The organism is Glaciecola sp. HA4-3, from assembly GCF_055693685.1.
In genome coordinates, this window is sequence record NZ_CM146340.1 from 1,038,088 (window position 1) to 1,153,430 (window position 115,343).

At 39.8% G+C, this 115,343-nt stretch carries 92 protein-coding genes, 6 tRNA genes, 1 other RNA gene, 22 pseudogenes and 1 riboswitch (2 of these 122 only partly in view); of the genes and pseudogenes, 84 read left to right on the forward strand and 37 right to left on the reverse strand.

Features of this window, described 5'->3' with window-relative positions; genetic code table 11:
* The 14 genes and pseudogenes from flhF to ACZ1G6_RS05010 form a co-directional block, all read left to right on the forward strand.
* Positions 1 to 460 carry the 3' portion of a flagellar biosynthesis protein FlhF gene (flhF, locus tag ACZ1G6_RS04945; RefSeq protein ID WP_472618320.1) on the forward strand. It extends 956 nt beyond the left edge of the window, so 460 of the gene's 1,416 nt are visible here — the last part of the coding sequence; the start codon falls outside the window, past its left edge; it ends in the stop codon at positions 458 to 460.
* Positions 457 to 1,308 (forward strand): annotated as a pseudogene (locus tag ACZ1G6_RS04950) (MinD/ParA family ATP-binding protein). The gene flhF and the pseudogene ACZ1G6_RS04950 overlap by 4 nt, the downstream one beginning before the upstream one ends.
* Positions 1,309 to 1,329: 21 nt before the next feature.
* Complete coding sequence (locus ACZ1G6_RS04955; RefSeq protein WP_472618321.1) at positions 1,330 to 2,058, forward strand: RNA polymerase sigma factor FliA; 729 nt, start codon at positions 1,330 to 1,332, stop codon at positions 2,056 to 2,058.
* A 56-nt stretch (positions 2,059 to 2,114) separates the two neighbouring features.
* The gene (gene cheY / locus ACZ1G6_RS04960) at positions 2,115 to 2,498 is read left to right on the forward strand and encodes a chemotaxis response regulator CheY (RefSeq protein WP_472618322.1); all 384 of its coding nucleotides are present in this window, start codon (positions 2,115 to 2,117) and stop codon (positions 2,496 to 2,498) included.
* A 25-nt stretch (positions 2,499 to 2,523) separates the two neighbouring features.
* On the forward strand, positions 2,524 to 3,270 hold the full coding sequence (locus tag ACZ1G6_RS04965; RefSeq protein WP_472618323.1) for a protein phosphatase CheZ: 747 nt from the start codon (positions 2,524 to 2,526) through the stop codon (positions 3,268 to 3,270).
* A gap of 11 nt (positions 3,271 to 3,281) precedes the next feature.
* On the forward strand, positions 3,282 to 5,510 hold the full coding sequence (locus ACZ1G6_RS04970) for an Hpt domain-containing protein (protein WP_472618324.1): 2,229 nt from the start codon (positions 3,282 to 3,284) through the stop codon (positions 5,508 to 5,510).
* A gap of 106 nt (positions 5,511 to 5,616) precedes the next feature.
* Positions 5,617 to 6,396: a ParA family protein gene (locus ACZ1G6_RS04975; RefSeq protein WP_472618927.1), complete on the forward strand. Its 780-nt coding sequence runs from the start codon at positions 5,617 to 5,619 to the stop codon at positions 6,394 to 6,396.
* Positions 6,393 to 7,142, forward strand: a complete 750-nt coding sequence (locus ACZ1G6_RS04980) for a chemotaxis protein CheW (RefSeq protein WP_472618325.1) — start codon at positions 6,393 to 6,395, stop codon at positions 7,140 to 7,142. The genes ACZ1G6_RS04975 and ACZ1G6_RS04980 overlap by 4 nt, the downstream gene beginning before the upstream one ends.
* 47 nt (positions 7,143 to 7,189) lie before the next feature.
* Positions 7,190 to 7,683, forward strand: a pseudogene (locus tag ACZ1G6_RS04985) (chemotaxis protein CheW).
* Positions 7,684 to 7,789: 106 nt separating this feature from the next.
* Positions 7,790 to 8,236: a DUF2802 domain-containing protein gene (locus ACZ1G6_RS04990; RefSeq protein ID WP_472618326.1), complete on the forward strand. Its 447-nt coding sequence runs from the start codon at positions 7,790 to 7,792 to the stop codon at positions 8,234 to 8,236.
* Positions 8,237 to 8,338: 102 nt separating this feature from the next.
* Complete coding sequence (locus ACZ1G6_RS04995; protein ID WP_472618327.1) at positions 8,339 to 9,262, forward strand: homoserine O-succinyltransferase; 924 nt, start codon at positions 8,339 to 8,341, stop codon at positions 9,260 to 9,262.
* Positions 9,263 to 9,278: 16 nt separating this feature from the next.
* Positions 9,279 to 10,339 (forward strand): annotated as a pseudogene (locus ACZ1G6_RS05000) (homocysteine S-methyltransferase family protein).
* Between the two features lie 24 nt (positions 10,340 to 10,363).
* Positions 10,364 to 12,992, forward strand: a pseudogene (gene metH, locus ACZ1G6_RS05005) (methionine synthase).
* A gap of 9 nt (positions 12,993 to 13,001) precedes the next feature.
* On the forward strand, positions 13,002 to 13,592 hold the full coding sequence (locus tag ACZ1G6_RS05010; protein WP_472618328.1) for a DUF938 domain-containing protein: 591 nt from the start codon (positions 13,002 to 13,004) through the stop codon (positions 13,590 to 13,592).
* A gap of 41 nt (positions 13,593 to 13,633) precedes the next feature.
* Here ACZ1G6_RS05010 and ACZ1G6_RS05015 read toward each other — a convergent pair.
* The 3 genes and pseudogenes from ACZ1G6_RS05015 to ACZ1G6_RS05025 all read right to left on the reverse strand — a co-directional run bounded on the left by ACZ1G6_RS05015 (position 13,634) and on the right by ACZ1G6_RS05025 (position 17,113).
* Positions 13,634 to 15,722: pseudogene (locus ACZ1G6_RS05015) on the reverse strand (M13 family metallopeptidase).
* A 178-nt stretch (positions 15,723 to 15,900) separates the two neighbouring features.
* Entirely contained in the window at positions 15,901 to 16,533 is a 633-nt protein-coding gene (locus tag ACZ1G6_RS05020; RefSeq protein WP_472618329.1) for a GNAT family N-acetyltransferase, read from the reverse strand.
* The gene (locus ACZ1G6_RS05025; protein WP_472618330.1) at positions 16,511 to 17,113 is read right to left on the reverse strand and encodes a peptidogalycan biosysnthesis protein; all 603 of its coding nucleotides are present in this window, start codon (positions 17,111 to 17,113) and stop codon (positions 16,511 to 16,513) included. Before ACZ1G6_RS05025 ends, ACZ1G6_RS05020 begins: the two co-directional genes overlap by 23 nt.
* A 170-nt stretch (positions 17,114 to 17,283) precedes the next feature.
* Here ACZ1G6_RS05025 and ACZ1G6_RS05030 point away from each other — a divergent pair, with 170 nt between their 5' ends.
* The 15 genes and pseudogenes from ACZ1G6_RS05030 to ACZ1G6_RS05100 all read left to right on the forward strand — a co-directional run bounded on the left by ACZ1G6_RS05030 (position 17,284) and on the right by ACZ1G6_RS05100 (position 30,723).
* Positions 17,284 to 17,724 (forward strand): regulatory protein RecX, encoded by a 441-nt coding sequence (locus ACZ1G6_RS05030; protein WP_472618331.1) that lies wholly within the window; start codon positions 17,284 to 17,286, stop codon positions 17,722 to 17,724.
* A gap of 256 nt (positions 17,725 to 17,980) precedes the next feature.
* Positions 17,981 to 20,601, forward strand: a pseudogene (gene alaS, locus ACZ1G6_RS05035) (alanine--tRNA ligase).
* Positions 20,602 to 20,828: 227 nt separating this feature from the next.
* A complete protein-coding gene (gene csrA / locus ACZ1G6_RS05040) occupies positions 20,829 to 21,020 on the forward strand; it encodes a carbon storage regulator CsrA (RefSeq protein ID WP_472618332.1) in 192 nt (63 codons plus the stop codon).
* A 165-nt stretch (positions 21,021 to 21,185) separates the two neighbouring features.
* Positions 21,186 to 21,278: transfer RNA gene (locus ACZ1G6_RS05045), tRNA-Ser, on the forward strand.
* Between the two features lie 18 nt (positions 21,279 to 21,296).
* Positions 21,297 to 21,373 (forward strand) — tRNA-Arg (locus ACZ1G6_RS05050).
* 28 nt (positions 21,374 to 21,401) lie between these two features.
* A tRNA-OTHER gene (locus ACZ1G6_RS05055) sits at positions 21,402 to 21,479 on the forward strand.
* Positions 21,480 to 21,739: 260 nt separating this feature from the next.
* Positions 21,740 to 22,003 (forward strand): OadG family protein, encoded by a 264-nt coding sequence (locus ACZ1G6_RS05060; RefSeq protein ID WP_472618333.1) that lies wholly within the window; start codon positions 21,740 to 21,742, stop codon positions 22,001 to 22,003.
* 21 nt (positions 22,004 to 22,024) lie between these two features.
* Positions 22,025 to 23,826: pseudogene (gene oadA, locus ACZ1G6_RS05065) on the forward strand (sodium-extruding oxaloacetate decarboxylase subunit alpha).
* A 2-nt stretch (positions 23,827 to 23,828) separates the two neighbouring features.
* Complete coding sequence (locus tag ACZ1G6_RS05070; RefSeq protein ID WP_472618334.1) at positions 23,829 to 24,959, forward strand: sodium ion-translocating decarboxylase subunit beta; 1,131 nt, start codon at positions 23,829 to 23,831, stop codon at positions 24,957 to 24,959.
* Positions 24,960 to 25,042: 83 nt separating this feature from the next.
* The gene (locus ACZ1G6_RS05075; protein WP_472618335.1) at positions 25,043 to 25,375 is read left to right on the forward strand and encodes a hypothetical protein; all 333 of its coding nucleotides are present in this window, start codon (positions 25,043 to 25,045) and stop codon (positions 25,373 to 25,375) included.
* Positions 25,372 to 27,963: an SPOR domain-containing protein gene (locus ACZ1G6_RS05080; RefSeq protein WP_472618336.1), complete on the forward strand. Its 2,592-nt coding sequence runs from the start codon at positions 25,372 to 25,374 to the stop codon at positions 27,961 to 27,963. Before ACZ1G6_RS05075 ends, ACZ1G6_RS05080 begins: the two co-directional genes overlap by 4 nt.
* An 89-nt stretch (positions 27,964 to 28,052) precedes the next feature.
* Entirely contained in the window at positions 28,053 to 28,925 is an 873-nt protein-coding gene (locus tag ACZ1G6_RS05085) for an SPOR domain-containing protein (RefSeq protein ID WP_472618337.1), read from the forward strand.
* The gene (locus ACZ1G6_RS05090) at positions 28,926 to 29,405 is read left to right on the forward strand and encodes a hypothetical protein (protein WP_472618338.1); all 480 of its coding nucleotides are present in this window, start codon (positions 28,926 to 28,928) and stop codon (positions 29,403 to 29,405) included. It begins immediately after the preceding gene.
* 14 nt (positions 29,406 to 29,419) lie between these two features.
* Positions 29,420 to 30,250 (forward strand): fimbrial biogenesis chaperone, encoded by an 831-nt coding sequence (locus ACZ1G6_RS05095; RefSeq protein ID WP_472618339.1) that lies wholly within the window; start codon positions 29,420 to 29,422, stop codon positions 30,248 to 30,250.
* A 179-nt stretch (positions 30,251 to 30,429) separates the two neighbouring features.
* Complete coding sequence (locus tag ACZ1G6_RS05100; protein ID WP_472618340.1) at positions 30,430 to 30,723, forward strand: hypothetical protein; 294 nt, start codon at positions 30,430 to 30,432, stop codon at positions 30,721 to 30,723.
* Between the two features lie 517 nt (positions 30,724 to 31,240).
* Here the strand turns inward: ACZ1G6_RS05100 and ACZ1G6_RS05105 are convergent.
* From ACZ1G6_RS05105 to pspF, 6 genes and pseudogenes are all read right to left on the reverse strand, one after another.
* Positions 31,241 to 32,074: an ATP-binding cassette domain-containing protein gene (locus tag ACZ1G6_RS05105; protein WP_472618341.1), complete on the reverse strand. Its 834-nt coding sequence runs from the start codon at positions 32,072 to 32,074 to the stop codon at positions 31,241 to 31,243.
* 4 nt (positions 32,075 to 32,078) lie between these two features.
* A complete protein-coding gene (locus ACZ1G6_RS05110) occupies positions 32,079 to 33,143 on the reverse strand; it encodes an oligopeptide/dipeptide ABC transporter ATP-binding protein (RefSeq protein ID WP_472618342.1) in 1,065 nt (354 codons plus the stop codon).
* The gene (locus tag ACZ1G6_RS05115; protein WP_472618343.1) at positions 33,143 to 34,036 is read right to left on the reverse strand and encodes an ABC transporter permease subunit; all 894 of its coding nucleotides are present in this window, start codon (positions 34,034 to 34,036) and stop codon (positions 33,143 to 33,145) included. Before ACZ1G6_RS05115 ends, ACZ1G6_RS05110 begins: the two co-directional genes overlap by 1 nt.
* The gene (locus tag ACZ1G6_RS05120; protein ID WP_472618344.1) at positions 34,023 to 35,054 is read right to left on the reverse strand and encodes an ABC transporter permease subunit; all 1,032 of its coding nucleotides are present in this window, start codon (positions 35,052 to 35,054) and stop codon (positions 34,023 to 34,025) included. Before ACZ1G6_RS05120 ends, ACZ1G6_RS05115 begins: the two co-directional genes overlap by 14 nt.
* Entirely contained in the window at positions 35,051 to 36,745 is a 1,695-nt protein-coding gene (locus tag ACZ1G6_RS05125) for an ABC transporter substrate-binding protein (RefSeq protein ID WP_472618345.1), read from the reverse strand. The genes ACZ1G6_RS05120 and ACZ1G6_RS05125 overlap by 4 nt, the downstream gene beginning before the upstream one ends.
* A 43-nt stretch (positions 36,746 to 36,788) precedes the next feature.
* A pseudogene (gene pspF, locus ACZ1G6_RS05130) lies at positions 36,789 to 37,909 on the reverse strand (phage shock protein operon transcriptional activator).
* A gap of 235 nt (positions 37,910 to 38,144) precedes the next feature.
* Between pspF and pspA the strand changes: the two are divergent.
* From pspA to maiA, 6 genes and pseudogenes are all read left to right on the forward strand, one after another.
* Positions 38,145 to 38,852, forward strand: coding sequence for a phage shock protein PspA (gene pspA / locus ACZ1G6_RS05135; protein ID WP_472618346.1), 708 nt, complete (start codon positions 38,145 to 38,147; stop codon positions 38,850 to 38,852).
* A 107-nt stretch (positions 38,853 to 38,959) separates the two neighbouring features.
* Positions 38,960 to 39,196, forward strand: coding sequence for an envelope stress response membrane protein PspB (gene pspB, locus ACZ1G6_RS05140; RefSeq protein ID WP_472618347.1), 237 nt, complete (start codon positions 38,960 to 38,962; stop codon positions 39,194 to 39,196).
* Complete coding sequence (gene pspC / locus ACZ1G6_RS05145; RefSeq protein ID WP_472618348.1) at positions 39,193 to 39,669, forward strand: envelope stress response membrane protein PspC; 477 nt, start codon at positions 39,193 to 39,195, stop codon at positions 39,667 to 39,669. Before pspB ends, pspC begins: the two co-directional genes overlap by 4 nt.
* 175 nt (positions 39,670 to 39,844) lie before the next feature.
* Positions 39,845 to 40,638 (forward strand): annotated as a pseudogene (gene phhA / locus ACZ1G6_RS05150) (phenylalanine 4-monooxygenase).
* A gap of 146 nt (positions 40,639 to 40,784) precedes the next feature.
* A complete protein-coding gene (gene tyrR / locus ACZ1G6_RS05155) occupies positions 40,785 to 42,341 on the forward strand; it encodes a transcriptional regulator TyrR (protein ID WP_472618349.1) in 1,557 nt (518 codons plus the stop codon).
* A gap of 21 nt (positions 42,342 to 42,362) precedes the next feature.
* Positions 42,363 to 43,017 (forward strand): annotated as a pseudogene (gene maiA, locus ACZ1G6_RS05160) (maleylacetoacetate isomerase).
* Positions 43,018 to 43,041: 24 nt separating this feature from the next.
* On the opposite strand, the gene ACZ1G6_RS05165 reads toward maiA, so the two are convergent.
* Positions 43,042 to 43,500 (reverse strand): Lrp/AsnC family transcriptional regulator, encoded by a 459-nt coding sequence (locus ACZ1G6_RS05165; protein ID WP_472618350.1) that lies wholly within the window; start codon positions 43,498 to 43,500, stop codon positions 43,042 to 43,044.
* Between the two features lie 251 nt (positions 43,501 to 43,751).
* On the opposite strand from ACZ1G6_RS05165, the gene ACZ1G6_RS05170 reads away from it, so the two are divergent.
* Entirely contained in the window at positions 43,752 to 44,801 is a 1,050-nt protein-coding gene (locus tag ACZ1G6_RS05170; protein ID WP_472618351.1) for a Glu/Leu/Phe/Val family dehydrogenase, read from the forward strand.
* Positions 44,802 to 44,891: 90 nt separating this feature from the next.
* Positions 44,892 to 44,988, forward strand: an RNA gene (gene ffs, locus ACZ1G6_RS05175) — signal recognition particle sRNA small type.
* An 11-nt stretch (positions 44,989 to 44,999) separates the two neighbouring features.
* On the opposite strand, the gene ACZ1G6_RS05180 is transcribed toward ffs, so the two are convergent.
* The gene (locus tag ACZ1G6_RS05180; RefSeq protein ID WP_472618352.1) at positions 45,000 to 45,272 is read right to left on the reverse strand and encodes a late competence development ComFB family protein; all 273 of its coding nucleotides are present in this window, start codon (positions 45,270 to 45,272) and stop codon (positions 45,000 to 45,002) included.
* 307 nt (positions 45,273 to 45,579) lie between these two features.
* Here ACZ1G6_RS05180 and ACZ1G6_RS05185 point away from each other — a divergent pair, with 307 nt between their 5' ends.
* From ACZ1G6_RS05185 to ACZ1G6_RS05230, 10 genes and pseudogenes are all read left to right on the forward strand, one after another.
* On the forward strand, positions 45,580 to 48,483 hold the full coding sequence (locus ACZ1G6_RS05185) for a TonB-dependent receptor domain-containing protein (RefSeq protein WP_472618353.1): 2,904 nt from the start codon (positions 45,580 to 45,582) through the stop codon (positions 48,481 to 48,483).
* 107 nt (positions 48,484 to 48,590) lie between these two features.
* On the forward strand, positions 48,591 to 49,502 hold the full coding sequence (locus ACZ1G6_RS05190; protein ID WP_472618354.1) for a class I SAM-dependent methyltransferase: 912 nt from the start codon (positions 48,591 to 48,593) through the stop codon (positions 49,500 to 49,502).
* Positions 49,503 to 50,165, forward strand: a complete 663-nt coding sequence (locus ACZ1G6_RS05195) for a hypothetical protein (RefSeq protein ID WP_472618355.1) — start codon at positions 49,503 to 49,505, stop codon at positions 50,163 to 50,165.
* A 188-nt stretch (positions 50,166 to 50,353) separates the two neighbouring features.
* Complete coding sequence (locus ACZ1G6_RS05200; protein WP_472618356.1) at positions 50,354 to 51,358, forward strand: putative 2OG-Fe(II) oxygenase; 1,005 nt, start codon at positions 50,354 to 50,356, stop codon at positions 51,356 to 51,358.
* A gap of 209 nt (positions 51,359 to 51,567) precedes the next feature.
* The gene (locus ACZ1G6_RS05205) at positions 51,568 to 52,332 is read left to right on the forward strand and encodes a DUF3450 domain-containing protein (protein WP_472618357.1); all 765 of its coding nucleotides are present in this window, start codon (positions 51,568 to 51,570) and stop codon (positions 52,330 to 52,332) included.
* 6 nt (positions 52,333 to 52,338) lie between these two features.
* Entirely contained in the window at positions 52,339 to 53,697 is a 1,359-nt protein-coding gene (locus ACZ1G6_RS05210) for a MotA/TolQ/ExbB proton channel family protein (protein ID WP_472618358.1), read from the forward strand.
* A 1-nt stretch (position 53,698) separates the two neighbouring features.
* Positions 53,699 to 54,223: a MotA/TolQ/ExbB proton channel family protein gene (locus ACZ1G6_RS05215; protein WP_472618359.1), complete on the forward strand. Its 525-nt coding sequence runs from the start codon at positions 53,699 to 53,701 to the stop codon at positions 54,221 to 54,223.
* Between the two features lie 11 nt (positions 54,224 to 54,234).
* On the forward strand, positions 54,235 to 54,633 hold the full coding sequence (locus tag ACZ1G6_RS05220; RefSeq protein WP_472618360.1) for an ExbD/TolR family protein: 399 nt from the start codon (positions 54,235 to 54,237) through the stop codon (positions 54,631 to 54,633).
* A 2-nt stretch (positions 54,634 to 54,635) separates the two neighbouring features.
* A pseudogene (locus tag ACZ1G6_RS05225) lies at positions 54,636 to 55,248 on the forward strand (energy transducer TonB).
* A gap of 2 nt (positions 55,249 to 55,250) precedes the next feature.
* Positions 55,251 to 56,534, forward strand: a complete 1,284-nt coding sequence (locus ACZ1G6_RS05230) for a tetratricopeptide repeat protein (protein WP_472618361.1) — start codon at positions 55,251 to 55,253, stop codon at positions 56,532 to 56,534.
* 45 nt (positions 56,535 to 56,579) lie between these two features.
* Here ACZ1G6_RS05230 and ACZ1G6_RS05235 read toward each other — a convergent pair whose 3' ends face one another.
* Positions 56,580 to 58,766, reverse strand: a complete 2,187-nt coding sequence (locus ACZ1G6_RS05235) for a GNAT family N-acetyltransferase (RefSeq protein WP_472618362.1) — start codon at positions 58,764 to 58,766, stop codon at positions 56,580 to 56,582.
* Positions 58,767 to 58,837: 71 nt separating this feature from the next.
* Here ACZ1G6_RS05235 and ACZ1G6_RS05240 point away from each other — a divergent pair.
* The 13 genes and pseudogenes from ACZ1G6_RS05240 (at position 58,838) to lysS (ending at position 71,309) form a co-directional block, all read left to right on the forward strand.
* A pseudogene (locus ACZ1G6_RS05240) lies at positions 58,838 to 59,253 on the forward strand (acyl-CoA thioesterase).
* Positions 59,254 to 59,351: 98 nt separating this feature from the next.
* Positions 59,352 to 59,464, forward strand: a riboswitch (TPP riboswitch).
* 31 nt (positions 59,465 to 59,495) lie between these two features.
* Positions 59,496 to 61,664 carry a TonB-dependent receptor gene (locus ACZ1G6_RS05245; protein WP_472618363.1) on the forward strand — a complete coding sequence of 723 codons (2,169 nt, stop codon included), beginning with the start codon at positions 59,496 to 59,498 and terminating at the stop codon, positions 61,662 to 61,664.
* Positions 61,665 to 61,667: 3 nt separating this feature from the next.
* Positions 61,668 to 61,922, forward strand: coding sequence for a YkoF family thiamine/hydroxymethylpyrimidine-binding protein (locus tag ACZ1G6_RS05250; RefSeq protein WP_472618364.1), 255 nt, complete (start codon positions 61,668 to 61,670; stop codon positions 61,920 to 61,922).
* Between the two features lie 4 nt (positions 61,923 to 61,926).
* Positions 61,927 to 62,523: a nicotinamide riboside transporter PnuC gene (gene pnuC / locus ACZ1G6_RS05255; protein ID WP_472618365.1), complete on the forward strand. Its 597-nt coding sequence runs from the start codon at positions 61,927 to 61,929 to the stop codon at positions 62,521 to 62,523.
* Positions 62,524 to 62,537: 14 nt separating this feature from the next.
* On the forward strand, positions 62,538 to 63,344 hold the full coding sequence (locus tag ACZ1G6_RS05260; RefSeq protein WP_472618366.1) for a phosphotransferase: 807 nt from the start codon (positions 62,538 to 62,540) through the stop codon (positions 63,342 to 63,344).
* 57 nt (positions 63,345 to 63,401) lie between these two features.
* Positions 63,402 to 63,478 (forward strand) — tRNA-Trp (locus ACZ1G6_RS05265).
* A 113-nt stretch (positions 63,479 to 63,591) separates the two neighbouring features.
* On the forward strand, positions 63,592 to 63,888 hold the full coding sequence (locus ACZ1G6_RS05270) for a hypothetical protein (protein WP_472618367.1): 297 nt from the start codon (positions 63,592 to 63,594) through the stop codon (positions 63,886 to 63,888).
* A gap of 10 nt (positions 63,889 to 63,898) precedes the next feature.
* On the forward strand, positions 63,899 to 64,381 hold the full coding sequence (locus ACZ1G6_RS05275) for a GNAT family N-acetyltransferase (protein WP_472618368.1): 483 nt from the start codon (positions 63,899 to 63,901) through the stop codon (positions 64,379 to 64,381).
* A gap of 98 nt (positions 64,382 to 64,479) precedes the next feature.
* Positions 64,480 to 66,067, forward strand: a pseudogene (gene prfC / locus ACZ1G6_RS05280) (peptide chain release factor 3).
* A gap of 37 nt (positions 66,068 to 66,104) precedes the next feature.
* Complete coding sequence (argS, locus tag ACZ1G6_RS05285; protein WP_472618369.1) at positions 66,105 to 67,841, forward strand: arginine--tRNA ligase; 1,737 nt, start codon at positions 66,105 to 66,107, stop codon at positions 67,839 to 67,841.
* Positions 67,842 to 67,964: 123 nt separating this feature from the next.
* Positions 67,965 to 68,537: an NADPH-dependent FMN reductase gene (locus ACZ1G6_RS05290; protein WP_472618370.1), complete on the forward strand. Its 573-nt coding sequence runs from the start codon at positions 67,965 to 67,967 to the stop codon at positions 68,535 to 68,537.
* An 87-nt stretch (positions 68,538 to 68,624) separates the two neighbouring features.
* Positions 68,625 to 69,723 (forward strand): peptide chain release factor 2 gene (gene prfB, locus ACZ1G6_RS05295; RefSeq protein ID WP_472618371.1). Its coding sequence is split into 2 segments (ribosomal slippage): positions 68,625 to 68,699 and positions 68,701 to 69,723, totalling 1,098 coding nucleotides; the frame shifts between segments, so codons are not numbered across the junction.
* 42 nt (positions 69,724 to 69,765) lie between these two features.
* Positions 69,766 to 71,309: pseudogene (gene lysS, locus ACZ1G6_RS05300) on the forward strand (lysine--tRNA ligase).
* A 107-nt stretch (positions 71,310 to 71,416) separates the two neighbouring features.
* Here lysS and ACZ1G6_RS05305 read toward each other — a convergent pair.
* From ACZ1G6_RS05305 to ACZ1G6_RS05320, 4 genes are read right to left on the reverse strand one after another with little or no spacing between them, the layout of a single operon-like run.
* Positions 71,417 to 72,334: a ketopantoate reductase family protein gene (locus ACZ1G6_RS05305; RefSeq protein ID WP_472618372.1), complete on the reverse strand. Its 918-nt coding sequence runs from the start codon at positions 72,332 to 72,334 to the stop codon at positions 71,417 to 71,419.
* Complete coding sequence (locus ACZ1G6_RS05310; protein WP_472618373.1) at positions 72,324 to 72,713, reverse strand: pseudouridine synthase family protein; 390 nt, start codon at positions 72,711 to 72,713, stop codon at positions 72,324 to 72,326. The genes ACZ1G6_RS05305 and ACZ1G6_RS05310 overlap by 11 nt, the downstream gene beginning before the upstream one ends.
* On the reverse strand, positions 72,700 to 73,029 hold the full coding sequence (locus ACZ1G6_RS05315; protein WP_472618374.1) for a pseudouridine synthase: 330 nt from the start codon (positions 73,027 to 73,029) through the stop codon (positions 72,700 to 72,702). The genes ACZ1G6_RS05310 and ACZ1G6_RS05315 overlap by 14 nt, the downstream gene beginning before the upstream one ends.
* Positions 73,030 to 73,033: 4 nt before the next feature.
* Positions 73,034 to 73,603, reverse strand: coding sequence for an Hpt domain-containing protein (locus tag ACZ1G6_RS05320; protein ID WP_472618375.1), 570 nt, complete (start codon positions 73,601 to 73,603; stop codon positions 73,034 to 73,036).
* Positions 73,604 to 73,741: 138 nt separating this feature from the next.
* Between ACZ1G6_RS05320 and ACZ1G6_RS05325 the strand changes: the two genes are divergently transcribed.
* The 4 genes and pseudogenes from ACZ1G6_RS05325 (at position 73,742) to ACZ1G6_RS05340 (ending at position 79,264) form a co-directional block, all read left to right on the forward strand.
* Complete coding sequence (locus ACZ1G6_RS05325) at positions 73,742 to 76,579, forward strand: M16 family metallopeptidase (protein WP_472618376.1); 2,838 nt, start codon at positions 73,742 to 73,744, stop codon at positions 76,577 to 76,579.
* A gap of 65 nt (positions 76,580 to 76,644) precedes the next feature.
* Positions 76,645 to 78,198 carry a glutamate--cysteine ligase gene (gene gshA / locus ACZ1G6_RS05330; RefSeq protein WP_472618377.1) on the forward strand — a complete coding sequence of 518 codons (1,554 nt, stop codon included), beginning with the start codon at positions 76,645 to 76,647 and terminating at the stop codon, positions 78,196 to 78,198.
* Between the two features lie 106 nt (positions 78,199 to 78,304).
* Positions 78,305 to 78,932: pseudogene (locus ACZ1G6_RS05335) on the forward strand (transglycosylase SLT domain-containing protein).
* Positions 78,933 to 79,141: 209 nt separating this feature from the next.
* A complete protein-coding gene (locus tag ACZ1G6_RS05340) occupies positions 79,142 to 79,264 on the forward strand; it encodes a DUF3149 domain-containing protein (RefSeq protein ID WP_472618378.1) in 123 nt (40 codons plus the stop codon).
* A 16-nt stretch (positions 79,265 to 79,280) separates the two neighbouring features.
* On the opposite strand, the gene smrB is transcribed toward ACZ1G6_RS05340, so the two are convergent.
* Positions 79,281 to 79,856: an endonuclease SmrB gene (gene smrB / locus ACZ1G6_RS05345; protein WP_472618379.1), complete on the reverse strand. Its 576-nt coding sequence runs from the start codon at positions 79,854 to 79,856 to the stop codon at positions 79,281 to 79,283.
* 112 nt (positions 79,857 to 79,968) lie between these two features.
* Between smrB and prmB the strand changes: the two genes are divergently transcribed.
* The 4 genes and pseudogenes from prmB to ACZ1G6_RS05365 all read left to right on the forward strand — a co-directional run bounded on the left by prmB (position 79,969) and on the right by ACZ1G6_RS05365 (position 84,253).
* A complete protein-coding gene (gene prmB, locus ACZ1G6_RS05350) occupies positions 79,969 to 80,928 on the forward strand; it encodes a 50S ribosomal protein L3 N(5)-glutamine methyltransferase (RefSeq protein WP_472618380.1) in 960 nt (319 codons plus the stop codon).
* Between the two features lie 9 nt (positions 80,929 to 80,937).
* Positions 80,938 to 82,040: pseudogene (gene aroC / locus ACZ1G6_RS05355) on the forward strand (chorismate synthase).
* A gap of 6 nt (positions 82,041 to 82,046) precedes the next feature.
* Positions 82,047 to 83,264 (forward strand): MFS transporter, encoded by a 1,218-nt coding sequence (locus ACZ1G6_RS05360; protein ID WP_472618381.1) that lies wholly within the window; start codon positions 82,047 to 82,049, stop codon positions 83,262 to 83,264.
* A 53-nt stretch (positions 83,265 to 83,317) separates the two neighbouring features.
* On the forward strand, positions 83,318 to 84,253 hold the full coding sequence (locus ACZ1G6_RS05365) for a TolB-like translocation protein (RefSeq protein WP_472618382.1): 936 nt from the start codon (positions 83,318 to 83,320) through the stop codon (positions 84,251 to 84,253).
* 51 nt (positions 84,254 to 84,304) lie between these two features.
* Here ACZ1G6_RS05365 and ACZ1G6_RS05370 read toward each other — a convergent pair whose 3' ends face one another.
* Complete coding sequence (locus ACZ1G6_RS05370; protein ID WP_472618383.1) at positions 84,305 to 84,889, reverse strand: Fe-Mn family superoxide dismutase; 585 nt, start codon at positions 84,887 to 84,889, stop codon at positions 84,305 to 84,307.
* A 226-nt stretch (positions 84,890 to 85,115) separates the two neighbouring features.
* Between ACZ1G6_RS05370 and ACZ1G6_RS05375 the strand changes: the two genes are divergently transcribed.
* Positions 85,116 to 85,451, forward strand: a complete 336-nt coding sequence (locus tag ACZ1G6_RS05375; protein ID WP_472618384.1) for a Grx4 family monothiol glutaredoxin — start codon at positions 85,116 to 85,118, stop codon at positions 85,449 to 85,451.
* Between the two features lie 56 nt (positions 85,452 to 85,507).
* Here ACZ1G6_RS05375 and ACZ1G6_RS05380 read toward each other — a convergent pair whose 3' ends face one another.
* Together ACZ1G6_RS05380 and rnt are read right to left on the reverse strand one after the other, a co-directional pair.
* A complete protein-coding gene (locus tag ACZ1G6_RS05380) occupies positions 85,508 to 85,702 on the reverse strand; it encodes a (2Fe-2S)-binding protein (RefSeq protein WP_472618385.1) in 195 nt (64 codons plus the stop codon).
* A 90-nt stretch (positions 85,703 to 85,792) separates the two neighbouring features.
* Positions 85,793 to 86,419 (reverse strand): ribonuclease T, encoded by a 627-nt coding sequence (gene rnt / locus ACZ1G6_RS05385; protein ID WP_472618386.1) that lies wholly within the window; start codon positions 86,417 to 86,419, stop codon positions 85,793 to 85,795.
* Positions 86,420 to 86,526: 107 nt separating this feature from the next.
* Between rnt and ACZ1G6_RS05390 the strand changes: the two are divergent.
* Positions 86,527 to 87,397: pseudogene (locus tag ACZ1G6_RS05390) on the forward strand (flagellar protein MotY).
* 17 nt (positions 87,398 to 87,414) lie between these two features.
* Here the strand turns inward: ACZ1G6_RS05390 and nth are convergent.
* From nth to ACZ1G6_RS05450, 12 genes and pseudogenes are all read right to left on the reverse strand, one after another.
* Positions 87,415 to 88,047, reverse strand: a complete 633-nt coding sequence (nth, locus tag ACZ1G6_RS05395; protein ID WP_472618387.1) for an endonuclease III — start codon at positions 88,045 to 88,047, stop codon at positions 87,415 to 87,417.
* Between the two features lie 3 nt (positions 88,048 to 88,050).
* On the reverse strand, positions 88,051 to 88,752 hold the full coding sequence (locus ACZ1G6_RS05400; RefSeq protein WP_472618388.1) for an electron transport complex subunit E: 702 nt from the start codon (positions 88,750 to 88,752) through the stop codon (positions 88,051 to 88,053).
* A 2-nt stretch (positions 88,753 to 88,754) separates the two neighbouring features.
* The gene (locus tag ACZ1G6_RS05405) at positions 88,755 to 88,886 is read right to left on the reverse strand and encodes a hypothetical protein (protein WP_472618389.1); all 132 of its coding nucleotides are present in this window, start codon (positions 88,884 to 88,886) and stop codon (positions 88,755 to 88,757) included.
* A gap of 33 nt (positions 88,887 to 88,919) precedes the next feature.
* Positions 88,920 to 89,066 (reverse strand): annotated as a pseudogene (locus ACZ1G6_RS05410) (electron transport complex subunit RsxG); the annotation flags it as partial.
* Positions 89,050 to 89,439: an RnfABCDGE type electron transport complex subunit G gene (locus ACZ1G6_RS05415; protein ID WP_472618390.1), complete on the reverse strand. Its 390-nt coding sequence runs from the start codon at positions 89,437 to 89,439 to the stop codon at positions 89,050 to 89,052. The gene ACZ1G6_RS05415 and the pseudogene ACZ1G6_RS05410, both read right to left, overlap by 17 nt.
* Positions 89,436 to 90,523 (reverse strand): annotated as a pseudogene (rsxD, locus tag ACZ1G6_RS05420) (electron transport complex subunit RsxD). Before rsxD ends, ACZ1G6_RS05415 begins: the two are co-directional and overlap by 4 nt.
* The gene (rsxC, locus tag ACZ1G6_RS05425) at positions 90,520 to 92,286 is read right to left on the reverse strand and encodes an electron transport complex subunit RsxC (protein WP_472618391.1); all 1,767 of its coding nucleotides are present in this window, start codon (positions 92,284 to 92,286) and stop codon (positions 90,520 to 90,522) included. The pseudogene rsxD and the gene rsxC overlap by 4 nt, the downstream one beginning before the upstream one ends.
* Positions 92,287 to 92,313: 27 nt before the next feature.
* Positions 92,314 to 92,880, reverse strand: a complete 567-nt coding sequence (rsxB, locus tag ACZ1G6_RS05430) for an electron transport complex subunit RsxB (protein ID WP_472618392.1) — start codon at positions 92,878 to 92,880, stop codon at positions 92,314 to 92,316.
* Complete coding sequence (gene rsxA, locus ACZ1G6_RS05435) at positions 92,877 to 93,455, reverse strand: electron transport complex subunit RsxA (RefSeq protein WP_472618393.1); 579 nt, start codon at positions 93,453 to 93,455, stop codon at positions 92,877 to 92,879. Before rsxA ends, rsxB begins: the two co-directional genes overlap by 4 nt.
* Before the next feature lie 184 nt (positions 93,456 to 93,639).
* A tRNA-Asn gene (locus ACZ1G6_RS05440) sits at positions 93,640 to 93,716 on the reverse strand.
* 27 nt (positions 93,717 to 93,743) lie between these two features.
* Positions 93,744 to 93,820, reverse strand: a tRNA-Asn gene (locus ACZ1G6_RS05445).
* 655 nt (positions 93,821 to 94,475) lie between these two features.
* The gene (locus ACZ1G6_RS05450; RefSeq protein WP_472618394.1) at positions 94,476 to 94,610 is read right to left on the reverse strand and encodes a hypothetical protein; all 135 of its coding nucleotides are present in this window, start codon (positions 94,608 to 94,610) and stop codon (positions 94,476 to 94,478) included.
* A gap of 95 nt (positions 94,611 to 94,705) precedes the next feature.
* Here ACZ1G6_RS05450 and ACZ1G6_RS05455 point away from each other — a divergent pair, with 95 nt between their 5' ends.
* The 3 genes and pseudogenes from ACZ1G6_RS05455 (at position 94,706) to ACZ1G6_RS05465 (ending at position 99,250) form a co-directional block, all read left to right on the forward strand.
* A complete protein-coding gene (locus tag ACZ1G6_RS05455) occupies positions 94,706 to 96,076 on the forward strand; it encodes an MATE family efflux transporter (protein ID WP_472618928.1) in 1,371 nt (456 codons plus the stop codon).
* A gap of 1 nt (position 96,077) precedes the next feature.
* A pseudogene (gene uvrB, locus ACZ1G6_RS05460) lies at positions 96,078 to 98,095 on the forward strand (excinuclease ABC subunit UvrB).
* 225 nt (positions 98,096 to 98,320) lie between these two features.
* Positions 98,321 to 99,250: a LysR family transcriptional regulator gene (locus ACZ1G6_RS05465; RefSeq protein ID WP_472618395.1), complete on the forward strand. Its 930-nt coding sequence runs from the start codon at positions 98,321 to 98,323 to the stop codon at positions 99,248 to 99,250.
* A gap of 40 nt (positions 99,251 to 99,290) precedes the next feature.
* Here ACZ1G6_RS05465 and queC read toward each other — a convergent pair whose 3' ends face one another.
* A complete protein-coding gene (queC, locus tag ACZ1G6_RS05470; RefSeq protein ID WP_472618396.1) occupies positions 99,291 to 99,959 on the reverse strand; it encodes a 7-cyano-7-deazaguanine synthase QueC in 669 nt (222 codons plus the stop codon).
* A 95-nt stretch (positions 99,960 to 100,054) separates the two neighbouring features.
* Between queC and queE the strand changes: the two genes are divergently transcribed.
* Positions 100,055 to 100,753: a 7-carboxy-7-deazaguanine synthase QueE gene (gene queE / locus ACZ1G6_RS05475; RefSeq protein WP_472618397.1), complete on the forward strand. Its 699-nt coding sequence runs from the start codon at positions 100,055 to 100,057 to the stop codon at positions 100,751 to 100,753.
* A 3-nt stretch (positions 100,754 to 100,756) separates the two neighbouring features.
* Complete coding sequence (locus tag ACZ1G6_RS05480; protein WP_472618398.1) at positions 100,757 to 101,638, forward strand: amino acid ABC transporter substrate-binding protein; 882 nt, start codon at positions 100,757 to 100,759, stop codon at positions 101,636 to 101,638.
* A 31-nt stretch (positions 101,639 to 101,669) separates the two neighbouring features.
* On the opposite strand, the pseudogene asnB reads toward ACZ1G6_RS05480, so the two are convergent.
* Together asnB and ACZ1G6_RS05490 are read right to left on the reverse strand one after the other, a co-directional pair.
* A pseudogene (asnB, locus tag ACZ1G6_RS05485) lies at positions 101,670 to 103,343 on the reverse strand (asparagine synthase B).
* Positions 103,344 to 103,623: 280 nt separating this feature from the next.
* Positions 103,624 to 105,307 (reverse strand): annotated as a pseudogene (locus tag ACZ1G6_RS05490) (M28 family metallopeptidase).
* A gap of 126 nt (positions 105,308 to 105,433) precedes the next feature.
* Between ACZ1G6_RS05490 and ACZ1G6_RS05495 the strand changes: the two are divergent.
* On the forward strand, positions 105,434 to 106,276 hold the full coding sequence (locus ACZ1G6_RS05495; protein ID WP_472618399.1) for a DUF3025 domain-containing protein: 843 nt from the start codon (positions 105,434 to 105,436) through the stop codon (positions 106,274 to 106,276).
* A 61-nt stretch (positions 106,277 to 106,337) separates the two neighbouring features.
* On the opposite strand, the gene ACZ1G6_RS05500 is transcribed toward ACZ1G6_RS05495, so the two are convergent.
* Positions 106,338 to 106,937, reverse strand: coding sequence for a Yip1 family protein (locus ACZ1G6_RS05500; protein WP_472618929.1), 600 nt, complete (start codon positions 106,935 to 106,937; stop codon positions 106,338 to 106,340).
* 9 nt (positions 106,938 to 106,946) lie between these two features.
* Positions 106,947 to 107,114, reverse strand: a complete 168-nt coding sequence (locus ACZ1G6_RS05505; RefSeq protein ID WP_472618400.1) for a hypothetical protein — start codon at positions 107,112 to 107,114, stop codon at positions 106,947 to 106,949.
* A 216-nt stretch (positions 107,115 to 107,330) separates the two neighbouring features.
* Here ACZ1G6_RS05505 and ACZ1G6_RS05510 point away from each other — a divergent pair, with 216 nt between their 5' ends.
* The 8 genes from ACZ1G6_RS05510 to ACZ1G6_RS05545 all read left to right on the forward strand — a co-directional run.
* Positions 107,331 to 108,113, forward strand: coding sequence for an ATP-binding cassette domain-containing protein (locus ACZ1G6_RS05510; RefSeq protein WP_472618401.1), 783 nt, complete (start codon positions 107,331 to 107,333; stop codon positions 108,111 to 108,113).
* Positions 108,113 to 109,318, forward strand: a complete 1,206-nt coding sequence (locus ACZ1G6_RS05515; protein WP_472618402.1) for an ABC transporter permease — start codon at positions 108,113 to 108,115, stop codon at positions 109,316 to 109,318. The genes ACZ1G6_RS05510 and ACZ1G6_RS05515 overlap by 1 nt, the downstream gene beginning before the upstream one ends.
* A gap of 3 nt (positions 109,319 to 109,321) precedes the next feature.
* A complete protein-coding gene (locus ACZ1G6_RS05520) occupies positions 109,322 to 111,235 on the forward strand; it encodes an ATP-dependent DNA helicase (RefSeq protein WP_472618403.1) in 1,914 nt (637 codons plus the stop codon).
* Between the two features lie 19 nt (positions 111,236 to 111,254).
* A complete protein-coding gene (gene tsaB, locus ACZ1G6_RS05525; protein ID WP_472618404.1) occupies positions 111,255 to 111,962 on the forward strand; it encodes a tRNA (adenosine(37)-N6)-threonylcarbamoyltransferase complex dimerization subunit type 1 TsaB in 708 nt (235 codons plus the stop codon).
* A 15-nt stretch (positions 111,963 to 111,977) separates the two neighbouring features.
* Positions 111,978 to 112,220, forward strand: coding sequence for a hypothetical protein (locus tag ACZ1G6_RS05530; protein ID WP_472618405.1), 243 nt, complete (start codon positions 111,978 to 111,980; stop codon positions 112,218 to 112,220).
* A gap of 151 nt (positions 112,221 to 112,371) precedes the next feature.
* On the forward strand, positions 112,372 to 113,091 hold the full coding sequence (locus ACZ1G6_RS05535) for a Slp family lipoprotein (protein ID WP_472618406.1): 720 nt from the start codon (positions 112,372 to 112,374) through the stop codon (positions 113,089 to 113,091).
* Positions 113,092 to 113,114: 23 nt separating this feature from the next.
* Positions 113,115 to 114,050 carry an alpha/beta hydrolase family protein gene (locus tag ACZ1G6_RS05540; protein ID WP_472618407.1) on the forward strand — a complete coding sequence of 312 codons (936 nt, stop codon included), beginning with the start codon at positions 113,115 to 113,117 and terminating at the stop codon, positions 114,048 to 114,050.
* A gap of 167 nt (positions 114,051 to 114,217) precedes the next feature.
* On the forward strand, positions 114,218 to 115,343 hold the 5' portion of the coding sequence (locus ACZ1G6_RS05545; RefSeq protein ID WP_472618408.1) for an AMP-binding protein. The gene runs 524 nt beyond the window's last position; only the first 1,126 of its 1,650 coding nucleotides appear in the window; the start codon lies at positions 114,218 to 114,220; its stop codon lies beyond the right edge, outside the window.

Consider the following 115,343-nt stretch of genomic DNA (forward strand, 5'->3'; position numbering starts at 1 on the left):
AAAAGCGCACAACTCACAAGCACTTAGTGATGTGTTATATCAGCTTAGAAATAAAAAATTAGTGTTAATTGACACTGCAGGCTTCAGTCAACGCGATAGTCGTCTCATCCAGCAGTTAAGCGACTATGAGAATAAGCTTTCAGTTAATATTCGCAAGTATTTAGTTTTGCCTGCAGGCGCTCAGTATCAAGTATTAAATCAAACGGTGAAAGTCTATCAATCGACCGATATTCAAGGTTGCATATTTACTAAGCTAGATGAGTGTTACAGCTTAGGAGAGGCGCTAAGCGTATTGATTGAAAACGATTTGTCGTTAAGTTATGTGACTGACGGGCAACGGGTACCAGAAGATATCAAACTGGCTGATTCTGCAAATCTTACCTTAATTGCAGCCAAACTATTTCAAAAATACAACAACGACGCTCATATGGATGAAATGAGCAACGCGAGTTCACTATGATTGAAGATCAAGCAAGTAGTTTACGTAGCATGAATAAAAGCAAACAAGTAAAAGTGGTTGCGATTACCGGTGGTAAAGGAGGTGTTGGAAAAACCAATATCACACTTAATACTGCAATCGCAGCAGCAAAAAATGGTAGCCGAGTGATGGTACTTGATGCTGATCTAGGCTTGGCAAATGTTGATGTTATGCTGGGATTACGTGTTGAAAGAAACTTATCTCACGTGCTTAGCGGAGACTGCACGCTAGATGAAGTCTTAGTCACAGGGCCTTACGGGATTAAAATTGCGCCTGCCACATCGGGCACCAAAGCGATGACAGAATTAAGCCCTCATGAGCATGCGGGCTTAATCAGAGCATTTGGCGAGTTGCAAACGCCTATCGATATCCTGCTAATTGATACAGCAGCGGGTATTTCAGATATGGTGGTTAGCTTTTCAAAAGCCTCCCAAGATGTTGTTTTGGTAGTGTGTGATGAACCCACGTCTTTAACAGACGCCTACGCATTAATAAAGTTATTGAACAAAGAACAAGGCGTTTTCAAATTCAAGGTCGTTGCCAATATGGTGAGATCAGAACGAGAAGGCTAGGAGTTGTTTAACAAGTTATCAAAAGTGACAAGCAGGTTTTTGGATGTTGCTCTTGAGTTGGCAGCAATCGTGCCATTTGACGAAAACATTAGAAACTCAGTGCGTAAACAAAATGCAATTGTGGAGGCTTTTCCCACTTCGCCTGCATCAAAAGCAATATCAAATTTTGCAAAGGACTTGCAAACTTGGCCAGTTCCCATGCAAGCCGGTGGGCATTTGGAATTCTTTATAGAAAACCTTGTTTCTCTCCAAGATTAGAGTACGAGTAGGTAAACCAGAGTGAGTACTAAAGTGACAGGATATCAACAACAAATAGACAAGAACCAACTTGTTGAAAAGCATGCGCCTTTGGTCAAACGAATTGCGCATCATTTATTAGCGCGTTTGCCAGCAAGCGTGTTGGTAGATGATCTAATTCAATCGGGCATGATTGGTCTTTTAGAAGCAGCGCGCAATTTTGACGGTAACAAAGGTGCTAGCTTTGAGACGTTTGCCGGCATTCGAATTAGAGGTGCCATGCTTGATGAAATACGTAAAGGGGATTGGACACCGCGCTCGGTGCATAAAAATTCTCGCGCAATTACCGAAGCGATTAATCAAGTTGAACGAGCCACAGGCAGAGACGCTAGAGACACTGAGGTTGCTGAAAAACTTGAGGTTTCTTTGGATGCATATCATCAAATGTTGGGTGAAGTTAATGCTGGAAAATTGGTCGGAATTGAAGACTTAGGTGTCAGTGAAGATGTTTTAACTACGGAAGAATCAAAAGGTGCCGATAAACCTTTTGAAGACTTGATGCAAGGTTCATTTCAAAAAGCATTAGCAAAGGCGATTACCACATTGCCTGAGCGTGAAGCGATTGTTTTGTCTTTGTATTATGACGAAGAGCTTAATTTGCGTGAAATAGGTGAAGTGCTCGATGTCAGTGAATCTCGTGTCAGTCAAATACACTCGCAAGCGATGATTAAATTGAAGTCAAAAATGCAATCATGGCGAATCGAACAGTAACTGAGTCGAACAATAATTAATGCAGCAATTAACAAAGATCCATTGCGGAGGTAGTTTTGGATAAGAATATGAAAATCCTAGTGGTTGATGATTTTTCAACAATGCGTCGTATCATCAAAAACCTGCTAAAAGACCTAGGTTTTACCAACATTCAAGAAGCAGATGACGGTAATACCGCTTTGCCAATGCTTAACCAAGGTGATTTTGACTTTGTCGTCACTGATTGGAATATGCCTGGCATGCAAGGTATTGATCTATTGAGAGCTATTCGTTCTGACGACAAGTTAAAACACTTGCCTGTTTTAATGGTGACGGCTGAAGCGAAGAAAGAGCAAATCGTCGCAGCAGCTCAAGCTGGCGTAAATGGGTACGTTGTTAAGCCATTTACAGCTGCGACACTCAAGCAAAAATTAGACAAAATTTTTGAACGCCTAGGTTAATATTCCAACAAAAAGGGCATTGTCGATGTCTCAAGAAGAACCTTTGATAAGTTTAGAGCAAGCTAAACAGCTAGTGTCTTTTCTAGAAGAGCAAGATATAGAGTCTGCTAACGATATCATTCATACCATCGCGCTAGAGGAATCAGCCGAATTATTTTCAGAAGTGGGGAAGTTGACGCGTCAATTACATGACTCGCTCAGAAACTTTCAACTTGACGAACGCTTGAGCATGCTCATGCAATCAGAGATTCCAGATGCCACCTCTCGTTTAGAGTATGTAATACAAGAAACTGAAAAAGCTGCCAACAGCACAATGGATGCAGTTGAAAAAAGTATGCCTTTAGCAGAACAGCTTAATGATCGTTTAGAAAGTATATTACCTGAATGGAAAAAGCTGATGAGCCGCCAAATTGAAGTTGGCGAGTTTAAAACACTTTGTGTTGAGTTAGACAAACTATTAACCGACGCAAAAGATGATTCAAGAGAATTAAATAATAGCTTAACGGAAGTGCTTATGGCACAAGGTTATCAAGATTTAACGGGGCAGGTGATTAAGCAAGTAATCAGCCTAGTTAACGAAGTTGAAACGCACTTAGTTGATATGCTTGCCACGTTTAGTGACGCGGAAACAAATAGAGATAAACCTCAATCTTCTATCAAAACTGACGATAAGGTAAAAGCTGAAGGGCCAATTGTAAACGCCTCTTCTCGAGATGATGTGGTCAACGGACAAGACGACGTCGATGATTTGTTGTCTAGTTTAGGGTTTTAGGGGGTTCGATAATGTCATTTGAAATGGATGAAGATATCTTACAAGATTTTCTAGTTGAAGCAGGGGAAATCCTTGAGCAGCTTCAAGAGCAGCTTGTCGACCTTGAAAACAACCCTGATAACGCAGACCTACTCAATGCCATTTTTAGAGGTTATCACACTGTAAAAGGTGGAGCCGGATTTTTATCGCTTACCGAATTAGTCGATATTTGTCACGGCGCTGAAAACGTGTTTGACATTATGCGCAATGGTCAACGTACTCTGACTCCAGAGCTAATGGACGTGATATTGCAAGCAACCGATGTGGTTGTAGACATGTTTGAAAAAGTAAAATCACGTGAACCGCTTGAAGCTGCGCCAGCTGAACTTATCGATATATTGCACAAGCTAAGCACACCAGAGCAAGAAGGTGAGGATATTTTTACTACGGCTTCAAGTGATGAAGAACAGTCACCAGCGCAAGTCGAAGAGCCTCAAGAAGTCGTTGTAGAACCTCAAAATGATACAAGTGCAGATAAAAGTGAAAGCACTGAAAGTATCGATGAAATAACAGATGATGAATTTGAAGCGCTACTTGATGAACTGCATGGCAGTAAATCTGGCCCAAGTGCTACCCAAGATACTTCTTCACAAACCAATGCTTCACAAACCAGCGCTCCACAACCAAATACGTCTTCAGATAAGCCAGATGATAATGCGGGTAGTGATGATATTAGCGATGATGAATTTGAAGCGCTGCTTGATGAGCTTCATGGCAAGGGTGGGTTTTCTACCTCTGATGCGTCATCTGCCAAACCGCAGGAACCTGCAGCACCTGCAGTCGCGGGCAATAACGATGATGATGAAATTAGCGACGAAGAATTTGAAGCTTTATTAGATAATCTGCATGGCAAAGGGCAAGGTCCCGCGCCAGTTGCCAATGAAGTACCTACAAACTCTGATGCGGTAAATAAAGCTAAAGACGATGTGAAAACGGCACAAAAAGCAGCGCCAAAAACGCAAGATACTAAAAAGCCGGCTACACAAAAACCTGCAGCAAAAGCTGACAATAAAGCATCAAGTGCTGCTAAGCCTAAAGCCCCTGTTGCTGCCAAAAAACCAGATTCGAAACCAGCTGCACCACAAGCTGAGACGACCGTTAGAGTCGATACTAAGCGATTAGACCAAATAATGAATATGGTCGGTGAGTTGGTACTAGTGAGAAATCGTTTACTTAGCTTAGGTATTACCAATGCCGACGAAAGCATGACCAAAGCGATTGCAAATTTAGATGTCGTGACTGGCGATTTGCAAGGTGCGGTAATGAAAACGCGGATGCAGCCTATTAAAAAGGTGTTTGGCCGCTTCCCAAGAGTCGTTAGAGATTTGGCTCGCACCCTGAAAAAAGAAATTTCCTTAGTGCTGGAAGGTGAAGAAACTGATTTAGATAAAAATTTAGTAGAAGCACTTGCCGATCCTTTGGTTCACCTTGTCAGAAACTCTGTTGATCATGGTATTGAAATGCCTGATGAACGAGAAGCAGCAGGTAAACCTAGAATGGGAACGGTCAAACTAGCAGCTTCACAAGAAGGTGATCATATTCTATTGACCATTGCTGATGATGGTAAAGGAATGGACGCTGAAAAGCTAAAAGGCATTGCGATTGACAGAGGTGTTTTAGATGCAGATGCAGCAGCAAGAATGTCGGATGTTGAAGCCTTTAATTTGATTTTTGCCCCCGGGTTCTCTACCAAAACCGAAATAAGTGATATTTCTGGTCGTGGTGTTGGTATGGACGTGGTAAAAACAAAAATTAACCAACTCAATGGTGCGGTCAGCATCAATTCAGCTTTAGGTGAAGGTACAACTCTAGAAATTAAAGTGCCCCTAACGCTAGCGATTTTGCCTACCTTGATGATAGTGGTTGGTCAACAGACTTTCGCGCTTCCACTTGGCTCGGTAAATGAAATTATCAATATGGATTTAAGTAAGACAAATACAGTTGATAATCAACTTACGATGATCGTCAGATCAAAGGCAATCCCATTGTTCTATCTTAGTGAATGGCTGAACCCAAATGGTGGTGAATCGGATCGTGCACTTGGACATGTGGTAGTGACGCAAATTGGAACACAGCAAGTTGGTTTTGTTGTTGATTCACTTATTGGTCAAGAAGAAGTGGTGATCAAACCTTTAGATACCTTGCTGCAAGGAACACTACAGGTATGGCTGGGGCGACAATTACCTCAGATGGAGGGATAGCCCTTATACTTGATATCCCAAGTCTATTGAAACGCTATGCATAGCGTATTGATTCGGATTTATAAATAAGGCGTAGTTCAATCCATGAAAACGTGGACGCTGGTCAATCAAAAGGGGGGTCGGTAAAACGACGAGTGCCGTTTCTATGGCAGCGGCCTTGAGTAAATTGGGGCATAAAGTTTTGCTTATCGACATAGATCCGCAAACGTCCCTTACGCATTATTTTCGTCTTGATAGTGATAGCAATATTACCTTGTATGATGTTTTTATGGCTTCATTATCGCCTCAACATTTACAGTCGCTAATTGATGACGCCATATTACCAACAAGTCACACTAATATATCGATGATTACAGCTCATATGGCATTGGCAACCTTGGATAAAAGTCTTGGTGATACTCCAGGCAAGGGCCTACTATTAAACAAAATTATTGAAAATATCGACAAGTCCTCACATGAGTTTGATTATGTGTTAATTGATAGCCCACCAGGTTTAGGTGTATTGATGGTTAACGCCTTAGTCGCAGCTGATCACATCATTATCCCTACACAAACAGAGTATATGGCGATACAAGGTGCGCACTCAATGCTTAAGACAATCGATATGATGCGCTCTAGTTTGTTTAAAAACCCTAGCGTCATAATTGTACCAACCATGTTTGATCGTCGCTTAAATGCCTGTGTACAAGGATATAAGTCAATGCGTGAGCGATATAAAGACATAGTGTGGAAAGGATATATACCAAACGATACAAAATTTAGAGAAGCCAGTGTCCAAGGCTGCTCCATTTCTACAGTAGCGCCTCATTCAAAAGGCGCCTTTGCATATGAAAAGTTGATTAATGACTTATCTCAAGTAGCTATGATAAAAGTGAAACGTTCATGAAAAAAATACATCATACCAGTTATGCAAAACAAGCTTTAGATGATTACTTGCAGGACTTAACTTTTACACAAATTGAGCAAGAAACTGCAAACAGTACAGTGCCAGAAGAGCCAAGGGTCTTATTGGATAAAACAAGCAGTTTATCTGCACTATTTGATAACATTGATACCAAAATATCTCAGATAGATAATGATAATGTAGATGTTCAGCTTGATAATGAAAATGCTAAGCACCAGCCTTGCAATAATCCTACAAAAGAACCGATATACCATGATGGTTTGCGAAACCCAACTATCTCTTTATTCGACAGCTTACCTCAAGATTTTAGTGTCCTAATATTTAGACTATCAGACATTACATTAGCTATTCCATTAATCGAATTGGGCAGTATTACTAAAATAACGCAACTCAAAACTCTACCGGGCAAACCAAGATGGTTTAAAGGCGTGTTGCTGGGCAATGAGAAAAATCTACAATGTATTGATGCCAGTGCGTGGTTTTTAGGAGATAAAGGTAATAAAAATCGAACAACTGACGATACATATCAATATGCAATTCAATTAGGTAAGTCTGACTATGCATTATGCTGCGATGAAGTAATTACCAGTCAGTCTTTGTCAAAGCAAGATTTAAAATGGTCAAAAGACTCACAGATGACCAAACGCCCTTGGCTTGCAGGTATGGTAAAGGACAAAATGTGCGCACTGATTGACGGTGCAAATTTGGTACAAGTTGTGCTTAATTAACAAGACTATGAACATCAACACAACGATATTGAGCGGAGCAACAGCGAATGTCTGAAGAAAGAACTACATCAAATAACTCAGAGCAAAGTGAACAAGAATTGCAATGGGTCACATATCGCCTTGATGACGAGACTTACGGCATCAATGTTATGCAGGTTCAAGAAGTACTTAGGTATACAGAAATAGCCCCGGTACTCATGGTGCGCCTAATTACGTGTTGGGGATTATTAACCTGCGAGGTAATGTCGTCACCGTTATTGATACTCGTGCAAGGTTCGGACTACCTCCTTCAGAAATTACAGACAATTCTAGAATTGTTATTATTGAATCAGATGAAAACGTGGTAGGTATTTTGGTTGATAGTGTTGCTGAAGTTGTGGACCTTAAACTTTCAGAAATCGACAGTGCGCCAAATGTGGGAACAGAAGAGAGTGCTAAATTCATTCAAGGTGTCAGTAATCAAGGAGATGAGTTACTTATTTTAGTTGATTTAAATAAGCTACTTTCAGATGAAGACTGGGATGATGTGATGTCATTATAGACATTTACATGTCATAGAGTTTTAGCAAGCGGCTGGTTTTTACCAGCCGTTTTGCTATATTCATATTACTATTTGCAACGCTACTACCAAAAGTGATTTTCTGAATATGGCCGAATTTTTGACACCTGAAGTCGTAATGTTATCGATGGTGCTTTTATTATGTATGGTGCTAGTTTTATGCGTTTTTATAGTGCGAGTAAACAAGCGTCTAAATCGTTCGATATCCCTGATAAACGATCTTTATCAATCGCATAAGACGCTTAGTGCTTCGATTGACGAAAAGCTAAGTCAGCGCAACCATGCAGTTGACAATGAATCACAAACACTAGTGTCAATCCTTGATGCACGTGTATCTGATATCGATAATAAACTCACGAAACTTGCACATCAAACCGACAAACTAGAACAAGATGACCCTGCTTTAAAGATGTATAGCAAGGCAACGAAATTAGTCGCTAGTGGGGCAAGCTTAGAAGATATTATGGAAGCATGTGAACTACCTAGAGCAGAAGCTGAAATTCTTATTAGCCTACATCGGCGCGAAAACAAATAAACATCTAAATGTTTAGACGTCTAGACGTAAATATGTTGACTTTTAGCGTGTAATCTACACAATAGGCACTCATACCCAATCGTGATAAGACGGGAGTGGCTAATGCCTATTAAATTGCCGGATGAATTACCCGCCCTAGAGGAATTGCAAAACGAAAATATTTTTGCAATGGATAGTGCTCGCGCAAGTCGCCAAAATATTCGACCTTTGCAGGTAGGTATTTTGAATTTGATGCCAAACAAAATTGAAACAGAACTTCAAATCCTACGTTTGTTATCCAATACTCCTTTACAGATTAATATTGACTTGATTCGCATTGATGAATCAGTCCCTAAAAATACGCCGATTTCACACATGAATGCTTTTTATACTGTATTTAGCGGCGCCCAAAAAAAGCAATACGACGGTTTAATTGTGACGGGTGCGCCATTAGGTGATATTGCTTATGAACGGGTAAAATATTGGCCTCAAATGTGTGAGTTAATGGACTGGGCAAAGCACAACGTGCAATCAACCTTTTATATTTGTTGGGCGGCACATGCTGCTATGTATCATTTTTATCAGACTAATAAACAAGTCAGTCAACATAAGCTATCGGGTGTCTTTGCACATACAGTATTGCAAGACAAAAATGAGTTAATGAGGGGATTTGATCCTGAGTTTTGGGCACCACACTCTAGAATATCCTACATTACAGATGATGATTATTATCAAGTTAATGAGCTTAGTGTATTAGCAAAGTCTAATGATGCGGGGGTCTATCTTGCGGCCACTAAAGATAAAAGAATGGTGTTTGCTACTGGGCATCCTGAATATGATCCATTGACTTTGGATCAAGAGTTCAAACGAGATAAAGAGTCAGGCGCAGAGCCAAACGTACCTGTGAATTATTATCATAATAATGATCCCTCACAAGATGTAAAAGTGAGATGGAAGTCTCATGGTAATTTGCTATTTACAAACTGGCTAAATTATTACGTTTATCAAACTACCCCTTATGACTTAAGTCAATTGAGCGGACGCTAAGAGAAGATCGATCAACATGGAAACAACATCAGATATCAGTCAACAACTGTATGATATAGCTAAGCAACGCATTCTTGTGCTTGATGGCGGTATGGGCACAATGATTCAAGACCATAAATTAAGTGAGCAAGACTACCGAGGTCATCAATATGCTGATTGGCACTGCGATCTTAAAGGTAATAATGATTTGCTATCGATTACACAAGCTTCGTTGATCAAAGATATTCATACGGCATATTTGTTAGCGGGCGCGGATATTATTGAAACCAATACTTTTAACGCGACCGCGATTTCGATGTCTGACTATGACATGCAAGATGAAGTTGTAAAGATTAACCTCGCAGCCGCGGCACTTGCTCGACAAGCATGTGACGAAATGACGCAAAAAACACCTAACAAGCCTAGGTTCGTTGCAGGGGTTTTAGGACCGACAAGCCGAACGGCTTCAATATCGCCAGATGTAAACGACCCATCAAACCGAAATGTAAATTTTGACGAGCTTGTTGTTAATTATAAAGAAGCGACTCAGGCCTTAATTGAAGGTAAGGTCGACCTAATAATGCTTGAAACAATTTTTGATACCTTAAATGCTAAAGCAGCTGCTTATGCAGTTGAAGAGGTATTTGAAAATCTTGATGTGCGTCTGCCTGTTATGGTTTCAGGTACTATTACCGACGCCTCAGGAAGAACGTTATCGGGACAAACGACAGAAGCATTTTACAATTCGATGCGTCATATCAACCCGATTTCAATGGGACTCAATTGCGCACTCGGGCCTGATTTATTGCGTCAATATGTCGCTGAGTTATCACGTGTTAGTGATTGTTTAGTTTCGGCTCATCCCAATGCTGGTTTACCAAATGAGTTTGGAGAATATGATATGGACGCCCAAGAAATGGCAGCCCATATTGGTGAGTGGGCGCAAAGTGGCCTAGTTAATATTGTGGGGGGTGTTGTGGTAGTACGCCAGAACATATTACACAAATTAGTCGAGTTGTTGCCAATCATCAGCCACGTCCGCCTAAGTCTATTGAAATAAAAATGCGCTTATCAGGGCTTGAGCCTTTTACTTATTAATAAAACTAATTTTTGGAAATTGCAGTGTCACAAGGTTTTTCAACATTTATCAACATCGGTGAGCGAACCAACGTAACAGGTTCGGCTATGTTTAAACGCCTAATCATGTCAGAAGATTTTGATGCGGCTTTAGATGTAGCTCGTCAGCAAGTGGAAAACGGTGCTCAAATTATTGATATCAATATGGACGAAGCCATGTTGGATTCTGAAGCTGCCATGGTCAAATTTCTTCATCTAATCGCGTCTGAACCCGATATTTCTAGAGTACCTATTATGGTTGACTCTTCAAAATGGAGCGTGATTGAAGCAGGCTTAAAGTGTATACAGGGAAAGGCGATAGTTAACTCTATTAGTCTAAAAGAAGGTGAAGATCTTTTTGTTGCGCAAGCAAAAAGATCAAACGTTATGGGGCTGCGACGGTAGTGATGGCGTTTGATGAAAAAGGCCAAGCAGACACGTGTGAACGTAAAATCGAGATTTGTCGCAAAAGTTATGAGATTTTGGTCAACAAAGTTGGCTTTGCGCCAGAAGATATTATATTTGATCCCAATATATTTGCAGTTGCTACAGGCATCGAAGAGCATAACAACTACGCGGTAGATTTTATCGAAGCGACCAAAGTTATCAGGCAAACACTTCCTCATTGTCATGTATCGGGTGGCTTATCCAATATATCATTTTCATTTAGAGGCAATAATCCTGTTCGTGAAGCAATGCATTCCGTGTTTTTGTATCACGCTATACGCGCAGGCATGGATATGGGCATTGTTAATGCCGGTCAACTTGAAGTGTATGATCAAATTCCCGATGAGCTTAGAGAAGCAGTGGAAGATGTTATTCTTAACCGCACGATAGATGCGACTGACAAGCTGCTTTCATTAGCGCCAAAATATCAAGGTGATGGCAAAGAAGCAGCCAAAGAAGATTTATCATGGCGCAAGCTAAATACCAGCAAGCGGCTCGAGCACGCTTTAATCAAAGGTATTACTGAATACATCGAGCAAGATACAGAGCAAGCCCGACAAGAAGCAGAAAAACCCCTTCATGTAATAGAAGGGCCCTTGATGGATGGGATGAATGTTGTGGGAGATTTGTTTGGTGAAGGCAAGATGTTTTTACCACAAGTGGTTAAGTCTGCAAGGGTGATGAAAAAAGCCGTCGCTTATTTGCAGCCATATATTGAAGCTGAAAAATCTGGAGATGCTCGCTCAAATGGCAAAATTGTCATGGCAACAGTTAAAGGGGATGTACATGATATAGGCAAAAACATTGTGGGTGTGGTTTTGCAATGTAATAACTTTGAGGTCATTGATTTAGGTGTCATGGTGCCTGCAGCAACCATTATTCAAACAGCGATTGACCAAGACGCTGACATGATTGGTTTATCGGGCTTGATTACACCATCGCTTGATGAAATGGTGCATGTTGCACAAGAAATGCAACGCTTGAAACTTAATCTTCCCTTACTTATTGGCGGTGCGACTACCTCAAAGGCGCACACTGCGGTTAAGATAGAACAAAACTATAATCATCCTGTTGTTTATGTCCCCAATGCAAGCAGAGCGGTAGGGGTATGTCAAAAGTTGATTTCCCAAGAGCATAAATCGGCTTACGCACAAAGTATAAAAGACGAATATGAAAAAGTCCGAGAACAACATGCCAAGAAACGTCCAAGAACAAAAAGTATTAGTTTTCAAGCGGCCCGTGATAATAAATTCACCTGCGACTGGGAAAATTATGCGCCGTTGGTGCCTGCTTTTCTTGGGGCTAAGACCATTTACGCAGACATAGCATTGTTGCGCCAATTTATTGATTGGACGCCTTTTTTTCTGACATGGACCTTGGCGGGTAAATATCCACGAATTCTACAAGACGAAATAGTCGGAGAGCAAGCAAGCGTGCTGTTTGCAGAAGCTAATGCAATGCTAGATATGCTGGAAAACAATGAACAGCTTCAAGCACAAGGTCGTGTCGGTATATATCCTGCTAATAGTATCGATGAAACAATTGAAATATATGCTAGTGATGGTTCGGGTTTGTTATTATCTCGCGCTCATCATTTGCGACAGCAAACCATGAAACCTAAAGGGTTTAATTATTGTCTTAGTGATTTTATTATTCCAAAAAGTGTGGGTAAGCAAGATTACATTGGTGCCTTTGCAGTAACCGCGGGAATAGGCGAGGATGATCTTGCAAATAGCTATGAAGAACAAGGTGATGACTATAATTCAATTATGGTCAAAGCCATTGCCGATAGGCTTGCAGAAGCATTTGCAGAATACTTACATCAAGTAGTTAGAAAAGAGTTATGGGCTTATGTACCTGATGAAACTCTTGATAATAAAGCACTAATCATGGAAAAATATCAAGGTATTCGACCTGCACCAGGTTATGCAGCTTGCCCAGAACACACCGAAAAGCAGGTGATATGGGATTTGCTGGAAGTAGAAGAAACTATTGGTATGAAACTAACTTCCTCTTATGCAATGTGGCCTATGGTGCATCGGTATCTGGTTTTTATTTTTCTCATCCAGAGTCTAGATATTTTGCCGTTGCTAAAATACAAAATGATCAACTCGAGCATTATGCATCGTGTAAAGATTGGTCTATTGAAAAGGCAAAGAAGTGGTTAATGCCAAACTTACAGGATTAAATGATCATAATGAGTACACAGTTGAAGCGGTTTAGCCAAGCTTGTGAGAACAATAAAGAGGTGATTCTGGCTCAATTAGTACATTTATTTGCAAAGCACAAACACGTCTTAGAAATAGGCTCAGGTACAGGCCAGCACGCCGTATACTTTGCTAAACACTTATCTCATCTTAAGTGGTATACCGCTGACCAACTCGAGTATCATGATTCGATAAAACAATGGATTTATGAATATCCAAGTGAAAACCTTTGTTTACCCATGACATTCACTATTCCTAAAGACCCTTGGCCAGATGTTCCAATTGATGCTGTGTTTAGCGCCAATACTGCGCATATTATGCAACGAGACGAAGTTAAAGCAATGATGCGCCTGATTCAACGGAACTTGCCTGCGGGCGGCATATTTTGCCAGTATGGGCCTTTTACACAAGATGGTCGTTTTACTAGCCAAAGTAATAAAGATTTTCATCACAAATTGCTAGCGTCAGGTCGAGGGGGATATAGGGATATCGAAGAGCTTCAATCTTGGGCTGATGAATTGAATTTGCTCAATATAATTGATATGCCAGCCAATAATCATTTGTTGGTTTGGCGAAAATAAAAAAGCCCGCAATAGTACGGGCTTTTTCAGTGTAGGCGTAATTACCAAATGCGCACTCTATCCTCTGGTGCGACATAAAGCTTATCACCTTCTTTCACATCAAAGGCTTTATACCAAGCATCGTGATTTCTTGGAGCAAGCGCTCTAAATCTACCTTAGTGCATGTGTACCACCTTTGAGCTGATTAAGCATGCTTTGCTCTGTGCGCTTTTCTCGCCAAACTTGCGCCCATGCTAAAAAGAAACGTTGATCGCCAGTGAAGCCATTAATAACAGGTGCTTCTTCACCATTAAGACTTAACTGATAAGCGTGATACGCCATCGCTAAGCCACCGACATCACCAATATTTTCACCCAAGCTATTTGCACCGTTAACGTTATGACCTTCGATGGGAGAATATTGATTATATTGCTCTACGAGTGTTGCAGTTTTGGCTTCAAAAGCGGCGCGGTCTTCATCTGTCCACCAGTTACGTTGTACACCCATTGCATCAGATTTAGAACCTTGGTCGTCAAAACCGTGGCCCATTTCATGCCCGATTACCGCGCCAATTGCACCGTAGTTAACAGCTGGATCAGCATTAGGGTCAAAAAATGGCGCTTGAAGTATGCCAGCAGGGAATACAATTTCGTTAAATGTCGAATTGTAATAGGCATTGACTTGTTGTGGCGTCATAAACCATTGTGTACGATCTGTTGTTTCAAACTCTCTGGCAACTTGTTTGTTTTGAAAAAACTGTCGTAGTGTTTGCACATTTCCAACAAGATCGTCAGATGATAATGTTAATCCTTCAAACGACTCCCAAACATCTGGGTAACCCACTTTAGGTACAAATGCCATTAGCTTTTCTTTCGCATTTACTTTTGTTTCTTCACCCATCCAATCTAAATTAGTAATGCGCTCATCAAGTGCTTTACGTAAATTTTCAACTAGCTCTACCATTTGTGTTTTCGAGCTTTCAGGGAAGTGACGCTCGACATAAACCTTGCCCAGAGCAAAACCAAGGCTTTGCGTGCTTGATAAAGCAGATACTGCTCTTTTCCAACGTGGACGAGGTTCTTGTTGACCATTTAAGGTGGTGCCATAAAACGCAAAGTTAGTATTATAAATTTCTTCAGATAACAAACCAGCATTGCCTGAAATAAGGTGATAACTTAAGTAGTCCTGCCACACTTTTATATCAACGTTATTGAGTAATTCAATCATACCTTTGATAGGCTCTGGTTGTGTGACATTAAGATCTTTTACTGTGAATCCGGTTTGTTCAAAAAATAATGACCAATCAAATCCTTCATAGTTGGCGTTTAGTTCCTCATTTGTTGTCGGATTTAGTGTTAGGTCTCTGTTGCGGCGCTTTTCACGAGGCCACATTACTTCAGCCATTTGCGTTTCAAGTGCTAGTATGGCTTCAGCTTTTTGTTCTGTTTCAGTCATACCGCCTAAAGCTAAGATTTGAGCGATGGAGTTTTTATATTCATTGCGAATATTTATAAACCTTTCACTGTCCTCTAAATAATATGATCTATCTGGTAAGCCAAGGCCACCAACACCAACTGATACTTGATAACTATTTGGATCTAAGCGATTGGCACCCAAACCAACTGAGATAGGCGAATTTGTATTAATCAACCATGCATTGCCCATTATTTTGGTTAGGTCGCTTACGTTGCTGGCGTCAGCAATCATTTGTAAGGCATCTTGAATAGGCGCTACGCCTTTCTTATTTAGGGTTTCTAAGTCCATATAAGCATTGTAATAATCGGCGACTAGCTGCTCTTCAAAACTCAGCTCTGTTTTTGTTGATAAGTCTTCAACAATCGCTTTGATACGTTCTTCGTTTCGCTCAGCTAACACCGAGAATGCACCAAAACGAGTTTTATCTGCAGGCATCACATAGTTATCATACCAAGTGCCACTGGCATACATGAAAAAATCGTCTCCAGGCTTTATCTGCGTGTTCATTGCTGATGTTTCAATACCAAACTCACCTAACTCAGGCTTTGTGATAGTTTGTTCAACGCTTGCTTGTTCAGTGCTTTGAGCGACAACACTGTTTGCTTCAGGTTGTTCACTGCAAGCAGATAAAGCAATACTAGATAGTACTGCAATCGCGATAATTGATTTTTTCATGGGGACCCTTCTGTCGTTATTAGTTTTATGATGTAAGTATTACAGCGCCATAGAGCTTTATCATTGCTTTTATATGTTATGGCATCGTTTGTATGCATATACTGTTGTTATATGCTATCACAGCATCATATTGTATGTGCTGCCACTTTATCAAGCCATCTACACAGCTTGTAACAATTTATTGATTATCAGTCGATAACTTAAATGGTAACAATGATGCTGAGGCTTTGAAGTAATGCATTATTTGAGGTGTCTCTGTGTTTAAGAAGTTTTGAACGGCTTGATCAAATGCAGGTTCAATCATAAAGTGATTAGAATGACATAGGGTAGGTTCAAATCCGCGTAAAATTTTATGTTCGCCCTGTGTCCCGGGATTAAACAAATCAATGCCGCGCTCTATACAAAATTCGATACCTTGATAATAACAAGCTTCAAAATGTAAGCCAGAAACCTCTTCAAGTGCTCCCCAATAACGCCCATACAGGCCATTTTCGTCATACAGAAACAACGCTGCGGCAATTTTGCTGGTGTCGTTTTCTGCCAAAACTAACAAGATATTATCGGCGCATTTAGCGTGGAGCTGTTTAAAAAACGCTTCAGACAAATATCCGGTATGGCCAGAGCGTTTAAGATAAGTTTGCTGATAACAACGATAGAAAAAATCCATATCTTGTGGCGAAATATCCGTACCAGTAAGCCGACTGACACGGGTATGTTGTTTGCCAATACCTTTTCGCTCTTTTTTAATTGAACGCCTGCGTCTTGCTGTCATTTCATTAAGATAATCATCAAAGTCTTTGTAAGATCTCATTGTGCCAATTAAATTGCACAGATATCCGTTGATGAAAACCATGTTCCTTTTTCATTTTTGATGACGATTGTTTGACAAATAAAAAATGTAGCGAGGATACTTTCAAAGATTCTGCAATGGCCTGACGATTTTTATCAAGGTGAGAAATAATTGCTTTTTCGTCTATTTTTTCGCTATTTAGCAGTAATCTTGGACCTGTTACTGGGGTAAAAGGAATGGCATTTATCCATTTGGGGTAATAAGAAAGCCCGTGTTGCTGATATGCATGAGCCCAGCTGTGGTCAAAGACATACTCACCATAGGAATGATGTTTAATATAGCCGGGCATAAACGCGACTACTTCATCGTTATGTTTGATTAACCAGTGGCATACGGTCCATCCAGTAGAGGTTTGCAAAAGATTATCATCATCGATAATGGCCGTGTTGGATTTACTAGAGTCGACACATGATGTGTTTTCTAGCGCAGATAAAAATTCATAGCTTAAGAAGGGGCTTGAAGCGTCTATATCTGTTAGTTGCGAAAATTCTGCCTGGGAAATTTCGTCAATACTACCAATACTAATCCATTGAAGATTCATATGTAGGTTGTGTGCCTTTTAAAATGTCGGTTATTATATAGGTTATGGTGTTGAAATATCGACACCTGCAATCGCACAATTGATTGAATCAACTTCATTTAATTGCAACTTAACGCTTTTCGATTGAATATTAATGATAGCGCAATAATGAATACACAAACGGAACATTAATGGATTCAGAACAATCAAAAGTTATCAATCAAATTATTATGCGTATGCTCGCAAGGCGAGAGTATAGCGAACATGAGCTATATCAGAAGCTTCAAGCTAAACAATACAATTTGAGTATTATTGAATTGTGTATTGAAGAGTACAAACGCCAAAACCTTCAATCTGACAGTCGCTTTGCAGTAAGCTATATCAGGGGGGCCTACAATAAAGGAAAGGGGCCTACTGTTATTCGACATATACTGTCTAGTCATAATATTGCCAGCGAAGTCATTGAAGCGGGTATTGATAACCAAGAGCTTGATTGGTACGAATTAGCGAAGCAAGTAAGAGTGAAGAAGTTTGGCGGCGAAGTACCTAAAGCGTTTATAGAAAAGCAAAAGCAAATGAAGTTTCTGCAATACAGGGGCTTTGAGCAAGACCACATCAACGAAGCGTTCTGATCTTTTAATTTTTACTAGACTGTTAAAACGTCTTTTATGGTCTTGGTCTATGTAATATTTATTACCCTTTGAGCTTACTAAATAAACTTAATTTTTGACCTAAATAATGCTATTGTTCGCGAATAAAATCCTAAGTGAGTTTTTGTGATGAATTTTGCGCGGATAGTGCACTAACTAGTGTGCAAAATCATTGGTTTATAGGTAACTTACTTAGCTAATAAATTGAACTCGATACGTGAATACAATAGGACCATTAATGACACGCTCAACTGCCGATATCAGACGCGCCTTTTTAGATTTTTTTGCCAAACATCAACATCAAGAGGTCGCGACATCTTCACTGGTACCTCATGATGATCCTACTTTGCTTTTTACCAATGCAGGTATGAATCAATTTAAAGACGTATTTTTAGGCCAAGAAAAACGCGCATACTCTAGAGCAACTTCATCGCAGCGATGTGTTCGTGCTGGTGGTAAACATAATGATTTAGAAAATGTAGGGTATACCGCCCGACACCATACTTTTTTTGAAATGTTGGGAAATTTTAGTTTTGGTGATTACTTTAAAAAAGAAGCGATCGGTTTTGCATGGACTTTTTTGACGCAAGAGTTAGGTTTAGACAAAGAAAAGCTGCTTGTAACGGTTTATCATGAAGATGATGAAGCATTTGATATTTGGGAAAAAGTAATTGGGGTGCCAAAAGAGCGCATTATTCGTATCTCTACCTCAGATAATTTTTGGTCAATGGGCGACACAGGTCCTTGTGGTCCATGCTCTGAAATCTTCTATGACCATGGCGAACATATTTGGGGCGGTCCTCCTGGCTCGCCTGAAGAAGACGGTGATAGGTTTATAGAAATCTGGAATCTTGTATTCATGCAGTTTAACCGTCAGGCAAATGGCGATATGTTACCGCTTCCTAAGCCATCTATTGACACGGGAATGGGGCTAGAGCGCATAGCCGCTATCTTGCAAAATGTTCATAGTAATTATGAGATTGACCTTTTCCAAGCATTAATCAAAGACGCAGCTTCGGTTGTGGGTACTCAAGATTTTGAAAATAAGTCCTTAAGAGTCATTGCTGACCATATTAGGTCATGCGCCTTTTTAATTTGTGATGGTGTCGTACCTTCAAACGAAGGAAGGGCTTATGTATTAAGGCGAATTGTCAGAAGAGCTGTGCGCCACGGATATAAACTAGGTGCCAAAAATGTATTTTTCTACAAATTGGTATCACAGCTAGTTACGCAAATGGGTGAGGCATATCCAGAGCTGGTAAAAAATCAAAGTATGATTGAAAAAGTTCTTCGCATAGAAGAAGAGCAATTTTTAAATACCTTATCACGCGGTATGGCCATTCTTAACGACACATTACCTAAACTGAAAAGTAAAACCGTGCCTTAGCGAAGTAATATTTAAATTATACGATACCTATGGGTTTCCAATTGATTTAACTGGAGATATCGCTCGCGAACAAGGTTTCAGCCTCGATGAAGAAGGCTTTGATAAAGCCATGCAAGCGCAAAAAGCATTGGCGCAATCTGCAAGTAAATTTGGCAATGACTACAATAACAATTTGTCGATTGAGCATGAGACGACATTTACCGGGTATGAAAGTTTAAGTGAAACCGTCACTGTCAAAGAAATCATCGCAACACAGGGTGATAGCCAAGTAAGTGTTGATAGAGCGAGTGAAGGTGATGTTCTTGTCGTGTTCGACCATACGCCATTTTATGCTGAGTCAGGCGGCCAATCGGGTGATACCGGTGTAATTCAGTGGAAAGCTCAAACGGCTAATGTGAATGCATATATTAAGGATACTCAAAAAGTCGGCGCTGCATTTGTGCATGCTTTATCGCTTGAGGATACCTTAAGTGTTGGCGACACTGTTCAAGTCAGTGTTGATAGGGCCAGAGCGTGAAGCGATAAAACTAAATCACAGCGCGACTCATTTATTACATGCGGCGCTTCGCCAAGTATTAGGCGAGCATGTCAGTCAAAAAGGCTCACTAGTAGAAGCTGATAAATTACGCTTTGATTTTTCTCACCTTGACGCTATTGATAAAGCAACGCTTAGCGAGATTGAAAATATCGTTAATGACCAGATTAGACAAAACAACTCACTTTCTACCAAGCTTATGGCCTTAGATGAGGCGAAAGCGGCTGGCGCAATGGCCTTATTTGGTGAGAAGTATGACGATGAAGTACGTGTTGTCAGTATGGGAGATTTTTCTACTGAATTGTGCGGTGGTACACATGTTGAGCGAACAGGTGATATCGGCTTGTTTAGAATTGTCTCAGAAGGTGGTATTTCCTCTGGTGTGCGACGTATTGAAGCAATTACAGGTCAATCGGCGCTCTCTTTTAGTCAAAATGAATCTGATGTTTTGTCAGAACTAGCGCAGTTATTAAAATCTGACAAAACAAAGCTAGTCGACAAAGCTGAGCAAGTACTTAGTCAATTGAAGTTATCTGACAAATCTTTAGCGCAATTAAAACAACAAGTAGCAGGTGCAAAATCAAAAAACCTTATCGATAAGGTAGTCACGATTAAGGGTATAAAGGTTTTGGTAAGCGAAGTGACGGATGCTGAGCCTAAGGCGCTTCGTTCAATGATGGATGAGCTAAAAAATCAATTACAATCGGGAGTGATTGTATTGGGATTAGCGACAAATGATAAAGTTAACTTAATTACGGGTGTGACCAAAGATTTAACCGAAACTTATCATGCTGGCAAATTAGTCAGTCACTTGGCGCAACAAGTCGGTGGAAAAGGTGGAGGGCGTCCAGATATGGCTCAAGCCGGTGGTGCTCATGTTGATAAGCTCACTGAAGCACTTAATTCCGTTGAAGCTTGGTTAATTGAAAACAGTTAGTAATAGTGCTGATTGAATTCTACAAACGAGACTTCACTTAAGTTTTTTTAAAGTAAAAGAGTATGTGTTTGGTTTATCTGATAAATTTAAGAGATTGTCTGGCGCACTCAAAATCTTTGTCTTATACTTATAGCTAAAGGACAGTTACGAACACATACATTCTTTGAAAGTATGGTGTGTAATGATACGTTCAATCATTTAATTAAGCGAAATTACAGGAGCATTGCATGCTTATTTTAACTCGCCGAGTAGGCGAAATTCTCATGGTGGGTGATAACGTAACTGTGACAGTACTAGGCGTTAAAGGAAATCAGGTTCGAATTGGTGTTAATGCACCAAAAGACGTGTCTGTTCATCGTGAAGAAATTTACATGCGTATCCAAGCTGAAAAAGGGAATGGAAACGTCGCTGAAGGATAGTTCAGTCTATTGTTATTTTGTCAAAAGCTCGATTTTTAGATCGAGCTTTTTGTTTTTATAAGACTGATGTTTTTTATATTGGTTAATTTTATAGCGTTTGTGGATTTTGCGCTAAAAAAGCATTGACTTACTGTGCTGTTTCAGTAAACTTGCGCTCCACAAATTGGAGAGGTGGCCGAGTGGCTGAAGGCGCTCCCCTGCTAAGGGAGTATAGGGTTTGTAGCCCTATCGAGGGTTCGAATCCCTCTCTCTCCGCCATTTGTGTTTGATTACAGCGCGTGCGTAGCTCAGCTGGATAGAGTACCTGACTACGAACCAGGCGGTCGGAGGTTCGAATCCTTCCGCACGCGCCAATATCAAACACAAGTATATAGTTTCTGCGCGTGCGTAGCTCAGCTGGATAGAGTACCTTAGCTACGAACCAGGCGGTCGGAGGTTCGAATCCTTCCGCACGCGCCACATACAAAACAACCGCTTAAGTGCGGTTTTTTTGTGTCTATTTAAAAGCAAAAACATGTTTCTAATCTCTTTTCATTTCTAAAATAATCAGTCCGTTGCGCGTAAATATTCATGAAAACTGAATATTATGCACGAAATTAGTCTTAATCTTTGATTTTACGCATACTTATCAGTTTTTTCCGTTGTTTTTGTTCGTCTTACATGATATTTAATCATACATACTAACAGCGTGTGAACGTCACAACATTATTAGGATTTTTATGGGTGAGCAACTTTTAGAGGCAGCCATGCTCATGGGCGTAGGGATGGCAGTTGTATTTGCCTTTTTAACAATGCTCATTGCAGGAATTATATCAATAGCTTCAATCGCTAAATTTTTCCCTGATGCTAACTTATCTTCAGATAAACCAAAGCAATATTCTTGTAATACAACAACGGACAATCAATACACAACAGTGAATTTAAGTTCTCAAGAACTTGCCATTATCAGTACTGCCGTCAATGCCCATCGACGTCAATCGTAAAAACTTAGGAACTTTATCGTTATGTCAACGCCATTAAAAATTACAGAGCTTGTATTACGAGATGCTCATCAATCGCTATTAGCGACTCGCCTGCGTCTTGATGACATGCTTCCCATAGCTGAAAAGCTCGACAAGCTAGGATATTGGTCAATGGAGTCTTGGGGAGGCGCCACTTTTGATGCGTGCATTCGCTATTTAGGCGAAGACCCATGGGAGCGTATTAGAGCGATAAAAAATGCAATGCCTAATACCCCCCAGCAGATGTTATTGCGTGGTCAAAACTTGTTGGGTTATCGTCATTACGCTGATGATGTTGTCATTAAATTTGTAGAGCGTGCACATAAAAATGGTGTTGATGTTTTTAGAATATTTGATGCGATGAATGATGTTCGTAATTTACAGACCGCGATTAAAGCAACAAAAGATGTCGGTGCCCATGCGCAAGGCACCCTCGCTTATACGATTAGCCCAGTACATGATCTTCAATTTTGGTTAGACATGGCAAAAAGTATCGAGGATATGGGTGTTGATTCTATTTGTATCAAAGATATGGCAGGGTTACTGAAACCCTATGATTGCGAACAGTTAGTCAGTGAATTGAAAGCAACAGTTGGCGTGCCAATTGCGATGCAATGCCACGCAACAACTGGTTTAAGCACTGCCACTTATCAAAAAGCAATTGATGCGGGTATTGATATTCTTGATACCGCCATTAGCCCTATGAGCATGACTTATGGGCATAGTGCGACCGAGACCATTGCTGCTATTGTGGATGGCACACAACGAGATACTCAACTTGATACCGAATTAATGGCCGAGATTGCGACCTATTTTAGGTCAATACGAACAAAGTACGCACAGTTTGAAGGGAGTTTAAAAGGTGTCGATGCTAGGATATTAACCGCGCAAGTGCCCGGCGGTATGCTGACCAATATGGAAAGCCAACTCAAAGAGCAGGGTGCTGAAGACAAATTTGATGAAGTCTTACTTGAAATTCCAAGAGTCCGAGAGGATCTTGGTTTTATCCCTCTAGTGACACCAACATCTCAAATAGTGGGTACACAGGCAGTCATTAATGTAATGACTGGTGAACGCTACAAATCTATTTCAAAAGAAACCGCTGGCGTACTAAAAGGTGAATATGGCGCAACAGCCGCACCTGTTAACAAGGCACTGCAAACTAAAGTGCTAGCGGGAGAGGAAGCAATTACATGTCGTCCAGCAGATCTTATTGCCCCTGAATTAGACGAGCTTGAAGCAGACTTAAAAGCGATCGCTGCAGATAAAAGTATGACACTGGCAAGTGATGAGATAGACGACGTGCTTACATATGCCTTGTTTCCACAAATTGGCCTTAAGTTTTTGGAAAACAGGCACAAACCTGAGGCCTTTGAGGCGCCACCTTCTCCCCCTGATGTCTCAATAGATGCTGGAAGCATGGCACCTGTTCAAGGGGATGCCTGTAGCTACCAAGTTAGCTTAGATGGGAAGGTATATCGAGTAGATGTCGCTGAAAGTGGCGAGATAGCAAATGTCAGCCAAGCTTCATTAGCAACTCCTAGTAATATTGGTTCTCATAGTGCAGCACAAACACCATCGATTTCAGTCAATAGTACAGAAATAAAAGCCCCCTATCGGGCAACATTTTTAAAGTCATCGTTGAAGAAGGTCAACTAATCCAAGAAGGTGACGTGATTGTTATTTTAGAAGCGATGAAGATGGAAACTGAAGTGCGAAGCACGGTCAGCGGCACGGTGCAACAAATTTCGACCAAAGAAGGTGATTCAGTTCAATCAGGCCAAACCCTTATGTTGGTGGGCTAAAAATGGATAAGTTATCAATTTTATGGCAAAGCACTGCAATCCCTCACTTTGAGTTGGGGCAAGTCATCATGATGGCAGTAGGCTTAGGGCTTTTATATTTAGCGATTGTAAAAAAGTTTGAGCCATTACTATTGCTGCCAATTGGTTTTGGAGCGTTATTGACCAATATACCATTAGCGGGCTTTAGTGAGGCCGGCGGTTTATTGCATTACATATATTATATTGGTGTTGATACTGGTGTGTTTCCATTATTGATTTTTATGGGTGTGGGCGCGATGACAGATTTTGGCGCGTTAATCGCTAATCCACGAATGTTGTTGCTTGGAGCGGCAGCTCAGTTCGGTATTTTTGCAACACTTTTTGGGGCAATACTTCTCAATGGTATTCCCGGCTTTGAATTTAGCCTACAAGACGCTTCAGCTATCGCAATAATAGGCGGCGCAGATGGACCCACAGCGATATTTTTGGCCTCTAAATTAGCCCCAGAACTACTCGGTGCTATCGCAGTTGCTGCATACTCATACATGGCACTGGTCCCAATTATTCAGCCTCCCATCATGAAGGCACTCACTACGCCTGATGAACGCAAGCTTGAAATGAAACAATTACGTGTTGTGTCTCGATTTGAGAAAGTATTATTTCCAATCGCGGTATTAATATTGACTCTGATATTTTTACCAACTGCAACACCACTTGTTGGGATGTTTTGCTTTGGTAATCTTTTAAAAGAGAGCGGAGTTGTCGAACGCCTTAGTTATACTGCACAAAATTCGCTAATTAATACAGTCACTATCTTTTTAGGCTTAGCGGTTGGGTCTAAATTATCGTCAGAAGATTTTTTGACACTGGAAACCATCGGAATTTTGGCGCTTGGTGCCGTGGCCTTTTCAATTGGGACTGCTGCTGGCGTGCTAATGGCAAAATTAATGAACAAGCTTAGCAAAGAAACGATTAACCCTTTAGTAGGGGCTGCTGGCGTATCAGCTGTACCAATGGCGGCAAGGGTTGTCAACAAAGTTGGCTTAGAAGCCAACCCACATAACTTCTTGTTAATGCATGCAATGGGGCCAAATGTTGCCGGAGTATTAGGTAGCGCCGTTGCCGCAGGTATCTTGTTGGCGTTAGTGGGGTGAAAATTTAGCGAAAAGTTTTGGAACAAATATTGCTTTGCCTTAAAAAATAGAAGATATGTTCAATTTTTATAAGGTTCGGAACAATGTTAAGATTTTCGTCAACCCTCGTATTTACCGCCTTAATGTGCGTGGGGTTGCCACTTAATGCCCAAGAAGAACCGAATCAAATCAGTACTATTCGATATCAAGATGGAGAGGAACTTTTCTTAACAGTCAGAACTAAACAATTTGAACTTGGTACTGCAATTGGCTTAGTAAAAAATGAATCTGTTTATATAGAGCTAGAAGAGTTTTTTCAATTAATTGATTTTCCAATTGAATTAAGTCTTAACAAGTATGAAGGTTGGTATATCAATGAGTCCAATCGCTTCTCTCTAGACTTTAATCCAGTGATTAATTCCCCCTTGAGTCAGTGATTGTCCAACTTTCTGCACAAAATATTCAGCTGGACCCCAGTGATTTTGTGTTTCATGATGGCCGTTATTACATTAATTACAAAACCGTATCAAAGTGGTTTGAATTAAACGCCACAATTAATTTTACCAATTTAGACTTTTTACTGGAACCAACTAACAAGCTTCCGTTTCAGATTAGACTTGCAAGGCAAGAAAATCCTTTTTCCATCAACAACAAACAAAAAGTAGCAAGATTTCCTCATTTGTATCGCGGTTATGAAATCCTCTCATCGCAAACATTAGACGCTCAAATAGGTTTTAGTTACGACAACGATGACGAAACAACAAGTCGATATTCTATTCTTGGAAATCGTGATATCGCGATGGTAAATACTCGCTTTTTTATGAGTGGCTTTGATGATGATGTGTTAAAAGATTCTCGTTTGACCTTTTCAAAAGAGTCAAATAACAAAGACCTCCTGGGAATATTAAATGCTTCAACTGTTGAGGTTGGCGACATCGTGCCTGTAAACATACGCGGGTTGTCATCTAGTAATCAAAGTAGAGGTTTATTTGTTTCTAATCGTGATTTGTTCCAAAGCTTTAATTTTGAAACTGTTGATTTAATTGGCCCAGTAGACGTTAATTGGGATGTCGAACTGTACCGAAACAATGTACTGATTGAACGCATTGTTGATATCACAAGCGGTCAATATGAGTTTAGAGATATAGACTTGTTTTACGGTCAAAACAATTTAGAAATCCGATTTTATGGGCCACAGGGACAGTTTCGAACTGAGACCTATCAACAAATTGTAGATCGGAATACCAAACTAGAAAGAGAATTAGAATACTCGCTTTCGTTTGTGGATTTAGCTGACAATCTCTTGGGAACATTAGATACTAATCAGTCTGGCTATGAACTAGCCGGTCAATATCGTTTTAGTGTTAATAATGATACGAGTTTACGCCTGTTTCATCGTAATAGATTTGAAACAGATGACAATATTAATAACAATAACGCTTCAAACGTGGCGGGCTTGGGCGTAACGAGTCGACTTTTTAATCGAATTATTTTTGATAATGATACTGCTGTAGGCAATGACGATTTCCTAAGAACTGAAAACTCTTTAAGAACTGCGTTCGGACAACAGAGTTTACGACTAAATCATGTTTACGAAAGAGATGTGACCGGGCTTGAAGTTCAACAATTTAACTTGGTCAACTCAGGTCGATTACTCTTTGAGTCGCAGTCAAGACTCAATTATCAAAACGAAATTAATTTTCAATCGACCGAAGATATATCTGATATTTTAACGATATCGAACAACATCGGTTTAACAATACTAAATACTCGCTTATTTAATTTAATTGAGTTTTCTCGCGAATCTGACAAACAAACAGATACAACGAATGATTTCATTACAAACACACTTAACCTCGAAAGAGTATTTGGACGTGCCTTAATCAGAACAGGGCTGAGTTTTTCTGACCGATTCGAAGAAGATTTTTCATTATCTGTGATAGATACTAACATTAGTTGGTCTATCAACGACCGTCTAAGTACTTTTATTAATCATCGTTACTTTGTAGATACAAAACAAAATAATGTGAGAGCTGGGCTCGAATATAAAAATGGAAATTACTACATCAATGGAAATGCGCGATATTTCGATGATGATAATTGGGAATTAGGTCTGAACTTAAGAATTAACCTAGGTTATAGCCATTCAAATGAACAAGTTTTTGCATCCGATAGATCGGTCACTAACTCTGGGAATGTTTTGGTTCGTGTCTTTATTGATAAAAATTTAAATGCTAGGTATGACGACGGTGAGTACATTGTTGAAAATGCGCGAGTTCATTCGGTACAAACATCAAGACGTGCTGATACGAATCCGCAGGGTATTGCAGAATTATTGGGAATGACGTCTCAAAAGAAAACCGATATTTATGTCGACTTATCAAAAGTACAAGAGCCTTACCTTCTGCCACTAATTGACGGTTTTTCGATTACGCCAAGGGCTGGCATTACTCATGAGGTAGATTTTCCGCTCGTGTATTTTTCTGAATTAGAAGGGGTAGTGCAGACCAGTTTGCTCAATGGAAATCTAGAAGAAAGAGCAAATCAATCGGTTTTATTGATTGATACGAAATCAAATAAAGTAGTTCAAAGCACTAAAACTGCATTTGATGGTTACTTTTTTATGACTAATTTAAGGCCCGGTCGTTATTTGCTGCGCGTTGATCAGGATTCATATAACCCAGTTGAATATGTAGCAACCGACTTGGACATCCAAGTCAGCAATACTCCTTTACTAATAGTAGACAAGACGCTTGAGATCAAGGAAGTAAATCACCTTAAAGGCTTCATTACTGCCATCGCGCAATTTAACAGTGTTGAGAAAGCTAATTTTTATAAAGAAGCATTAAAGCAATCAAGAGCGTCAAGCCTTGTCAACAATAGTGTAATTGTTGAAAAACAAAGGCTCACTTATGTCGCTACGGGGTTTTACGCGACAATTGAGCAAGCGCAAGCCCGATGCGAAGTGTTGAAAAAGAGTTTTAGTAACTGCAATGTCGTTCAGCATTCAATTTCAAAATCTTAATACAGATTGGCATTTTTTGTGCAAGGCTTGCTAACCATATTAACGTTTATGTAGTAATGCAAATTTACGATCTTTGATAGGTATCCGAAATGACTATAAATCAAAAAGCAATAAAACTTGTCTTGTTGACTTGCACAGTGAGCCTTTCGGCGTGTTTATCAACGGAGTCAGTTTCTACAAACGAGAGAATAAAAGCAGACAAAATTGAAAGTGTTTACGATGAGCTTCAGCAGTGGAAAGAGCTGCAACCGTCAATATTACGACTTGTTGAACTAGAACAAGACTTAAGTTACGTCATGCAAGATATTAAGTCGGCTAATGAGAGTTATACTGGTCTCGCCTCACCATCAAACACTCAACAAACTGGGTTTACTTCATTTTCAGAACCACCACAGGCAATTGAGAATGATTCTGCGCCAGAGATGGCTAATATCGCGGGTAACTCTAGATTTCAAAATATACTAGAGGTTGACAATGTTGCTGATGAACAACAAACCTTTGGTGGCCAAACACTAGAACTTGGAAGCGTACAAAAACCAATGAGCAAAGAGCAAATGCTTGACGTGCAATCCATTGACAATAAGTTTTCTTCGCCGGCCGATAATGAAATTGCACTTAGAGTCGATCGCCATAATACTGCAAATATCGTAGGGCCTGTCAGGGCTGTTGTTCCACCTGATGTTGCTTGCTTGAGTGAGTCAGGAGAATATGCGATTCATTTAGTTTCTTATAGTCAGGAACAAATGATACAACGCGGATGGGCTGAACTTAAAACTACTATCGATCCCATTACGTGTAATCGTCAGCCCAAAGTAGACGAAGTAATAGTCAAAAACAAAAAGTATTTTAGTTTAAGAGTTGGCCCATATAGCTCTAACAACGATGCGCGTCAAATATGTGAAAAAGTGGCTAATGCAGGAATGTACTGCGGTGTTGCTCGGTATACTGGGGTTAGTATATAAATGAGGGCACTTGCTGTTAAAACCATTAAGTATGTTATCGCGCTACAAATGGTTTTTGTTTCATTCTCTATGCAAGCTGATATTAGATTAATACGGCCACTCGAATTCGGCACGATTGCGGTGTTAAATAATTCGTCGATTGAAAATATTACGATTGATCAGTTTGGTAATTTTTCTAAATCATCCAATATTCTTGTTTTGCAACAGGGCGAGCATGGTTTAGTTGAACTTTTTGATTATCCTCCAGGTTCACAGATTGATTTAAGCGCCAGAGTAGTGCAATCGCAGAGTACAACGCCAGTTGTCTCACCTGAAAAATTCACCCTAGATAGTGTAGAAATTGCAAATACTGCGGTGATTGGCCGCTCTGGTACAGCTGAAATACGCTTTGGTGGGGTATTGCAGACTTCTGGCAATGGTAACTTAACCTTTGCTGATACGACCTTTACACACAGAATTGAAATAACCGTTAGTTTTTAGATTTAGGAATTCTTATGGACATCACATATACAAAACACAAACATGTTGCAATTGGATTGTTGCTATTTATTACAGTATTTATGAGTTCAGCAAACGCTAAGCTTTTAATTGCTCCAACACGAGTTGTTTTTGATGATAGAGACAGAGTGCAAGAGTTGGTGTTAATTAATAACACGGATAGACGACAAGTGTACCGTTTAAGTTGGGAAGACAAAGTGGCAGGGTTTGACACCTTATATGATCAAGATGCTGATACAAAGGATTTCAAATACAGCGCACAATCATTTTTGCGTTTAAGTCCTAGGCAGGTGCTATTAGATCCTGATGAGCGCCAAATAGTTAAGGTCATGCTCAGACGTAACTCGTCAATGATTGAGCCAGAATATCGTTCACATCTTCTATTTACAGTCATTCCGGAAGAGTCAGTTAGGCTAGAAGAAGATGACGAGCCTATTGACGGGATTAAGTTAGAGATGAATCTTTTTGTCAATTATTCAGTTCCGATTATAGTCAGGACCCAAGAGCCACAAGTCAGCATGAATATAGTAAATGCTCAAAAGGTACTAGATGAGAGCTCTGATAGAGAAAAAATTGAAGTAACATTAAAACGTGATGGTGAAACAAGCTTTTTTGGTAAGTTAAGAGTAGTACAAACCTTACCCGATGGCACAGAATCAGTCGTTGGCCGCCTAAATAATATTAATTTCTTCACCGAGCTTGATATGTATAAAAAGGTTGTTTCTTTAAATGATGACTACCGTCCAGACCAAGGCAAGCTTGAGTTAACTCTACTTGGCGATAAGGAGTTTCAGAGAGTTCCTGCCAATAATTATCTTATAAGATAGGAATATTTGAAAAAAATAGTTAAGGGAATTTAAAAAGCGCCGATATGTTCATTGTGGGCAATTAACCGCCTTAAGAATCGAATGAGTAAGAACCTTTATTCATTCTGCAAGACAGAGTTGTCGCGAGTATGCTTGCGTTACTGTGTCGTTGATTAATTAAAAAACAATTGGAGTTTTTTATGTTTAAACGCAACCATTTATATACCGCATTAGTATCTGCATCTTTACTTGCTGCGGTTTCAACTAACACTCTAGCTCAAGCACCAGTGGTATCTGAGGCAACTGTTACAGTTCAAAATACTTTTGACTTCGCAGAAACGTCAGCCATTTCATTTGGTACTATTAGAGCTACCGCTGACCCAGCAGGCACGGTTCAAGCAACATACGTTGTCTCTGGCGATGGTACAACAAACGTACCAGCATCTGGCGGTGCTGCTGCAGCTATCGTAGAGCTTACTCCTGATACACCATAGGTGAGTATGCTGTCACTAACGCTGCTCCATTCTCTGACATAGAGATAACACTACCAACAACTGCTAACCTAGCGCTAGCAACAGCTCCTCCTAGCACTCTGGTTTTGAAGTAAACACGTTTACTGCATATATCTTAGATGGGCCAAATGCACTTTCTCTTTACGTTGCAACAACAAATGAAGCAACTACTGATGTAAATGGTGCTGTGAACTTTGCTGTAGGTGCAACGTTAGAAACTGACGACGCAGCTTCAACAGAGCCATATGCTGACGGTGCATATGTAGGAAACTATACAATTTCTGTAGGTTACTAAAATTCGCATTTAAACGTTTAAATGCGTTGAAACGACGTCAATAAAAAGCCAGCTTTACGCTGGCTTTTTTAACCCTTAAATTTAGGACGTGTTTATGCAAGATATTATCTCAAGGTTGATTGATAGTTTTTTGAATCGCTATTAAGTCGCTATCAGTAAATCAAAATGGTTACATTACGATTGACTATCTTAAAGCTGATTATCCTATAACTGACTAAAATGTCGCTCGACCAAATTGAAGTGCGCTTGCACTAACTTTTGGGTCAATGCCTGCTGAGGCGCAGCAAATACTTTGTTCGTAACGCCTTGCTCTATTATTTCTCCCTTATCCATAACCAATACCCTGTCACTAATATGTCTGACAATACCAATATTGTGTGAAATAAAGATAAAGCCTAAGCCTAATTCTGCCTGCAATTTTAAAATTAAATTGACGGTTTGCGACCTAACTGAAGGATCGAGTGCAGCAAAAGGTTCATCTGCCACAATTATTTGCGGATCTAACAATAGGGCTCTTGCCAACGCTACCCTTTGCTGTTGGCCGTCTGATAGCATATGGCGATAAAAATAATAATGATCGCTCAACAGACCAACCATCAACAACGTTTTTTCAATCTTATCAATGCGCGCTTGTTCGTCTAAATCGGTATTTAGCTTCAATATATTATGAAACACAGTCCCCAAAGAAAGTGCTGGGTTCATGCCATTTTTAGAGTGCTGCAGAATCATCCTAATTGCATGGTTTTGATTGATAGATTTTATGTCCTCTTCTTGAAACGCATCTTTATCAAAACTAATAGTACCTGAACTCGGGGAGATGGCATTGGCTAACAATTTTGCTAATAAGGTTTTGCCTGAGCCGTTATTGCCAATAATGGCAATGGTTTCGCCTCTAAACATATCGAAGTTTATCGGGCCTAGCTTAAAAACATGCTCAGGCTTAAACAAACCAACTTTTGATTTATGCTCATAATGCAAGTTTTCTACCGTTAGCATTGGCTTATCAAGCGGATTATTGAGCATATTGACTTTAGTCATTTGTTTACCCTTGACTTGCTTCATCAGGCGAGAACCTGATGGCACTTTGTGTGTCGTCATCTTGCTTTGATTTCATTTTGTTTGGCAAATGCAAAGGAAAATGGCAACTATATTGGTGGTCATGAATATTTCGCATGACAGGTACTTGCACACATTCTTTTTGAGCATTAGGACATCTAGGTCCTAACCGACAACCAGTGGGTAGATGTTGAAAGCTTGGTATGGTGCCTTTTAAGGCTTTTAAGGGGGATTTGCATGCTAAACTGGTTTGAAAACTTGGAGCACTATCCAATAGTGCTTTGGTATAGGGATGAAGGGGTCTTTTAAGTAATGATTTAACCTTCCCAGATTCAACCGTTTGACCACAATATAAAACCGTCATGCTTGTTGCAATGCTGGTAATTGCCAATAAATCATGGCTAACAAACAGTATAGATAAATTTTTTGTTTTGTTTAATTTAACTAACAAGCGCAGTACTTGTGTTTTGGTGATACTCTCCATGCTTCTGGTACTGTCATCGGCTATTAAAATACTAGGTTCAGAAGCCAGTGCCATAGCAATCATGATTTTTTGACTAATATCGGTAGGTATTTCATGTGGATAACAATTTAGCCATCTAGCGTGGTCTTTAATACCAACTTTGTGAATGAGGCTAATCGCGATTTCCTTGCGTTGCTTATTGCGTTGCCAAAACCAACCTTTATCAATAAATTCAGACGGAATACTTTCTTCTATTTGATCACCTAGCTTTACAGAAGGATCAAGCGCTGAGGTCGGCTCTTGAAATACCACTGCAATTTCGCGGCGCATAATTTGACGCCTTTGCTCATAAGTCATGTTGACTAAGTCTTGCCCTTTATATGTTAATCGATCAGCTTTGATGTGCCAATGATGAGGAAGGGCACCAATAATGGCTTTAACGACAAGAGTTTTTCCTGAGCCAGACTCTCCGACTAAGGCTTTAATTTCGCCTTCATGTAAGCTAAAACTCACTTTTTCAAGTGCCTTTATGCTTTGTCCATTCGACTCCATATATAAGGTAAGGTTTTTAATATCCAACAATGCCATTAGTATTTTAACCTGCTTCTTAAGGCTGAACGTAAGCCTTCGCCTACAATATTAACCGATAACACCATCAAAAATATAAAGAATCCTAGCAGGGCAATAAGCCATGGTGCCACATATGCTGCTTCCAGACTTTGAGATAATATTTGTCCCAATTCAATGCTAGGGCTTTGTGCTCCTAGGGATAAAAACCCTAAGGCTGACACATCTAAAATAGCGATAGACAGTGCTATTGTCGCCTGAATTACGACTAACTCAATCATACCGGGTAAAATACTAAAGAAAAATATACGAGAGGAACTAGCGCCATCTAGCCTTTCAAGTGTAACGTAATCTTTTGCAAGTTCTGCTTTTACAAAGCTTCGGGTTTGATGAATAAACTGTGGAATAAGTGCAAGGGTGATAGCAAGCATCGTATTAAATAGACCTGCACCTAAAATAGCTACCACGATTATGGCAATAAGCAGAGTTGGAATAGACATTATTGAATCAAATAAATGATTAACAATGCTTGAGCGTACACCGCGAACTGACCCTGCAACAGCGCCTAGTCCAACACCAATGAAACTGGCAATTAACACGATGATAAGACTGCTTCCAAAAGTTACTCGTATTCCATATAGCAAGCGTGTGAAGACATCACGGCCTAAGCTGTCAGTACCGAACAAATGTGCGACCGAACCATTTGGATGCCATGAAGGAGGCAACAGAATATTATTGGTATTTTGCAAGTCAGGATCATACGGTGCAATCAATGGAACGAGCAAGGTAATCACCAAAAATAGCGTCAGCACAATTAGACCAATAACCGCTAAATGGCTTTTTTTAAATTCTATCCAAATATGCGCCAATGGTGACGGGTGATATTCTTCTTGATATAGATTAAGCCGCTGCACTTTCTAATGCTTCCTTATTTGGATCGAGCGCCCGCGTAACAAACTCAATGGTAATGGTCAAGGTCAACACTATCACTGACACTACCAGCATACCGGCACGAATGGCAGGGTAATCTTGTTGGTTAATAGCTTGTATCAACCAATTTCCTACACCGGGCCAAGTGAATATTGTCTCTACAATCATTACGTTCGTAATTAAGGTGCTAATTTGTAGTGCTAGTATCGGCAATATCGGTAATAACGCATTTTTTAAACCATGTTTAAAAAATATTTGCCGTTGGGTAAAGCCGCGAGATTGCGCCGCTATGATGTAATCTTGTTGCATAACATCCATGGTTGAACGACGAGTAAAGCGAATATATAGTGCAATGATGACAATAGCGACTGATGCAGTAGGCAGGATAAGGTGCCGAAGAGCATCCGCGACTGCACTTGATTTGTCCTGTATGTCGCTCAAATATATATCAATAAATACGAAACCTGTTTGCTGCTTGACCTCGTATAACAAGTCAATTCTCCCACTAATAGGGAGCCACTCAAGTTGCAAACAAAAAACGGTAATAAAAATAAGGGCTAGCCAAAATACAGGAAACGAATAACCCACCATACTGAAAGTAACGACTGAAAAATCGATTTTATTATGATGCTTTAGGCCAGACAAAAATCCTATTGGGATACCAATAAAGATCGCCAGTAAAAGTGCATAAATCACTAATTCAAGTGTTGCGGGTAGAGACTGTGTGATTTCGTCAAACAAATAGGACTGTGTCACACTACTTATCCCCCAATTCCCATCAAGCAAATTGCGCACATACACACTAAACTGAGCGAAGATGCTTTCGTCTAGCCGATATGCAGCCTCCAGTGCAGCGCGTTGCTCAGCTGAATTAGGTGTTATGCCTGAGATGTTTTGTAATAAATCGCCAGGGAATAAGTATGGAAGAAAAAACGATAGCACTAATAAAGTAAGAATGGTGAATACCATCAAATTTAGATAGCGCAAAAATAACTTAATCATGGCAAACGCTCGACATTTTCAAAATTGATGCCGCCAAAGGGGTTAATCTGCATCCCTTTAAGGTCGCTACGTAAAGCCTGATATTGATAGGCATGGGCAATTGGCATCAACGGCGTTTCTTGATAAATAAGCTCATTTGCTTGCTGATACAGGCTTTGGCGCTGTTGGGGATCATCTGTAAGTAATGCTTCGCTAATAATTTGATCATACTGCTTATTGCACCACATCGCGCGATTTGTGCCTGAGGGAATCGCATCACATGTAAGTAAGGGACGATAAAAGTTATCAGGGTCGCCATTATCAGCATTCCAGCCAATTAATACTGAGTCGTGAATACCAAGTTTGAGGTTTTCTCGAAATATATTCCAATCATAGGTCACAATATTAACCTGAACGCCAACTTCTTCTAGATATCGTTTGATGAGCTCGGCCATTTTGGTAGCATTAGGGTTATATGCTCTGCGCACAGGCATCGCCCATATTTCAATCGTAAAATCGTTAGATAAGCCCGCTTCAATTAGCAACTCTCTTGCTCTGACAGGGTTATAGCCCAACTCTTTTGTATTATTATCATACGCCCACGACGCAGAAGGAATAATACTTTTTGCACGTGTAGCTTGACCTAAATAAATGGCATCTAACAATGACGTTTTATCGACAGCCAACACTAGCGCTTGACGAACCATCGGGTTGTCAAGCGGTGGCTTGTTAGTATTAAACGCCCAAAATCCTACATTTAATCCTGGCTTTTCTAACAAAACTAGGTCTTCTCTTTCTTGTACGACTTCTAAATCAGTTTGAGAAGGAAAAGCCGTTGCATCGCACTCGCCTGTGATAAGTTTTGCCATTCTTAATGACGATTTTGGTGTGATATCAAACAACAAATGCTGCATGCCTTGCACATCTTTAAAATAAGCGTCATGTCGCTCAAATCGAATATGATGATTTTGTTTATAGTCGTTAAATTTGTATGGGCCAGTTCCTATGGGCAAGGTATCTATATGGTCTTGATTGCCATTTGTTACTAATTGATCGGCATATTCTTTCGATAAAATAACGGCAAAGTCCGTTGCCAAATTGGCCAAAAATGAACTATCGGGTGTAAATAGAGTTATTTCTACTCGGTATCCATTTATACGTTCGACGCTTTTAATGGTTTGATCAAGTCTTAAGGAATCAAAATAGGGGTAACTACCTCCATTTACCTCATGAAATGGGTGGTTGGCTAAACGCCAACGATCAATACTGAAAATAACATCATCAGCGTTGAAAGTACGAGTGGGTGTAAAATAAGACGTGGTATGAAAAAAAATGCCTCTTCTTAATTGAAAGGTATATCGTAGGCCATCCTCACTAACAAGATAACTGCTCGCTAAACCAGCTTCTATACGTCCATTGTCTGGGTTGAACTCAAGCAATCGGTCATACAGCTGGTGGGCAGAAGCATCAGCGGTTGTACTGGAGGTATCAAGCTGCGGATTAAAATACGCAGGGTTGCTTTCAGAACAAAAAGTAATCGCATTTTTATTAACGGGAATTTTATTTCCACAGCCATAAGCTAATGTAAGGCAAGACAACACAAACACCTTCACCCATGTGCTTAAAAAAACGAAAACGTTTTTGGGCAGCAATTTAGCGATACTTACTTTACGCAGACTCGCTTTTAAGACCATGTTTGATAGTAAATTCATCACAATTAAACTACGGATGTACGATATAAAACATAATCATAGCCTAATCTGCTTCAGAGTTTTCAAGCAAATTGTATTTTTTTAAATAACCTCTTAACTGGTGATAAGTTAATGATAGTTTTTCTGCTGTTTTCTTCTGGTTATATTGCGATTCAGCAAGTGCACTCTTAATTAGATCAATTTCATAATTTTGAGAAACAGCTTTTAAATCCAAAGGAAAACTTGGCAAGCTTTGTGTGTTGGCTATCTCATTTGTTGTGTTTGGCGTCAAAGGGTCATGTGATGGTTGATTATTTGAGTCTTGTTCGTTTACTACAAGTGAGCTTGAAGAGGCGCTAGGTAAGTTATTTTCAATTCTGTTTGGTGCTTTTATGCGTTGCGTTGGACGGTATTTCGACTCAAAAGGGTCAAGTACAATTTCGTGAACAGGCAAAGTGGCGGGCGTGCGATATACCGCTCGTTCAACTACATTTTTCAGTTCGCGGATATTGCCTTTAGCCACGAGTAGTCTAACAGCGTCTCCTTTGCTTTTTTTGTGAAACCGCTAAATAGCTCAAGCTCAAGCTCTCTAGCCATATTGATAGCAAATGTTTCTGCAAGCATCAATATGTCATCTTTTCGTTCTCTAAGTGGCGGTATAGTAATAACGTCAAACGCAAGCCTATCAAGCAAATCGGCTCTAAACTCTCCTTGCTCGGCTAAACTGGGTAAATCTTCATTTGTCGCAGCCACTAGTCTGACATCTACTTTAACGGTTCTTGTGCCGCCAACTCGTTCGAACTCACCGTATTCAATGACTCGCAAAAGTTTTTCTTGAATCAATGCGGAAGTATTGGCTAGTTCATCTAGGAATAAAGTCCCATTGTCAGCATATTCAAAGCGACCTTCCCGTCGTTTTGAAGCACCCGTAAACGCACCTGCTTCATAACCAAAAAGTTCAGATTCTAAAAGACTTTCGCTCAAAGCTGCGCAATTGAGTTTGACGTAGTTTTGTTCCCAGCGCTTTGACAAAAAATGTAAACGTGAGGCAACTAGCTCTTTACCGGTGCCTCTTTCACCTATTATTAAAATTGGTTTTTGAAGCGGGGCGACTTGAGATATTTGCTCGATAACTTCCAAAAAACTATTGGCTTGGCCAAGCATTTCATTTTTTTGTTCAAACATGGAGTGGTCACTAATTTAAATTTTGGTCAAATTTACTAAAATATAGTCTACTTTAAAAAAGATGTAATAGGTAGTGAAACTGGAAAAACAATAAAAAGATTTTAAAAACAACAGCTTATGCTTGGTTTTAAAGTTGGCAAGATTATTGAATATAGATAGCCAAGAGACTTAGTTTACTGATTGTAAATAGTCACCACCGCTATTATTTAGCACTAAACCAAAGAGGTAACATACCATGGGTATTTTTTCACGTTTTACCGATATTATTAATTCAAATATCAATGCAATTCTTGATAAGGCTGAAGATCCAGAAAAAATGGTTCGACTAATTATTCAAGAAATGGAAGACACCTTAGTTGAGGTTCGTTCAGCGTCAGCTAAAACGATAGCAAACAAAAAGGATGTTGTTAATCAAATCAATAAGTACACAGCTGAAGCCGCCGACTGGGAGTCGAAAGCAGAATTAGCTATTAATAAAGGTCGTGAAGATCTAGCAAGAGCTGCATTGCAAGAACGAAGCAAAGCAAGTGAAGCAGCAGAAGCATTAACTAACGAGCTATCGTTAATAGAAGATGAGCTAGCTAAGTTACAACAAGAAACTGGCCAGCTTCAAGAAAAGCTAGCGGATGCTAAAAATCGCCAAAAAACGATTATCATGAGGCAAAAAACAGTTAGTTCACGTTTAGAAGTAAAGAAACGTTTAGACTCAAGCACAGTTGATAATGCAATGGGGCGTTTTGAACAATTTGAACGTAAAATCGACGACTTAGAGTCACAGGTTGAAGCTTATGATGTTGGTAAGCGTAGTCTAAAGGATGAGATTGCTAGCTTAGAAGAAGATAACAAAATTGAAGATGAATTAGCTGCATTAAAAGCAAAAATGAACGCTGACAAGCCAAAAAAGGCAAGCGTCTCAGCAGTAAGTAAGACGAAAAAAGCGTAAGGAAGAACCCCCTTAGTGTTAAATAGTCTTTGTTCAACTACTTGATTACGCAGTAAGCTATATAAATAAATCAGGTAGTTGTTCATCTCAATAGTTAGGAGAAGAAAATGGAAGAGTTTTTTATATTAACAGGCGTAACGCTTATTGTATTTATGTTGTTTGTGGCACCTATTTGGCTAATCTTGCACTATAGAAGCAAACGTCAAGTAAGCAAGGGACTTTCAGAAACGGAAGTTAGATCACTTCAAAACTTGGCTCAAAAAGCCGAGTTGATGGCTGACCGTATTGAAACCTTGGAAAGCATTTTGGATGCAGAGGCACCTGACTGGAGGAACAGAGCATGAGAGGCGGAGAATTATATCGAGACAAACAACGCGGTAAAATCGCCGGCGTCTGTGCAGGAATAGCAGATTACTTCGGAATTGAAACTTGGTTAGTACGAATTTTAACAGTGACTGCCTTTTTATTACTCGCAGGGCCTTTTGTACTTGTCGCTTATGTTGCAGCAGTATTCATTTTAGATGACAAGCCTGAAACTGCTTACCATCAACAGTTTGAAAGTCGCGGTAATAGCTATGGAAGTGGGTCGATTAAAAATGATGCAGAATATGCAGGGAAAGGTTACCGAAACTCTCATTCAGCTAATTCTCATAAAGTTGAAGTGAAATCTAGAGTTTGGCAAGCGGGCAAACCACCAAGAGCTGCATTAGCTGAGATAAAACAACGCTTTTCACACGTTGAAGAGAAACTAAGGAAAGTGGAAAGTTACGTAACATCTAAAGAGTTTCAGCTTAATCGAGAAATCAATCGACTATAGTAATAATATCTTCTCCTTCGACAAAAACCGAGTATATACTCGGTTTTTTTGTAAACAATAGAAGACAAAAATCCGTGGTATTACCAGTTTAATGATGATGTTGACTATCATCAAATGCCTTTTAATTGATTATGATACCTCAAAATTAACGTAGACCAATTCACTATAGGTATTTATGGCTAAGCAATCCCAATATGTTTCAAAACAATCTGATGACAACGGTATTATACATTGGAGTGATGAAGAGCATGATAGATGGCGTCGACTTTATGAAAGACAAATGAAGCTGCTTAAAGGAAGAGCTTGTGACCAATACATGCATGGGATTGAGCTTTTAGGGATGACTAGCCAAGAGATACCGCAATTAGGTGACATCAACAAAGTACTAAGTGCAACTACCGGTTGGACAACAGCGGAAGTACCCGCTTTAATCAATTTTACGGAGTTTTTTACACTGCTAGCAAATAAACAATTCCCAGTAGCGACCTTTATTCGAAGTGAAGCTGAGTTTGATTATCTGCAAGAGCCCGATGTCTTTCATGAAATTTTTGGCCACTGTCCTTTGTTAACTAATCCAGCATTTGCCCACTTTACCCATACTTATGGCAAATTAGGTTTAGCGGCGAATAAAGAAGACAGGGTGTATTTGGCCCGTTTGTATTGGTTTACAGTAGAATTTGGTTTGATGCAAACGCCCGAGGGTTTGCGCATATATGGCGGCGGTATCTTATCTTCACCTATGGCGAAACGATTCATGCATTAGAGTCTTCTGATGCAGTGCGAGAAGCATTAGATCCGCTTGCAGCAATGCGTACACCTTATCGCATAGATATTATGCAACCTCTTTACTATGTGCTTGAAAATGCCGATGATTTAGATGCACTGGCCGACGCTGACCTTATGTCGATGGTTACAAAAGCCAAACAGTTGGGTTTATTCGAGCCTAAATTTGCGCCCAAAGCGAGTTAAACACCAATTACACTCCTCATGTCGTGATTATTAAATTTACTTAATAATCACGACTTTCACGCCTGTTTACCTGATCTGATTTGTCTGCCAATCGTAAATATCAGCATACACAACAATATATGTTTACAGTAGTACAGGATAAGGTAATGCGCTTAGAAATAAATTGTGAAGACCGCACCGGTATCACTCAAAATATCTTAGATATTCTCAAAGATTATGAGATAGATTTGCGTGGAATTGAGATAGAAGCGCAAGGTAAAATATTCTTAGATTTCCCTACGATAGAGTTTGAAAATCTACAAAATTTAATGCCAAAACTTCGTTTACTAGCAGGGATAAAGGATGTGAAGACAACGCCCTTTATGCCAATCGAAAGAGAACGAAATCAATTGCGAGCATTGTTGCAAACCTTACCAGATCCTTGTTTCTCCACCGATACAAATGGCAAGGTGATATTGTTTAATGATGCTGTCAGGGCTGCATTGGAGTTAGCCGATGAAGCCATTTTAGAATTAAACATTGAAGACCTTATCACAGGCTTTAATTTTTCAAAGTGGCTTGGTAAGAAAAATATCGAACCGGTTACAGAAAAAATCAAATTTATTCAACAAGATTATATCGCTGATATTTTACCGGTGTTAATTTCTGATGCAGACAAAAATGTATTGGCAGGTAGTGTACTGTTATTGAAATCTGAAGTAAGACTTGGCGTTCAGATGAACGCACTTAGAAAGACATATACTAACTCATTTGATAGCTTTGAGGTTTATTCAACTGCGATGAAGCGAGTGATTCGTGAAGCTAAGCGTATGTCGCAACTAGATGGCAATATGCTGATCACAGGCGATACTGGCTCGGGTAAAGAACAAATCGCAAAAGCTTGCCACGATAATAGCCGCAGATCAGACGGTGAATTTGTGACGTTAAATTGTGCATCTTTGCCTGACGATGTAGCTGAAACTGAACTATTTGGCTATGCCAAAGGCGCTTTTTCAAAAGAAGAGGGTAAAGCTGGTTTGTTTGAGCAAGCAGCTGGCGGAACCATTTTGTTTGATGAAGTATCAGAAATGTCAAAGCAACTTCAAGCAAAATTATTACGAGTGCTTGAGTATGGTACTTATCATCAAATTGGTGATAGCAGGGTCAAGTATATTGATTGTAGAATCATATGTACCTCGTGCAAGGATTTAGGCGAAAGTGTTCAAGAAGGCACGTTTAGAGAAGATCTCTACTATCGTTTAAACGTGCTGGGACTGGTTATTCCATCACTAAGAGAGCGCAAAGCAGATATTGTGCCCTTGGCCAATAATATTGTGTTAGAACATTCTAAAAAACTCGGTATTCAACCGCCTAAGTTGAGCAAGCCGTGTATCGATTATCTAGAAAGTTATCCGTGGCCCGGAAATATCCGTCAATTAAAAAATGCGCTTTATCGTGCGATTTCTATCATGGATGGCAACGAAATAACCAAAGAAGAAATCCAACTTCCAACGTGCAGTGCAAGCGTGACCTATATTGATGAAAATTTTGACGGTACACTTGAACAGGAAGTGAAAAAATTTGAAAGAGATATGTTAAAGCGTTTGTATCCTTCATATCCAAGCACAAGGCAGCTTGCTAGAAAGCTGGGCTTAAGTCATACTGCTATAGCGAATAAATTACGCGAGTATGGTATTTCAAAACACTCGGTCAAATTACAATAAAGCACAAGGTTACTAAGTAGAATGAGTCTATTTTTACATGGGTACTGGCGCAGTTCAGCAACGTATCGGGTTCGAATTGCGCTTAATTTAAAAGGCCTCGACTATGAGTATGTGCCCGTGCACCTTAGTAAAAGACGGCGGAGAACAAAATTCGCAAGCATATACAAAGCTAAATCCAGCACAACTGGTACCTACGTTTGTAGATGATGACGAAGACGTTACGCTTAATCAGTCTTTGGCAATTATCGAGTATATTGACGAAAAATATGAATCTAATACCAAATTACTGCCAACACATCGTCTAGACAGAGCTCGTGTGCGTATGATGAGTCAAGATATCGCGTGTGATATGCAGCCAGTAATGAATCTAAGAGTATTAAACACTTTGAAAAGCGATTTTAGTGCTAATGATAGCGATATCAAAAATTGGATGCATCATTGGACAAAAAAAGGCTTTTCAAGTTTAGAGCAACGGCTGCAAAACCGATCTGGTAAGTACTGCATTGGGTATGATGTGAGCTTAGTTGACGTATGTTTGGTGCCACAAGTTTATAATGCATTACGATTTGGCATTCAGTTATCTGACTACCCACTTATTGAAAAGATCTATAACAATTGTCAGAGTATGAAGGCCTTTCAAGACGCGGCCCCTGAAAATCAAATCGATGCGACTTAGCACCCTTCTTGTGCGGCAGTTTAATTATATTGGCAGTTCAGTCGTGTTTTTGACTTGCTTTAAAGCAAACGTCGAACTTAGATGATCGACTAACGGTAAACTGGTTAACTTTGTTTTGAGCAGTTGTTCGTATTCTTCAATGCTTTTAACAATAACTTTAAGCAGATAGTCTTTATCGCCACTGGTTGTGTGGCATTCAATGACTTCTTCTATTTCTTGTACAGCACTCTCAAACTTATTAAGAGAATCGCCATCATGATTTTTCAAGGTGACATAGATAAAGACTGACACACCAAGGTCGAGCTTTTTCGCATCTAAAAGCGTCACTTTTTGACGAATGATCCCGTCAGCTTCCATGCGTTTTACACGACGCCAACACGGTGTGTGTGATAAACCCACATATTGACTAAGTTCAGCCATTGAAACAGTTGCGTCGCGTTGCATCACGCGTAATATTTCTCGATCAAATTTATCTAATTTCATGTCTTTGTTCTTATTTTTGTATGTTTTTGCCGATATCAGCCAAACTCGTAAATTAAAAGAAGCCCGTATTAAACCATTGTGGTGCTTTGAGGCGTATTCTAACAATTCTTATATTATAGGATGTATATCCTATAAAAAGAAAACATTTATCAGTTTTTTTTGTATGCTTTTGATTAGGGTCATTTAATTGCAAAACCTGTCCTCGTCATATTCAGCTAACATAGACTAAATAATAATGATAAGGCAATTCGATGGCCGTTTTTGAACATCCTGATTTTGATAAGCACGAACACATCTCTTTTAAACACGATGAAGAAAGTGGCTTATCGGCAATTATTGCTGTGCACAATACCAACCTAGGACCAAGTTTAGGTGGGTGCAGAATGTTTAACTATCCAAGCAGTGCCGATGCTTTATCTGATGTCTTGAGACTGTCAAAAGGTATGACATACAAAGCAGCGATGGCAGGTTTGCCACAAGGCGGCGGCAAGGCAGTTATTATCGGTGATCCCAGAACACAAAAAACACCTAGATTGATGCAAGCAATGGGGCGGTTTGTCGACACCTTTAATGGCAGTTATGTCATTGCTGAAGATTCTGGTATTGCAGTTTCAGATGTTCATCATATGGCAAGTCAAACATCTTTTGTCGCGGGTGCGGATGCGCGGTATTCTGTGATGGGTGAGCCAGCTGACGGCAATCCTGCGCCAGCGACTTCTTACGGCGTTTTTTGCGGTATTCGAGCTGCTGTCAACTTCAGATTTAACAGTGACTTAAAAGGTAAAAAGGTGGCTATCCAAGGCGTAGGTCATGTTGGCTTGCGACTGGCTCGTCATTTACACAAAGCGGGCGCCATACTTTTTGTTTCAGATATTTTTGATGAAAATTTAAAAATTGCACAAAAAGAGCTAGGTGCTACGATTGTCGACAATACTATCATCCATACATTGGATGTGGATGTATATGCTCCATGCGCATTGGGCGGAGCAATTAATGCGCAAACAATTAATCAAATAAAAGCGCCTATCATCGCGGGGGCTGCGAATAATCAGTTACAAAGTACTGACTTGGACTCTGTATTATTTAACAAAGGTATTGTTTACGTCCCTGATTATGTCATAAACGCAGGCGGTATTATCGATATATTCCATCAAACTCAAGACAATAGCACAGAACAATATTTGCAAAGCCAATTAGAAGATATTGGTAAAACGGTGACCCTAGTATTAGAAGAAGCAAACAGAAGTCAACTTGCTACGCAAATTGTTGCCAATCAGCTTGCAGAAGCAAAATTTAAATAAACACGCTAAATATGATGCGACCGGCTTGCAATGTAATACCCGCATAGGCATAATGCTCGGCCTTGGCGGTAGCGCCAAATCAATGGTGAACTCTGGTTCTCTCGCAATAATAACTTGGGAACCCGGTCAGGCCCGGAAGGGAGCAGCCGTACTAAGGGACTTATGTGCCGGGAAGTGGCTGGAGTTCGCCACCCAATCTCACTTTTCTTGATGCTTTACATTATCTAAAAATTCCACCCCGGCCTGGACGCAATTAATCACATTCATGCGCATTTGCTGTCGCTCAGAGTTTGGCATATAAAATGCCATATCTACTTCATATCGAATGTAACGCGGAGGTAGCTGGTTTAGTGTTAAACATGTTAAATCTGCTAGATAATCACTAGATTTGCTTTTTGTTAGGCCCAGTTCGTCTATATGTTCTAGGACCAGGTGTTCGTAATAATTATGAATGTCATCATCAAGCTTCACATGTTACTCCTAAATAACTAACGATAATTTTGCTTAAGAATTGAGCAATTTGCAGTACTGAGGTCCGTCGAGATATGAATCATAGAATTAACGAAAATCACCCTTGTACCCCATCATAATCAGGCTATCGGCTGCAATTAACTGCGCTTTAGTCAAAAAAAACATCATTCTTTAGTCTCTATCGCTTGATATAATTGACCACAGGAAGAAATTAAGTATATTATAGGGCAGTGGGAAAAGCCCATGTTATAGAAAGTCGTATAATAACGGCAAAAAACATAAAAATATTAATGTCTAGGGAGACATCATGTTTACTAACACAAAACTAGCTAAAGCTATAAAGCTCGCTTGCGTGTTCGGCGCTGCCGCGTCAACAGTAAGTATTGGCTCAGTAGCAGTTGCACAAGAAGGCAACGCTGCAGAAGAGTCAATTGAAAAAATTAACGTAACTGGTTCACGTATCAGAAAGGCAGAATTCGCGTCTGCTGCTCCGATTGCAGTTGTTAGCTCAGAGCAATTTGAACTAACCAATACTATCAATACTGAATCACTTCTAAATACTTTACCTCAGGTTGTTCCAGGTCTAGACAGAACTTCAAATAACCCTGGTAACGGTACAGCAACTGTTGATTTACGTGGTTTAGGAACAAACAGAACATTGGTACTTATTAACGGTACTCGTGCTGTTCCAACAACTTCAGGCGGCGCGGTAGATATTAACTCTATCCCAACTGCACTAATCAAAAACGTTGAAGTACTAACTGGTGGTGCATCTGCAGTATATGGTTCTGACGCTGTTGCTGGTGTTGTTAACTTCATCCTTAAAGATGACTTTGAAGGTGTTGAAGTAGCAACTGGTTATGAAAGCACTGAAGAAGGCGATGCAGAAATCTTTAATGCTGACTTCACAATCGGTGGTAACTTCGCTGACGGTCGTGGTAACGTTGTATTTAACTTGAGCTACACAGATCGTGAAGATTTGTTCCAAGGCGATAGAGATTTCGCTCAAACAGCATTGTTTGATAACGGCGATGCAACTGGTCTAGAGCTAGGCGGTTCATCTGGTGTACCAGATACTTCAATTTTCAACAGTGGTTTTAGCACTTTCTCTCCTGACTCAGATGGTATTATCTTTGGTCAAGACGGTAGTGTACGTCCATTTGTTGCCGGTGGCGATGTTAATGATTTCTATAACTACGCACCTGTTAACTATATTCAGCTTCCTCAAGAGCGTCACCAAGCGACTGCTCTAGGTAGTTTTGAAGTTTCTGAAAATGCAGAGTTATATGGTCGTATCATGTTTACTGATAGCCGTGTACCTTCTCAGTTAGCGCCTACGCCAATCTTCCAAACTTCAACTTTCTCTCTTGATAACAACCCGTTTATCACACCAGAAGCACAGCAAGTGATTTCTGATGCGATAGGTCTTGGTGTTGATACAGATGGTGATGGTATTGATGATGAAGCACGTGCACTTGTACGTCGTCGTCTTGAAGAAGTTGGACCTCGTCGTTCAGAAGATGCGTTTACATCTTACCAGTTCCAAGTAGGTGTCCGTGGTAATGTTGCTGATTCTGATTGGTACTACGACGCATACTATCAAACTGGTAAAGTTAACAACTCTACAGCTCAGTTAGGTAACGTAAACCGTGGTCGTTTTGACCAAGCTTTATTACTTGCTAGCGAAAACGGTAACGTAATCGTTGGTGCTGACGGTCAGCCTACTTGTGCCGATACGTCTGCAAATGGCTCAACTATCGGTTGTGCTCCAATGAATATCTTTGGTGCTGGTAATATCTCTCAAGATGCTGCTGACTTCCTAAAAACAGCGGTTGCTTCAACTGCCTTGTTCGAACAAAAAATCTTTGGTGCTTCACTATCTGGTGACTCAGCTGAGTTCTTCGAACTACCAGGTGGTCCAATTGGTATCGCATTTGCTTACGAGCACAGACAAGATTCGTTTGAATTCTTACCTTCACAGGATTTAGCGGCTAGCACAATTGCTGGTTTCAACGGTTCTCCTGCTCTAGCTGGTGGATTCACTGTTTCTGGTTTCTCTGTTGAAGCAAACTTACCAATCATTGAAGGTGTTGAGTTTGTTGATTTACTTTCAGTAGATGTTGCTTACCGTTCAGAAGATTACTCAACAGTTGGTTCTGTAGACGCATTTAAATTGTCAGGTATTTGGGCAATTAACGAAAACTTCCGTTTCCGTGCTGGTTTCAACGAAGCGGTACGTGCTCCAAACATCGGTGAATTGTTCTCTCCACAAGGCGAAAACTTCCCAGGCGCAAGTGATCCATGTGCAGGTAACGGTGCTCTTGACCAAACTGAAGCATTACGTAGCTTATGTATCGCGACTGGCGTTCCAGCAGCAGCAGTATTTAGTAACGGCCTAAACCCAGCTTCTGGTCAGGTTCGTTCACTAGCTGGTGGTAACCCGAATCTAACTGAAGAAACTGCGGAAACATTAACTGTTGGTTTCGTTGTAGATGACATCGTTGAAAATCTTTCTTTCTCTGTAGATTACTTCGACATTGAGATTGAAGATGCTGTCGCCGCTTTCGGTGGTGGTACAAACAACATTCTTACGACTTGTTACGATTCAACTCGTGAAGGTTCTGGTCTTGGTGGTCCATTCTGTGACGTAGTAAACAGACGTGGTGACGGTACTATTGACTTCGTTGAAACGCTTAGCCAAAACGTTGCATCAATCACCCTTGCTGGTGTTGACGTAATCGCAAGCTACAGCCTTGAGACAGAGTTTGGTGATGTTGATATCGATTACTTAGGTACTTACACTGACGAAAGTGACTTCCTACCATTTGCTGGTTCACCTGACCTAATTCAGTGTGCTGGTAACTTTGGCGCAAACTGTGGCGAACCTACGCCAGAGTATAAGCACAGAATGACATTTACCTTAGGTACTGACGACTATACTGCTCAATTATTGTGGAGATATGTTGGTGAAGTATCTGATGATGATGACGGTACTGACTTTACAGTTGAGAAGATTGATGGCACTAGCTACTTCGATCTAGCGGGTACTTACTTTATCAATGATAACTTTAGAGTTGTTGCTGGTATCGATAACTTACTTGACGAAAAACCACCAGTAATTGGTGACAACGATGAGCAATCAAATACATATCCTGCTACATATGATGTATTTGGTAGAACTTACTATGTAAGCCTACGCGCATCATTCTAAGACATCTTAGAAACTAACATTTAGTTAGATAAAAAAGAGAGCTTCGGCTCTCTTTTTTGTTTTAGGTTAATGCTAGAATACAAATAGATGAAAACATTGAGTAGATCATGAAAAAGGACTGGCTAGCCTATTGGCAAGAGAGCAAAGACGAATCGGAAGTGTTTGCCAACGAACTCGGACAAAAAAATAAGACAATCTCTCTTTTCTGGGAAGAGTATTTTGCAAATATCAGCCAAGGGTCAAAAATTATTGACTTCGCTTGTGGCGCGGGTTCAATATTTCACAACATTACAAACCTTGAGTATTACACTTATTATGGTGCAGATATTTCAAAAGAAGCCCTAATGTCCTTATCGTCAAAACATCCTAATGCAAACACGATCGTTTGTGACTTAAGTAATGTACCGTTAGAGTCAGGTAGTATTGATGTGGTTTGTAGTCAATTTGGTATTGAATATGCTGGCCTGCCGGCGTTCAAAGAATTAGCAAGATTATTAAAACCTGGGGCTGAATTTACAATATTGAGCCATTACCCAAATGGTTACATTGACCACAATACAAAAATTAACTTAGCAGGTTTATCGCTTATCATTGATTTACAATTTATCGAAAAAGGTCTAGCGGTTGCTATGGCATTTAAAAAGGATAATAAACAAATCGTGTCTACAACTGTTAATGAGTTTATGTCTATTGAACCCAAAGTAAGTCAATTTTGTGTTCAACATAATACTGGCCATCATCTTTTTATATATGAAGGCGTTAAACAGTTACTTTCCCAATTTAATCAATTTCCTTTCGATCAATTAATTCAGTGGTTTGAAGAGGCAAAAAGGCAAGTCGCGTCAAACCATGCAAGGTTAACAAGCATGACACAAGCTTGTCTTAGTCAATCGGATTTAGATGAGATTGAAGCATTGCTTGCTCAAAATAAAGTTACGATGAATACACCTATTCCAATTGTTATGAAACAGGGACAGGCGCCCGTAGCGTGGCATATAAGTGGGACAAAGCAAGCGTAAATGACTAGTCAACTACCTCGCGACATAATAAATATTTTGCAGGCTGCCTTAAAGGCACTTCATAATAAGCAGTTTGATAATGCGTTAAGATTGACTCAACAAGCATATGATTTTAACGATTGTCATCCTGACGTGTTATTTTTACATGGTGTTGCGCATGAAAAGCTTGGTCAGCTTGATCATGCTAAAACTTTTTTGGAAAAAGCACTTAAGATAAACCAGCATAATCCCTCGTTGTGCAACAGTTTGGGAAATGTCTTCAAAAAACTACATCAATTTGAAAATGCAAATAGGTATTATCAACATGCTTTAGCCATAAAGCCCGATTATATTGACCCCATTATCAACTTAGCAAGCTTATACGCAACTAAAGGTTTTAATGATGAGTTTGCAAGCCTTGAGCGCCATGTACTTAAGCATAAGCTGGATATTCCTTCATTGTATTTACATAAATCAAGAATGTTTAAAACTGATGGTGATTTAGCCCAAGCATTAGCAATACTCGAACCGCATCTTCATAAGCAAAACAAACAGATTACGCATGAGTACGCACTATTATTAAGAATGAATAACAGCCCAGATAAGGCGATTGAGTATTTTAAGCAACTTGACGAGATGGGCCTAAGCGACTCGAGTTTTTTCATAACTATGCCAATGCATTAAGCGATGTAGGTAAATTAGAATCTGCTGTTTATTATTATAAAAAAGCCTTAGATATAGATTTATTCTTACACGATACACACGATAATTTACTAGATAGCTTGTGGGAAGTTGGCAATCAAAGAGAAATGTTCAATTACCTAATGCGGGCTTTTAGACATCCAAGCTGTCCTGAAAAGCTAAAGTCACTAGTGATTAAAAAATTATTAAGAGTAGGGGACGATAAGCAAGCGTGTGAAAGATTTCATGAATGGTCAGCTGTGGTAAACGTCAATCAAAATACCAATGTGTATTATATTTTATCAAAATGTATGCTTTTACCCTACGTATCAGAGCATGATATACCCGAGCAAAAATCGGTGTTTGAAGATTTTTTAGTAATTCGCCAATCAGAAGACTTAGCGTTAGAAGAAAAAATTCTGAGTTTAGAAACACTGCTTAGCTTGGGTTGGTATGATGACCTTAAAATTCATGTGGAAGAATTATTACGCATTGCAGCAGATGACCAACATCTATTAGCAATTCTATTTGCTTGCAGTGCGGCTGGAGTGCACATTGAACATCCTATTGTTAATGTTCAAGACTATGTATTTGAATATGTAATTCAGCCACCAGCAGACTATCAAAGTTTAGAGAGTTTTCTGCGTGACTTGACATCATATTTACATACTAAACATACCTCTGAGGCTGAACCTTTAGAACAAACGCTCAGAGGTGGTACTCAAACCCGCGCAAATTTATTTGCAACACAGCATGTATTTATTTCACATATCAAGCGTGAGTATAAAAAAGCAGTTTTAGCATTTAATAAAGAAAAGTCATATTTAACTGATTTATATCCGGGTTTTTGGCCTAAGCATACAGAATTTGATGAATCGAATATCGAGTTTTCTGGCAGTTGGTCTGTGTTATTAAAAACCAATGGTTATCATAACAATCATATACATCCAGATGGTTGGTTAAGTTCTGCACTATACATTGACCTACCTGATGTAAATGTTGATAAACAAGGTTGGTTTAAAATTGGACAACCAAATTTATATAAGAAGGGTACAAGCATCGAGCCCAAAACATATGTTAAACCCTCACTTGGTAAGCTTGTACTGTTTCCATCGTGCATGTGGCATGGCACTGTCCCGTTTGAAAGCGGTAGCCAACGCATGACAATTGCGTGTGATATTGTAAAAAAAATCTGATATGACAAATGAAAAGCCAAAAATCAAGGCTTTTTTATGTAAAAAACTTCTCTTCAAACTCCTCTAGTTTCTTGACATTTTAGTAACATCCTGTGACTATTTACTAGTGTGCCAGTAAATGTATGGCATGATTATCAATAACTATAAACCCTTATTGCTACTTTAAGTGGCTTTAACATTAGATTTAAACGGTTGGGAATATGTCCAAAATGAGCAAGAGAACTCAAATAGCGTCATGCGTAGTTGGTGCTTTAGCGCTAGCCAGCGTAGGAAATGCCTTTGCTGGTCCACTTGAAGACGTGCAAAAAGAGTCGCGTAAAATTCAAGTTGATGCAGCTAAGTCACAGCAAAAAATAAATGGTCTTTTTGAACAGTCACAAGAGCTACTCGTAGAGTATCGCGGTGTGATAGACCAGACTGAAAATTTGAAGATCTACAATGATTATCTTGCAAGTCTTGTTGCTGACCAACAGACCGTAATCAATAGTCTTCAGCGTCAAATTGATTCAATTGAAGATACTAAGCAAAATATCGTTCCTTTGATGCAAAAAATGATCGACAGTCTTGAGTCTTTCATCAATTTAGATGTGCCAATTAATTTAGAAGAGCGCCTTGACCGTGTTGAGCGTTTAAGAACCTTAATGACTAACTCAAGCGTTACAGTTTCTGAGCAGTTCCGTCAAGTACTAGATGCTTACTCTATTGAAAATGAGTACGGTTCACGTATTCAGTCTTACAATGGTTCAATTAATCCAGATGGCAGCGAAGTTGCGGTCGATTTCTTTAACTTAGGTCGTACTGCATTATTAGCACTTAGCCTTGATCAAAGTGCTGCGTGGGTCTGGAATAATGATACTCGCACTTGGGAATCATTAGGTGATGAATACCTTGATTCAATTATACAAGCAGTGCGCATGGCACAAGGTCTAGTTCCTGAAGATCTAGTCGAATTACCGATTAAAGCAGCGGAGTAAGCATTAATGAAAACAACAATAAAAGCACTTTTTGCAACTGCTTCTGTCGCTCTTATGGCAAGTTATGCCAATGCGCAAGCCCCAGCAACATTGCAAGAACTATTAGAAAAAGTAAAAAGCGAACGTGTTTCAGAAGCACAAGTTAATCAAGCGCGTGAACGTGAGTTTATGGATGCACGTGCCGATAAGCAATCACTATTGAGAACGGCTCAATCGCAATTACGCGCTGAAGAGCAACGTGGTGATAGATTACAAGCACAGTTTACTCAAAATGAGCAGACAATTATTGATAAAGAAGTCGAACTTGATCAAGCATCTGGCACACTTGGTGAAATGTTTGGTGTTGTACGTCAAGCATCAGCTGATGCATACGGAACGATTTCAACATCAATTGTAAGCGCTCAGTTCCCTGGTCGTGAAGCGTTTTTAGCTGAAATGTCACAAGATACTAAAGGCTTACCAAACATTGCAGAGCTTGAAGAGCTTTGGTTCTCTTTACAAACTGAAATGACTCAGTCTGGTCAAGTGACTAAGTTTACAGCTGAAGTAGTCGACCTAAATGGTGGAACAACGACACAAGAAGTTTTACGTATTGGTACGTTTAACCTAGTGGGCGAAGAAGGCTACTTAGTATATGATGATGAGAGTAAGAAAATTACTCCATTAGGTCGTCAGCCAGAAGGTTATCAAGTTGCGTCTACTCAAGATTTATTAGAATCTACAAGTGGTTTTGTTGCAACTTACGTTGACCCTTCACGTGGCGCGATACTGAACTTGTTCAAGCAAAAAGCAACTTTATCTGACCGTTACCATGCTGGTGGAATTGTTGGTTATATCATTACTGGTATGTTAATTATCGGTTTGTTGATTGGCTTGTTTAAAATTATCCAACTTACGCTTGTTGGCGGTAAAATGCGCTCTCAGTTGAACAACATTGACGACCCTTCAAATACGAACCCTCTTGGCCGTATATTGAATGTGTATAACGCTAATAAGCAGGCAGATGTTGAAAGCTTAGAACTAAAACTTGACGAAGCTATTCTTAAAGAGTTGCCAAGCATTGAAGCGGGAATCAACATCATAAAGATTTTTGCTGCAATTGCGCCTCTACTTGGTCTACTAGGTACTGTACTTGGTATGATTGCTACCTTCCAACAAATTACATTGTTTGGTACAGGTGATCCAAGAATAATGGCTGGTTCAATTTCAATGGCACTTGTAACTACTGCACAGGGTATTATTGCTGCGCTTCCGCTTATCTTAATGCACAGCATTGTAGCGGGACGTTCTAAGTCAATTGTTCACATATTAGATGAACAAACTGCTGGTGTTATAGCCTCGCACGCAGAGTCGGAGAAAGCATAACATGTTGACCCTTATTGGATTATGGGAATCTGTAAGGGAATTCATCGCTACCGGTGGTGACGTACTTTATGTCGTTGCTGCCGCGCTCTTCTTAATGTGGGTGTTAATGATTGAGCGTTATTGGTATTTAACCTCTGTATTTCCAAAAGTCAGAAAACGTATTATTGACGATTGGACTGGACGTACAGACACTACCTCTTGGTATGCGCATAGAATTCGTGATGCATGGATTTCGGAAGCTTCAGACGGATTAACAGCACGTCTGTTAATGATTAGAACTTTAGTGGCAATGTGTCCTCTAATTGGATTGTTAGGTACTGTAACGGGCATGATTGGTGTTTTTGAAACCATGGCTACCCAAGGTACAGGTAATCCAAGACTGATGGCAGCTGGTATATCAATGGCTACTATCCCTACAATGGCAGGAATGGTAGCAGCACTTTCAGGTCTGTTTTTTAGTTCTCGCTTAGAAGCAAAAGCTAAAATGTTAAAAGACAAGTTAGTCGATAGCTTGCCATATCATTAGACGAGGTTGTTATGGGACGTAAAGTAAGAGAACAAGAAGAAGACGCGCAGATAGATATGACGCCAATGCTAGATATCGTATTTATTATGCTTATCTTCTTCATCGTAACAACTGTTTTTGTGAAGCAAGCGGGTATAGATGTAAATAAACCTGAAGGCGTAACTGCCCAAAAGTTTAAAAACGCTAATATCTTTATTGCGGTTACCGAAGACGGTGATGTATGGATTGATAGACGTCAAGTTTCACTTGAAGCAGTGCGGGCTAACTTAGAAAAGTTGCTACTTGAACAACCTACTGATGCTGTATTCATACAAGCAGATTTAAAAGCAAAGCACGGTGTGGTGGTAGAAGTGATGGACCAAGTCAAAGCCGCAGGTGTCGATAGAGTCGCCGTCGCGGTGAGGAGTTAAATATGGTTAGACTACTAGTATCAATATTGTTAGGTGCAGTTGTTGCATTTGGTCTATTTGTTGTAATGGCTAAGTTGGTTGAAAATACTGGTGAGCCTGGTGAAAAGCCTGAGCCACCCCCAGTAATTGATATCATTATGCAAGAGCCGGATGAGCAAACTAATACTCGTGTCAGACAACCACCCCCGCCACCGCCTCCGCCACAAGAGCCGCCGCGTGTTGAATTAGTTGAACCAGATACTTCTGAGCCTGATCCTAATGCGTTTAGCTTAAACATTCCAGCTGTTGATACAGGTGGTGTTGGTGTGAATATCGGTGGTATTGGCGCAATGCGCGATGGTGAAGCGACACCTATATTCAGGATTGATCCGAAATATCCACCTGAAGCTGCCCGTGATGGCAAGGAAGGATGGGTGGAATTATCATTTACGATAAACGAAGTAGGTGGTGTTGAAGACGTTGAAGTTTTAGATGCAGATCCTCGCAGAATTTTTGATAGAGAAGCAAAGCGTGCGCTTCGTAAGTGGAAATATAAACCAAAGGTAGTCGATGGCGTACCCCAAAGACAACTAAGGTTTAAAAGTCCGCCTTGATTTCAATTTAGATGGGAGTTAATCATGAAACTATCAATTAAATTCAATAAAGCCTTAGTTGCTGGTAGTTTGATTACATTAGCATCATTATCTGGCAATGTTTATGCTCAGCAAACCCCTGCAATAGAGTGTGCTGGCTATGAAGTGCCAAAGACTAAACTACTAGGTGAACGAGCAGGTAAACGTTTGCAGTCAGCTTATGAAGTTTATCTTGATGAAGAACGCCCTGAAAAAGAACGAATCGCAGAAGCAATCGAAATGTTGAAAGAGATCGATGCCAAAGAAGCGTTTGACAAAGCAACAGTTGAGCGTTTTTTAGGTCAATTATTAGTCTCCGAAGATGGTCGACAGCTGGAAGCGTTAGAATTGCTTGAAACAGCAGTCAATAGAAATGAGTTGAACGATAAAGACCAAGCTGATTTGCTTCGCTTAGTTGGTGATTTGTCCTTACAAGAAGAAAAGTATGCTAATGCTTTAGGGTATTACGAAAAATTTCTTGATTTCACGTGCAAGAATGATGGTGATACATTTGTCAAAATGGCAAGTGCTCATATCAATCTAAAGCAATACAATGATGTTATTGTTGCCGCTGACAAAGCGATTGCTGCGTACGATGAGCCTGACAATCGTCCTTATCGCCTGAAATTAGGCGCCTTTAGTGAAATGAAAGACTACGTTAACGCAGTGAAAGTGGCGGAAATACTAGTCGAGTTATTTCCTGAAGACAAAACGTATTGGTCGCAACTTGGCTTCTTGTATATGTTGGTAGAAGACTTTGAAACTGCGTTAGCGACATTTGAAGTTGCTTACAAACAAGATTTTCTGACTAAGAAAAGTGAGTACCGAGCGTTGGTGCAACTTTATGCTCAAAATGAGATACCAATCAAATCAGCGACCCTACACAAGAAGTATATGGATGCTGGGATGCTTGACAAAAAAGCGCCTGATCTAGCAAATCTTGCTAATTCTTACCTACAAGCAATGGAACATAAGCTTGCTGCAAAGTACTTTGGCGAGGCTGCTGCAATGGAGCCTGATCCTGAATACTTCAGAAAGCAGGGTGTAATGTTGATGCTAGCGGAAGATTATCGCGGCGCAATAAGTGCATTAAGTAATGCTTTAGATAATGGTGCAGACATGGGTAAAACGCATTACTCATTGATGGAAGCTAATTTCTATGCTGGTAATTTTAGACAAGCAAATGTTCATGCAAATGAAGCTTTGAAAGACAGAAGTATGCGAAGAACGACTCAAGCTTGGATACCGTATATCAAGCAAAAAGCAGATGCTCGTGGTATAAATCTATAAGGGTATTGTGTTTAATTAAAAGCCGCCTGTAAGGCGGCTTTTTTATTAATTAGTTTTTACATTGTTATTGTGAATAGATATACGAAGCTTTTCAAGTAGTTCAGTTTTTTGATGATGATGCATGTGTTTAGTATGTAATTGCTTAAAAAGCACTATAGCTTCAAGGTTTTTATGCATAGTTTCAATGTGATATAAAATACACGCAGCAGCAGCTTGAAACGAAATTATATGTGTTAGAAATAGCTCAATGTGTTTTAAAACAAGATGCTTTGTGTTGTGTGCATCTATTGTAGCTACAACCCTAGAGTCATATTGACTAATTTGTGCGAATTTATCTTTGTGCTTACTGTATTGTGATAAGTAATGCCATTCAATATTACTTTTAGTCGCTAATTGGATGTGAAGCTTAGTGGCTTTTTGCGTCAGAGCCAGACCCATAATAATACTAAAACTGCCACTTGCAATATCGATTTTGCTACCAATTTTACTTGTTGTAAAACCGCAATTTACCCAAAATTGATACAATGGCTCGTTGATACCAAATGAACTAGCGATATAGTCGCATCCCTTTGCTTGAGCTAATTTTGTACAGTATGTAATAAATGCAGTGCCGATACCCTTTTGTCTAAAGTTTTGGTTAATAGCTATTCTTGACACACGAAGTATGCTTAGTTCGGCGAAATCCTTGTTACATGTAAATTGGCTCATGCCTTGAATAACGAGATGGCCATTTTTTCTTGCTTGACCGTGCGCAATATCATGGGCTGCATCTTTTAGTGATTGGTGGCCTTCGTTGACCAATATACAGACGCCTAATATGCTTATTTGTTGTTGGGTATTAAGTGCATATGCGATGTGAATTTCATGGTCACTTGCATCAATAATCCGCAGAAAGTCGTTTGGACTGGTTTGATAGTGAGATTCGTTGAGTAATTGAAATATCGAATCCCTAATTGACGTGTCAAATAGTGCTGTCTTATCGAGTGTTTTAAACAAAACATCATTTGTCGAAACATTATGTCTCTGTGGCAACCTTTTTGTGTTGATATTTTCAATTAACGTATCTAAGCAGTTTTCGATGGGATCATTTTGATAGAAACGAATAGGGGAGTTTAGCGTACTGATATGCACATTGTGACTATGTTCAGCCTGTGGTAATCGTCTGTTAACAAAACCCTTTCCAGAGCCTTCATATCCTTGTGTCGTTCCGCCGGTTATCGTAAAATTTGAGTGTAACAGCATTACTTTTAACAACTCAGGAGCAATTGACGCTACTTCATCTATTATTAGTACCCCATCTTCCAAGCATACATTCTCAATTTGGTCACATGCGATAAATACGGGATAAAGGTAGCTATTTAAATCTTGTGATTGACACAACTCAAAAGATGAATAAAAAGTAGACAACATACTTTTTTTCAATGCGCTAACGTAAACTTTTTTGCCAAGTCTACTAAGCTGCGCAGCAATGTTTCCTAATAAAAACGATTTTCCTCTACCTCTTTTGCCTAAAATTACAAAGAGTGAAGGTTTGTAGACTTGGGTGCTCTGCTGCAAGGACAATATGTCCTGCTTTATTAATGATTGTCCATGCGAAAGAGTTACTTTATTAGACTTTAGTGAGCCTGCTAAAGGCAATTGTGCATTGTTATTGGGCAACTTACTTAAACCCTCAACACTTGGTAAAAGTAGCATATTTTTTGATATGAAGCCGATTGTATTATTATCTTTATAGCAGCTTTGAATATGTGCTATTAAGATCTTGATAAAGTAACCAGTGTGATGAGTATCGCCTTCGCTAAAGCTAATCCAGGTATTTGTTTGAGCGGAATCAAAATCATGCTTGCTAGGCAACATGACAATAAATAAACCACCAGCTTTTACTCGGCCGCTACATGAATACAAGGCATTTAGGTTGAGTCCCAAGCTTGCATCATAGATTAAGTGATCAGATTCGCCTCCAAGTATGTCTTTGGTATTTTTGTGGCTGCATAGTCGTCTCCCATGGGTAAATTCATCTTGTTCAAGATTTTCACCTACCAAATCCCATAGTAAACCTAATTGGTCTAGCGCCTTAAATATATCATTGGTTTGGATGCAATCAGGCTCAATAAACAAAACACTTCGGTGAATGGATTTTTCCTTATAAGCACTGGCATATGTAGTTAACCACGCGCTAAAGTCATGGTATTCATTTTGCTTATTTTGGGTGTCGGTGTTTATTTGTGACATATGGATAACAAATACCACTTATAATAAGATTGCCTTCGGGCTTTTATTCTATAACAGACAAGAGGAAATACATGCACTTTTTATCCAGAAGACTGGTAATGCCCAACGATTTAAATTATGCAAACGCTTTGTTTGGAGGTCGAGCGCTTGAATGGATTGATGAAGAAGCCGCTATATTTGCAATCTGCCAATTGGATACAAATTGTTTAGTGACTAAGCATATAGGTGAAATTTCGTTTGAATCTCCCGCCATTCAAGGTGATATTGTTGAGTTTGGTCTAGCGACAAAAAAGTTGGTCGCACGTCAATCACTGTGACATGCTTGGTACGAAATAAAGCGACAAAGAAAACGATATGCTTGGCTGATGATATCGTTTTTGTCGCAGTAGATAAGGACAGCCGCTTGCCCATTGCTCATGGCAAATCTATCGAAGATTTATCTCAACAGACACAGGCTGAACTAGCCTCTTTAAACATATCGGGTTAATTGCGTAGAAAATATATAATTTTCATAGGATTATCTTCCTTAGCTGAGCGGGAAATGCTAAACTGTGCACTGTTGTCAGAGTGTTATTTTTCTGATAGCTCGTCGCCAAGGGGTGCATTTAATTGCTGAGACTGAAGTGTAAAAACATAAGCAGAACCCTTAGTTACCTGATCCGGTTAGTACCGGCGTAGGAATGGTTACAAAATAATCCTTTACCTGCCGTGTTATGCCGGATCTTTTCAATGATTGAAGAGATCCACATGTACTCAAAAAGTATCCTATATAAACAAAAACAAACAATCGAAACCTTAGATAGCATGAAAAAAAGGTCTATGATTGCGATCGCTGTGTCGTCTTGTTTGCTAGCAAATTCATCGCTAGCACAAGACACTCAACAACAAGACAGTTCTATTGATGCATCCGTCGAAGTGATACAAGTGACAGCGGACATTGATAATCGTGACCTTTCTCGATTGCCCTCTACTGTAACAGTCATCGATGAAACGCTAATAGAGACAAGGCAGGCTAGGCATTTGGAAGAATTAGTATCTATAGTCCCTAACCTTAATTTTAGTTCTGGTGCAAGCCGAGGTAAATTTATACAAATTAGGGGCATTGGTGAGCGTAGCCAGTTTTCTGAGCCTATTAATCCCTCTATTGGAATACTTTTAGATGATATTGATATATCTGGTATCGGAAGTATTGCGACTGTTTTTGATATCTCACAAGTTGAAGTGCTCTTAGGCCCTCAGTCAGTATCTACGGGTATGAATAGCCTTGGAGGAATCGTAAAGTTAGTGAGTAATGCTCCTACCGACGAAATGTTCGCGAAACTTGATTTAAGCTATGCTCAATTTGATGAGGCTCGAATAGCTGCCGTTTATTCCAATGCTATTAGCGATAATACCAATGTCCGTATTAATGCTCAAAACACGCAAAGTGATGGTTTTGTTAAGAACTCATTTTTGGGAAGACGCAATACTAATGGCATTGACGAAAGCTCTGTTAGCGCCTTATTTGATATAACGATTAGCGACAATACCTCTGTTGCTATTAACGCTTATCATTTTACTGTAGATAATGGGTATGATGCATTTTCCTTAGATAATGACAATCGAACGCGCTCTGATGAACCAGGTTTTGATATCGCCAAAGCAAATGCTATTAGCACAAAACTGCAGCACGAACTTGATAAACATTCCGTGCAATTGACCTTAACGGGGATAAATGCAGATACCGATTATGGCTATGATGAAGATTGGACATTTACAGGATTTGATCCGCTTGGTTACACTTCGTTCGACCGCTACACGCGAGATATTAGTCGCTATACAGCTGATGTCAAAATCGCTAATACTCAAAAGGAAAAAGTGAGTTATCTTATCGGTGCAAATATAGCGCGTTATGATGAAGACTTAGTTCGCCAATACACCTTTAATGAACAAGACTATTTTAGTCAATATACACCTACTCAGCAGTCGATTTATGGCCATTATAATAAAAACCTAGGGGATAAGTTTTCGTTTACCCTAGCGGCTAGGGTAGAGCAGTTCTCAGCTGATTTTAATGACAGCGATGGATTTATTGCAGATATTGATGACACACTATTTGGCGCTGCAATATCTGTGGATTATGACCTCTTGGGTAATTTAATTTACACAAGCTTATCCAGGGGATATAAAGCAGGTGGATTTAATATTGACCAGCGTTTGTCTAATGAAAACAAAATTTTTGAGCCCGAATATAATAATAGTATTGAATTTGGTATCAAAGGTTCGACATTAGATGGCGCAGCACAAATTAATCTAAGTGCATTTTATATGGATAGGGAAGATGCTCAAGTAAGTGATTTTGCTGTTTTCAGTACAGATCCTAATAATCCAAACGCGCCTAGTTCATTTGCTGATGTAATTGGAAACGCCGACACGGGCACCAACAAAGGTATAGAGTTAAGCAGTACATGGGATCTAAGTAAGCGCTGGTATATACAAGCAAATATTGGTTATTTAGACGCAACATTTGGCAACTATACGAAACTCGATGGCAGTTTTGTGCCAAAGCAAAATCAAGCGCAAGCGCCTAAATTCACAGGATATTTCGCATCAAATTGGCAAATTAATGCCCAATTATCTTGGTTTATAGATGCCCAAATAAAAGATAAACACCGCTTCTCGATTGGTCATGATGAAATTGCACCATTTACGGCACAGTTTAACTCCGAGTTACAGTGGGATGCGGGAGAGTACAATATTCGTTTGTGGGTCAAAAACCTTTTTGACCGAGAGATACTTACTAGAGGCTTTGGTGGTTTCAGTAACGATCCCCGTGATGGTTATGCAACTCCTCAACCTTATTATCAATTTGGTCAACAACGTCAAGTTGGCATTAGCTTTACGTATACATGGGAGTAATTTATGCAACTTGCTGTTGAAATATCACTTTACCCGCTTAACGAAGAATACGTGGATTACATTCTAGATTTTATCAAACGACTAAATCAAAATCCTTATTTGGGTGTCAGTACAACTCATACTAGCACGTTAATAAATGGTGATTATGACCATGTTATGACGGTCTTACAAAAAGAAATGAAGCGTACCTATGAGGAGTTAGGCCAAGCAAAATTTGTGTGTAAGTTTCTTAATGCTGATGGTATGAAATTAGATTAAGCACGTGGAGATTTGGTCACAACTAACTAGCCAGTGGCAAGCACAAAGCACAACAGAGCTCTTTGCTGTATTGTTTGCTATTGGCTACATATGGCTAGCAGCGAAAGAATCAAAATGGTGCTGGCCATGCGGTTTTGTTAGTACATGCTTGTATGCCTATGTGTATTGGGATGTAACTCTAGTTTTTCAAATGCTGCTGAATGTGTACTATGCGGCAATGGCCATATATGGCTTTATCAAATGGAATGCCGCGGGCGAGGATCGCTTGTCAATAAGTCGTATGGATTACCAATGGCATACTGCGGTACTGATTATCGGTTTTGTGCTTAGTACTGGTATATGGCTGTTAGCGTCTTTGGTGCTTGAGTACGACATGCTCTTATTAGACATTGCGCTAAGTGTGTTTTCATTACTAGCTACTTACCTAACGGTAGCTAAAAAACTCGAAAGTTGGATTTATTGGACATTTATCAATGCTGCTAGCATGTATTTACTACTAAATTCTGGACTTTACCTCTCAATACTCCTAATGTGTATTTATATTGTACTTGCGATTAAAGGGTGGTTTCATTGGCGCCAGTCAATGGCGGTACAAGCATAATTTAAGGAGAAGATATGCAGCAAAAGCTTGTCATACCCAATCAAAACGCAATTATTAAACGTTTGATCAGCTATGATGTAATAAGCGGACCAGTCGATACTATCAAGGTGGATAAAATCGAATCAGGCATAATAAATCGTAACTATAAAGTGTGCGATACACAAAAAAGTATACTGCTGAAATTATTTAAACAAAATCAACGCCTTCCCCTGAATCGCAAAGTTCAATTTGATTTGCAGCAAGAACTAGCTATTTTAGGTTTGTCTCCTCACCCTTTGTATTTGAGTGAAGACCAGACCCTTTATTGCGAGTCATGGATACCTGATTGTAAAAATACTGAAGTGATTGAGGATGAGCATTTAGAACTACTTGCCGAATGCTTATTTAGCGTTCATTCTTCATTCGTCAATGCACCGCAGCTACCATTGACCCAACAATGGCAATTTTATCTGACCCAAATAGATAGTTTTTCAACGACTCTGTCACAGCGTCATGCGGCGCTTAAAACGTTTTGGGATTTGTATCATCGTAAAGAGCACTCAAATTTTGTATTGTGTCATAATGATTTACATATTGATCATATCTGTCAAAACAACCATATCATTTTAGATTGGGAATACGCAGCCATTGGCTGTCGTTACTTTGACATTGCGTCGTGTATACGCACTAATGCACTAAATGAAGAGCAACAAAGAAAATTGGTATATCATTATGCCAATATTTGCGAACAAAATAAGTATGAGATCTTTAAGCGAGTAACACAAATGCACGATGCAGTGCAATTTACCTTTGATCTATGGACACTTTGTACCCAGCAATAAATTGCATTATTTTTTCTTGTCGTTATAATGCGCTTCGCTTAAACGCGATATCAAATTAGGGGTGTAGTTCCAATTGGTAGAACGGCGGTCTCCAAAACCGACGGTTGGGGGTTCGAATCCCTCCACCCCTGCCAATTATTTTTGGCCACCTTTTATTGCCAACTATGATTGGACAACAAACACACTGATCATAGGCTTGTTCTTTGCTAATATAGCAATACTCCAGACACATAAGATTGATTGCTTGATGCATAACGACTCACATTCAGACCAAAATACGAACACCTTAAGCCAAAAGGCAATGCTACAACATATGGGCGTAGACATATACGAACCGTTGATGAGCTTAGATGTGAGTAAGTTTGCATGGCTGGATAGTCTTTATGCCTATTTAAATATTGATGCAAGCAAATGCGAATTTAGCGCTCAGGTACCTCACTATGATCCAAAAACGAAAATACTTGCTTTACCTAGCACCACGCATATGTCAGAAATTGAGTTTAAGCGCTCAGTGTGGTTAGCGATACAACCCAGTATTGAGTAAATAATCGCTCATGGATATCATTTTCATCCCTGATTTTAATGATAATTATTCAACAAAAATAAATGTCGAGCTTGCGATAGAACAGGCATATCAAATCTTTCGTGAACATAGACAAGCGCCATGGCAATTTGAGACGTTTTCACGCAGTATCAATACGCAGTATTCAGCGGTGTGTGTTGACGAAAGTCAAGTCGTTGCTTACGTTTTAGTGTCATGCGTGCTTGATCAAATAGAAATTGAAGATATCAGTGTTAGAAAGTCTCATCGCAGAAAGTCTATCGCCAAACGCTTACTTACCTCATTAATAGCCAAAGCCGTGAAAGAAAAGGCCTTATTAATTACCTTAGAGGTCAGTGAAACAAATCACTGCGCTATTGCGCTATATCAACAAATGCAGTTCGAGCAAATATCAAGGCGAAAAGGCTATTATAAAATAGATACTAAGGGACAAACTAGCATCGCTGATGCGCTTATTATGCAGCGAAAACTATGAATTATTGTTATTTTGTCGGCTTTGATTGTGTAAATAGCGAAAATCAGCGAAAATACGCGCCAATTTAGCCTTTACTAATCGCAGCAGAAGATTTTCTTATGTCTACAGACGCTATCGCTGAGCACATTCAACAGCGCCGTACCTTCGCCATTATATCTCACCCCGATGCGGGTAAAACAACCATTACTGAAAAAGTATTGCTATTTGGTAATGCCTTGCAGACGGCCGGTACAGTAAAAGGCAAAAAATCAGGCCAACACGCTAAATCTGATTGGATGGAAATGGAAAAAGAAAGAGGGATATCTGTCACAACATCCGTTATGCAGTTTCCTTACCAACAGCATCTTGTTAATTTGTTAGATACTCCAGGGCACGAGGATTTCTCTGAAGATACATACCGTACACTTACTGCGGTTGATTCGTGTCTAATGGTAATAGATGCAGCCAAAGGTGTAGAAGATAGAACCATTAAGTTAATGGAGGTCACACGTTTGCGTGATACCCCTATTATTACCTTTATGAACAAATTAGATAGAGATACACGTGACCCGATAGATTTACTCGATGAAGTTGAAGATGTTTTAAAAATCAAATGTGCGCCAATCACATGGCCTATTGGAATGGGTAAAGAATTTAAAGGCGTTTATCATTTGCTGCGTGATGAAACGATATTGTATAAATCGGGCTAAGGGCCATACCATTCAAGACAAGCAAGTCATAAAAGGCATTGATAACCCTGAGCTAGACGAGAAAATTGGTACTTATGCACAGGAGTTGCGTGAGATGTTGGAGCTGGTTAAGGGAGCGTCTCATGAATTTGATCAAGAGGAATTTTTAGCCGGTAAGCTAAGCCCTGTATTCTTTGGCACTGCATTGGGGAATTTTGGCGTCGACCACATGCTTGATGGGCTTGTTGAATGGGCACCGGCACCAATAGGGCGTCATACCGATCAAGATACTTTTATTGATGCCAATGACAGTAAATTTAGTGGCTTTGTCTTTAAGATCCAAGCCAATATGGATCCGAAGCACCGTGATAGAATAGCATTTTGCCGAATCGTATCAGGTAAATATCAAAAAGGAATGAAAATGCATCATTCACGCATCAAAAAAGATGTCAGAATATCTGATGCATTAACTTTTTTGGCAGGTGATAGAGCATTGCTTGAAGAGGCTTATGCCGGGGACATTATAGGTTTACATAATCATGGCTCAATGAGAATTGGCGATACTTTCACCAGTGGTGATAAATATACCTTTACAGGCATACCCAACTTTGCACCAGAGTTGTTTAAGCGGATTCGCTTAAAAGATCCGTTAAAGCAAAAACAGCTACTAAAAGGCCTTATTCAATTATCAGAAGAAGGCGCTGTCCAAGTATTTAGACCACTTATGAATAATGACTTAATCGTCGGTGCAGTGGGCGTGCTGCAGTTTGATGTGGTAGTTGCTCGACTAAAAGCTGAGTATAACGTGGATGCAATGTATGAGCATATTAACGTTAGTACTGCAAGATGGGTCTATGGTGATGAGAGAAAAGTTGACGAGTTTAAACGTAAAACACAAGTTAACTTAGCTGTTGATGGAGGGGATAATCTCACTTACATTGCACCGACTATGGTCAATTTATCTCTTGCACAAGAGCGCTACCCCGACATTACATTTGCGGCAACCCGCGAACAATAGACTATTATTAATTACAATTTAAAAAGTTAACGACCCTATGCATATTCAAAAATTACTCATTGCTCGATTTGAGCAAGCGCTTAGTAAAATGGCCTGTGAAGGTTCCCCTATACCGGTAGCCAAAAGTGCGAAACCTGGTTTCGGCGATTACCAATTTAATGGTGCTATGGCACTTGCTAAACGGTTGAAAAAAGCACCTCGTGATATCGCCCAAACTGTCCTTGATAATGTTGAGCTTGATGACATAGCCCAACGACTTGAAATTGCTGGCCCCGGTTTTATTAATATTTACCTTGACGAAAAGTGGCTATCAAAGCAAGTTAAGACTGCACTTGTTGACGATAGAGCCAACATTGAGAAGCAAACTAAACAAACTGTTGTGGTTGATTATTCTGCGCCAAATCTAGCAAAAGAAATGCATGTTGGCCACCTTCGTTCAACCATTATTGGTGACTCTGTTGTTAAAACCCTTTTGTTTTTGGGGCATGACGTCATTAGACAAAATCATATGGGGGATTGGGGTACGCAATTTGGTATGCTTTTGGCTCACCTTCAAGATAAGCTTGCACAAAATCAAGTGGCGGAAACAGCGCTTGGTGATTTAGAAGACTTTTATCGCGAGGCGAAGGTACGTTTTGATGAAGAAGATGGTTTTGCTGACATCGCGCGAGAATATGTCGTTAAGTTACAAAGCGGTGATGCAGACTGTTTAGCGCTTTGGCAAAACTTCATTGATGTTTCGATTACCCATTCTGAACAAGTATATAAAAAACTTGGCGTGAGTTTGTCTCGTGAAGACGTAATGGGCGAGAGTGCTTATAATCAAGATTTACCTCATGTTATCAAAGACTTAATAGATAAAGGCATTGCCCAAGAAGACCAAGGTGCCGTTGTTGTTTTTTTACAAGAATTGGCGGACAAAAATGGTAAGCCAGCAGTATATATTGTGCAAAAGTCGGGAGGCGGATATTTGTATGCGACTACTGACTTGGCAGCAGTGCGTTATCGCGCACAAACGTTAAAGGCTGATCGCACCTTGATATTCACTGACGCTCGTCAAGCCCTTCACTTTAAGCAAACAGAAATTGTTGCGCGCAAAGCCGGCTTTATGGCGCAAGCACAAGAATATCAACACTGTCCATTTGGTATGATGCTTGGAAAAGACAACAAACCGTTTAAAACGCGTACAGGTGGTACGGTAAAATTAGTCGATTTACTTGATGAAGCCATTGAACGCGCAGGTAAATTAGTAAAAAGCCGAAATCCAGATATTGATGCTGACACATTGGTGCAAATGCAAAAGAAGATTGGTATTGGCGCTGTGAAATATGCAGACTTGAGCAAAAATCGCACAACTGACTATGTGTTTGACTGGGATAGTATGTTGAGTTTTGAAGGTAATACTGCACCATATTTGCAGTATGCCTTTACCCGTATTCAAAGTATTTTTGCTAAATCAAAGCTTGATATTAATGATGTCTTAGATATGGATATCGATATATCGCAACCCGCTGAGAAGGCGCTTGGCTTGCATTTGTTACAATACCAAGATGCTTTAGAGATTGTAGCAAAAGAGGCAAACCCGCATATTTTGTGCACGTATCTATATGAGTTAGCATCGGCATTTATGAAGTTTTATGAGGCTTGTCCTATACTAAAAGACAGTGTAACTGAGCAAGACAAGCAAACACGTTTACTGTTATGTGTATTGACATCAAAAACGCTTGCGCTTGGCTTAGATATTCTGGGAATTGAAACAATGGAACATATGTAGCATTGTGGTCAAACATGAATAAAAGATTAAGTTGAACAATGCTTCTTCTTTATTCGTAGTCTATTCACGCATTCATTAAAATTATGTAAAGCGTGTTCATTGTAAATGATAAAAAGGAATACTATGTGCAAATTACTCGCGTTTAGTGGTAGCTTACGCCAATCTTCATTTAACCAAGCAATAGTAGAAAGTGCTGCACAAGGCGCACGAGATGCGGGTGCAGAGGTGACCGTAGTGCATCTTGCAGATTATATTGCGCCATTGTTTAATGAAGATGATGAAGCACAATCCGGCATTCCGCAAAATGCGAAAAAGCTTAAGGATTTAATGATTCAACATGATGGCTTTTTAATTGCCTCACCAGAATATAATTCGGGTTATAGCGCTGCACTTAAAAATGCGATTGATTGGGCGTCTCGCATGGAAGAGGGTGAAAAACCTTTGCTTGCTTTTAGGGGCAAAACCGCAACTATCATGGCAAGCTCGCCTGGTGCGCTTGGTGGAATGAGAGTCTTGGTTCCATTAAGAATGTTATTAGGTAATATTGGAATGCATGTGCATCATGCGCAACAAGCCATTGGTGGTATTGCTAAACTTGTTGATGAAAATGGCCGCGTAAATGATGAGGCAACCATTAAAAAGCTGCATAGCCTAGGTAAGCAAGCAGTTGAGTTTACACAAGCCTTACAAAAGTAAGGCTTGTGCTGCTGTCCTAGCAATATGCGTCGATTTTAGATACACTCGCGCTCACATTTTTCTATTATTTATTAGTGCTATTTACTCATGTTTGAACTTAACCCAATTCAAAGCGCACTTGCTGACATAAAAACACGAACCGAAGCCCTTAGGGGGTACCTTTGACTACGATCTCAAAGTAGAAAGGCTCGAAGAAGTATCGCGCGAACTCGAAAATCCTGACATCTGGAATGACCCCGATTACGCTCAAAAGCTGGGTAAAGAGAAAGTGTCTCTTGAGCAGGTCGTGAACACTATTATCACATTAGATGCTGGCGTAGACGACGTAGAAGGGCTTGTAGAATTAGCAGTTGAGGCGCAAGACCTTGATACATTTAATGAAGCAAATGATGAGCTCAATCAACTTACACAAGCGCTTGAAAAACTTGAATTTAGAAGAATGTTCAGTGGTCCTAATGATGCCAATGATGGTTATTTAGATATTCAATCGGGCTCAGGTGGCACAGAAGCACAAGATTGGGCTGACATGTTGTTACGCATGTATTTGCGTTGGGGAGAAGAGCAAGGCTTTAAGACCGAGCTTATCGAAGCTTCTGCTGGCGATGTAGCAGGCATAAAAAGTGCGACCATAAAATTTACGGGCGAATACGCATTTGGTTGGCTAAGAACCGAAACAGGCGTACACAGGTTAGTGAGAAAGTCTCCTTTTGATTCTGGTAATCGCCGTCATACTTCATTTGCCTCTGCATTTGCATACCCAGAAGTGAATGACGATATTGACGTAGATATTAATCCAGCTGAACTGCGCATTGATACATACAGAGCATCTGGCGCTGGGGGTCAGCATGTAAACCGAACAGATTCAGCGGTCAGGATTACGCATTTGCCAACAAACACTGTTGTGCAGTGCCAAAATGATCGCTCACAACATAAAAACAAAGATCAAGCCATGAAACAGCTAAAAGCGAAACTGTATGAGCTTGAAATGAAAAAGCAAAACGAAGAAAAACAAGCAATGGAAGATAACAAGTCAGATATTGGTTGGGGGAGCCAAATTCGTTCTTATGTCTTGGACGACTCTAGAATAAAAGACTTAAGAACCGGCGTGGAAACACGAAACACCCAAGCAGTATTAGATGGAAGTTTGAATAAATTCATTATTGCCAGTTTGCAATCTGGCATTTAAATCGTCAGATTCGATTATAGATATAAAAATATAGGACCTTAAATGAGCATTGAGCAACAAGATGAAAATAAGTTGATTGCAGAGCGTCGTGCAAAATTAGATAGTATTCGTGAAAACTGTTCATCAAATGGTTTTCCTAATCAGTTTAAACGTGAGCACTACGCGCAAGATTTGCAAGAAGCATTTGGCGAGTACGACAAAGAAACGCTCGCTGAACAAGCTAATCATGTTGTTGTTGCTGGTCGTATTATGGCAAAACGTGGACCATTTTTACTATTGCAAGACATGACAGGCCGTATTCAAGCGTACGCTGATAAGCTTGTACAAAAAGCGCTTAAAGAACAATATGGAAGTCTAGATATTGGCGATATCATTGGTGTGGCTGGTGCTTTGCATAAGTCAGGAAAAGGAGATTTATATGTCAATATGGAAACCTATCAATTATTGACAAAGTCTTTGCGCCCTTTGCCAGAGAAGTTTCATGGATTAGCGGATCAAGAGACAAAGTACAGACAGCGATACGTTGATTTGATTACCAACCCAGAAACCCGCAACACTTTTAAAATTAGAAGTGAAGTGGTTAATGGCATCAGGCAGTATTTGACTGCAAGACGTTTTATGGAAGTTGAAACGCCTATGCTGCAAGTTGTGCTATAGGCGGTGCAACAGCAAAGCCCTTTGTAACACATCATAATGCGCTTGATATCGATATGTATCTGCGCATCGCGCCAGAGCTTTATCTTAAAAGACTAGTCGTTGGCGGTTTTGAGCGTGTATTTGAAATCAATCGTAACTTTAGGAATGAAGGGCTTTCTACTCGTCATAATCCCGAGTTCACTATGCTAGAGTTTTATCAAGCATACGCAGACTACAAAGACTTGATGAACCTTACTGAAGACATGCTTCGTGAATTGGCTCAAAACGTATTGGGCACAACGATTGTCAAAAATCATCTTACCAATGCCAATGGAGAAGTGACTGAAGTCAAAGAATATGATTTTGGCCAACCTTTTGCACGTTTGACAATGTCTGAAGCAATTATTAAGTATTGGCCAGAAGCGGATGTGGAGGCAATTAGTGATCCTCAGAATAATCTCGATAAATTAAAAGAAATGGCGAAACAGCTTCATATTAAAGAGCCAGAAGTTGATGGTATTTGGGGAGCAGGTAAATACCTTTGTGAGATTTTTGAAGCCACAGCAGAAGAGAAGTTGGACCAACCAACTTTTATTACTCAATATCCATGGGAAGTATCTCCATTAGCTAGACGAAACGATGAAAATCATTTTGTGACCGATAGGTTCGAGTTCTTTGTCGGCGGGCGTGAATTAGCGAATGGTTTTTCAGAGTTAAATGACTCAGAAGACCAAGCAGCAAGATTTAGAAAGCAAGTCGAAGAAAAGGACGCTGGGGATGACGAAGCGATGCATTTTGATGATGATTATATAACAGCTTTGGAATACGGTTTATCGCCTACAGCCGGTGAAGGCATTGGTATCGATAGATTGGTAATGTTGTTTGCCGATTGCAATACTATTAAAGACGTTATTTTATTCCCTCATATGAAGCCCTTAAGTGACGATTAGTAACGATTAGTTTGCCTTGAAACCGATGCAAATGTGCATCGGTTTTTTTATATATTCAAATCACAAAGTAGCGCTATACCCTAGGTTTAATGTGGTTCACACCGCTTTTAATCTAAGTTTTTTATACCTAAGTAACACGCCGATATGTTAGGTAACTCAAGCTCATAATGTGACGCTTTTTTCAACACAAAACCTAACATACCCTCTATTTCTGTTTGACGCTGATATTTTACATCTTGATACATCGACGAATAATTGTCTTTTGTTTGTTCGATGACGTTAAAAACGCGCTGTGTAAACATATCTTTGTTATAGGGTAAGCCCATTAAGTCAAACAGGCTATAAAGCTCATTAAGAACCGCCAGCACGCTTTGCTTATGTGTTTTTAATTCTCCATTTTTAATATTTAGCAGCGCAGTAAGGGGGTTGATAGCGCAGTTAATAGTTAATTTTTGATAAAGCGGTACGCTCATGTCACGGTGATATATGGCCTTAGGATGTGCAGCTTGAAACACCTCAGCAACAGCGTCTTGAGGTAATGCGCTCACTGGTATCGGTTGATGTTGATCATAAGGTCCAATATCTAATTGCCCTTTGGCAGCGAGCTTGTATTTATGGGGCTCATTTAGGTAAAGTGCGTCGGTTGTTATGCCCACATATAGTGGATTGTTTGGAAAGTGCAATTTAAGTAAGTCTGCTCCTCCCATTCCATTTTGTATTAACACTATGCTAGTTGTGTTTGCCAACCAAGGTTTGATTTGCTCAATCACCCCCATTAATTGATAGTGCTTAACAGGAATGATCAGAATATCAAAAGGTATGGCTGTGGCTGATTGCTCAATGGATTGCAAGTTATCGGCGATAGTAAACAGCTCTTCATTATCAAACAAAACAGATGGCGCACGGGTATGAATTGACCTAAGCAAATGACTTACACAATGATGTTGCATATAAAAACTAAAAAGACTTCCAATTGCCCCTAAACCTACAATCGCAATATTTAATGATTTGAGTTTAGGCTTCATTGAGCGGCTGCCTTTTGTTATCTGACATAGCTACAATATAACAACTAAGCTTATCGTTTATCTGTGCACTATACACATTAAACAGCTGACCAGTATTAGGAAACGATCTTAAATCAAAGTTTTCATTTTTATACCTAAATTGTAGCTGAGCACTATGTAAATATAAGCGATCAGAATCAGTACCCTTGTATTTTTTATCACCAATGATAGGGCTCCCTTGAGATTTTAGCGCAACTCTAAGCTGGTGGGTTTTGCCAGTCATTGGTGACAACAAGGCTAACCTGCAATTTGGGGCCAAAGAGCTGGTGCTAAATCGCGTAATGGCTGGATTATTTTTTGTTGATAGTAATTTATAGGCGCCTTGTCTAGCTTTCGCCATATCGGCAACAAGCTTTCCTTGCTTTTTTTGGTTTTTTATCGATTAAGGCAATATATGTTTTTTGCACCTGCTTTTTTTCAAACAATTGGCCTAAGGCGCGAGCTGCATCTTTTGATTTTGCTATTAATAAACAACCGCTTGTTGGTGTATCAAGCCGATGCACTAAAAAGACATTGCTTAAGCCCAAGGATTCTTGCAACCACGTTTGAACAGGAACAATATTTGACCCTTCTTCAGAAGAAGCATGCATACCAATTGAATCGGGTTTGTTTACGACCAAAAAATCCGCATGGTCAAAAATAACGTCTGCTTGCACTATGTTATTTTACACATGCAGTAATCATCTCGATTGCTTTGTCGTATTGCAATTCTTCAACTAATTCAACTAAGTCTGCTTTTTGTGAATCATCAATCGTTAGGCTGTCAACATAAACGTGTAGCTTATCATCATCAATAAATTCGTTGCTGCGCAAGCGCTCAAGAAACTCCTCATGCATACTATCACTAGCAGGACTTGACGAAAATGACATTTGTGGTGTTTGGCTGGTATCTTCATTGACCTGCTTGATTGCTTCACAGCTCAATTGCATAACGTGTGTAAACTGCTCTATCATTTGTTGCTCAGCATTGCCCTCTCTAAGTTGCTTATCAAGCTTCTTGCTCGTTTCAAATAGCGCAACTAGGCCTAGGTTGCCAGATAAGCCCTTTGTAGTGTGCACTTTCATTTTTGCCTCTTTAAGGTCTCCTTTTTGTATAGCATCTTCAACTAGTTGTGGTGTTGATTCAAATTCTTCAATAAACTTATTAAGCATGCGAACTAGCAAATCACGCTTACCGCTTAGCTGCGAAAGGCCAAATTCTAAGTCGATAAGTGGAAGATTTGAATCCATGTTGATGCTCCTTTTGAACTGCAAAATTGTCGGTGTAACATATGTATACAATAAAGATTTAATTAGCCTTTTACAAATTGTCGTTTTTCTACCATCATATACGCTGTAAATTTTCAACACGAAGCGGAAAAAAATAACATGAATAAACCATCGCTCATCATTTTGTTAGGCGCTGCTGTTCTTGCATTAAGCGCATGTTCTGAGCAAGTTCAAGAAACCAGTACTCAACAGACAAGCCCCAATTTTGAGATGTCAGGTGAACTAATTAAGTACCATAAATACGAATTAGATAATGGCCTAACCGTTGTAATCCACCCTGACAACTCTGACCCACTTGTGAATGTGAATGTGACATATCATGTTGGCTCTGCTCGTGAGGAATATGGCCGCAGTGGTTTTGCACACTTTTTTGAACATATGATGTTTCAAGGCTCGGAAAATGTCGCTGATGAAGAACACTTTAAGATAATTACCGAAGCAGGGGGCAATCTAAACGGCACCACCAATTCAGATAGGACTAATTATTTTCAAACTGTGCCTGCTAACCAATTAGAAAAAGTGTTGTGGTTAGAAGCTGATCGTATGGGGTTTTTGCTGCCGGCTGTGACGCAGGAAAAATTTGAAACGCAGCGTGAAACAGTCAAAAATGAGCGTGGTCAGCGCGTCGACAATCAACCTTATGGACTTCGGTTTGAAAGAATCGGTGAGGCGATGTATCCAAAAGGTCATCCTTATTCATGGTCAACAATTGGATATGTTGAAGATTTAGATCGGGTGAATCTTGATGATTTAAAAGCTTTCTTCCAGCGCTGGTATGGTCCAAATAATGCGGTTTTGACGATTGGAGGCGATGTTGATATTGCCCAAACCAAGCAATGGGTAGAAAAATACTTTGGCCCAATCGCGAGAGGGCCTGAAGTAGAAGATGCGCCAAAACAGCCCGCTAGTTTAAGTGAAACAAAATACGTCACTTTAGAAGATAAGATTCACTTACCCTTGCTACAAGTAAATATCCCCACAGTTTATAGTGATCACCCTGATGAACCTGCTCTAGATGTATTGGCCAGTATTTTAGGGGAAGGTAAGACTTCATTGCTATATAAAAATATGGTTAAAAATGGTTTAGCGGTGCAAGCCTTTACAAGTCATTCATGTCGAGAGTTGGCCTGTGAATTTGCGATTTTATCATTAGCGAATCCACAAAATGTGAAGGACTTAAAACAGTTAAATGAGATTATTCAAGCATCTTTGACTGAGTTTGAACAAAGAGGTGTTCAAGACGATGATTTACAACGAGTAAAGAGTGACATTGAAACAAGTTATATTTACGGCCTGCAAAGTGTATCGGGTAAGGTCAATATTATGGCTAGTAGTCAAACTTACCGAGGAGCTCCTGACACCGTACAAATGGATTTAGATAGGTACAACAATGTCACCAAAGAAGATGTTATGCGGGTGTATAATGAATACATAAAGGGACAAAATGCAGTTGTGTTAAGTGTAGTGCCGCAAGGCAAAGCTGATTTAGCCGCAGCACCCAATAGCTTTACTTTACCAGAACGAGTCATTCCTATCACCGAGCAAGCAGCGATTGTCAGTGAGTCACCTGCAATTGTTGATGACTTTGACCGCAGCCAAAAACCTAAGGCAAAAGCAAATAAAGCAGTGTCAGTTCCTGACTTCTGGGAGCATGAATTTAATAATGGCATCCGTGTGTTAGGCGTTGCGTCAAATGAAACGCCAACATTGTCTTTAACCATTAGTATGGAAGGTGGTGTCTTACTAGATCCTCTGGCTAAACCGGGTGTTGCTAGTATGACCGCTGCACTGTTAAACGAAAGTACGCTTAACTATTCGACTGAGGAAATGGCGAACCAACTAAGCCTTATAGGGAGTTCAATATCGTTTACTGCGTCAGGCGGTTATAGCTACATTTATGTCAATACGCTTACAAAACATGCCGATAGAACCATTGAGTTGTTAAATGAAAAACTATTTAATCCAGCGTTTTCAGAAGCCGATTTCAATTTAGTTAAGCAACGCACCATGCAAGGCCTACAGCAGTCTTTAAAAAACCCATCGGTGCTTGCTGGACGAGCTCGCGACTTATTACTTTATGGAGAGGGCTCTCGATTGGGCTTACCTGAAGGTGGCACCTTAGCGTCGATAGAGTCGATTACTTTAGATGATGTAAAAGCTTTTTATGATGCATACTATCGTCCTAACTTTGCCACACTTGTGGCTGTTGGTGATGTTAATAAAGACAAAACGCTTGCATTGACTTCATTTTTAGAATCATGGGAAGCGAAGGAATATACCTTGCCAACGTTTGAAGTGAATACAGAAATTGATAATGGGAAGCTGTATATCGTAGATAATCCTGGAGGCGTTCAGTCCGTTATTAATATGATGCGCCATGCGCCGGTATATGACCCATACGACGAATACTTTAAGCTGTCATTGGCCAATTTCACGCTTGGTGGTATGTTCAATAGTCGGATAAACCTAAACCTCAGGGAAGATAAGGGATACTCTTATGGGGCCTTTAGTCGCTTCATTGGTGGCAAACACACAGGCGAGTTTAGAGCTTCAGCAGATGTTACTGCCGAATTTACCAAAGAAAGTATTGAAGAATTCCTTTATGAGATTGAGCGATATCAAGACAAAGGCATGACAGAAGAAGAACTAAGGTTTTTGCAAAGTGCGTATTCCCAATCTGATGCATTACGATATGAGACGCCTAGGCAAAAGGCAGGTTTTTTGATTCGTTTATTGTCGCGTTCATTAGACAAGGACTATACTGCTAAGCAACAATCAATTATTGAGTCAATCACTGTCGAAGAACTCAATGCATTAGCGGCAAAATGGCTAGATACTAGCAAAATGCATATCGTTGTCGTGGGAGATGCCGCTACTTTGAAAGAATCTCTCAAACCTTTGGGAAGAGAGATTGAAGTCATTGACGTTCCCAAATAATTTGCTTAACTAGAGTATATAATTTGACCCAACGATATAAAAGTTTCAACGAAAGGCTGTCCCAAATGGAACAGCCTGAGGTAATAGCTAGCCTTAGGCAGATAAAACATGGTGTCGAAAGAGAAACCTTACGTGTTAACCCAGATGGAGGAATAGCTCAGACTCCTCATAATGACAAACTAGGTTCAGCATTAAGCCATGAGTGGATAACGACTGATTTCTCTGAGTCCTTGTTAGAGTTCATTACGCCACCTGAAACAGATATTGGAAAATCTATAGAACAATTAAGTGATATTCACCAATACACATATTCAGCAATTGGTGATGAGTTGCTATGGCCCTCTAGCATGCCTTGTTTTATTAGTAACGAAACCTCTATACCGATAGCTCGTTATGGCACATCAAATGTGGCTAAAATGAAAGAGGTATATAGGCAAGGCTTACATCATCGTTACGGCAGCATGATGCAAGTGATTTCGGGAGTGCATTTTAATTTTTCTTTGTCAGATGATTTTTGGCAACATTGGTGCAATTTGCATGGCGAGCCATGGAATAAAGTGAACCAATCAAAACATTATTTTGCTTTGGCAAGAAACTTTCGACGCCTAGCATGGGTTATCCCTTATTTGTTTGGTGCGTCTCCTGCGTTATGCAGTTCTTTTATTTCGCATAGACAAACATCTTACGATTTTAAAAAAACAGGCAAAGGCACTTTATATTTGCCTTATGCAACATCACTTAGAATGAGTGACTTGGGTTACACTAGCAGCGCACAGTCATCGCTTAAGATTTGTTATAACGGGTTGTCAACTTATGTCAAAAGTCTACGACAAGCCATGTTTACTGATGCGCCTGAATATGCAAAGTTCAGCAGTAGTGACGATGAAGGTTGGCAACAGCTAAATAATAAAGTAATTCAAATAGAAAATGAGCTATATTCGCCGATTAGGCCTAAACAGGTTGCTAAATCACTCGAAATGCCAACAAACGCTTTGGAAGATAGAGGGGTAAGTTACCTTGAAATAAGATCATTAGATGTCAACCCGTACTCCCCTGTGGGAATTAACCAAGAGCAGTTCTATTTTTTAGATACATTCTTGCTGTATTGCCTTTTGACGCCCTCAGATCAATTTACCAACGAGACATTTACAATTACTCAATCAAACGTAAATAAAGTCGTTTTGCAGGGAAGAGATCCAAACTTACGATTGAATCAAGACGGCAACGAAGTCTTGTTAAGTGAATGGGGGACTTCTTTGTCCACTGAATTAATGTCGGTTGCTAGGATTTTAGATAAAGCTAATAGTACCGGTAAATATACTAAAGCTGTTGAGGCGCAAATAGAAAAATTCTGCGCACCTGAACAAACACCTTCGGGAAGATGGCTGTCAACCTTATTAGATAATCGTATTGACAATAGTATGTTAGGTCTTGAATTAGCAAAAGAGTATAAACAGCATAGCATGATGCAAGAGTATAGGCAGTTTACAAAGCAGATGTTTACTCACGAAGCGCTAGTATCTTTAGAAAAACAAAGGCAAATTGAAGCGGCTCCTCAAAAAGCATTTTCAAGGTTTTTAAGTGAGTATTTTGCTAACGCTAAACCCCCGACTGTGTAAAACGACAAAAAAAAGCCTGACGTAATTACGTCAGGCTAAACACACAAAGGGAAAACAAAATTCTTACACACAATGATAAGAACAAACAATTGAGATTTAGTTCCTAATGTTTTTAAAAAAAGTTTACTATTTTACTACAAGCCTTATTTTAATTGCTCTGCTAGGTGGTTGTACCACTACGCCGCCATCGGATCGCGAAAACTTATGCAGTATTTTTGAAGAAAAAGATGATTGGTATGACGCAGCGGCTGATATGAGAGATGAGTGGGGAGTGCCAATTCATGTACCGATGGCAATGATGTATCAAGAAAGTTCTTTTCGGCATGACGCTAGGCCGCCTCGTGATTATATTTTCTTTGGTTTAATACCATGGGGTAGAGTCAGTACCGCATATGGTTACGCCCAAGCCAAAACGATGACATGGGATGATTACAAGCGTGAAACAGGTAATAGTTTTGCCGATAGAGACGATTTCGAAGATGCGATTGATTTTATGGGGTGGTTCATTAGCAAAACACATCAAGTCAATAGCGTGTCTAAATGGGATGCGGGTCAGCAATATTTAAATTATCACGAGGGGTGGGGCGGTTACCGTCGTAAGACATATCAACAAAAAGCCTTAGCTTCAAGATGTCGCCAATAAGGTTGAGCAACGCTCACAACGATATGCAGCTCAACTTAGGACATGCGAAGACGACCTAGAGAAAGGTTGGTTTATGAAGTTGTTTTCCTAACATACAAATCAAATAAAAGAAAAGAAAGCCTGCGCTATAAACGCCAAAAAATTGATCTAGGTTAAGTTTTTTATACAGCAATGTTTTGACTGAAAGTTTGTTTGATCTGGATCATCTCTTAGGTTAAGAAACGGTTTATTGTGAGTACATATTGAATAAGGCGAGAAGCTTATTCTTATAAACTGTTAACTTAAAAAAAGGTGATTATCATGTGGGACTTACTTATTTCTGATCCAGTAGCATGGGGTTCAATTCTTGGTATCTTTGTGGTTATTGCAATTTGCGCTTATTACGTTTATTTATTTGTGCATAATGTAAATGAAGATCTTTGATCGCCAAAGCATGTCTTTAGGGTTGAAGTTTAAACTCGTCTAAATCTATGTTGGTCAAGACTAATAGTCCTGCTTGGCCTCCATATTCTTTGGGTGCACGCACAAATCCAGCTACTTGTGGCATTTGAATAAGATAGTTGGGTATCTTTTGCTTCAAAATACCGTTGCCATGACCATGAATAACGTTAATGCATGCATAATGCTTTTTATATGCTTGCGACACAGATGCCACCAGCTCATATTTAGCCTCTTTAACGGTACAACCATGCAAGTCAACAATCAGATCTGGTGGGATTGCACCAGATTTTAGCTTTTTTAACGCATCTTTATGTTCTCTGCAATTCTCATTTAAATATTGTATTGGTTTATTTTGTAGCCAATGTGCCTCGTATTCATCCGATAAAGCAATGCTTGCGCTGTTACGTTTATCTTGTGTGATATCAGACAATACATCTATGCGAGATTTCCGTTGCTTTGCCATATTTTTTTCTGCGCGTGAGGGCACATATTTGTCATGCGATACGCGTTTTGCATCAGCAAACATCTTAGTAAATTCGTTAATGTCTTCTTTGTTGGGCTTTTTTTCAGTCATTTGAGTTTATTTCAGAGCATATTCGCCAAAGTTTCGATATTATACTGCTCTACGATACACGAGTGAACTTATTTACTTACATTACGTGAGTTTAGTTAATGGCGGTCATTAAATGAAACAAGACAATGCGTCTATATTTATAGCTGAGAACGAGGTTGTTAACGATCTATCTACCGTACTAGACTATATAAGGTGGGTAACATCTTGTATGCATCAATATGATCTTTATTTTGGCCATGGTAGCGCAAGCGCTTGGGAAGAATCCAGTCGCCTAGTCTTTTGTGCAATTTCATTGCCATTGGATTTATCAGAAGATGATCAGAAAATGCTTTATGGCGCAGTGCTGACAAAACCCGAGCGTGCTCGCATATTTGATTGGTGTAAAGTACGTTGTGAGCAAGCATTGCCATTGGCATATATTACCAATCAAGCTTGGTTTGCGGGTATGCCATTTTATGTGGACGAAAGAGTGCTTATTCCTCGCTCACCTTTGTCTGAAGTAATTGAATCGGGTTTTTCACCTTTCCTTAAGCATTCTCCTAATCATGTTTTAGATATGTGTACAGGCGGCGGTTGTATCGCAATTGCATTGGCTACTTGTTTTCCAGACGCCTATGTAGATGCTGTTGATATTGATTCGCAGGCCTTAGATGTAGCGTCATTAAATATTGATGAGTACCAACTTAGTGAACGAGTCTATCCTATTGAGTCTGACTTGTTTGGTGCATTAGATGGACAACTTTACGATCTTATTGTTGTTAACCCTCCTTATGTCGACGAACAAGATATGAATGATTTGCCTCAGGAGTATCTTCATGAACCGCAGCGCGCGTTAGCTAGCGGCAGTGATGGCCTTGATATAACTGTGCGTATACTCAAAGCGGCCGCAGATTATATGAGCGAAGGAGCTTGGTTGTTTGTGGAAGTGGGGAATAGTGAAGTTAATTTTACTCAACGGTTTGGCGATTTTGAGGTTCAATGGCTTGAGTTGGAAAAGGGTGGAAGTGGCATTTTTGCGATCGATAAATCACAATTAATTGCACAGCAGCACCTGTTAGACAATATTAAATAAGGAAAATAAATGTCCGGTAACACCTTTGGTAAACTATTTACGGTTACGACGTTTGGAGAAAGTCATGGTATCGCAATAGGCGGAATCGTAGATGGTTGTCCTCCAGGCTTAGCTTTAGACGAAACAGACTTGCAAGGCGATCTCGACAGGCGCAAGCCAGAGCACGTCTAAGTTTACTACGGCAAGACGAGAATCTGACGAAGTCAAAATCTTATCAGGGGTTTTCGAGGGACAAACAACGGGAACTAGCATTGGTTTATTGATTAATAACACTGATCAACGCAGCCAAGATTATTCGAAAATCAAAGATAGTTTCAGGCACTGGACACGCAGATTATACCTATCAACAAAAATATGGCCTGCGCGACTATAGAGGTGGCGGTCGTTCTTCCGCCCGCGAAACAGCAATACGGGTAGCCGCTGGTGGCATCGCAAAAAAATACCTTAAACAACATTTTGGTGTCGAAATTAGAGGATATATTTCACAATTAGGCCCAATTAAAATCGATAAAGTTGACCATAGTGTCACCAATACAAACCCTTTCTTTTGTCCTGATGAAACTAAGTTAGAAGCGCTAGAGCAATACATGAGGGACTTAAAAAAAGAAGGAAACTCAATTGGCGCACGAGTAAGTGTTTCGGCGACAAATGTACCATTAGGCTTAGGTGAACCAGTGTTTGATAGACTCGATGCAGATATCGCCCATGCGATGATGGGTATTAATGCCGTTAAAGGAGTTGAGCTAGGCGATGGTTTTGATGTTGTTAATCAAAAGGGGACGCAACACCGTGACGAGATTTCACCTGATGGTTTTCATACGAATCACTCAGGTGGCGTATTAGGGGGCATTTCGACCGGTCAAGAAGTCCTTGTACACATGGCCCTAAAGCCCACGTCGAGTATTAGTATTTCTGGTCAAAGTGTTGATGTGCATGGCAATGCCTCTGAAATTATTACAAAAGGGCGCCATGACCCCTGTGTTGGTATTCGCGCAGTGCCAATTGCTGAAGCTATGCTTGCTCTAGTGCTGATGGATCATCTCTTGCGACACCAAGGTCAAAACAATGGTGTTAAATCGATAACGCCTATTATACCTGCACAGAAACCCTAAGCGCAGGTGGAAAGTTTACTGTCGATATTGCTTGGGGCAAAGCTAGATTTTTCTGCAAATTCGGCGCGAAATCGATTTTTTCTTTCAACAACATACTTTTTCTATTTTGGTTTGCTTGGCATTTTTGCGCCTTTTGCAGGGTTATATTTAGACGAAAAAGGCTTAAATTCTACCCAAATTGGCAGCCTGTTAGCGCTTGTAGCAGTTTCTCGTATTATTGGACCTTATTTATGGGCTGATATGGCAGATAAAAATGCTCGCAGTGAACGTATCCTGCGAGGAGGGTGTTTGCTTGCTTTTTTTGTCTTCTTGGGTATTTTTTGGGCTGATAGTTATTGGACATTAACCATAATATTATGTCTGATGATGATGTTTTGGACGGCTGTTCTGCCTCAGCTTGAAGTGATAACGGTGAATGCAAGCAAAGAGCAAAAAGGAGGATACGGGCGCTTAAGGCTGTGGGGAAGTATCGGTTTTATTACTTGTAGTTTGACAGTAGGCGCATTAATCGATGTTTGGGGTAAGCAGGTCATTGTTTACGCTTCGGCAATTGTCTTATTTGCTTTGTACCTTAGTACTTTGTGTGTCAAAGCTATTGACCATACATCAACACCACATAAGCAAAGAAATGGGCAATGGCGATTTGTTGTTAGTCTTACATTTATTGTTTTTCTGTTATCAAATACCTTGTTGCAGGTGAGCTTTGGAACGTTTTATAGTTTCTTTTCGCTATACATGAACGATTTATCTTATTCTGCGACACAAACAGGTATATTTATCAGTATAGGCGTTATGGCTGAAATAATTATCTTTATGCTTGCTGCTAAGCTGTTAAAACGGTTTAATGTATTGACTTTATTAGCCGTTAGCATGTTTATGACCTTTATTCGTTGGCTGCTACTAGCGTATTTGGCTCAACATTTTATGATCATTGTTTTTAGCCAAATTTTACATGCCTTAAGCTTTGGCTTGACACATGCAGCGTCCGTCTACTTTTTAAGTCAAAAATTTTCAGCAGACTTTCAAAGCAGAGCTCAAGCGCTATATGTTTCCATTGCATTTGGTGCAGGTGGGGCGCTAGGTAGTGTTGTTGCTGGCTATTTATGGCAACAAGGAGAAGGGGCGAGCATCAGCTTCTTGTTTTCAGCGATAATGGCTTTGACAGGAGCTGTTATTTTGTTGTGCATGATGATGTACCAAACCAAATATGTGTCAACGTCCTAAGGGCTAGGTATTGGGTGAGATATAGCTAAAATTTAAAGTAATAAGGAAGAACCGTGTTCAAATTTTTCATGTCGATTACAGTATTGTTCTTTTTAGTGTCAATCAATGTTACAGCAGTGTTTGCTCAAACAGATCCTGGCAGTGATATTTGGATTGGTCGCATTGATTTTGACGATAAAAAGCCGGTAAAAGAATTGTTTAGGGTGACAGATTCCCCTAGTTATACTAACCAGCCTTATTTTTTCAGTGACAGGCACTTATTTTTTACAGAAATGCTTGGCAGTGGCGAAAATCTGCAAACTGACATTTTTCATTTTGATCTCGAATTGGGCGAGATAAGCAATATTACAGAATCAGCCGAAAGTGAATATTCTCCTACGCCTGTACCAAATAAAAATGCGTTTTCAGTAATTAGGGTTAATGAGCAAGGCTTACAGGAACTTTGGGAATTATCTATGCAAGGCAAACTTGAGCGGCATTTAGTGCCTGCTATTGAGCCTGTTGGATATCATGTTTGGCTTAATGCCAATGAACTACTTTTGTTTGTGTTAGACGAACCACACAAACTGGTAAAAGCGACAATTGCTGAAACAGAATTAATTGGGACAAAATTGGATGAGAATATAGGAGCAAGTCTTTATCAATATAAAGCTAGTGACTGGTTCTTGTATTCAAAGCATGATGATGGAGATTGGTTAAATGCCTATCATTTAGGTCAAGAAAAAACCTTTCAGATAGATGCTTTACCTGAGGGAACACAGTATTTTGACGTCTCATCGCAAGGGCATATAATTGCAAGTGATGGTACAGATTACTATATTAGAAAGCTTGTCGAAACATCAAATGGTTTAGTATTTCAATTAGAATGGACACGTCTTATCTTGCCAGTAGAAGAATGTCAAAATGGTGTGTCGAGGGTAAAAATGTCTCCTGACGATACGATGATAGCATTTGTTTGCAATCGCAAAGCACTTGCTAACGCAGAGTAAAGTAACAAAAAAAGGGCCTCTTTTAAGGCCCTTTATTAATTGTAACAGGAATTAGCTAGCAAAGTTACTTGACGCAAATTCCCAGTTTGCAAGTGCCCAAAAACCTTCTAGGTAGTTAGGACGCACATTTCTATAGTCGATATAATATGCGTGTTCCCACAAATCTACGGTCAACAATGGCGTGACACCATCTTGCGTAATCGGCGTACCAGCATTGCTAGTATTAACGATATCTAAGCTACCATCTGCTGTTTTAACTAACCAAGTCCAGCTAGCGCCAAAATTATTAACAGCTTTATCATTGAATGCCGCTCTAAACTCCGCAAAAGACCCCCACTTTGCGTTAATTGCGTCTGCAAGTGCACCACTTGCTTCACCGCCACCGTTTGGACTTAAACTATTCCAATAAAAAGTGTGATTCCACGTTTGAGCAGCGTTGTTGAACAAACCACCTTCGCTTGTTTTAACAATTTCTTCTAGGGACTTATTCGCAAAGTCAGTACCCTCGATTAAACCATTTAGCTTCGTCACGTATGTGGCGTGATGCTTACCATGGTGAAAATCTAGCGTTTCAGCTGAAATATGAGGTTCTAAAGCAGTTTTTTCGTAAGGTAGTGCTGGTAATTCAAAAGCCATTTGGTCTCTCCATTTATGTATGTCAAACTTGTTTAAAGTGTAGCGCTAAAAATTGATTGATACAGGCGCACAATAAAATAATTACTAATAAGATATTCTCTAATTCTACTGAACAAGATCAGTTTTGTTTATATTTTCGTAGTATTATCTTTGTATCCACTATATGGGCTTGAAATAAAATTTTTCAACCGCATATTTTCTTGATGATGAATAATATGGTAGCAACATGGAAACTATAGATAAGATTAAAGAACAGATCAGCGAAAACCCAATTTTGTTATATATGAAAGGCTCGCCAAAACTGCCTTCATGTGGGTTTTCTTCTCAAGCGTCTCAAGCATTAATGTCATGTAATGAGCAATTTGCTTATGTTGATATTTTGCAGAATCCTGACATTAGAGCTGAATTACCAAGATATGCGGATTGGCCTACGTTTCCGCAGTTGTGGGTTGATGGAGAACTTGTTGGTGGCTGTGACATTATCATGGAAATGTTCCAACAAGGTGAGTTACAGACCTTAATTAAAGAGGTAGCGGATAAAAATAAGCCCAGCGAAGAGTAACGATATCTTAAACAAAAAAGCCGCTAATTAGCGGCTTTTTTATTATCAAAGTAGTGTTAACCAACATCTTTAAAAAGTGTTTCATCGACAATAGTTAAATCAATGATTTGTTGCGCCATATTGATGCAGGTACCACATTTAGTTCCCACATTTAGGGTTTGTTTTAGCTCACGAATATTACCAACGCCATGTTCGACAACAGCGTTCTCAATTTGCTTATCAGTAATCCCATGACAGACACAAACGAACATTTCAATCTCAACTCAAGTAACAATGTAAATGATAATAGTTGTTATTTAGATTAAAAGCAAGTGTTTTTGATGTAATAAAATATACGTTTGTTATTTAATGGGCCAGCCGCCAAGTGCATGATATTTATTTACCATATGACAGAAAAGCTCCGTCGTTTTACTTGTGTCATACAATGCCCCGTGTGCTTCGTTTTGGTTGAATGTTATGCCAGCACTTTCACACGCTTTTATTAATACAGTTTGACCCAAGGTTAATGCAGCAAGTGATGTTGTATCAAATGAAACGAAGGGGTGAAAAGGTGTCCGTTTTATATTAGAGCGGGTAATTGCTGCGTTAACAAAGCTTAGATCGAAGTTAGCGTTGTGTGCCACAATTACGCTTCGTTGGCAATTCGCTGCCTTTTGCAAAGCCCTAATATGTTTACAAAGGTCCTTCATAACTTGTGCTTCCGGTTTCGCTCCCCGTAAAGCACAAAAGGGCTTGATACCGTTAAAGTCAATGGCAGATTGTTCAATATTTGCACCCTCAAACGGCACTACATGTTCATGAAATACTTTGTCTGGATGAATTAAACCTTCGTCATCCATTTTGACCGTAATGGCTGCTATTTCAAGAAGGGCATCAGATGATGCGTTAAATCCAGCCGTTTCCACATCAATAATGACGGGAAAGTAACCTCTAAATCTATCTACTAATTTTAAAGCCTGTTCACTCATTTTTTTAATCGTTAATTGACCTTGTGATAGTATGCAGGACTTGCACAAAATAGGCTAAACCTTTTGTTGAATAAGCCGATAAAAACACATGTTATTAGAGGGCTTTCATGTTGAAACACTTAATTATTTTAATTGGCTTGTTAATGCTAAGTGGCGCTGCACAATCAAACGTGCGTCAATATTCATCAAGCATTGAAGGATCGCAATGGGTCCTTGATAAACAAACAAGATTAGTGTGTGAAATCTCTCACCAAGTGCCTTAGCTATGGCACGGCTTTATTTACATCTCAAGCGTCTAAACAACTTAATTTAGACTTCACCTTAGATATGCTTCGTTTACCAAGTGTCTATGACCAAGCCATTGTGTATTCAATGCCGCCTCCTTGGATGAGGGGGGCTAGGCAAAAAGTGATAGGCGATATACCCATTAGAAAACAATTCCCTAGTGATGCGCCAACAAAGTTAGCGTGGCAAATGTTAACTGAGCTTGAAAAGGGGTTTTGGCCAACCATTCATTACAAAGATTGGAACAGTGATAATGATGATGTGGCAGTATCGTTGAATGCTAGCAATTTTAAACAGACATATGCGCTTTTTAATCAATGTGTTCGTCAACTCTTGCCATATAGTTTTGATGATATTGCCTATACTATTTTATCCTTCAAAGATGATACGTCAAAATTGACCGAGTATTCTGAGCAGCGTCTTGACATGATAGGTGAATATCTAAAAGAAGATTTGGATCTTGAACTTGTGCTCATCGATAGCTATACAGATAGCTATGGAGCGGCTTGGTTGAATGAACAGATTTCACAAAAAAGGGCAGTAGAAATTAGAGATTACTTCGCAAGTCTTGGCATTGACCCTGACCGTGTTGAAATAACAGCCCATGGCGAAAAACGACACGCATCACCTAATATGACGGCGTCGCAAAGACAAAAAAATAGACGAGTAGTGATTAGGATGAGTAAAAGCTAATCAGTCTTTTATCACCCCTAATCTACTTTATCTTTGAACTCACACAAATCCTCAATAATACAAGAACCACAGCGCGGTTTGCGAGCAACGCAGGTATAACGTCCATGAAGTATAAACCAGTGATGCACATCCACTTTAAACTCAGCAGGCACGACTTTTAATAGCTTTTCTTCGACTTTATCTACGTTTTTTCCCATCGCGAATTTTGTTCGATTACTCACGCGAAAAATATGAGTATCAACAGCAATCGTAGGCCAGCCAAATGCTGTGTTTAGCACTACATTAGCTGTTTTCCTTCCAACACCCGGCAAAGCTTCAAGCGCTTCTCTACTTTGTGGTACTTCGCTGTTATGCATTTCTACTAATATTCGACAGGTTTCAATTACATTTTTTGCTTTTGAATTAAACAAGCCGATTGTTTTTATGTAATGTTTGAGTCCATCAAGGCCAAGTGCATAGATTGCTTCTGGTGTATTTGCTACCGGATACAGCTTGTCTGTTGCTTTATTCACGCCTACATCGGTGGCTTGTGCAGACAAGATAACTGCTATTAACAATTCAAAAGGGCTTGAAAAATTTAGCTCGGTAGTGGGGTGTGGATTTGCATCCCGCAGTCTTACTAGTATCTCTTTGCGTTTGTCTTTATTCATTTTTTAAATATCAGTACCTGTAACGCGTGCGCGTTGCACGACTTTTTTATTATTCTGTTCAGTACGCTTTTCAATCATGGTGTCGATAATGTTTTTAGCCGCAATAATGAGCCCCATGCCAATAAAGGCGCCTGGCGGAAGAACGGCCAATAAAAAGTTAGCATCAGTTGAGTAAATCTGTATGGTAAGAATCTTTGCCCATTCACCAAATAAAAGTTCTGCACCAACAAATAGGGTGCCTAGGCCAAGAATTTCTCGCATAGCACCAAGTACAAGCAAAATTAAAGTAAAGCCCATTCCCATCATTAGACCATCAAAAGCGGCAAACTTAACTGAGTTTTTTGAAGCATAGGCTTCGGCGCGTCCAATAATTGCACAGTTGGTGACGATTAAGGGAATAAATATCCCCAATACTTGATAAAGACCATACGTAAAGGCATGCATTAGTAACTCAATAACGGTTACAAAAGCAGCAATGACCATGACAAATATTGGGATACGAATTTCATTGGGAACAAAATTACGTACTAAGGACACGGTAATATTTGAACCAAGCAAAACTAAGGTAGTTGCAATTCCCAAACCTAGGCCATTAATAAATGTGCCTGTTACTGCTAAAAGAGGGCACAAGCCAAGCAATTGAACAATAGCTGGATTATTTTTCCATAAACCATTAACACTCAGCGTTTTAAATTCATTGTTCATATTCATTCACTATCATATGTTTGCTCATCGTTTATCGAATCAAACGAATCTACATTGGGGATATGTTCACAATTTGCTGGCGCAAGGTACAGCGCTGTCGATGATTCACTGGCGTATTGTGCAGCGTTTTTCACAGCGTTAACAACTGCTCTAGGTGTAATCGTAGCGCCTGCAAATTGATCGAATTTACCGCCATCTTTTTTTACTGCCCACTGCGTTTGTGTTGCTTCTGTGTAAGGATAATCATTAAAGCTCAGAATCCAGTCACTTATCCTTAAGTCAATTTTATCACCTAAGCTAAGGCGTTTCTTTATGTGAAATCACTCTGCTACCTAACACCGTGTTTTGAGTATCTAGTGCAACGACTAAATCAATCGCACCACTGTAGCCATCTGGCGCTGTAGTCTCAACAATAAGTGCTTTGTTTTGCCCTTGCATACGGGCACGAAATATACGTTGAGGCTTACCGCCTAGCAAAGGGTCTTCATCAACAACAACACAGTCTAAATGTAATTGGTTATCGTGTAATGAAGGGGGGACTACTTCGTTGAGAACTGATAGTAATTGCTTTTCTTTTGCATCAGCAATTTTATCATGAGTAAACGTGTAGGTAAGTGCAATTAAACTGGTTGTTGCTAACGCAAATACTGCCAAAGTTAGACCGTTCTTTTGTATTACTTTAATCATTGATCTTCCTTTGAAGCGATATTTTTAGCTTTTAAGGTATGCCCATAAGTGCGGGGTCTGGTGTAATAATCAATTAGTGGTACCGCCATATTCATTAAAACCACCGCAAACGCAACTGCGTCTGGATATCCACCCCATGTTCTAATGACAATAATCCAAAAGCCTATTGCAAGGCCAAATACGATTCGTCCTTTGTTTGTCGTTGCCGCCGATACGGGGTCTGTCGCGATAAAAAAGGCCCCCACAATTAAACTACCATTAACTAAATGAAACCATGGAGACGCATGGGTGCTGCTATCAAATAAAAACAATAGTAACGAGAACGTCATGGCTCCAGCGATCATACTAAATGGAATGTGCCAATTAATGACCTTCACTTTAAGTAGAAATAATCCACCAGCAAAATATGCCAATGCAACCCATGTCCATGCTTGTCCGCTTGAAAGAGCAAACAACTGATTATTCATTGCTTCAGCAATGATATAACCCTCGCTAAGTGATATTTTTATATGATCTAAAGGAGTAGCACTTGTAGCACCATCTACTACTACCCTTAGTTGTTCAATACTATACCCATCTACCGAATATCCTGTAAAAATAACATAAACTGCATCAATAAAACTGTAGTTAATTTCAGTGATAGCAAGAGGGGCAACCACATCGTCATTTGAACTGGAAAAGAAATCAGTAACATGACATAGGCTGCCATGGCGGGATTAAACATATTAAAGCCTAAGCCACCGTAGAGTTGTTTTACGAAGCCTATTGCAAAAACACTTCCAATTACGATAACCCACCAAGGTGCTAACGACGGAATACTAATGGCGAGTAACAACCCGGCAAGCACGGCACTATAGTCTTTAACAGCGCGTTCCGTATCTTTTTTTCTAAGCTCTAAAATAAGTGCTTCGACTGCAACACAGCTGATAACGGCTAAAAATGCTTGAATAATCAGCCCATAACCAAACATCAATGTTTGCGTAATAAAACCGGGTATCATCGCAAAGATGACTAATCGCATTACTGCACCAGTATCTCGTTGGTTGTGATGGTGAGGTGAGCTTGCTACTTGAAGTTTGCTCATGCTTTAGGCTCTTTGTTTGCTTTAGCTGCCGCTTTTTTTGCTTCAGCTTTTGCTATTGCCGCCGCCACTTTTTGCTTCTTGTTATCCGCTTTTAAGGGCGTTGATTCTTGTGGGGTTTGAGTGGTATCTGCGCCACTATCGACTTTACTGTCATTGGATTGATCTTCTTGAACCGCATTTTGTGCATGTTTTTCTGCTAAAGCCTGTTTTTTAGCTTTTGCTCTTGCCAGTGCAGCTGCAATTTTGTCTTGCGCGCCATTGCCATCTTTTTTCATGGCTTGCTTTCTTGCTTCTGCTGCTTTTTGATGTTTCTCTTCTCGCTCTCTTTTTTCTTTTTCTAGCCTTTCATTACGAGCTTCGAAACGAATCCTTGCCTTTTCTGCCTGCTGTTTCTCTGCAGCCTGTTGTTTGATATCACTTTTTGCTTGTCGGTAATAATGAACAAGTGGAATTTCGCTAGGGCAAACATACGCACATGCACCACACTCAATACAATCAAATAAGTTATATTCTTGTGCTGTTTCATATTCTTTTGCTTTGCTATACCAAAACAATTGTTGAGGAAGAAGCGAGGCGGGACACGCATCTGCGCACGCTGAACAGCGGATGCAAGGGCGCTCACTATTAATGTCAGGTAGCTCTTTGTCCGCGGGCGCTAATAAACAGTTTGTTGTTTTGACCACCGGAATTTTCGCCGTGGGTAGAGTAAACCCCATCATCGGGCCACCCATAATAATGCGGGGTTGTTTTTGTTTTTCCCGATTGTAGTGCGCATGTTCTAACAAATGACTAACGGGGGTGCCTATAAGTGCCCAAACATTTTGAGGCTCATTAAACGCTTTACCTGTTAAGGTCACTACACGCTTTATCAGCGGCTTGCCTTCGATAACCGCATCAGCAATAGCAAAACATGTCCCAACATTATACATCATGCAGCCCACGTCAATTGGAAGGCCGTCTGAAGGTACTTCTCGAGAGGTCAACACTTGAATGAGTTGTTTTTCGCCGCCTGCGGGATATTTTGTTGGAACACTAACAACTTGATAATGGTTTTGCTGCTGACAAGCAATTGATAAGGTCTCAATTGCTTTTGGCTTATTATCTTCAACGGCGATAATGACCTGTTTTGCTTGTAAAATGTGAGACAAGATATCAATACCTTGTCGTATCTGCCAAGCATGGTCACGCATCAGCCTATCATCTGATGTTATATAAGGCTCACATTCGATACCATTGATAATTAAAAACTCTAAGGGCTTTACATTATTTGATTTTATATGAGTAGGGAATCCTGCTCCGCCCATTCCGCTGATACCTGCAGACGCTATGGCGCTGACTAATTCAGATTTGCTTAATGCACTATAGTCGTTTGTTCCGCTTATTGGGACAGCTTTATCTTTTCCGTCAGGCTGCAGGCAAATACTGATTTGTGGCAGGCCTGAGGGATGTGCACTAGGATGCGGTGTAATGTCGACTATTTTGCCAGAGGTAGGGGCATGAACGGGAACACTAAATGGGTTTGTGCTATGCGTTAACGCTTGATATTTAAGTACTCTGTCACCTTTATTGACGCATAAATCGCCCTCAACGCCAATATGCTGTTTAATTGGAATGTAAAGGATATCCGGTAATCCAACTTCACTGATTGGACAATGGTTTGACAAGGTTTTATGTTGCTCTGGGTGTACACCTCCATTGAAATCCCATAGATCACCCACGCTAAGTCTTTCTAAAATCGTGTCATAGTCAGCAAAAACACCCATATTTACTTATTTTCTCCAAAACTCATGCTATGAAACTTGCTTGATCGGAATATCACCGATAGATTGGAAATTCCATTGCCACGTATCTGATGTTTGTGGCAAAGGTAACATATCAATACAATCCACAGGGCAAGGGTCCACGCACAAATCACACCCTGTACATTCACCAATTATGACAGTATGCATTTGTTTCGCAGCACCTACTATTGCATCAACTGGACATGCCTGAATACATTTAGTACAGCCTATACACTCATCTTCACGGATGTAAGCCACTTTTTTTACATCTTCAACGCCGTGTGATGCATCAAGAGGTTTTGCTTCTACACCCATCAATTCAGCTAACTCCTTGATGGTTGCTTCTCCGCCAGGAGGGCATTTATTAATTTCATCTCCATTTGCGATAGCTTCAGCATATGGTCTGCAGCCAGAGTATCCACATTGCCCACATTGTGTTTGAGGCAATATGTTATCAACTTGTTCAACCAAAGGGTCGCTTTGGACTTTAAATTTAATTGATGCATAGCCTAAACCCGCACCTAAAATTAGGGCGATCACGAAAAACACCAATAGCGCAATTATTGTTAAGCTCATTTTACCAAGCCTGCAAAACCCATAAAGGCTAATGACATCAGACCGGCTGTAATCATAGCAATGGAGGCACCTTTAAATGGAGTGGGTACATCAGCGGCAACTAAACGTTCTCTCATCGCAGCAAATAAAATCAAGACAAATGAGAAGCCACCAGCGGCACCAAAGCCATAAACGATAGATTCGATGGCATTATGTTGTTTGGTTGTGTTTAATAAAGCGACACCTAAAACAGCGCAATTAGTCGTGATTAAGGGAAGAAATATACCCAATAAGCGATAGAGCGTCGGACTTGTTTTGCGCACTACCATTTCAGTAAATTGCACAACAACAGCAATCACTAAGATAAAACTTAGCGTTCTTAGATAAGCAATTTCAAGTGGAACAAGAATATAGGTTTCGACTAAATAGCTTGATAAAGAAGCCAAGGTGAGAACAAAGGTGGTAGCCATTGACATGCCAATTGCAGTTTCTAGTTTTCCGGACACACCCATAAATGGGCATAGGCCTAAAAATTGTACTAAAACAAAATTATTGACTAATACTGTTCCGAGCAGCAGGAGTAACAAATCTGACATATAGGATACTTTTGAATAATTTAATAGTTAAAACGTGCTAGCAAACATATTTAATTTTTTATGTCGTTATTATCGCCTGTTAGCGCATATTTAACAACACAGAATGAGTAGGGTTATGTATATTCATTGTTGATGAGGTAACTGGAGCGTTACATTTTGTATAAGAACAAATAGGTGATGAGGTTGGCTCCCCCTCCCCGACTCGAACGGGGGACCTGCGGATTAACAGTCCGTCGCTCTAACCAACTGAGCTAAGGGGGAATCGACTCATTTTTGATGCGTTAAAAGTGGCTCCCCCTCCCCGACTCGAACGGGGGACCTGCGGATTAACAGTCCGTCGCTCTAACCAACTGAGCTAAGGGGGACCTGTCTTTTAACGGTTGCGCATATTAATGAGCATCCTTACAACTGTCAACTAACATTTGCCGATTTTTACTAATTTAACACAATAAAGTCTCAAGTGTTTGTTTCTTATACATAGATTTTGCCATAGATTTACTTCACATTTCGATAAAATATGAGCATTCTAAAGAAAATAATTTTTTAAGCAGTAATTCTGTTTTTATATAGCAAATTAGAATAGAAAACCGCTTGATAACTGTCATTACGTACAGTGTTTAACGAAAGTGTCACAATCCAAAATGCCTCTCTGGGTTAGTAACAACTTACCTATATTTTAAGCAACTAGGTGACAGCTTGCGCCATTATTAAGGCGCACGCACTTATCCACTTAAGCTGTGGATAAGTTTGTGGATGAAAATTGAATTGCTAGACTTTAAAAAAATACAAATTGTCAATAATAAAGATGCTAAATGAATAAAATAAAATTATACATAACAAAATCATGGGCTTAATTATATCTTTGATTAAAAGAGAAGATCATAGGTAAAATTTTGATAAAAAGAGGAGCTCTGTGTGTAAAAAATCTTGACATTAAGCTTTCTGTTAGGACGCCAAATTTTTGACTTAGTCATTAGTCTCGTTTTTGCTCATTTTTACACATAAATAATAAGGTCTTAGTCATTTATTTATTGGCAAACCATTGTCTTTGCTTGCGTCATAACAAATATCAACTCTACCAAGTGTCTCTTTTAAACTAAAATGAACAAAATAAACGGTATTTGCATATAAACAGTCTGACAAAATTTGTGTCATAATGCATAGCTCAAAATAATCTGTGTTACCTCTTATTCTTGCTTGACTAAACGGACAATATAAACACTTTGACTACGACTCGTAATCCAAACGATATGGTAAAAGGGGACTTAAGAAAGACCCTAATTGATATGACTGTGCCTATGATTCTGGGCTTGATAATGCTAATGACATTCAGCATTGTGGATACTTTCTTTGTTAGCTTGATTGGCACGGATGAGTTAGCTGCGATTAGCTTTACATTTCCAGTAACATTTACGGTTATTAGCCTCAATATCGGTCTGGGTATTGGAACTTCTGCTGTCATTGGGCGCTACCTGGGAAGCGGCAAAGGTGAACGAGCAAAAGTACTAGCCACTGGCTCATTAATGTTAGTGACAATATTAGTGGGTATTTTAAGTGTTGTTGGGTATTTATTTATCGGACCAATCTTTCGCTTAATGGGCGCCAGTGAAACCTTACTACCGTTAATTCATGACTACATGTCTGTGTGGTATTTAGCTGGGATTTTTCTGGCTATACCAATGGTAGGTAATGCTGTTTTAAGAGCGTCTGGAGATACCAAAACGCCCAGTATTATTATGGCGGTTGGCGGTGCAATCAATGCTATTTTAGACCCAATATTAATATTCGGCTATTTGGGGCTGCCCGCTTTTGGCATTAAGGGCGCAGCTATCGCTACATGTATAGCTTGGGCGGTCTGTGTTGTTTGGATTATATATTTGTTGGCAATTAAGCGTGAGCTTATTGAGCCTCGATTACTTAAGTGGTCTGAATTTGTAGATGCCGCGAAAGGTGTTCTTAGCATTGGTTTGCCTGCCGCTGGTGCAAATATGTTAACGCCAATTGCCGCAGGGTTTGTCACTGCTGTTGTTGCAGGATATGGTGCTCATGCCGTTGCAGCGTGGGGTGTTGGAAATAGATTAGAGTCTATTTCAAGCATTGTTGTACTTGCATTGTCAATGTCCCTCCCGCCATTAATCAGCCAAAACTTTGGTGCTAATCAGCATCAGCGCATACATGATGCGTACAAGCTATGCTTAAAATTTATCATGGTATGGCAATTGATTGTTTTTGTGCTGTTAGCGCTCACAGCCCCTTACATTGCGGCTATTTTCGCTGATGACGAGCAAGTGACCGATATCATCATATTGTTTTTACTTATTGTGCCGATTGGCTATGGTTTTCAAGGAATTATTATCTTAACTAATAGTTCATTTAACGCGATGCATAAGCCAATTGCTGCAATGTGGCTCAGCATTATTAGACTATTTGTTTGTTATATTCCAATTACATTTCTTGGTAGCTACTTGTATGGCTTAGAAGGATTATTCTGGGGTTGTATTGTGGCAAATACAGTTGCCGCGATTATTTCGTTTGTTTGGTTTACCCGTGCAATTAACGCACAAAAATTAGCATGTGAGCTGGCGCCGGATAAACAAGAAAATTCAGTGGGTGAGGTATAAAATGGCAAAAGGATTTGATTTAAAGGCGAAATATTCGCCAGCGGGAGACCAGCCTAAAGCAATTGAGAGTTTGGTTGATGGTTTAGAAAGTGGTTTAGCTAGACAAACGCTTTTAGGTGTTACGGGTTCAGGCAAAACCTTTACAATGGCTAATATTATCTCACAGGTACAACGTCCAACCTTAATAATGGCACATAATAAAACATTAGCCGCTCAGCTATATGGAGAGATGAAAGAATTTTTCCCAAATAATGCAGTAGAGTATTTTGTTTCATACTATGACTATTATCAACCTGAAGCGTATGTGCCTAGCACAGATACTTTCATTGAGAAAGATTCATCAATTAATGATCATATTGAACAAATGCGCCTATCTGCTACTAAAGCGCTAATGGAAAGGCGCGACGTCATAATAATCGCCTCGGTATCAGCAATATATGGTTTGGGTGACCCTCAAAGCTACATGAAAATGCTTTTACACCTTCGTCAAGGTGACTTGATGGATCAACGAGATATCTTGAGACGATTGGCCGAGTTACAGTATAAGCGAAACGACCTTGCTTTTGAACGTGGCACTTTCCGAGTGCGTGGTGATGTTATCGATATTTTCCCTGCCGATTCTGAGAAGCAAGCAGTTCGTGTACAGTTATTTGATGAGGAAATTGAAAAAATAAGTCTTTTTGATCCCCTAACAGGTGCGGTTGATAAGGATGTTATTCGTACGACTGTTTTTCCTAAAACTCACTACGTAACGCCTCGCGAAAAAATCCTCAATGCAATCGATGCGATTAAAATTGAGTTAAAAGATAGGCAAGCGCAATTAAAAGATAACAACAAGCTTCTGGAAGAGCAGAGGATATCTCAACGTACACAATTTGACATTGAAATGATGCTTGAACTGGGGTATTGCTCTGGTATTGAAAACTATTCGCGATACCTATCAGGCAGAGCGCTAGGAGAGCCACCCCCAACACTATTAGATTACTTTCCTGCAGATGGCTTATTGTTTATAGACGAATCACATGTGACAGTTTCACAAATTGGGGCGATGTACAAAGGTGATAGGTCAAGAAAAGAAACTCTTGTTGAGTATGGCTTTAGGCTGCCATCAGCATTGGATAATCGACCTTTAAAATTTGATGAATTTGAACATATCTGTCCTCAAACAATCTATGTTTCTGCAACACTATAGGCAACTTTGAATTAGAACAGACTAAAGGTGACATCATTGAACAGGTTGTCAGGCCCACTGGCTTATTAGATCCTCAAATTGAAGTGCGCCCTGTTGCGACTCAAGTCGATGATGTGCTAAGTGAAATACATAAGCGAGTCGCACTTGATGAACGAGTATTAATTACTACACTTACAAAACGCATGGCAGAGGATTTAACTGAATACCTGAATGAACACGGTGTTCGAGTTAGATATTTACACTCTGATATTGATACAGTTGAAAGAATCGAGATTATCCGGGACTTACGTTTAGGTAAGTTTGACGTATTGGTGGGCATAAACTTGTTACGAGAAGGACTTGATATGCCTGAAGTCTCGCTTGTTGCTATTTTAGATGCTGACAAAGAAGGTTTTTTACGGGCCGAAAAGTCCCTTATTCAAACAATAGGACGAGCCGCTCGTCATTTAAATGGCAGAGCGATTTTATACGGAGATACGATTACTAAATCGATGAAAAAAGCGATTGATGAAACAAATAGAAGGCGTGAAAAGCAACAAGCGCATAACGTAGCAAATAATATTGTACCGCAACAATTAAACAAAGCGATAACCGACATAATGGACTTGGGAGATAGTGCACATCCTGCTGCTGGTAAAGTTAAGCTCAAGAAGCTGTCTGATCAAGCAACAACGAACAAAAAACTTAGCTTAGCTCAGATGATGGAGAAAGTTGCAGAGCTTGAAAAACAAATGTTTGCACATGCAAGGGATCTTGAATTTGAAAAAGCGGCTTCAATGCGTGATGAAGTAGAACAATTAAGACAAGATATCGTTAAATTATCGTAATTGAGTGAATAAAAATTACTTAGTGTTACGCTCAATGCAGTTGTTTTAGTTAATATGCGCAAAAAAGCATAAAGTTTTAGTTATGTGGAACGATAACTAATGTATGACTCAAACAGCTTACTTACGCATTGAATGTTTAATTTTGGTCTTCATAAGGATATTGATTGCGTAGTGGCTATAATTATCAAGTTTATACCCTTTTAGGAGTATCAACTGAGGTGCAACATGCTAAATCGCTTACAAGAATCTGATATTAAACTACTACGTGTCTTCTACGCAGTAGCATCATGTAATGGCTTCACGGCAGCTGAGCCTGTGTTGAGAATGCAAAGACCTAATATTAGTGCAGCGATTAAAAAGTTAGAAGAGCGACTTGATTTGGTTCTGTGTCATCGTGGCCGTGGTGGCTTTCAGATGACGAAAGAGGGTGAAGTCGTTTTTCAAGAAACAAAGCGTATTTTTAATGCATTTGATAATTTTGTTTTTAATCTTAAATCGCTGCATGATGATTATTCCGGGCACATCACCATCGTACTTATGTCAGGGCTAGCGACCTCGATGCAGCTTGCTGTTAGTAAAGCGGTTAAAAGTACAATGAAAAAATTCGATGACATTCACGTTAATATTCAAACGCGTTTATACAATGAAGTCGAGCATGTCGCGTTGTCTGGCGAATGTCACTTGGTTTTATCAACCTATGACATGGTAAAGCCTGAATCTGTAATGTTTCATCCCGTCGGTGTGAACATAGCAGGGCGGTTGTATTGTTCACCAACTCACCCTTTAGCCAAATATAGAGATGTCGAAAGACTACCTGAAACGGTTAATATTGAAGATTTTCCTGCGATTGGAATTTCAGGCTTATCTTCTTCAAATTATATATATAGCGAAAAGCGTTTATCGATCCAAACGTTCTCTGACTCTTTTGAAGTGTGTATGGCAGCAATAATGACTGGAGAATATATCGGGTTATTACCTGATTACATCGCAAAGGAGCAAGGCGCAGCCACGGGACTTGTGCCATTAGCAAAAGGCAGTATGTTTCCTTTTGAACATGAACTTTTTGTGATGAACGGGAAAAATACTCGTTTGAACCCAGTGCTTCGTCATTGCATAAAAGAAATCGAATACTTTGTATCTCAAAGCCAAAAATAAAGTATTGAATGCGACAAAACTAAACTGCACTAAACAAAATTCAACTTATCTGCTCATATGCTAAAGGGTCGGTGACTTTGCATTTTTCAAAAGCTTCTAGCCGCTCTTGGCATGAACCACATTTTCCACATGCTTTTTCTCTTCCGTTATAACACGTCCACGTATCTGCATAATCCAATTTCATCGCTAGGCCTTGACGGAGAATTTCAATTTTATCATATTCCAAAAAGGGTGCTCTTACTTCTACGGCTTGATAGTTGGCAATTTTACACACCTGATTCATAGCGTCTACGAACTCGGTTCGACAATCAGGGTATATTGCATGATCGCCTGAATGCGCCCCAAAGTATACAGCTTCAGCTTCAATTGAAACAGCATAACCAACGGCTAATGACAATAAAATCATATTACGGTTAGCAACAACCGTCTGTTTCATCGAATCTTCTTCGTAGTGCCCTTCAGGAACATCTATATCACTTGTGAGTGAAGAGCCCAAAATTAACTGATTGATACTAGTAATATCGACTATCTTATGGCAGATATTCTGCTGCTCACATACTCGTTTAGCAAAATCAAGCTCTTTGTTATGTCGTTGCCCGTAATCGAAGGAAACAGCGTGTACTTCGTAACCTTCATTTAGCGCTTTGTGAAGCACGGTAAAAGAATCCATCCCACCTGAATATATGATTACTACTTTGTTTTTTGACATAACTTTTGACTGTTGACGATAATTATGTCGCGAAGTTTACGGTATCAGTGATAAAATCCCAAGTATTAGACCAGAAATAATCTAGAAGAATTTTTATGTCGACGTTGTTAGTCAATGAAATATTTGAAACTATTCAAGGAGAAGGGGCCCATACGGGAACACCCTCTATATTTGTAAGACTTCAAGGTTGCCCAGTAGGTTGTCCTTGGTGTGATACACAGCATACTTGGGATACGCTACCTGAAAATGTCAGCAGCGAATCTATTATTGTGACCAAGCAAGGTGATGATCCAAGGTATTACAGTACCGACGAACAAAAGCTATTTAAATTATTTGCAGCGCAAGAATACAAAGCTAAGCATATTGTCATTACCGGTGGTGAACCTTGCATGTTTGATTTATCAGATTTCACAAATATGGCACATGATTTAGGCTATAGCACGCAGATTGAAACCAGCGGTACCTTCGAAATAAAGTGTGCAAGTGAAACATGGGTCACAGTCTCTCCTAAGATTAATATGAAAGCAGGCATGCCAGTATTACCGCAAGCTATGCGACGCGCAGATGAAATAAAGCACCCAATTGCTATGCAAAAACACATAGATGAATTAGACCAATTATTGCAAGTAAGCCTAGGGGATACTAAACTTGATGGTGAACACGCACGCAGTCCCCTGATTTATTTGCAACCAATTAGTCAGCAAGACAGAGCGACCGACTTGGCAGTGAAAACGTGCATCGAGAGAAACTGGAAACTGTCTGTACAATTACATAAATATATTGGTGTTGAGTAGATAATGAATTTACAAAATGGATGGCGTTTATTATTTGCAAGCTTATTTTTTAGCTGTCTATTGCCTAATAGTCATGCCGCAGTTTGGCAAATAACTTATCCTCAATCTCCTGTTGAAAATGATGTTCGCTACCTTTATCCAATCGCAGTATTAGATCTTGCGCTTCAAAAAACAGGCGTAAGATATGAATTGTTAGCGTCTGATAAACCGATGAGACCGGATCGCGCTTTAAAACGCTTGGAAGAAAATTTAGAAGTGAATGTTATGTGGTCTATGACCGATATTCAACGTGAAAATACCTTGTTGCCAGTTCGGATTCCAATATCTAAAGGCTTAATCGGTTGGCGGATGTTTTTGGTTCACAAAAACCATCGTTTATTAAATAAGCCTATAAGATCCCTAGATGACTTACTCGACTACAAACCTGTGCAAGGTATTAGTTGGCCAGACACTAAAATATTGCAAGCAAACGGCTTTAATGTATTAACTGCACAAGATTATATTGGAACCACAGCATTACTTCAAAATCGTTCGGCTGACTTTTTTCCCCGCTCAGTCATAGAAATTAATGAAGAGCTATCAAATCAATATTCAAGAGATTTTCGATTAAAAAAAGGCTTGTTAGTACATTACCCCGCTGCACAATATTTTTTTACCAACAAGCAAAATGTAACGCTTGCAAAGCTAATCGAAACTGGGCTTAAAAGGGCGATTAATGATGGCAGTTTTGATGCCTTATTTATGGAATTTCACGGTGACACCATTGAAAAACTGGGTATTGATGAAGCGAAGTCATTTGAATTGACTAACCCTCTATTACCTGAAGCAACACCAGTAGATGAAGAAAGTCTTTGGTTTTACCCGCTCAAACGGTCGGTAGAATAAACACTAGGGCTTATTCTACCAACTGATGACATTAGTCGGTGAATTCACCTGAATGGACGGTCTTCATAGACCGTCCGGAAGGATCTGCTGAGGCCTTAAAACTGGCATCCCATTCAAGTGCTTCAACTGTACTGCAAGCGATAGACTTACCGCCTATGGTACACATTTGGCTGCACTTTCTTGCGGGAAAAACTGCTCAAAAATGGTTCGATAGAAATAACCCTCTTTGGTATCTGGCGTATTAATTGGAAAACGAAATTCAGCGGTAGCTAGCTGTTGCGCACTTACAACACCCTCAACATGTTCTTTGATTGAATCAATCCAACTATAGCCAACGCCATCACCAAACTGTTCTTTTTGTCGCCATAAAACTTGAGCAGGAAGGTATGTATCATCATCAAATGCTTTGCGTAAAATCCACTTTTCCATTCTTCCATCTATACACATTTTATCTTTAGGGTTAAGCCTCATGGCAACATCCATAAACTTTTTGTCTAAAAATGGTACGCGTGCTTCAACCCCCCAAGCGGATGTGGCTTTATTTGCTCGGGCACAATCAAACAAGTGAAGTCTATCAAGCTTACGTACGGTTTCTTCATGAAACTCTGTCGCATTTGGTGCTTTATGAAAGTACAAATAGCCACCAAAAATTTCGTCTGCTCCTTCCCCTGATAATACCATTTTAATACCCATTGCTTTGATTTTGCGGGTCATTAAATACATTGGGGTGGCCGCGCGGATAGTCGTAGTATCAAAGGTTTCAAGGTGATAAATCACGTCTGATATGGCGTCTAATCCCTCTTGAATAGTAAAGTGTATTTCGTGGTGAACAGTGCCAATCATGTCAGCCACTTTTTTAGCTGCTAGCAAATCAGGTGCACCCTCAAGACCTACAGCAAAACTATGTAGTCTTGGCCACCAAGCGTCACTTTTGTCTTCATCTTCTACACGTTTTGCGACATATTTTGCTGCCACCGCAGATACTAAAGACGAATCAAGTCCCCCAGACAACAAAACCGCATAAGGAACATCTGACATAAGGTGACTTTTTACTGATTGTTCAAAAGCAGCTTTTAAGTCGTCTAGGTTGGTATGATTGTCTTTAACATTATTAAAATCCATCCAGTCGCGCGTGTAATACTTTACTAATTCACCATTTAGCATGTAATGGTCAAGGTGGAAATTCCGATACAGTTTTACAAATTGGAACTAGTGCTTTCATTTCGGATGCGACATAAAAATTACCATGTTCGTCAAATCCAGTATAAAGCGGAATAATACCAATATGGTCTCTTGCAACTAAGTAGTCACCGCTTGATTTGTCATAAAGTATAAAAGCAAACATGCCTTCTAGTTGGTCGATGAAGTTGGGGCCATGTGCTTGATACAAGGGAAGTATAACTTCACAGTCTGAGCGCGTTGCAAACGAATATTGAGAAGATAGTTTTGTGCTTAACTCTTTGTGATTATATATTTCACCATTAACAGCAAGTACTTGATTGCCATTATCGCTAATAAGTGGCTGGGCGCCTGTATCAACGTCAACGATCGCAAGGCGCTCATGACATAAAATTGCATGCTCATCTTGCCAAATGCCAGACCAGTCAGGTCCTCGGTGACGAAGGAGTTTGGATAACTCTAATGCTTTTGTTCGCAGCTGAGTTGCGTCAGATTTGATATCTAAGATACCGAAAATACCACACATAGTAAGATTCTTCCCCTTGTTAAAGACACAACTGTGTCATAGCGTTTGTTTTATTGGATTTCTGTCGAGAAAGGCACTATTGAAGCAGGGGATTACCCTTTTTGTCGCGTTTTCGTATTTTTATTATTGATAAACGTTATGTTCTTTCTTGTCCTTGAATTTGCCACGCCCACAAAAAAAAGCAAGTGTTTATTTAGCTTAATAAAGATTCTTTTGTGATTAATAAAAAAACGCGACAGTATTTACAACTTGTCGCGTTAATCATTTTAACCAAATTATCTTAGCGCTGGAATTCGCTTGTTGGACTCCATTGTGGCCACGATTCGGTTTCAGCTAGCTGATAACCTACATCAAATAATAATTGAGTATCTTCCAAAATACCGCCCACGTCCCAGCTTTCGCGATATTGATCACATACTTGATGGTAGCAACCAGTGACAATGACGTTCATGCGCTTTCGGTAAGCCGCTGTCTGCTCATCAATGGGCATTGAGCCACCTTTAGCATACAAAGCAGGCACACCTAGTTTTGCAAAACTAAAATGATCAGAGCGGTAGTAATAGCCGGCTTCAGGTCTATCTTCTTGTGTTAACACTCGTCCTTGCTTTGTTGCAGCTATCTCTAGATATTGCTCTAATTCAGACTTACCCATGCCAATCACTGATACATCGCTTGTTCGTCCCATTATGTTCATTGCGTCCATGTTTATGTTAGCAACCGTTTTATCTAAGGGGATGACGGGATTTTCGGCGTAATACTTTGAACCTAATAAACCCTGTTCCTCAGCGGTCACGATCAACATAGTAATTGAACGTTTAGGTGCAACATTCAATTCTGCAAACGCTTTTGCCATACTGATACTTGCTGCGGTTCCAGTAGCATTATCATGTGCACCGTTATAAATCTGGTCACCTTCTTTACTATCGTCTTTGCCTAAATGATCCCAATGAGCTGTATAAATGATATGTTCATCAGGTTTTTCGCTTCCTTCTAATGTGGCAATAACGTTATAGCTTTTTGATTTTTCAATGTCGTTTTTCACTGTGATAGATGCATTTAACGAAAGTGCTTTATGATAGGGGCCTTGGTTAGCTTTTGCTTTTTCTTCAGCAAAATCCAAACCTGCTTCAGCGAAGATTTTTTGCGCCGCTTCAAGTGAAATCCAACCCTCTACCGCGACGCGACTTGCACCACCATCTGGAGAAACCAAACCATATTGAGGGCCACTCCAGCTATTTGCAACAACTGACCAACCATAGGAGGCAGGTACTGTTTCATGCACTATAAATACCGCCTCGGCACCTTGGCGGCTGGCTTCTTCATATTTGTAGCTCCAACGGCCATAATATGTCATCGTTTTACCTTGAAACTTTTCTCCTTCGGGCATTGCAAAACCTGGGTCATTGACTAAAACAATCACCGTTTTACCTGTTAAATCGACACCTTCATAATCGTTCCAGTCAAATTCAGGCGCATTGACACCAAAACCAAGAAACACAATTTCAGAGTCGCTTAAATCGATTTGCGACACCTCACGCTTAGAGCTTGCCACCATGTTTTCTTTGTATGCAAAAGAGTGAGATCCCATTTGTAAAGTCATATCTTCATCAGCAGTGATTTGCATTAGGTCAACTTGCTGAAAGAAACTGTCCTGATTGCTAAGGTTTGAATCCTGCCTTGGTAAATTCGGCGGTTAAATAATCAAGTGTTTTTTGCTCTCCAACGGTGGTGGGAGCGCGACCTTCAAATTCATCTGAGGCTAGTGTAACAATATGCTGTGTCAGCGCATTTTCAGCTTCTGGAGAATCAATACCTTGATATACAATATCAAAATTATTAGGGCTAGCTTCTTCTGTTTTCGTATCGGTATTTGTCGTATTGGGACTGCAAGCAAAGATGGTTAGCGCGACGAAAGCACATGCCAACAAATGTAATCGAGGCGGTGAATATAGGGCTGTTTTCATTTATTATATCCTAAGTGTAAAGTGTTGTGTTTTGCCATTTCGAGCCGACCTTGAATAAACGCAAGGTCGATTGGGCAACACTTAAGTATAAGTGAAAACATCACTCAAACAAAGCGGCAGAAACAAATGCAATTGGATATAGATTATTTATTACAAGTTAAAGACCGAGCGCCATTTAATATGTTACACAATGCGTTTATGGCGCATTTAAAGCACTGTGGTCTATCTCATGAAATGAAAACGTCAAGCTCACAAATATTAAACTCATTTGGTACTGACTTGAAGTTTGTAAGTGACTCCGAACTTCCTTGTGATATTTATTATGAGCGTTACATCCATCAGCAAAAACAGATTCCAAGTCGTGACAATTGGCATGACTTTTTCAATGGTTTAATCTGGTTAGATTTTCCGCTAACGAAACAATATTTAAATCAGCAACATGTGAATGAACTGGACTCGGCTGGCAAATCGAAAAGAACAGCCATTAGAGATCGCATCACGCATTTTGATGAATGTGGGATTGTGATATTTACATCTGAAAACCAACTCAAGCAACGCTTGCAAGCACATGACTGGCAATGGTTATTTTTAAAAAAACAAAGCGCTTGGTTTGACACTATCAAACCTTTTATTTTTGGTCATGCATTGTGGGAAATGTTACTTAACCCTTTCATTGGCCTTACTGCAAAAGCAACGGTAGTGCTTATTGCTCAAGACAAGCTTGATAAGCTCTCCTGCATACCATTAACAGGCTTAAGCAATAGTTCAAACAAACCGCTTCAAGCACATGATCAACTATTGCTTGGGCATCTTGTCAGCAATGAAGTGCTATTTCATTCTAAGCCTTGGCAACCGCTACCTCTTTTGGGTATTCCCACTTGGTCTCACGTAGCGCAAGATGCTACATTTTATGCAAATACTCAATATTTCATGCCAAAAACAATAAAGGCAAATAGATATAGGTCGTAGCGTAGAATATCTGGCAAACGTCTATATCTATAGGCTAAATCATAAACTTAGTTCTATTACGCTAGCTTAATAATGCAATTAAAGACAAACCGTAGACAACAAGTGTTGGAATAGCGGCAACAATTAACGATTTTTTCAAGCTAAAGTTAGTCCATGCCTTGAGTAATAAGCCCCCCAAAATGGTAGACCAAATAAAGTCAACTTTTATGCTGGCAAGCAGGTTAAAGGCCTCTGAATCTACATTGGTGCCTAAAACGAAAGCAAGTGACAATGGCGCTAAATATGCTTGACCGATTTGGGTGCTAGGGTCTTGCAATGCCAGAAGTATTATAGAAAAAAGTGAACCAACAACAACTGGCATGCTTATCCACCACATAGCTCCATACCAATCTGTAAAACCATGAACGCTTTTATCATCATTTCGCGTCACAGTGGCGTAATAGAACCCAATGATAAGATTAAAAACAATCGGGGATAAAGCCGTAAAGATCGCGTAAGACCATTGCATTGCCGCCAAGGTATACATAGCCTTGGCATTTTCAAGCTCTGCCGGACTTGCATCGGGCGTTTGCATAAGAATAAAAGCGTCTCGCCACCATGCAAAATCAACCAATGAAAAATATAAATAAGAAGGCAAAAACAAAACACCGGTAATTAATATAAAGGGTAGCTAGGACCAATTATTTTTGACAGCAATCGACTCAAAAACGTCAGAAGGTCGATAGAATATTTCACTCATCGCTTGAATTGGATTAGTGACGATAAGGTCATCTTGATGCTCGCTGAATTGATGAGGTTTATCTTGGGTTTGGGGCGCTTCATTGTCATGTTCTTGCATATCATGATTCCTAGTGTTGTTATTTTGGTTATCACTAAGCTATTTGCTTATTTCAGGCATAGGTTAACTGCCTAGTTTTCCAACAATACTATCTCTAGCTACATTTGAAAACATAAAGGATGTCTAGTTTTTGTGTTTTTTTCTCGCAAAGTATTATTGCTTGCCTTAAGCTAACGGGTATAACAATGATAAAGCACAGGGAAAGAGGAAAACGCAATGATCGAGATCCAAAAGCTAGCAAAAAAGTTTAAGGTCGAAAATCCCAAAAAATTAAGTGAGCAGGATAAAAAGGATCCTCGACTAAAGGGCCGTTTTTTTCATTCAGTAAAAGATGTTAGCCTTCGTTGCGACAAGGGCAAAGTTTTAGGCTTATTAGGACCAAATGGCGCAGGTAAAACAACTACCTTAAGAATGCTTTCAACTGCTTTGACGCCTGATGGCGGAACCATCACAATCGACGGTTCAGATGTAGTAACTAATCCTATTGAAGCTCGCAAAAAAATTGGGTTTTTGTCTGGTTCTACCGGTTTATATGGTCGTCTAACTGGAAGGGAAAATATCGAGTATTTCGGTCGCTTGAATGGCATGTCTGATGATGCAATTGCAGCAAAGATAGATGAAATTGCCCAACAGTTAGATATGCACTCATTTCTTGACCGTAGGAGTGAAAACTTTTCGACAGGCATGAAGCAAAAGACATCCATTGCTAGAGCTGTTATTCACAGTCCACAAGTGGTTATTTTAGACGAACCAACCACAGGGCTTGATATAATGGCGGCTAAAACAGTGATTGATTTTATCAAAGACCTAAAACAAAAAGGCACGCCCGTTATTTTTTCAACCCATCACCTTGATGAAGTAACTGAACTATGTAACCACATTTCAGTTATAGACCACGGGATGACGACATTTGACGGCACAATCGACGAATTTTGCAATTTATCGCCTGATAATTTGCACGAAGCCTTTATGAAAACTTTGCACAGGAGTGAGAGTTAATGTGGTTAATTTATAAAAAAGAAATTTTAGAGTTATTGCGAGACCGTAAAACTATATTTTTTATGGTAGCGCTTCCTATTGTGATATTCCCTTTGATATTTGGCGCGATGTTTTACTTTACCGCCAAAGTCCAAAGCGATGCACAAACAAAAGTACTATCGTTTGCCGTGGGTGGGGCAGAGTTTGCGCCAAATTTAATTGAACAACTTACCCAAAATGAGACGCTATCGCTCGTTACGCTTGATGATGACATGAGTGATGTAGAATTAGCCAAATCGGCAATTCGTGAAGGTAAAGTTGATTTTGTACTGCAAGTACCGTCAAATTATTCAAATGACGTTATTCAGTCAGGGCAAATCACTCTTAATTTAGTGCTTAATGATGCACAAGTAAATGATGCAAGAAGTCGTGTTAGACAGGTCAGTGATAAAATCGAAGATGCCAATCAGCGAGAAGCATTCAAAGGCATCGGTATTGACGAAAACATCCAAAAAGCCATGATCAATCCAATTTTAGTAGAAAAGGTAAACGTAGCTGACGAGCGAGAACAAAAGGGCTCGTTGATTGGCGGATTTATTCCATACATCATGTTCATACTCTGCTTACAAGGCGCAATGCTGCCAGCGGCTGATATCGGGGCTGGTGAAAAAGAGCGCGGTACATTAGAAACACTTTTGTTATCACCAGTTGATAGGCACTCTATAGTCCTTGCAAAGTTTTTAACCATCGCCACCGCAGGGGTCACAACAGCGCTCATTACAGTGTTAAGTATTGCTATATGGGGCCTTGTGATTGGGCAAAGTATGGCGATTACGTTTTTGACTGAGTTTATGTCGGCCATCGATTGGCTTGATTTTATTTTGATATTCTTAATGCTAGTGCCTGTGGTTGCAACATTTGCATCTTCTTTATTAGCCTTGTCTATTTATGCGCGGTCATTTAAAGAAGCGCAAGGCTATATGAGCCCGTTAATGATTGTGATTTTATTGCCGGTCATTATTGCCCTAATACCGGGAATTGAACTCAAAGGTGTGTGGGCTTGGATTCCATTAACAAACGTTGCGTTGGCAATTAAAGAGTTAGTAAAAGGTACAATGGACTACGTCCAGCTTTTGGCTATATTTGGCTCATCCGCCATACTCGCTGGTGCTTTGCTGGCGTTTTGTGTTTATTGGTTTAAACAAGAAAAGGTCTTGTTTAGATAAAATATGGCAAACGTAAAATCTTTTTTCGCAAGCGATGGCCCACTTTCAAACGAACTTAAGGGTTATCAAGTAAGAAAACAGCAACTCGATTTAGCGCTTGCGATTGAAGATACCATTAAAACAAGGTCGTCTTTAGTTGCAGAAGCGGGGACGGGCACTGGTAAAACATTTGCCTATTTGGTGCCCGCATTACAAACTAATCAAAAAGTAATTATTTCGACAGGAACAAAAAACTTACAAGAGCAACTGTATAACCGCGACTTACCATTTGTTAAACAGCTTATTAACAAACAAAAAGATAGTGCGTTACTTAAAGGTCGCAGCAATTATTTGTGCATCCATAGAACTAAATTAAATGAAATGTCTGAGCGAGGACTCGAAAAAGAAGTATTAAAAGACTTTCAACTTGTTCAAAAATGGTCTTCAGGCACCCAAACTGGGGATATGTCCGACTTAAAAAGTCTGCAAGAAGATTCAAAAGTTATTCCACTTGTAACCTCTACAATTGATAATTGTTTGGGCAAAGATTGCAGTTATTATGAGGATTGCTTTTTAGTAAAAGCAAGACAAAAAGCAATGATGGCAGATGTTGTTGTTGTTAATCATCATCTATTTTTTGCAGACTTAGCACTCAAAGAACAAGGCTTTGGTGAACTCATCCCAAATGTCGATAGCATAATATTTGACGAAGCACATCTAGTACCAGACATCGCTAGTGAATATTTTGGCGAGACGCTTTCAACACGCCAAATGGGTGATCAGCTAAAAGATATTGTCAAGATTCAGAAGCTTGCGATTAAAGATGCCGGTCAGTTATCAGAGTATGCAGAAAAATGTCAATACACTTTGTCTGACTTGCGCATATGCTTTCCCGATGAGGGGACAAGGGGGAATTGGCTGCATGCGCGAAAAGATGAAAAAGTGCATTCTCAATTATGTTTGTTAATAGAACAGTTTGAATATTTACTTGAAATTGCAGGCTTACACAAAGAGCGAGAAAAAGATTTAGATTTGTTAATTGAAAAGTTAACCAGTAATTATCAAAAGTTAGTGATGTTTTGCCAAGACGAACATGTTGACGTAAGTTTATGGTACGAAACGTCAAAGTATCACTTAGTGGTGCATTTAACGCCGTTACGTATCGATAAAGCGTTTAAAAAAATAATGTCAGAACGTGATGCAAGCTGGATATTTACGTCAGCCACGCTTGCCATCGATGAAAAATTTGATCATTTTAACCGGCTAATGGGCTTGGATCAGGCCCAGAGTTTATATTTTGATAGTCCTTTTGACTATGCTTCACAGGCGTTGTTGTGCGTGCCTAGGTATCTACCTGAACCAAATAGCCCCAAAATGAAACAAGCATTAGTTGATATTGCGATTAAACTAATTAGGGCTGCAAAGGGTAGAAGTTTTATATTGTTTACGAGCCACTATATGCTAAAGCAAGTGGCTTCGATGGTAAGTGAGATAATTACTAATACCGTTTTAGTTCAAGGTGAGCGCTCAAAAGCCTCGTTATTGGAAGCATATTTAGCCGACTCAAGCAGTGTGTTGTTTGCCACTGGCGCATTTTGGGAAGGGGTTGATGTAAAAGGCGATGATTTATTATGCGTCATGATTGATAAGCTTCCTTTTGCGTCACCCGATGACCCTCTATTAAAAGCAAGGCTTGAAGATTGCGCAAAACAAGGCGGTAAGCCATTTTTTGATGTGCAAGTGCCTCAGGCAGTAATTTCTTTAAAGCAGGGCGCAGGAAGGTTAATAAGAGACACGAGCGATACAGGTGTGCTAGTTATTTGTGATAATCGCTTGGTAACTAAACCCTATGCAAAGACATTTTTAAAAAGCTTACCTGATATGGTGAGAACACGCGATATCGAAAAGGTTGAGGATTTTTTAAAATCAATAAAATAAATAGTGACGAAGAAAATTAATGAAAATTTTAGCGATTGATACCGCGACAGAAGCTTGTAGTGTCGCAATATTAGATGATAAAGGCTGTAGCAAAGGTATCTTTGAGGTATGCCCTCAGCAACATAGCCAACAAATATTGCCCATGATAGATAAAATCTTGGCTCAACACTCTTACAAACTATCACAAATTGATGCTATTGCTTATGGTCGTGGTCCAGGCAGTTTTACCGGTGTGAGAATTGCAGCAAGCACTGCTCAAGGGTTGAGCTATGGTGCAGATATACCTGTTATTGAAATATCCACCTTAGCGACAATGGCACAAGAGTGTTTTGAGCGCTTAGGCAGCCAAAAGTGCGTATCAATGATTGACGCCCGCATGGCAGAGGTTTATTTTGGTGAGTTTCTACTAGACCCAGAAATTGGCATTATGCGTTTGTCTGGGGACGAGCAGGTTTTATCACCAAGTGAAGCGCTGACGATTCTTAAACAAACAAACGAAGATAATACGGAGTTAAGGAACACTGTAGGCACCGGATTTCAAACTTACTCTTCGATGTTTATAGATATTTTGCAGCCCCAAGCGTCTATTTTATACCCTAATGCGCAATACATGCTGAATTTAGCTAAACATGCACTTGATGATAAGCATACAGTTAGTGCTAGTGATATCAAACCTATTTATGTACGTGATACTGTCACGTGGAAGAAACTTCCTGGCAAGGTATAAAGGCAAGGTGAAAAGATGAACAATATTGGTTTGACCCAACAGTCTATCTTTGTCAATAGACAACAATCGGGCCTTTCTCAAACTCTAGCAACTTCTCTATCTTCTGTAGGTAAAACCGAAAAAAATAGCAGTGATGCCAAAGCAACTTTCATTGATGCTACTTATATCAATGTTGCTAATGATAAGAGTGCAAAACAAGCTGACGACATGTTTGCAAACGCACGTAATTTTGAGGAGTTAAGCAGGAATTCTAGCTAGGGTTTACAGGCTTATCATGATATTCAAATGGCACAAAAACGTGACGAGATATCCGAAGTGTTGGGTGTCGACTTATTTGCTTAAACTGTACTTATCGATTATTCTTTAAACGTCAGTAAATGGCCAATAGCGGTATATTAAGGAGAATGTAATGCAAGTCAAAACAGTCGAATCAATATTACTGGTGCCTCACCGAATCAAAGCTTGTTTACTTGTGTGTATTAGCCTAGCGTTAAGCGCATGTTATTCAGTACCCGATATTGTGACAGTGGACGATCCTGAGACTCTTATACAATATGAACGTGTAATTCAAGGGAAAAATGAATCAAGCGTTATTGGTGAGTCTGCAAGATGGTCTGGGAAAGTCGTTGCAGTTAAAAATCGTGCAGACGACTCTGAGATAGAAATTATTTACTACCCATCCTCAGCATCTAGTCGACCTAAGACAGACACAATGAGCGCGGGGCGCTTTAAAGTTATTGTAGATGGTTTTGCTGACCCCTTATTGTTTGAAGAAGGTCGCTTGGTTACTGTGCTTGGTGAATTATCAGCGTTTCAAACCTCTTTGATTGGCGAGCACGCATACACTTATCCAACTATTGCGGCACAAGGTATTTATATTTGGAGTACGCCAGATCGTGACCCACGCAGGCAAATAGTCAATATAGTGCGTCATCCACATTGGGTGGGTGTACACCATCGCAATGGTTTAGTGTCATTACCACATTATCGTCGCCACAAGCCAGCTAATTACTATTATCGCCAACATAGGGCTAACCCATCATCTCATAACCAAAGCACGACAAACACTAGTCATCAAAACACGTCTGATACACGTCAATATCAAAGTTCAACCGAGCAGCAACACTAGCATTATTTGATGGAATAATTACTTTGAATAGTCATGATTTATATGATGTTTCGTTTGATATTGATGGCTTTACTTACGGTGGTTTATCAAATCATAACCAAACATTTTGGGACGAAAACCTCAAAGGCGAACAGCGAAAAATTAATGACTTCCCCGTTACTATTCTACTTCATGGTTATTTAGATAGCGCGGGTTCATTTGCCCCCCTTATTAATCAAATGGCTTGTGTTAACAATGGTCACTATCTAGCGCTTGAACATGCAGGGCATGGAAAATCCTCACATCGTGGTGAATCTGATCATTATCATTTAGTTGATTATGCATATGATTTATATCGCTTCGTCAATTACTTCGGGATCTCTAATTTGAATGTTATAGGACATTCATTAGGTGCTATTGTTGCGTCAATTTATGCTAGTACTCAACCTAAATGCCTCAATGCACTGGTGGCAATTGAGTCTATTGGTCCACTTAGTGAACCACAAAATACAACCGCTAAACAGCTAACAGCCTGTTTTGAAAGTCGCGTAAAAGCGCTTAAGCCAATAAGGCAACCCGATAGCTTTGATGTTTTGTTAAAAGCTAGAATGAAAGTTAGCGATTTTAGTTACGAGCAAGCGCAGCATGTCATGTCGCGTAATGTCATCATTAGCCAATCAAAAACTGGCCAAGAACAAGTTAGATGGCGCACAGACAAGCGCTTAAGGACAAGCTCTCCATTTAGAATGAATGAAGAGCAAGCTTGTAATATTTTACAAAATATTGCGTGTCCGCGTTTGCTTATACTCGGTGATAAGGGCTTTGAAAAAGTTAAGGACATTAGAGTTAGAAGAGCGGCTATATTTGACGATGTTGAGACCGCCACATGTCCTGGAGGGCATCATGTCCATCTTGATTCAACAGCGTTAGTTGCAGAAAAAATACACAAATTCATCCTAAAGTGTACAAAAAATCGCTAAAAGTCATCAAATTTTGAATCTTTGTTTTCAATTTTGTCCATAGTGCATTAGTATTACGGCAATTAATGGTTTGACCAATGCGTTGTTTATGCGGATGCGCTTATTAAACCATACACATTCTTAGACTGGCATGTCAGATGCTCAACCTATATAGGATGCTTTAAGCTGTGGAAAAACCTTGGTTGTCTCAATACGACAAAAATGTAAAAGCAGACATCAATCCTGATGTAGTCCCCTCATTATTAGAAATTTTTGAAGCCTCTGTTAGTGAATTTGCTAATCAAACTGCGTTCATTAATATGGGTCATAGCATCACGTTTGAAGATCTTGACGTTCTATCGATGCAGTTTGCGTCTTATTTACAAAGCACAGGGTTAAATAAGGGTGATGCAGTTGCCATCATGATGCCCAATCTTTTGCAATATCCAATTGCTTTGTTTGGGATTCTACGGGCAGGATTAGTAGTTGTTAATGTTAATCCGTTGTACACGCCGCGAGAGCTTGAACATCAGCTAAAAGATGCAAATGTCAGTACGATTGTTATTGTTGAGAACTTTGCCAATACGCTTGACGCCATCATTGACAATACTCCCGTTAAAAACGTTATTTTGACTTGTTTAGGTGACATGTTACCTGTACCTAAGAAATGGATTGTCAATTTAGCGGTGAAGCACGTTAAAAAATTGGTTCCTAAGCATAATCTAAGCGCAACTATCAGTTTCACGAAGGCAGTCGCATCTGGCGCAAAGCTAGATTTTTCGCGGCCAGATTTGCAAGGAGATGACATTGCTTTTTTACAATATACTGGCGGTACAACCGGTGTGTCGAAGGGGGCGATGTTATCTCATAGAAATATGGTTGCTAACCTTGAACAAGTGTCTGGCAATTTAGAAGTGGCAGTTAAACATGGTGATATGGTTGTTACCGCATTGCCGCTATACCATATATTTGCACTAACAAGTAATTGCCTTACCTTCGTCAAATACGGTTGTCCTAATTTACTTATTACCAACCCTCGCGACATGGATGGCTTTGTGGCAGAGCTAAAAAAGTATCCATTTGCAGTATTAACGGGCGTCAACACGCTCTTTAACGGTTTGTTAAACACCCTAGGGTTTGCGGAGCTTGATTTTAGTCATTTTAAGTTTGGTTTAGGCGGAGGAATGGCGGTTCAAAAACCTGTTGCTGAAAAGTGGCAACAGATTACAGGAAAAGTATTAATCGAAGGATATGGTTTAACAGAGTGTTCACCGGTCGTATCTGTTAACCCATTCAGTTCAAAGACATACAAGG

What these genes read in the sequence shown, in the direction of transcription:
- prmB (WP_472618380.1), top strand. Translation starts at nt 79,969, where the DNA reads ATGAAACAAGACAATGCGTCTATATTTATAGCTGAGAACGAGGTTGTT.
- ACZ1G6_RS04980 (WP_472618325.1), top strand. Translation starts at nt 6,393, where the DNA reads ATGAAAAAAATACATCATACCAGTTATGCAAAACAAGCTTTAGATGAT.
- ACZ1G6_RS05195 (WP_472618355.1), top strand. Translation starts at nt 49,503, where the DNA reads ATGACTAGTCAACTACCTCGCGACATAATAAATATTTTGCAGGCTGCC.
- ACZ1G6_RS05250 (WP_472618364.1), top strand. Translation starts at nt 61,668, where the DNA reads ATGCAACTTGCTGTTGAAATATCACTTTACCCGCTTAACGAAGAATAC.
- queC (WP_472618396.1), bottom strand. Translation starts at nt 99,959, where the DNA reads ATGTCAAAAAACAAAGTAGTAATCATATATTCAGGTGGGATGGATTCT.
- ACZ1G6_RS05165 (WP_472618350.1), bottom strand. Translation starts at nt 43,500, where the DNA reads ATGAAATTAGATAAATTTGATCGAGAAATATTACGCGTGATGCAACGC.
- ACZ1G6_RS05370 (WP_472618383.1), bottom strand. Translation starts at nt 84,889, where the DNA reads ATGGCTTTTGAATTACCAGCACTACCTTACGAAAAAACTGCTTTAGAA.
- ACZ1G6_RS05185 (WP_472618353.1), top strand. Translation starts at nt 45,580, where the DNA reads ATGTTTACTAACACAAAACTAGCTAAAGCTATAAAGCTCGCTTGCGTG.
- ACZ1G6_RS05400 (WP_472618388.1), bottom strand. Translation starts at nt 88,752, where the DNA reads ATGAACAATGAATTTAAAACGCTGAGTGTTAATGGTTTATGGAAAAAT.
- queE (WP_472618397.1), top strand. Translation starts at nt 100,055, where the DNA reads ATGTCGACGTTGTTAGTCAATGAAATATTTGAAACTATTCAAGGAGAA.
- ACZ1G6_RS05090 (WP_472618338.1), top strand. Translation starts at nt 28,926, where the DNA reads ATGAGGGCACTTGCTGTTAAAACCATTAAGTATGTTATCGCGCTACAA.
- ACZ1G6_RS05030 (WP_472618331.1), top strand. Translation starts at nt 17,284, where the DNA reads ATGGATTCAGAACAATCAAAAGTTATCAATCAAATTATTATGCGTATG.
- ACZ1G6_RS05515 (WP_472618402.1), top strand. Translation starts at nt 108,113, where the DNA reads ATGTGGTTAATTTATAAAAAAGAAATTTTAGAGTTATTGCGAGACCGT.
- pspC (WP_472618348.1), top strand. Translation starts at nt 39,193, where the DNA reads ATGAGAGGCGGAGAATTATATCGAGACAAACAACGCGGTAAAATCGCC.
- ACZ1G6_RS05060 (WP_472618333.1), top strand. Translation starts at nt 21,740, where the DNA reads ATGGGTGAGCAACTTTTAGAGGCAGCCATGCTCATGGGCGTAGGGATG.
- ACZ1G6_RS05310 (WP_472618373.1), bottom strand. Translation starts at nt 72,713, where the DNA reads ATGGCGAAAGCTAGACAAGGCGCCTATAAATTACTATCAACAAAAAAT.
- ACZ1G6_RS05205 (WP_472618357.1), top strand. Translation starts at nt 51,568, where the DNA reads ATGAGCAAGAGAACTCAAATAGCGTCATGCGTAGTTGGTGCTTTAGCG.
- ACZ1G6_RS05230 (WP_472618361.1), top strand. Translation starts at nt 55,251, where the DNA reads ATGAAACTATCAATTAAATTCAATAAAGCCTTAGTTGCTGGTAGTTTG.
- ACZ1G6_RS05100 (WP_472618340.1), top strand. Translation starts at nt 30,430, where the DNA reads ATGTTTAAACGCAACCATTTATATACCGCATTAGTATCTGCATCTTTA.
- ACZ1G6_RS05325 (WP_472618376.1), top strand. Translation starts at nt 73,742, where the DNA reads ATGAATAAACCATCGCTCATCATTTTGTTAGGCGCTGCTGTTCTTGCA.
- ACZ1G6_RS04970 (WP_472618324.1), top strand. Translation starts at nt 3,282, where the DNA reads ATGTCATTTGAAATGGATGAAGATATCTTACAAGATTTTCTAGTTGAA.
- ACZ1G6_RS05210 (WP_472618358.1), top strand. Translation starts at nt 52,339, where the DNA reads ATGAAAACAACAATAAAAGCACTTTTTGCAACTGCTTCTGTCGCTCTT.
- ACZ1G6_RS05235 (WP_472618362.1), bottom strand. Translation starts at nt 58,766, where the DNA reads ATGTCACAAATAAACACCGACACCCAAAATAAGCAAAATGAATACCAT.
- ACZ1G6_RS04965 (WP_472618323.1), top strand. Translation starts at nt 2,524, where the DNA reads ATGTCTCAAGAAGAACCTTTGATAAGTTTAGAGCAAGCTAAACAGCTA.
- ACZ1G6_RS05095 (WP_472618339.1), top strand. Translation starts at nt 29,420, where the DNA reads ATGGACATCACATATACAAAACACAAACATGTTGCAATTGGATTGTTG.
- ACZ1G6_RS05275 (WP_472618368.1), top strand. Translation starts at nt 63,899, where the DNA reads ATGGATATCATTTTCATCCCTGATTTTAATGATAATTATTCAACAAAA.
- ACZ1G6_RS05085 (WP_472618337.1), top strand. Translation starts at nt 28,053, where the DNA reads ATGACTATAAATCAAAAAGCAATAAAACTTGTCTTGTTGACTTGCACA.
- ACZ1G6_RS05450 (WP_472618394.1), bottom strand. Translation starts at nt 94,610, where the DNA reads ATGACACAAATTTTGTCAGACTGTTTATATGCAAATACCGTTTATTTT.
- ACZ1G6_RS05290 (WP_472618370.1), top strand. Translation starts at nt 67,965, where the DNA reads ATGTGCAAATTACTCGCGTTTAGTGGTAGCTTACGCCAATCTTCATTT.
- ACZ1G6_RS05480 (WP_472618398.1), top strand. Translation starts at nt 100,757, where the DNA reads ATGAATTTACAAAATGGATGGCGTTTATTATTTGCAAGCTTATTTTTT.
- ACZ1G6_RS05270 (WP_472618367.1), top strand. Translation starts at nt 63,592, where the DNA reads ATGCATAACGACTCACATTCAGACCAAAATACGAACACCTTAAGCCAA.
- rsxA (WP_472618393.1), bottom strand. Translation starts at nt 93,455, where the DNA reads ATGTCAGATTTGTTACTCCTGCTGCTCGGAACAGTATTAGTCAATAAT.
- ACZ1G6_RS05505 (WP_472618400.1), bottom strand. Translation starts at nt 107,114, where the DNA reads ATGCAAGAACATGACAATGAAGCGCCCCAAACCCAAGATAAACCTCAT.
- ACZ1G6_RS05520 (WP_472618403.1), top strand. Translation starts at nt 109,322, where the DNA reads ATGGCAAACGTAAAATCTTTTTTCGCAAGCGATGGCCCACTTTCAAAC.
- ACZ1G6_RS05305 (WP_472618372.1), bottom strand. Translation starts at nt 72,334, where the DNA reads ATGAAGCCTAAACTCAAATCATTAAATATTGCGATTGTAGGTTTAGGG.
- ACZ1G6_RS05020 (WP_472618329.1), bottom strand. Translation starts at nt 16,533, where the DNA reads ATGAGATCTTACAAAGACTTTGATGATTATCTTAATGAAATGACAGCA.
- rsxB (WP_472618392.1), bottom strand. Translation starts at nt 92,880, where the DNA reads ATGAGCTTAACAATAATTGCGCTATTGGTGTTTTTCGTGATCGCCCTA.
- ACZ1G6_RS05495 (WP_472618399.1), top strand. Translation starts at nt 105,434, where the DNA reads ATGCAATTGGATATAGATTATTTATTACAAGTTAAAGACCGAGCGCCA.
- ACZ1G6_RS04990 (WP_472618326.1), top strand. Translation starts at nt 7,790, where the DNA reads ATGGCCGAATTTTTGACACCTGAAGTCGTAATGTTATCGATGGTGCTT.
- rsxC (WP_472618391.1), bottom strand. Translation starts at nt 92,286, where the DNA reads ATGGGTGTTTTTGCTGACTATGACACGATTTTAGAAAGACTTAGCGTG.
- rnt (WP_472618386.1), bottom strand. Translation starts at nt 86,419, where the DNA reads ATGAGTGAACAGGCTTTAAAATTAGTAGATAGATTTAGAGGTTACTTT.
- ACZ1G6_RS05530 (WP_472618405.1), top strand. Translation starts at nt 111,978, where the DNA reads ATGAACAATATTGGTTTGACCCAACAGTCTATCTTTGTCAATAGACAA.
- csrA (WP_472618332.1), top strand. Translation starts at nt 20,829, where the DNA reads ATGCTTATTTTAACTCGCCGAGTAGGCGAAATTCTCATGGTGGGTGAT.
- ACZ1G6_RS05105 (WP_472618341.1), bottom strand. Translation starts at nt 32,074, where the DNA reads ATGACTAAAGTCAATATGCTCAATAATCCGCTTGATAAGCCAATGCTA.
- smrB (WP_472618379.1), bottom strand. Translation starts at nt 79,856, where the DNA reads ATGACTGAAAAAAAGCCCAACAAAGAAGACATTAACGAATTTACTAAG.
- ACZ1G6_RS05340 (WP_472618378.1), top strand. Translation starts at nt 79,142, where the DNA reads ATGTGGGACTTACTTATTTCTGATCCAGTAGCATGGGGTTCAATTCTT.
- ACZ1G6_RS05465 (WP_472618395.1), top strand. Translation starts at nt 98,321, where the DNA reads ATGCTAAATCGCTTACAAGAATCTGATATTAAACTACTACGTGTCTTC.
- nth (WP_472618387.1), bottom strand. Translation starts at nt 88,047, where the DNA reads ATGAATAAAGACAAACGCAAAGAGATACTAGTAAGACTGCGGGATGCA.
- ACZ1G6_RS05220 (WP_472618360.1), top strand. Translation starts at nt 54,235, where the DNA reads ATGGGACGTAAAGTAAGAGAACAAGAAGAAGACGCGCAGATAGATATG.
- ACZ1G6_RS05070 (WP_472618334.1), top strand. Translation starts at nt 23,829, where the DNA reads ATGGATAAGTTATCAATTTTATGGCAAAGCACTGCAATCCCTCACTTT.
- ACZ1G6_RS05170 (WP_472618351.1), top strand. Translation starts at nt 43,752, where the DNA reads ATGGCCGTTTTTGAACATCCTGATTTTGATAAGCACGAACACATCTCT.
- pspB (WP_472618347.1), top strand. Translation starts at nt 38,960, where the DNA reads ATGGAAGAGTTTTTTATATTAACAGGCGTAACGCTTATTGTATTTATG.
- ACZ1G6_RS05260 (WP_472618366.1), top strand. Translation starts at nt 62,538, where the DNA reads ATGCAGCAAAAGCTTGTCATACCCAATCAAAACGCAATTATTAAACGT.
- ACZ1G6_RS05125 (WP_472618345.1), bottom strand. Translation starts at nt 36,745, where the DNA reads ATGAATTTACTATCAAACATGGTCTTAAAAGCGAGTCTGCGTAAAGTA.
- ACZ1G6_RS05455 (WP_472618928.1), top strand. Translation starts at nt 94,706, where the DNA reads ATGGTAAAAGGGGACTTAAGAAAGACCCTAATTGATATGACTGTGCCT.
- ACZ1G6_RS05375 (WP_472618384.1), top strand. Translation starts at nt 85,116, where the DNA reads ATGGAAACTATAGATAAGATTAAAGAACAGATCAGCGAAAACCCAATT.
- ACZ1G6_RS05245 (WP_472618363.1), top strand. Translation starts at nt 59,496, where the DNA reads ATGATTGAAGAGATCCACATGTACTCAAAAAGTATCCTATATAAACAA.
- ACZ1G6_RS05190 (WP_472618354.1), top strand. Translation starts at nt 48,591, where the DNA reads ATGAAAAAGGACTGGCTAGCCTATTGGCAAGAGAGCAAAGACGAATCG.
- ACZ1G6_RS05110 (WP_472618342.1), bottom strand. Translation starts at nt 33,143, where the DNA reads ATGGCATTGTTGGATATTAAAAACCTTACCTTATATATGGAGTCGAAT.
- ACZ1G6_RS05010 (WP_472618328.1), top strand. Translation starts at nt 13,002, where the DNA reads ATGAGTACACAGTTGAAGCGGTTTAGCCAAGCTTGTGAGAACAATAAA.
- gshA (WP_472618377.1), top strand. Translation starts at nt 76,645, where the DNA reads ATGGAACAGCCTGAGGTAATAGCTAGCCTTAGGCAGATAAAACATGGT.
- tsaB (WP_472618404.1), top strand. Translation starts at nt 111,255, where the DNA reads ATGAAAATTTTAGCGATTGATACCGCGACAGAAGCTTGTAGTGTCGCA.
- ACZ1G6_RS05120 (WP_472618344.1), bottom strand. Translation starts at nt 35,054, where the DNA reads ATGATTAAGTTATTTTTGCGCTATCTAAATTTGATGGTATTCACCATT.
- tyrR (WP_472618349.1), top strand. Translation starts at nt 40,785, where the DNA reads ATGCGCTTAGAAATAAATTGTGAAGACCGCACCGGTATCACTCAAAAT.
- ACZ1G6_RS05535 (WP_472618406.1), top strand. Translation starts at nt 112,372, where the DNA reads ATGCAAGTCAAAACAGTCGAATCAATATTACTGGTGCCTCACCGAATC.
- ACZ1G6_RS05215 (WP_472618359.1), top strand. Translation starts at nt 53,699, where the DNA reads ATGTTGACCCTTATTGGATTATGGGAATCTGTAAGGGAATTCATCGCT.
- ACZ1G6_RS04995 (WP_472618327.1), top strand. Translation starts at nt 8,339, where the DNA reads ATGCCTATTAAATTGCCGGATGAATTACCCGCCCTAGAGGAATTGCAA.
- argS (WP_472618369.1), top strand. Translation starts at nt 66,105, where the DNA reads ATGCATATTCAAAAATTACTCATTGCTCGATTTGAGCAAGCGCTTAGT.
- ACZ1G6_RS05415 (WP_472618390.1), bottom strand. Translation starts at nt 89,439, where the DNA reads ATGATTAAAGTAATACAAAAGAACGGTCTAACTTTGGCAGTATTTGCG.
- pspA (WP_472618346.1), top strand. Translation starts at nt 38,145, where the DNA reads ATGGGTATTTTTTCACGTTTTACCGATATTATTAATTCAAATATCAAT.
- ACZ1G6_RS05075 (WP_472618335.1), top strand. Translation starts at nt 25,043, where the DNA reads ATGTTAAGATTTTCGTCAACCCTCGTATTTACCGCCTTAATGTGCGTG.
- ACZ1G6_RS05025 (WP_472618330.1), bottom strand. Translation starts at nt 17,113, where the DNA reads ATGAATCTTCAATGGATTAGTATTGGTAGTATTGACGAAATTTCCCAG.
- ACZ1G6_RS05510 (WP_472618401.1), top strand. Translation starts at nt 107,331, where the DNA reads ATGATCGAGATCCAAAAGCTAGCAAAAAAGTTTAAGGTCGAAAATCCC.
- ACZ1G6_RS05320 (WP_472618375.1), bottom strand. Translation starts at nt 73,603, where the DNA reads ATGGATTCAAATCTTCCACTTATCGACTTAGAATTTGGCCTTTCGCAG.
- ACZ1G6_RS05380 (WP_472618385.1), bottom strand. Translation starts at nt 85,702, where the DNA reads ATGTTCGTTTGTGTCTGTCATGGGATTACTGATAAGCAAATTGAGAAC.